This is a genomic window from Agrobacterium sp. 16-2014-1-2a (genome assembly GCF_053522705.1).
This window is the reverse complement of record NZ_JBNWBX010000011.1, coordinates 1-114,309: the sequence shown is the minus strand read 5'-3', so window position 1 is coordinate 114,309 and position 114,309 is coordinate 1. Positions and strand designations below refer to the sequence as shown.

Annotated in this window: 101 protein-coding genes; 55 read left to right on the top strand and 46 right to left on the bottom strand. The window is 58.9% G+C overall.

Annotated elements, in window-relative coordinates; all coding sequences use genetic code 11:
- Positions 1–235 precede the first annotated feature (235 nt).
- The 5 genes from ACQZ45_RS24400 to ACQZ45_RS24380 form a co-directional block, all read right to left on the bottom strand.
- Entirely contained in the window at positions 236–1,432 is a 1,197-nt protein-coding gene (locus ACQZ45_RS24400) for a polysaccharide biosynthesis/export family protein (protein WP_013761539.1), read from the bottom strand.
- A gap of 412 nt (positions 1,433–1,844) precedes the next feature.
- The gene (locus tag ACQZ45_RS24395; RefSeq protein WP_081307310.1) at positions 1,845–2,882 is read right to left on the bottom strand and encodes an acyltransferase family protein; all 1,038 of its coding nucleotides are present in this window, start codon (positions 2,880–2,882) and stop codon (positions 1,845–1,847) included.
- 158 nt (positions 2,883–3,040) lie between these two features.
- Positions 3,041–3,559 carry a helix-turn-helix domain-containing protein gene (locus ACQZ45_RS24390; protein ID WP_065661635.1) on the bottom strand — a complete coding sequence of 173 codons (519 nt, stop codon included), beginning with the start codon at positions 3,557–3,559 and terminating at the stop codon, positions 3,041–3,043.
- Positions 3,560–3,840: 281 nt separating this feature from the next.
- Positions 3,841–4,965, bottom strand: coding sequence for a glycosyltransferase family 4 protein (locus tag ACQZ45_RS24385; protein ID WP_003510798.1), 1,125 nt, complete (start codon positions 4,963–4,965; stop codon positions 3,841–3,843).
- A 178-nt stretch (positions 4,966–5,143) separates the two neighbouring features.
- Positions 5,144–5,344 (bottom strand): hypothetical protein, encoded by a 201-nt coding sequence (locus tag ACQZ45_RS24380; RefSeq protein ID WP_413373090.1) that lies wholly within the window; start codon positions 5,342–5,344, stop codon positions 5,144–5,146.
- 136 nt (positions 5,345–5,480) lie between these two features.
- On the opposite strand from ACQZ45_RS24380, the gene ACQZ45_RS24375 reads away from it, so the two are divergent.
- The 5 genes from ACQZ45_RS24375 (at position 5,481) to ACQZ45_RS24355 (ending at position 10,863) form a co-directional block, all read left to right on the top strand.
- Positions 5,481–7,007: an ABC transporter substrate-binding protein gene (locus ACQZ45_RS24375; RefSeq protein WP_013761535.1), complete on the top strand. Its 1,527-nt coding sequence runs from the start codon at positions 5,481–5,483 to the stop codon at positions 7,005–7,007.
- A gap of 237 nt (positions 7,008–7,244) precedes the next feature.
- A complete protein-coding gene (locus tag ACQZ45_RS24370) occupies positions 7,245–8,186 on the top strand; it encodes an ABC transporter permease (protein WP_003510794.1) in 942 nt (313 codons plus the stop codon).
- On the top strand, positions 8,186–9,061 hold the full coding sequence (locus ACQZ45_RS24365; RefSeq protein ID WP_019564634.1) for an ABC transporter permease: 876 nt from the start codon (positions 8,186–8,188) through the stop codon (positions 9,059–9,061). The genes ACQZ45_RS24370 and ACQZ45_RS24365 overlap by 1 nt, the downstream gene beginning before the upstream one ends.
- A gap of 1 nt (position 9,062) precedes the next feature.
- On the top strand, positions 9,063–10,286 hold the full coding sequence (locus ACQZ45_RS24360) for an amidohydrolase/deacetylase family metallohydrolase (protein ID WP_113291554.1): 1,224 nt from the start codon (positions 9,063–9,065) through the stop codon (positions 10,284–10,286).
- 82 nt (positions 10,287–10,368) lie between these two features.
- Entirely contained in the window at positions 10,369–10,863 is a 495-nt protein-coding gene (locus tag ACQZ45_RS24355) for a RidA family protein (protein ID WP_019564632.1), read from the top strand.
- A gap of 6 nt (positions 10,864–10,869) precedes the next feature.
- Here ACQZ45_RS24355 and ACQZ45_RS24350 read toward each other — a convergent pair whose 3' ends face one another.
- The gene (locus ACQZ45_RS24350; RefSeq protein WP_162691379.1) at positions 10,870–11,706 is read right to left on the bottom strand and encodes an IclR family transcriptional regulator; all 837 of its coding nucleotides are present in this window, start codon (positions 11,704–11,706) and stop codon (positions 10,870–10,872) included.
- A gap of 89 nt (positions 11,707–11,795) precedes the next feature.
- On the opposite strand from ACQZ45_RS24350, the gene ACQZ45_RS24345 reads away from it, so the two are divergent.
- On the top strand, positions 11,796–12,992 hold the full coding sequence (locus ACQZ45_RS24345; RefSeq protein ID WP_448742577.1) for an aminotransferase class V-fold PLP-dependent enzyme: 1,197 nt from the start codon (positions 11,796–11,798) through the stop codon (positions 12,990–12,992).
- 48 nt (positions 12,993–13,040) lie between these two features.
- Entirely contained in the window at positions 13,041–14,876 is a 1,836-nt protein-coding gene (locus ACQZ45_RS24340; protein ID WP_413373099.1) for an ABC transporter ATP-binding protein, read from the top strand.
- 6 nt (positions 14,877–14,882) lie between these two features.
- Here ACQZ45_RS24340 and ACQZ45_RS24335 read toward each other — a convergent pair whose 3' ends face one another.
- Both ACQZ45_RS24335 and ACQZ45_RS24330 read right to left on the bottom strand, forming a co-directional pair.
- Positions 14,883–15,512 carry a glutathione S-transferase family protein gene (locus tag ACQZ45_RS24335; protein WP_112152938.1) on the bottom strand — a complete coding sequence of 210 codons (630 nt, stop codon included), beginning with the start codon at positions 15,510–15,512 and terminating at the stop codon, positions 14,883–14,885.
- A gap of 1 nt (position 15,513) precedes the next feature.
- Positions 15,514–15,879 carry an ArsR/SmtB family transcription factor gene (locus ACQZ45_RS24330; protein WP_003510774.1) on the bottom strand — a complete coding sequence of 122 codons (366 nt, stop codon included), beginning with the start codon at positions 15,877–15,879 and terminating at the stop codon, positions 15,514–15,516.
- A 212-nt stretch (positions 15,880–16,091) separates the two neighbouring features.
- Between ACQZ45_RS24330 and ACQZ45_RS24325 the strand changes: the two genes are divergently transcribed.
- From ACQZ45_RS24325 to ACQZ45_RS24310, 4 genes are read left to right on the top strand one after another with little or no spacing between them, the layout of a single operon-like run.
- Positions 16,092–16,958, top strand: coding sequence for an ABC transporter substrate-binding protein (locus ACQZ45_RS24325; RefSeq protein ID WP_448742576.1), 867 nt, complete (start codon positions 16,092–16,094; stop codon positions 16,956–16,958).
- Complete coding sequence (locus ACQZ45_RS24320) at positions 16,955–18,082, top strand: LLM class flavin-dependent oxidoreductase (RefSeq protein WP_448742575.1); 1,128 nt, start codon at positions 16,955–16,957, stop codon at positions 18,080–18,082. The genes ACQZ45_RS24325 and ACQZ45_RS24320 overlap by 4 nt, the downstream gene beginning before the upstream one ends.
- A gap of 31 nt (positions 18,083–18,113) precedes the next feature.
- Positions 18,114–19,946 carry a TRAP transporter large permease gene (locus tag ACQZ45_RS24315; RefSeq protein ID WP_448742574.1) on the top strand — a complete coding sequence of 611 codons (1,833 nt, stop codon included), beginning with the start codon at positions 18,114–18,116 and terminating at the stop codon, positions 19,944–19,946.
- Positions 19,947–19,962: 16 nt separating this feature from the next.
- Positions 19,963–20,961 carry a TRAP transporter substrate-binding protein gene (locus ACQZ45_RS24310; RefSeq protein WP_112152934.1) on the top strand — a complete coding sequence of 333 codons (999 nt, stop codon included), beginning with the start codon at positions 19,963–19,965 and terminating at the stop codon, positions 20,959–20,961.
- 57 nt (positions 20,962–21,018) lie between these two features.
- Here ACQZ45_RS24310 and ACQZ45_RS24305 read toward each other — a convergent pair whose 3' ends face one another.
- Entirely contained in the window at positions 21,019–22,530 is a 1,512-nt protein-coding gene (locus tag ACQZ45_RS24305) for an aldehyde dehydrogenase (NADP(+)) (protein ID WP_013761523.1), read from the bottom strand.
- Positions 22,531–22,775: 245 nt separating this feature from the next.
- Between ACQZ45_RS24305 and ACQZ45_RS24300 the strand changes: the two genes are divergently transcribed.
- Positions 22,776–23,129 (top strand): antibiotic resistance protein VanZ, encoded by a 354-nt coding sequence (locus ACQZ45_RS24300; protein WP_034501960.1) that lies wholly within the window; start codon positions 22,776–22,778, stop codon positions 23,127–23,129.
- 28 nt (positions 23,130–23,157) lie between these two features.
- Here the strand turns inward: ACQZ45_RS24300 and uxuA are convergent, their stop codons facing one another.
- The 7 genes from uxuA to ACQZ45_RS24265 form a co-directional block, all read right to left on the bottom strand.
- Positions 23,158–24,366: a mannonate dehydratase gene (gene uxuA / locus ACQZ45_RS24295; RefSeq protein ID WP_112153971.1), complete on the bottom strand. Its 1,209-nt coding sequence runs from the start codon at positions 24,364–24,366 to the stop codon at positions 23,158–23,160.
- 16 nt (positions 24,367–24,382) lie between these two features.
- Entirely contained in the window at positions 24,383–25,429 is a 1,047-nt protein-coding gene (locus ACQZ45_RS24290) for an L-idonate 5-dehydrogenase (protein WP_112153996.1), read from the bottom strand.
- 72 nt (positions 25,430–25,501) lie between these two features.
- On the bottom strand, positions 25,502–26,908 hold the full coding sequence (locus ACQZ45_RS24285) for a TRAP transporter large permease (RefSeq protein ID WP_003510762.1): 1,407 nt from the start codon (positions 26,906–26,908) through the stop codon (positions 25,502–25,504).
- A gap of 4 nt (positions 26,909–26,912) precedes the next feature.
- Positions 26,913–27,485, bottom strand: coding sequence for a TRAP transporter small permease (locus ACQZ45_RS24280; RefSeq protein WP_013761519.1), 573 nt, complete (start codon positions 27,483–27,485; stop codon positions 26,913–26,915).
- A 61-nt stretch (positions 27,486–27,546) separates the two neighbouring features.
- The gene (locus tag ACQZ45_RS24275; protein ID WP_013761518.1) at positions 27,547–28,521 is read right to left on the bottom strand and encodes a sialic acid TRAP transporter substrate-binding protein SiaP; all 975 of its coding nucleotides are present in this window, start codon (positions 28,519–28,521) and stop codon (positions 27,547–27,549) included.
- Positions 28,522–28,582: 61 nt separating this feature from the next.
- Entirely contained in the window at positions 28,583–29,299 is a 717-nt protein-coding gene (locus tag ACQZ45_RS24270; protein ID WP_065661645.1) for a FadR/GntR family transcriptional regulator, read from the bottom strand.
- A 230-nt stretch (positions 29,300–29,529) separates the two neighbouring features.
- Positions 29,530–30,216, bottom strand: a complete 687-nt coding sequence (locus ACQZ45_RS24265; RefSeq protein ID WP_019564617.1) for an HAD family hydrolase — start codon at positions 30,214–30,216, stop codon at positions 29,530–29,532.
- A 410-nt stretch (positions 30,217–30,626) separates the two neighbouring features.
- Here ACQZ45_RS24265 and minC point away from each other — a divergent pair, with 410 nt between their 5' ends.
- From minC to minE, 3 genes are read left to right on the top strand one after another with little or no spacing between them, the layout of a single operon-like run.
- The gene (gene minC / locus ACQZ45_RS24260; RefSeq protein WP_003510754.1) at positions 30,627–31,355 is read left to right on the top strand and encodes a septum site-determining protein MinC; all 729 of its coding nucleotides are present in this window, start codon (positions 30,627–30,629) and stop codon (positions 31,353–31,355) included.
- A gap of 37 nt (positions 31,356–31,392) precedes the next feature.
- Positions 31,393–32,208: a septum site-determining protein MinD gene (minD, locus tag ACQZ45_RS24255; protein ID WP_003510752.1), complete on the top strand. Its 816-nt coding sequence runs from the start codon at positions 31,393–31,395 to the stop codon at positions 32,206–32,208.
- A complete protein-coding gene (gene minE, locus ACQZ45_RS24250; RefSeq protein ID WP_003510750.1) occupies positions 32,205–32,465 on the top strand; it encodes a cell division topological specificity factor MinE in 261 nt (86 codons plus the stop codon). Before minD ends, minE begins: the two co-directional genes overlap by 4 nt.
- A gap of 45 nt (positions 32,466–32,510) precedes the next feature.
- Here minE and ACQZ45_RS24245 read toward each other — a convergent pair whose 3' ends face one another.
- The 3 genes from ACQZ45_RS24245 to ACQZ45_RS24235 all read right to left on the bottom strand — a co-directional run bounded on the left by ACQZ45_RS24245 (position 32,511) and on the right by ACQZ45_RS24235 (position 36,723).
- A complete protein-coding gene (locus tag ACQZ45_RS24245; protein ID WP_003510747.1) occupies positions 32,511–33,413 on the bottom strand; it encodes an amino acid ABC transporter substrate-binding protein in 903 nt (300 codons plus the stop codon).
- A gap of 67 nt (positions 33,414–33,480) precedes the next feature.
- Complete coding sequence (locus tag ACQZ45_RS24240) at positions 33,481–34,374, bottom strand: amino acid ABC transporter substrate-binding protein (protein WP_060642281.1); 894 nt, start codon at positions 34,372–34,374, stop codon at positions 33,481–33,483.
- Between the two features lie 30 nt (positions 34,375–34,404).
- The gene (locus ACQZ45_RS24235; RefSeq protein ID WP_013761514.1) at positions 34,405–36,723 is read right to left on the bottom strand and encodes an EAL domain-containing protein; all 2,319 of its coding nucleotides are present in this window, start codon (positions 36,721–36,723) and stop codon (positions 34,405–34,407) included.
- Positions 36,724–37,069: 346 nt separating this feature from the next.
- Here ACQZ45_RS24235 and ACQZ45_RS24230 point away from each other — a divergent pair, with 346 nt between their 5' ends.
- The gene (locus tag ACQZ45_RS24230) at positions 37,070–38,428 is read left to right on the top strand and encodes an amidase (RefSeq protein ID WP_127966215.1); all 1,359 of its coding nucleotides are present in this window, start codon (positions 37,070–37,072) and stop codon (positions 38,426–38,428) included.
- 47 nt (positions 38,429–38,475) lie between these two features.
- On the opposite strand, the gene ACQZ45_RS24225 is transcribed toward ACQZ45_RS24230, so the two are convergent.
- From ACQZ45_RS24225 to ACQZ45_RS24215, 3 genes are read right to left on the bottom strand one after another with little or no spacing between them, the layout of a single operon-like run.
- On the bottom strand, positions 38,476–39,117 hold the full coding sequence (locus ACQZ45_RS24225) for a ThuA domain-containing protein (RefSeq protein ID WP_115062630.1): 642 nt from the start codon (positions 39,115–39,117) through the stop codon (positions 38,476–38,478).
- A gap of 17 nt (positions 39,118–39,134) precedes the next feature.
- A complete protein-coding gene (locus ACQZ45_RS24220) occupies positions 39,135–40,235 on the bottom strand; it encodes a Gfo/Idh/MocA family protein (RefSeq protein ID WP_413373112.1) in 1,101 nt (366 codons plus the stop codon).
- 53 nt (positions 40,236–40,288) lie between these two features.
- A complete protein-coding gene (locus ACQZ45_RS24215) occupies positions 40,289–41,488 on the bottom strand; it encodes an ROK family transcriptional regulator (RefSeq protein WP_003510733.1) in 1,200 nt (399 codons plus the stop codon).
- A gap of 196 nt (positions 41,489–41,684) precedes the next feature.
- Here ACQZ45_RS24215 and ACQZ45_RS24210 point away from each other — a divergent pair, with 196 nt between their 5' ends.
- From ACQZ45_RS24210 to ACQZ45_RS24185, 6 genes are all read left to right on the top strand, one after another.
- On the top strand, positions 41,685–42,986 hold the full coding sequence (locus tag ACQZ45_RS24210) for an ABC transporter substrate-binding protein (protein ID WP_112152928.1): 1,302 nt from the start codon (positions 41,685–41,687) through the stop codon (positions 42,984–42,986).
- Between the two features lie 69 nt (positions 42,987–43,055).
- The gene (locus ACQZ45_RS24205; RefSeq protein WP_003510729.1) at positions 43,056–43,994 is read left to right on the top strand and encodes a carbohydrate ABC transporter permease; all 939 of its coding nucleotides are present in this window, start codon (positions 43,056–43,058) and stop codon (positions 43,992–43,994) included.
- On the top strand, positions 43,987–44,835 hold the full coding sequence (locus ACQZ45_RS24200; protein WP_003510727.1) for a carbohydrate ABC transporter permease: 849 nt from the start codon (positions 43,987–43,989) through the stop codon (positions 44,833–44,835). The genes ACQZ45_RS24205 and ACQZ45_RS24200 overlap by 8 nt, the downstream gene beginning before the upstream one ends.
- A 17-nt stretch (positions 44,836–44,852) precedes the next feature.
- Complete coding sequence (locus ACQZ45_RS24195) at positions 44,853–45,926, top strand: ABC transporter ATP-binding protein (protein ID WP_413373116.1); 1,074 nt, start codon at positions 44,853–44,855, stop codon at positions 45,924–45,926.
- A gap of 146 nt (positions 45,927–46,072) precedes the next feature.
- Entirely contained in the window at positions 46,073–47,125 is a 1,053-nt protein-coding gene (locus ACQZ45_RS24190) for a sugar phosphate isomerase/epimerase family protein (RefSeq protein ID WP_448742573.1), read from the top strand.
- A 71-nt stretch (positions 47,126–47,196) separates the two neighbouring features.
- Entirely contained in the window at positions 47,197–48,384 is a 1,188-nt protein-coding gene (locus tag ACQZ45_RS24185) for a Gfo/Idh/MocA family protein (protein ID WP_013761506.1), read from the top strand.
- 118 nt (positions 48,385–48,502) lie between these two features.
- On the opposite strand, the gene ACQZ45_RS24180 is transcribed toward ACQZ45_RS24185, so the two are convergent.
- The 3 genes from ACQZ45_RS24180 to ACQZ45_RS24170 form a co-directional block, all read right to left on the bottom strand.
- Positions 48,503–48,751, bottom strand: a complete 249-nt coding sequence (locus ACQZ45_RS24180; RefSeq protein WP_038493930.1) for a hypothetical protein — start codon at positions 48,749–48,751, stop codon at positions 48,503–48,505.
- 115 nt (positions 48,752–48,866) lie between these two features.
- Positions 48,867–50,138 carry a glycerate kinase type-2 family protein gene (locus ACQZ45_RS24175; protein ID WP_076845900.1) on the bottom strand — a complete coding sequence of 424 codons (1,272 nt, stop codon included), beginning with the start codon at positions 50,136–50,138 and terminating at the stop codon, positions 48,867–48,869.
- 4 nt (positions 50,139–50,142) lie between these two features.
- Positions 50,143–50,496 carry a DUF1304 domain-containing protein gene (locus ACQZ45_RS24170; RefSeq protein ID WP_076845901.1) on the bottom strand — a complete coding sequence of 118 codons (354 nt, stop codon included), beginning with the start codon at positions 50,494–50,496 and terminating at the stop codon, positions 50,143–50,145.
- On the opposite strand from ACQZ45_RS24170, the gene ACQZ45_RS24165 reads away from it, so the two are divergent.
- From ACQZ45_RS24165 to ACQZ45_RS24150, 4 genes are all read left to right on the top strand, one after another.
- Positions 50,483–50,656, top strand: a complete 174-nt coding sequence (locus tag ACQZ45_RS24165; RefSeq protein ID WP_003510714.1) for a hypothetical protein — start codon at positions 50,483–50,485, stop codon at positions 50,654–50,656. The genes ACQZ45_RS24170 and ACQZ45_RS24165 overlap by 14 nt on opposite strands.
- 69 nt (positions 50,657–50,725) lie before the next feature.
- The gene (locus ACQZ45_RS24160) at positions 50,726–51,490 is read left to right on the top strand and encodes an ImuA family protein (protein ID WP_035199388.1); all 765 of its coding nucleotides are present in this window, start codon (positions 50,726–50,728) and stop codon (positions 51,488–51,490) included.
- Entirely contained in the window at positions 51,405–52,922 is a 1,518-nt protein-coding gene (locus tag ACQZ45_RS24155) for a Y-family DNA polymerase (protein WP_333711408.1), read from the top strand. The genes ACQZ45_RS24160 and ACQZ45_RS24155 overlap by 86 nt, the downstream gene beginning before the upstream one ends.
- Positions 52,919–56,194: an error-prone DNA polymerase gene (locus ACQZ45_RS24150; protein WP_322918433.1), complete on the top strand. Its 3,276-nt coding sequence runs from the start codon at positions 52,919–52,921 to the stop codon at positions 56,192–56,194. The genes ACQZ45_RS24155 and ACQZ45_RS24150 overlap by 4 nt, the downstream gene beginning before the upstream one ends.
- 112 nt (positions 56,195–56,306) lie before the next feature.
- Here the strand turns inward: ACQZ45_RS24150 and ACQZ45_RS24145 are convergent, their stop codons facing one another.
- A complete protein-coding gene (locus ACQZ45_RS24145; protein WP_013761499.1) occupies positions 56,307–57,245 on the bottom strand; it encodes an AraC family transcriptional regulator in 939 nt (312 codons plus the stop codon).
- Positions 57,246–57,427: 182 nt separating this feature from the next.
- Here ACQZ45_RS24145 and ACQZ45_RS24140 point away from each other — a divergent pair, with 182 nt between their 5' ends.
- On the top strand, positions 57,428–58,645 hold the full coding sequence (locus tag ACQZ45_RS24140; RefSeq protein WP_003510707.1) for an MFS transporter: 1,218 nt from the start codon (positions 57,428–57,430) through the stop codon (positions 58,643–58,645).
- A 131-nt stretch (positions 58,646–58,776) separates the two neighbouring features.
- Here the strand turns inward: ACQZ45_RS24140 and ACQZ45_RS24135 are convergent, their stop codons facing one another.
- The 5 genes from ACQZ45_RS24135 to ytfQ all read right to left on the bottom strand — a co-directional run bounded on the left by ACQZ45_RS24135 (position 58,777) and on the right by ytfQ (position 64,110).
- Positions 58,777–59,511: a FadR/GntR family transcriptional regulator gene (locus ACQZ45_RS24135; RefSeq protein ID WP_013761497.1), complete on the bottom strand. Its 735-nt coding sequence runs from the start codon at positions 59,509–59,511 to the stop codon at positions 58,777–58,779.
- Between the two features lie 17 nt (positions 59,512–59,528).
- Complete coding sequence (gene yjfF, locus ACQZ45_RS24130) at positions 59,529–60,509, bottom strand: galactofuranose ABC transporter, permease protein YjfF (RefSeq protein WP_421386985.1); 981 nt, start codon at positions 60,507–60,509, stop codon at positions 59,529–59,531.
- Positions 60,506–61,549: an ABC transporter permease gene (locus tag ACQZ45_RS24125; protein ID WP_162694307.1), complete on the bottom strand. Its 1,044-nt coding sequence runs from the start codon at positions 61,547–61,549 to the stop codon at positions 60,506–60,508. Before ACQZ45_RS24125 ends, yjfF begins: the two co-directional genes overlap by 4 nt.
- On the bottom strand, positions 61,549–63,072 hold the full coding sequence (locus ACQZ45_RS24120) for a sugar ABC transporter ATP-binding protein (RefSeq protein WP_013761495.1): 1,524 nt from the start codon (positions 63,070–63,072) through the stop codon (positions 61,549–61,551). Before ACQZ45_RS24120 ends, ACQZ45_RS24125 begins: the two co-directional genes overlap by 1 nt.
- Positions 63,073–63,150: 78 nt before the next feature.
- Complete coding sequence (ytfQ, locus tag ACQZ45_RS24115) at positions 63,151–64,110, bottom strand: galactofuranose ABC transporter, galactofuranose-binding protein YtfQ (protein ID WP_076845906.1); 960 nt, start codon at positions 64,108–64,110, stop codon at positions 63,151–63,153.
- A 520-nt stretch (positions 64,111–64,630) separates the two neighbouring features.
- Between ytfQ and ACQZ45_RS24110 the strand changes: the two genes are divergently transcribed.
- Positions 64,631–66,442: an IlvD/Edd family dehydratase gene (locus ACQZ45_RS24110; RefSeq protein ID WP_003510695.1), complete on the top strand. Its 1,812-nt coding sequence runs from the start codon at positions 64,631–64,633 to the stop codon at positions 66,440–66,442.
- Between the two features lie 270 nt (positions 66,443–66,712).
- Here the strand turns inward: ACQZ45_RS24110 and ACQZ45_RS24105 are convergent, their stop codons facing one another.
- From ACQZ45_RS24105 to ACQZ45_RS24075, 7 genes are all read right to left on the bottom strand, one after another.
- Positions 66,713–66,907 (bottom strand): hypothetical protein, encoded by a 195-nt coding sequence (locus ACQZ45_RS24105; protein ID WP_013761494.1) that lies wholly within the window; start codon positions 66,905–66,907, stop codon positions 66,713–66,715.
- Between the two features lie 158 nt (positions 66,908–67,065).
- Positions 67,066–68,184 carry a pyridoxal-phosphate-dependent aminotransferase family protein gene (locus ACQZ45_RS24100; protein ID WP_127966220.1) on the bottom strand — a complete coding sequence of 373 codons (1,119 nt, stop codon included), beginning with the start codon at positions 68,182–68,184 and terminating at the stop codon, positions 67,066–67,068.
- A gap of 3 nt (positions 68,185–68,187) precedes the next feature.
- Positions 68,188–68,973 carry an ABC transporter ATP-binding protein gene (locus ACQZ45_RS24095; protein ID WP_127966221.1) on the bottom strand — a complete coding sequence of 262 codons (786 nt, stop codon included), beginning with the start codon at positions 68,971–68,973 and terminating at the stop codon, positions 68,188–68,190.
- The gene (locus ACQZ45_RS24090; RefSeq protein WP_127966222.1) at positions 68,970–69,773 is read right to left on the bottom strand and encodes an ATP-binding cassette domain-containing protein; all 804 of its coding nucleotides are present in this window, start codon (positions 69,771–69,773) and stop codon (positions 68,970–68,972) included. The genes ACQZ45_RS24095 and ACQZ45_RS24090 overlap by 4 nt, the downstream gene beginning before the upstream one ends.
- Complete coding sequence (locus ACQZ45_RS24085) at positions 69,770–70,600, bottom strand: ABC transporter permease (RefSeq protein WP_003510685.1); 831 nt, start codon at positions 70,598–70,600, stop codon at positions 69,770–69,772. The genes ACQZ45_RS24090 and ACQZ45_RS24085 overlap by 4 nt, the downstream gene beginning before the upstream one ends.
- Positions 70,597–71,586: an ABC transporter permease gene (locus ACQZ45_RS24080; RefSeq protein ID WP_013761489.1), complete on the bottom strand. Its 990-nt coding sequence runs from the start codon at positions 71,584–71,586 to the stop codon at positions 70,597–70,599. Before ACQZ45_RS24080 ends, ACQZ45_RS24085 begins: the two co-directional genes overlap by 4 nt.
- A 9-nt stretch (positions 71,587–71,595) precedes the next feature.
- A complete protein-coding gene (locus ACQZ45_RS24075) occupies positions 71,596–73,206 on the bottom strand; it encodes an ABC transporter substrate-binding protein (RefSeq protein WP_065661658.1) in 1,611 nt (536 codons plus the stop codon).
- Positions 73,207–73,581: 375 nt separating this feature from the next.
- On the opposite strand from ACQZ45_RS24075, the gene ACQZ45_RS24070 reads away from it, so the two are divergent.
- Together ACQZ45_RS24070 and ACQZ45_RS24065 are read left to right on the top strand one after the other, a co-directional pair.
- Positions 73,582–76,290, top strand: a complete 2,709-nt coding sequence (locus ACQZ45_RS24070) for a DNA translocase FtsK (protein WP_413373126.1) — start codon at positions 73,582–73,584, stop codon at positions 76,288–76,290.
- A 91-nt stretch (positions 76,291–76,381) separates the two neighbouring features.
- Positions 76,382–77,458: an Ldh family oxidoreductase gene (locus ACQZ45_RS24065; protein ID WP_448742572.1), complete on the top strand. Its 1,077-nt coding sequence runs from the start codon at positions 76,382–76,384 to the stop codon at positions 77,456–77,458.
- A gap of 44 nt (positions 77,459–77,502) precedes the next feature.
- Here ACQZ45_RS24065 and ACQZ45_RS24060 read toward each other — a convergent pair whose 3' ends face one another.
- Positions 77,503–79,497: a putative bifunctional diguanylate cyclase/phosphodiesterase gene (locus ACQZ45_RS24060; RefSeq protein WP_013761485.1), complete on the bottom strand. Its 1,995-nt coding sequence runs from the start codon at positions 79,495–79,497 to the stop codon at positions 77,503–77,505.
- A gap of 316 nt (positions 79,498–79,813) precedes the next feature.
- On the opposite strand from ACQZ45_RS24060, the gene ACQZ45_RS24055 reads away from it, so the two are divergent.
- The 6 genes from ACQZ45_RS24055 (at position 79,814) to ACQZ45_RS24030 (ending at position 87,392) form a co-directional block, all read left to right on the top strand.
- Entirely contained in the window at positions 79,814–80,860 is a 1,047-nt protein-coding gene (locus ACQZ45_RS24055; RefSeq protein ID WP_013761484.1) for a class I SAM-dependent methyltransferase, read from the top strand.
- A gap of 144 nt (positions 80,861–81,004) precedes the next feature.
- Positions 81,005–81,829 (top strand): bifunctional allantoicase/(S)-ureidoglycine aminohydrolase, encoded by an 825-nt coding sequence (locus ACQZ45_RS24050; protein ID WP_065659479.1) that lies wholly within the window; start codon positions 81,005–81,007, stop codon positions 81,827–81,829.
- Between the two features lie 174 nt (positions 81,830–82,003).
- Complete coding sequence (locus ACQZ45_RS24045) at positions 82,004–83,509, top strand: diguanylate cyclase domain-containing protein (protein WP_448742571.1); 1,506 nt, start codon at positions 82,004–82,006, stop codon at positions 83,507–83,509.
- Positions 83,510–83,772: 263 nt separating this feature from the next.
- Positions 83,773–85,296 (top strand): sugar ABC transporter ATP-binding protein, encoded by a 1,524-nt coding sequence (locus ACQZ45_RS24040; RefSeq protein ID WP_003510667.1) that lies wholly within the window; start codon positions 83,773–83,775, stop codon positions 85,294–85,296.
- 51 nt (positions 85,297–85,347) lie between these two features.
- Positions 85,348–86,349: an ABC transporter permease gene (locus tag ACQZ45_RS24035; protein ID WP_025595778.1), complete on the top strand. Its 1,002-nt coding sequence runs from the start codon at positions 85,348–85,350 to the stop codon at positions 86,347–86,349.
- Between the two features lie 89 nt (positions 86,350–86,438).
- Positions 86,439–87,392 carry a substrate-binding domain-containing protein gene (locus tag ACQZ45_RS24030; protein WP_003510665.1) on the top strand — a complete coding sequence of 318 codons (954 nt, stop codon included), beginning with the start codon at positions 86,439–86,441 and terminating at the stop codon, positions 87,390–87,392.
- Positions 87,393–87,599: 207 nt separating this feature from the next.
- Here ACQZ45_RS24030 and ACQZ45_RS24025 read toward each other — a convergent pair whose 3' ends face one another.
- Positions 87,600–88,493 (bottom strand): LysR family transcriptional regulator, encoded by an 894-nt coding sequence (locus ACQZ45_RS24025; protein ID WP_003510664.1) that lies wholly within the window; start codon positions 88,491–88,493, stop codon positions 87,600–87,602.
- Between the two features lie 537 nt (positions 88,494–89,030).
- On the opposite strand from ACQZ45_RS24025, the gene odc2 reads away from it, so the two are divergent.
- The 7 genes from odc2 to ACQZ45_RS23990 all read left to right on the top strand — a co-directional run bounded on the left by odc2 (position 89,031) and on the right by ACQZ45_RS23990 (position 95,883).
- Positions 89,031–90,164 carry an ornithine/lysine decarboxylase gene (gene odc2 / locus ACQZ45_RS24020; protein ID WP_003510663.1) on the top strand — a complete coding sequence of 378 codons (1,134 nt, stop codon included), beginning with the start codon at positions 89,031–89,033 and terminating at the stop codon, positions 90,162–90,164.
- Between the two features lie 193 nt (positions 90,165–90,357).
- Positions 90,358–90,927, top strand: coding sequence for a GNAT family N-acetyltransferase (locus tag ACQZ45_RS24015; RefSeq protein ID WP_013761478.1), 570 nt, complete (start codon positions 90,358–90,360; stop codon positions 90,925–90,927).
- A 201-nt stretch (positions 90,928–91,128) separates the two neighbouring features.
- Positions 91,129–92,370, top strand: coding sequence for an MFS transporter (locus ACQZ45_RS24010; protein WP_111828847.1), 1,242 nt, complete (start codon positions 91,129–91,131; stop codon positions 92,368–92,370).
- An 88-nt stretch (positions 92,371–92,458) separates the two neighbouring features.
- The gene (locus tag ACQZ45_RS24005; protein WP_003510658.1) at positions 92,459–92,860 is read left to right on the top strand and encodes a MarR family winged helix-turn-helix transcriptional regulator; all 402 of its coding nucleotides are present in this window, start codon (positions 92,459–92,461) and stop codon (positions 92,858–92,860) included.
- Between the two features lie 91 nt (positions 92,861–92,951).
- A complete protein-coding gene (locus ACQZ45_RS24000) occupies positions 92,952–94,247 on the top strand; it encodes an MFS transporter (protein WP_413373136.1) in 1,296 nt (431 codons plus the stop codon).
- A 281-nt stretch (positions 94,248–94,528) separates the two neighbouring features.
- On the top strand, positions 94,529–95,227 hold the full coding sequence (locus ACQZ45_RS23995; RefSeq protein WP_019564584.1) for an OmpW/AlkL family protein: 699 nt from the start codon (positions 94,529–94,531) through the stop codon (positions 95,225–95,227).
- Positions 95,228–95,439: 212 nt separating this feature from the next.
- Positions 95,440–95,883 (top strand): glyoxalase superfamily protein, encoded by a 444-nt coding sequence (locus ACQZ45_RS23990; protein ID WP_448742570.1) that lies wholly within the window; start codon positions 95,440–95,442, stop codon positions 95,881–95,883.
- A 48-nt stretch (positions 95,884–95,931) separates the two neighbouring features.
- On the opposite strand, the gene ACQZ45_RS23985 is transcribed toward ACQZ45_RS23990, so the two are convergent.
- From ACQZ45_RS23985 to ugpB, 4 genes are all read right to left on the bottom strand, one after another.
- Entirely contained in the window at positions 95,932–96,993 is a 1,062-nt protein-coding gene (locus ACQZ45_RS23985) for a sn-glycerol-3-phosphate import ATP-binding protein UgpC (protein WP_013761452.1), read from the bottom strand.
- On the bottom strand, positions 96,993–97,841 hold the full coding sequence (ugpE, locus tag ACQZ45_RS23980) for a sn-glycerol-3-phosphate ABC transporter permease UgpE (protein WP_003510648.1): 849 nt from the start codon (positions 97,839–97,841) through the stop codon (positions 96,993–96,995). Before ugpE ends, ACQZ45_RS23985 begins: the two co-directional genes overlap by 1 nt.
- 10 nt (positions 97,842–97,851) lie before the next feature.
- On the bottom strand, positions 97,852–98,733 hold the full coding sequence (gene ugpA, locus ACQZ45_RS23975; RefSeq protein WP_003510646.1) for a sn-glycerol-3-phosphate ABC transporter permease UgpA: 882 nt from the start codon (positions 98,731–98,733) through the stop codon (positions 97,852–97,854).
- 68 nt (positions 98,734–98,801) lie between these two features.
- Positions 98,802–100,112: a sn-glycerol-3-phosphate ABC transporter substrate-binding protein UgpB gene (ugpB, locus tag ACQZ45_RS23970; protein WP_025595901.1), complete on the bottom strand. Its 1,311-nt coding sequence runs from the start codon at positions 100,110–100,112 to the stop codon at positions 98,802–98,804.
- A gap of 355 nt (positions 100,113–100,467) precedes the next feature.
- Between ugpB and ACQZ45_RS23965 the strand changes: the two genes are divergently transcribed.
- The 3 genes from ACQZ45_RS23965 (at position 100,468) to ACQZ45_RS23955 (ending at position 102,381) form a co-directional block, all read left to right on the top strand.
- Complete coding sequence (locus tag ACQZ45_RS23965) at positions 100,468–101,574, top strand: CobW family GTP-binding protein (protein WP_413373138.1); 1,107 nt, start codon at positions 100,468–100,470, stop codon at positions 101,572–101,574.
- Positions 101,571–101,849 (top strand): hypothetical protein, encoded by a 279-nt coding sequence (locus ACQZ45_RS23960; protein WP_076845917.1) that lies wholly within the window; start codon positions 101,571–101,573, stop codon positions 101,847–101,849. Before ACQZ45_RS23965 ends, ACQZ45_RS23960 begins: the two co-directional genes overlap by 4 nt.
- Before the next feature lie 94 nt (positions 101,850–101,943).
- Complete coding sequence (locus tag ACQZ45_RS23955; protein ID WP_076845918.1) at positions 101,944–102,381, top strand: YqaA family protein; 438 nt, start codon at positions 101,944–101,946, stop codon at positions 102,379–102,381.
- 83 nt (positions 102,382–102,464) lie between these two features.
- On the opposite strand, the gene zigA is transcribed toward ACQZ45_RS23955, so the two are convergent.
- Positions 102,465–103,670: a zinc metallochaperone GTPase ZigA gene (zigA, locus tag ACQZ45_RS23950; RefSeq protein WP_003510636.1), complete on the bottom strand. Its 1,206-nt coding sequence runs from the start codon at positions 103,668–103,670 to the stop codon at positions 102,465–102,467.
- 358 nt (positions 103,671–104,028) lie between these two features.
- Here zigA and aztA point away from each other — a divergent pair, with 358 nt between their 5' ends.
- The 9 genes from aztA to ACQZ45_RS23905 all read left to right on the top strand — a co-directional run bounded on the left by aztA (position 104,029) and on the right by ACQZ45_RS23905 (position 113,311).
- The gene (aztA, locus tag ACQZ45_RS23945; protein ID WP_076845920.1) at positions 104,029–104,844 is read left to right on the top strand and encodes a zinc ABC transporter ATP-binding protein AztA; all 816 of its coding nucleotides are present in this window, start codon (positions 104,029–104,031) and stop codon (positions 104,842–104,844) included.
- The gene (aztB, locus tag ACQZ45_RS23940; protein ID WP_003510628.1) at positions 104,837–105,703 is read left to right on the top strand and encodes a zinc ABC transporter permease AztB; all 867 of its coding nucleotides are present in this window, start codon (positions 104,837–104,839) and stop codon (positions 105,701–105,703) included. Before aztA ends, aztB begins: the two co-directional genes overlap by 8 nt.
- 30 nt (positions 105,704–105,733) lie before the next feature.
- Positions 105,734–106,717, top strand: coding sequence for a zinc ABC transporter substrate-binding protein AztC (aztC, locus tag ACQZ45_RS23935; RefSeq protein WP_065661668.1), 984 nt, complete (start codon positions 105,734–105,736; stop codon positions 106,715–106,717).
- 423 nt (positions 106,718–107,140) lie between these two features.
- Entirely contained in the window at positions 107,141–107,833 is a 693-nt protein-coding gene (locus ACQZ45_RS23930; RefSeq protein ID WP_003510624.1) for a FadR/GntR family transcriptional regulator, read from the top strand.
- Complete coding sequence (locus ACQZ45_RS23925; protein WP_003510623.1) at positions 107,830–109,002, top strand: PLP-dependent transferase; 1,173 nt, start codon at positions 107,830–107,832, stop codon at positions 109,000–109,002. Before ACQZ45_RS23930 ends, ACQZ45_RS23925 begins: the two co-directional genes overlap by 4 nt.
- Positions 109,003–109,039: 37 nt before the next feature.
- The gene (locus tag ACQZ45_RS23920) at positions 109,040–110,299 is read left to right on the top strand and encodes an ABC transporter substrate-binding protein (RefSeq protein WP_003510621.1); all 1,260 of its coding nucleotides are present in this window, start codon (positions 109,040–109,042) and stop codon (positions 110,297–110,299) included.
- A 152-nt stretch (positions 110,300–110,451) separates the two neighbouring features.
- Complete coding sequence (locus ACQZ45_RS23915; RefSeq protein WP_003510618.1) at positions 110,452–111,396, top strand: carbohydrate ABC transporter permease; 945 nt, start codon at positions 110,452–110,454, stop codon at positions 111,394–111,396.
- Between the two features lie 3 nt (positions 111,397–111,399).
- Complete coding sequence (locus tag ACQZ45_RS23910) at positions 111,400–112,230, top strand: carbohydrate ABC transporter permease (RefSeq protein WP_003510396.1); 831 nt, start codon at positions 111,400–111,402, stop codon at positions 112,228–112,230.
- A 4-nt stretch (positions 112,231–112,234) separates the two neighbouring features.
- Positions 112,235–113,311, top strand: coding sequence for an ABC transporter ATP-binding protein (locus ACQZ45_RS23905; RefSeq protein WP_025595914.1), 1,077 nt, complete (start codon positions 112,235–112,237; stop codon positions 113,309–113,311).
- 10 nt (positions 113,312–113,321) lie between these two features.
- Here ACQZ45_RS23905 and ACQZ45_RS23900 read toward each other — a convergent pair.
- Positions 113,322–114,309: ABC transporter ATP-binding protein (locus ACQZ45_RS23900; RefSeq protein WP_448742569.1), on the bottom strand; the 988-nt coding region annotated here is incomplete at its 5' end.

Here is a 114,309-nt window from a genome sequence, read left to right as displayed (position 1 = left end):
GGAGCAGCTTTAGCTCCCACAAGACACCCAATGCGCTGCAAAATCACCTTAAACTTTTGTAATGGCGGCGACGATATCTGCCGTCATGTTGCCTTGCGAAACAAGGGTTGTGGCGCTTTTGGGCATATGACAGTCGCCGGGTTCGACGCATGACAGTTGACCCCACTCGTGACCAAAATAAAAAGCCGCCTCGTTTCCGGGGCGGCTTTGAACAGGAGCGGCGAGTTGCCGAGGATCAGAACGCCCGGATGGCGTTGCGCGTCGCAAGCACATCCTCGGAGACGTTGCCGGCCGTTGCGGGAACGGAGCCGACGAGGTCCAGGAACTTGTAAAGTTCGGTTGCCTGCGAGTTGGTGACGTAGATGATATCGCGATCCTGCATCGGGAATTTCGTGGTGGCAAAGAAGGTTGAAGGATCGCGCAGGTTGGCGCGGAAGATGACCGGAACTTCCTGTCCCGGGAACTTGGACATGTCGATGCCAAGCTTCACAAGAAGATCGCGTTTGACGGTACGATAGACATAGACCTGCGCAGGGTCGGCACGGGAATCGAGCAATCCGCCCGCCTTGCCCAATGCATCCGAGAGCTTCAGCGCGGCGTCCTCAAATTCGAAACGACCATTGAGGCCGGAGGCGCCGAAAGCGAGATAGGTGCGACGTTCACGCTCCACCATGACCGTGTCGCCCGGAACCACATAGATGTTCTCGGAAGGCGTGCTGACAAGGTGATTGTAGTTGACGCGCGCGGTCTTGCCGCGACGGATCAGCGTGACATAGGATTCGATATTTGGGGCGCTGAGGCCTTTTGCATAGGAGATGACGTCGAGAACGCGGTCACCCGCTTCTGAAAGCTGGACCTTCGTCGGCTCCTTGACGTCGCCAAGCACCGATGCCTGTGCGGAGCGGCTGGAAATCTTGGTGATGAGGACCTGCGGTTCGATGGCCCGGTTGGCCAGACGCTCCTCGATCTCGCTCTGAACATCCTCGACATTGCGGCCTGTTGCGCGGATCTTGCCGGCATAGGGAACGCTGATATTGCCTTCCCGGTCTACCGTCTGGTTCGGCAGGCTGATGAAGTTGCCGGGACGGCTGCCCGCATCGTTTGGAATGAAAAGTCCGCCCGCCTGGCTTTCGAAGATCGCGACCTGCACCACGTCACCAACGCCCATCGGCAACGCCGGAACACCACCCTTGCCGCCGCCGAAACTGCCGAGCAGGGTAGCGGTGGTGGTATCGCCGACATAGTTCAGGACGGAACTGTTGATATCGATAAGAGCGTAGTCAACGCCCGCAGTTTTCTTTTTGTCCTTGGAACTGAATTTCACTGAAGCGTTGGATTCGATTGTTGCCGCATCGGGGCCTGATGCCGCGGTCACGGTGCACCCCGCAAGTGCTGCGGAGGCAAGCAGAATCGAAACATTCAATAAACGCATTTGGTCCTCAAAATAAATTTCGTCCGAAAAAAGAAACAAACCGGACATCGTATAGTTTTATAAAAATCGGCACTTCATATTTGACACCGGTAAATCAAATCTCAACCGGGCATTACATCCGTTCAGCAGAATCGTGTCACGAAATGTCTACGCTGGCATCAGGCTTATTGCCTAACTTAAGGCGATGCTTCAAGTTAAGTCGTCGCTCGATTGCGCCGGAAAATCCGTAACATGCACAATATTCACGAACCCGAATGGCGTCAGTATCATCGTTCTTCAATATTCAATCGGACGGCATAATCACTGCGATTACCGCATAGCGCTAGTGCAGTTTTGTCACGCTTGTCCAGTTTCTTTCATGTTTGACTTAAAAACATGATAATTGGTTGTTTTAAAGTATCTTTTCCCCGCATCAGCGGCCGATCCTCAGTCTCCCCGGCTGGCCTGCGGCGCTGGTTTCACGCTTGCGGTGGGCGGAGGCCGGCAGCGCCAGCCACTCTTGGATCCCTAAGCGGATAGCGGCCATCTGTACGATGGCCGGTATGGCAACGCCGATAACGGTCGTGATCGCTAGCAAGCTCGCCATATCCGTGACGTGGAAAAGATTCACCGCGACAGCTCGGCCAAAGCCTATAGCGATGATGTGCATGACATACACGCCGACAGATAACTGGCCGAGTGTCTTGAGCATCGACGAAATCGCGCTTTCGCGAATAACAAGCGCCTGCGAAATTGCGATAATCAGGAATATGCCGAGAATTGCGGATGGGAAAGGAAGCCGTTCGGGAATTTCGGTTTGCCACGAGAAATAGGTGGAAATCGCAAAGGCGACGAGAAGCGCGAGAAATGAGTGTACCGTGTATCGCCTCTGCCGAAAACCATATTGCTTGGCAACAGTGCCAAGTGTGAAATAGACGAGCCCATATGCGATATCCAAGGGAACAGACTGGCTGTGCAGATAAAAAAGTGTGAAGAGGGCAAGCGCAAATGCCATGCGGACAATCGGAGGCACCTGAACGAAAATATATGATGCAAGTTGGCAGAAAAACAATGCGTAGAGAAACCAGAAGGGGCTGATCGGGTTCCACAGGATTTCGAGGACACGGGTGAAATCTATGGTCGTGTTAGTGAGACCAAAACGACCCATAGCCACCATCAGACTGCCATGCAGAATTGACCAGAACAGATAAGGGTAAGCGATATTCTTTCCGAGTTTGGTAAGAAAATCCGTCGGGCCGAAATTTTTTTCGGAGAAAAAAAGTCCAGAAACGAAGAAAAAAAACGGCATATGGAAGGTGTAAATCGTATAGTCAATAAAGCCCATAAGGCTGAAGTGCGTCGGCATACCGGAAATACTCAAACCTCTTTCCGCGTGACCAAAGACAACCATAATTATGCCGAGACCCTTGGCTATATCATAGCTGTGATCACGCAACGCCTTATCTTCCATGAAAACACCTAATGTAAATTTTAAAATTATTTAGAATTTAGTGAGCTATTTATTTGATATGGATACAAAATTTATTATGAAGTACTAATCATGTATCGGAAGTATTGAATGAGATTAAAAATCTGTCTATTGTGGCAGCTGTATAAATATGCTTAATATTAAAAACTTGAAGATTCGCATTTGCCGAGTCCCGATCCTGGTGTTGTTATACGCTCCCTGAAGCGTAGCAGAAGTACGGGTAAAATTGCTTCTACCATCTGGACGTCGCGAATGTCCGATATGGTTTTGGCCAGTTCGTTATAAATAAGCGCGGCCTCCGTTATTGTAGACCGTGTAGGCGACTTTTGGCGACACTCCGCGAAGATCGTCTCGACCCGGTCGCTGATTTTTTGCAGCAGGGCAACGTCGTAGGCAAGAGTAGGTGCCGCTGGCGCTGTGTCAAACATGTCGCCCATACCGGCCACGAGCCAACTTATATTGATGCCGAACCGCTCACGATAGAGAGCCAAAACGCCAGCGTCGGGAATACGGTCGCCCCGTTCATAGTAACCAAGCATTGCAACTGTCAGGCCTAGTGCCTCAGCAAATGGCTCACGCTCGTCAAATTTCAGTGCTTCGCGGACCTCGGTCAGCCGTTTTCCCAACGGCGTCTTTGGCTCGACGCGTTTCCTGCTCATAATTCCGCATAAATATCACGATTTGGTATTTACTAGATACCAATTTGTGATATTCCTCTGTTTGTACAAAGACCAAATCACTCATGAGGTAGGCCGGTCAGGGCCGCCTCGCTCACAACGAGGAATCATTATGCACGGCGACTGCATTGCGGACAAGGCGACGGCGAGCCTGCGCTGGATAAGAGAATGCCGGTGACGCCACTTGCTTGACCTATGAGTGTCTCTGTCGAAGACAACAGAGTATATCCAATATGGATATATTCGACCTTGAAAATTGCATGTCAGGCCCGTTCAGCCAGCGCGAAATTCACGGTATCGGCAAATTCTCGCAGGAAGCGTTCACTTGAAAAGCGGGCGGCGTTGTCGACACAGGCGTTCTTGTCGAAACTGTCGGAGTTATCGACAAACTCCTGCACCGCAGCGCAGATGGCTTCAGGCGTTTGCTCGCGGAAATAAAGCCCGGTTGGCTGATTGGAGGCGCCGAGAGGAACAACGGTCTCTAGTACACCGCCTTTTCCATAGGCGATGACGGGTGTTCCAAGCGCTTGCGATTCAACCGGGACGATGCCGAAATCGTCTTCGGCAGCAAAGACGAATGCCTTGGCTTCCGCCATGTATTTGTGAAGCTCGTCATTGCCGACGAAGCCGAGGATCTCGACATTGGGAGTGGCGATCTCCTTGATGCGTTTCATGTCCGGGCCGTCGCCGATGACGACCAGTCGTCTGTCGGGCATTTTTGCAAAGGCTTCTACGATGAGGTGGACCTTCTTGTAAGGCACCAGCCGCGAAGCAGTGACGAAATAATCGCCTTTCAGGTCGGAAGGGGAGAGATGGGAAGTATCCACGGGCGGATAAATAACCGTAGAGTCGCGTCCGTAGCATTTGCGAACCCGGCTGCGAATGAATTTGGAATTGACCGTCATGAGATCGACGCCATTGGCGGTGCGGATGTCCCACATGCGAATATAGTGAAGAACGGCACGGGCGATCCACGAGGCGAAACCGCGACTAAGCTTCGATTCTTTCAGGTACTGGTGCTGGAGATCCCAGGCGTAACGGATGGGGCTGTGAATATAGGAGACGTGAAACTGGCCGGGTCCGGTGATAACGCCCTTGGCGACGGCGTAGCTTGAGGAAATCACCAGATCGTAGCCGCTGAGATCAAATTGTTCGACGGCCAGCGGCATCAGCGGCAGATAGGAGCGATATTTTTTACGAGCGAAAGGCAGTTTCTGGATGAAGGAGGTGTTGACCGGCCTGCCACCGAGAAAGCCCCGGTCTCGATCGCTCATGAAATCGACAAGGCAATAGAGATCCGCGTCAGGATAGATCTCAAGAAGGTTGTGAAGCACTTTTTCGGCCCCACCTCTGTCGGTGAGCCAGTCATGCACGATTGCCGTCTTCATGATTTCCTCAATAATTTCAACGTAATAAAAATTTATAACCCGCCTTGGAATAAAGCTCGGCGGTTTAGAATATCTGGTCTGTCTGCAGCCCTTAAAAACACGGCTGGGAAGGCGAATAACGTAACGATTAATAAGAATGCGAGATTATGTCTGTCGTAATCTGGTTTTGGTCTGATCCTCAATAGCACTTTGTTCGCAAATGCGAAATATCAAAGCCTCTTAATTCCTCCCCTTCCTTTTCCAGTTGAAAGCCAGCCTTAGTTTCCGCAGTTCCGGCTGGCAGCAGCGGTGTTTTCCGCGCGCCGTGTTTCGGGCGAAATAGCCTTTTTTCCATCGACTTACGTTCCGTTTCCGCCTCTTGCGAAGGCCCGTCTTCCATTTCGGCTGTCTTGGAAACCGTTCCTCGCGCCGCATTGTCATTGACAAGGCGCCCTATCGAGTTATTCTGTTATAAAGATTGGTATAACATAATAATGGAACTCATAAGGTCGGAACCAAGAGCTGGGAGCTTAACAATGAGACGTAAACTTGCATTTCTCGCCACTGCCGCTTTGATGCTAGCGCCGGGCGTGATGATGGCTGCGGAAAAGGGCGGTGTCATCAATGTCGCCACGATCGGCGAGCCGCCGACACTCGATCCCATGGCCTCGACGGCCGATCTCGTCGGTATTGTCACGCAACATATTTTCGAAACGCTCTATACCTTCGACAAGGGGTGGAAGGTGACGCCGCTTCTGGCGGAAAGCCTGCCTGACATCAGTGCGGACGGCAAAACCTACACAATCAAGCTGCGGAAGGGCATCAAGTTCCATGACGGCAGCGATATGACCTCGGAAGATGTCGTCGCCTCGCTTGGCCGCTGGATGAAGATCGCATCACGCGGAAAACAGGTCGCCGGTTTCATCGACAATATCTCCGCGCCTGATGCCGAGACGGTGACAATCACCCTCAAGCAGCCCTATGCGCCGCTAACCTCGCTGCTTGCTTTCAACAACTCCGCAGCCATCATTCTGCCCGCTGAAAAGCAGGCTGAGCCGATGACAGAATTTGTCGGCACCGGCCCTTATATGTTGAAGGAACGCAAGGCGGACCAATATATCCAGCTCGTCCGTTTCGACGGCTACAAGTCTCGTGACGGTGAAAGTGACGGATATGGCGGTGCGCGCCATCAGTATCTCGATGAAATCCGTTTCGTTCCGGTTCCCGATCCGAATACCCGTGTCGAGGCCGCTGTTTCCGGCCAGTATGACTACGTCGATTCCATTCCGGTGGAATCCTTCGCCAAGGTGAAGTCCTCCTCGGCCTCGCAGCCGTTGATGCTGAAGCCCTTCGGTTATCCGGTCTTTGTATTCAATACCAAGGAAGGTTTGTCTTCCAAGCTGGAGGTCCGCAAGGCGGTGACCGAAGCGTTGAACATGGAGGACATGCTGGCGGCGGCGTTCGGCAGCACGGATTTCTATGCGCTTGATGGCGCCTACTATCCGTCCAATTTCTCCTGGCATTCGGAAGAGGGCGTCGAAGGCAATTATAATGTCGGCAACCCGGAGGCCGCAGCCGAAAAGCTGAAGGCCGCCGGATATAATGGCGAGCCGTTGCGCATCCTCACCAGCCGTCAGTATGAGTTCCACTACAAAATGGCGCAGGTGGCAGCGGAGTATCTGAAGCTTGCCGGTTTCAAGGTGGATATGCAGGTGGTGGACTGGGCGACGCTGACACAGCGCCGTGCCGACCCGAAGCTCTGGGATATCTACATCAGCCACAGCCCCTTCCTGCCGGAGCCGGCGCTGATTGGCGCGCTTTCCACAGGTTCGCCGGGCTGGTGGGACACGCCGACGCGCAAGGCGGCGGTGGACGCTTTCACCTCGGAGGCTGATCCGGAGAAGCGCATTGCTCTCTGGGCCAAGGTGCAGAAGACGATCTATGACGAGCTGCCGCTCATCAAGATCGGCGACTTCAACGCCGTGGCGGCGAAGTCCAACAAGCTTGATGGCGTCGATCCGGCTCCCTGGCCCTATTTCTGGAATGCTTCGGTTACGAAGTAAGACCGCTCCGCACTCCGTGACCCCCGGACTAAATCCGGGGTCCAGCGCGATTAAGTCTTTGACCGAAAGAGGACGCCTTCACCACGCAGACGCGCGGTGGCTGGATGCCGGATCAGATCCGGCATGACGGAGGCGGGAGTCTTCCAGCCATGAGCGCCGGGTTTACCGGCACTCGTCGACAACTCTGTTCAACCGTCGCCTGAGAGCGGCCCATCACGCGCTTCGGAGCATTCATACGTGATACGGTATATTTTCCAGAGACTTGCCGGAATGATCGTGGTGATGTTTCTCGTCGTCACCATCGTTTTCATCATCCTGCGCGTCACGCCCGGGGATCCGGCGGCGGTGATGCTCGGGCCGGACGCTTCGGCACAGGACATCGCGGAGTTGCGCACCAGACTTGGCCTAGATCAGTCGCTTGGCGTGCAATATGTCTACTATATCGGGCAATTGCTGCGCGGCGATCTCGGCCAGTCGATCTTCCTCAACATGCCGGTTGGATCGGCGCTTCTGGATCGGGCGGAACCGACCTTCTTCCTGACGATCTTTTCGCTGTTGATCGCCAGTGCCATCGCGCTTCCCATCGGCATCTATGCCGCTTACCGGCGCGGTTCCTTCGTGGATCAGGCAGCGACAACCATTGCGATGCTGGCGGCGAGCATTCCGAGCTTCTGGCTTGGCCTGATCCTCATGCAGTTCTTCGCCGTCCGGCTCGATATGTTTCCGGTGTCGGGATATGGCGGTCCGGGCGCAAGCTTCCTCGAGCGCATGTATCACCTAACCTTGCCGGCCATCGCACTCGGCCTCGTTTCTTCCGCCCTCATTCTGCGCTTTACCCGCGCCTCGATGCTGGACGTTCTCGGCGACGACTACGTCCGCACCGCCAGAGCCAAGGGCGTCAAGGAACGCCGGGTGGTGATGAAACACGCGCTGAAGAACGCACTCATCCCCATCCTCACCGTGCTTGGTCTCACCGCCGCCGTGCTGATTTCCGGCGCGGTCGTTACGGAAACCGTGTTTGGCCTGCCGGGCGTAGGCAATCTCGTCGTGTCAGCCGTCTTGAGGCGCGATTATCCGGTCATTCAGGGCGCGCTTCTCGTCATCGCCGGGCTTTACGTGCTCATCAATTTTGCCATCGACATGCTGTATCTGCTGGTCGATCCGAGGGTTCGTTACTGATGGCCGATATCACCTCCACCGCCCAGCCGGCGCGCAACCCGACCATCCTGTTCATTCGGCGTCTGTTGAAGCGCAAGACGGTCGCAGCCGGTCTGATCGTGCTGCTCGTCTTCGTGCTGCTCGCCGTTTTCGCGCCGATGATCGCGCCTTATTCGCCGTCGAAACTGTCGATCGTCAACCGTCTGAAACCGCCGAGCGAACTCTACTGGTTCGGCACCGACGAGTTCGGCCGTGACGTTTTTTCCCGTACCATCTTTGCGGGAAGGCTGTCGCTTCTGGTCGGGGCCGCCGTGGTGGCGCTGTCGGCGTTGATCGGCATCACGCTCGGCCTGCTTGCCGGTTTCTTCCAGAAGCTGGATACGCCGATCGCGCGACTGATCGATGCCATGATGGCGTTTCCGGATATTTTGCTGGCCATCGCGCTAGTGGCCGCACTCGGGCCGTCGCTGACGACGGTAATCATTGCACTTGCCGTCGTTTATTCGCCGCGCCTTGCCCGCATCGTGCGCGCCTCGACGCTGGTTATCCGGGAATTGCCCTATGTGGAGGCGGCCAAGGCGCTCGGCATCTCCACCTTCCACATCATGACGCGGCATGTGCTGCGCAATCTGATCTCGCCGATCCTCGTGCAGTGCACCTTCCTTTTCGCCAGCGCCATGTTGGCCGAGGCCGGCCTTTCATTTTTGGGGCTGGGTGTCAGCCCCGAAATTCCGACCTGGGGAACCATGATCTCTGCCGGCCGCCAATATATCGGCCAGGCGGACTGGATGACCTATTTCCCCGGCTTTGCCATCATTCTTTCCGTGCTCTCGCTGCAAATGGTCGGCGACGGGCTGCGGGACATGCTCGACCCAAGACTGCGAAGGGATTTGTAATATGACGTCCGGTGAACAGGCAAAAACGCCTCTTCAAGCTCCCATTCTTCTCTCCAATGTGAAACCCGTCGGCTTCGAAAAGGGGGGGGCACAGGCCCAGACCGATATCCTGATCGGCGGCGATGGCAAGGTCGTGGCGGTTGGGCCTGCCCTTCAGGCGCCGGCGGATGCGCAGCGCATCGACGCAAAGGGCGCATTCGTCTCGCCCGGCTGGGTGGATCTGCACGTGCATATCTGGCATGGCGGCACCGATATCTCCATCCGCCCGTCAGAATGCGGGGCCGAGCGCGGCGTGACGACGCTGGTGGATGCCGGTTCGGCGGGGGAAGCAAATTTCCACGGTTTTCGCGAATATATCATCGAACCATCGAAGGAACGCATCAAGGCCTTCCTCAATCTCGGCTCCATCGGGCTTGTCGCCTGCAACCGGGTGCCGGAACTGCGCGATATCAAGGATATCGACCTCGACCGCATCCTTGAATGTTATGCAGAGAACAGCGAACATATCGTTGGCCTCAAGGTGCGGGCGAGCCATGTCATTACGGGTTCTTGGGGTGTTACGCCGGTCAAACTCGGCAAGAAGATCGCCAAGATCCTGAAAGTGCCGATGATGGTGCATGTGGGTGAACCGCCTGCGCTCTACGATGAGGTGCTGGAAATTCTCGGTCCCGGCGATGTCGTGACCCATTGCTTCAACGGCAAGTCCGGCTCCAGCATCATGGAAGACGAGGACCTGTTCAACCTTGCGGAGCGCTGCGCCGGGGAAGGCATCCGGCTGGATATCGGCCACGGCGGTGCATCCTTCTCCTTCAAGGTGGCGGAAGCGGCGATCGCGCGCGGCCTTTTGCCCTTCTCGATCTCCACGGATTTGCATGGCCATTCGATGAATTTCCCCGTCTGGGATCTGGCGACGACCATGTCGAAGCTGCTTTCGGTCGATATGCCTTTCGAAAATGTCGTCGAGGCCGTCACCCGCAATCCGGCCTCCATCATCCGCCTCGACATGGAAAACCGCCTCGATGTTGGCCAGCGTGCGGATTTCACGGTTTTCGATCTTGTCGATGCCGATCTGGAGGCGACCGATTCCAATGGCGACGTTTCGCGTCTCAAGCGGCTGTTCGAGCCGCGCTATGCGGTGATCGGTGCGGAGGCCATTGCCGCCAGCCGTTATGTCCCAAGAGCGCGCAAGCTCGTGCGCCACAGCCATGGCTATTCCTGGCGCTGAACCGACTGGAGCGGCGGGGAGGGATGCTCTCCGTCTTCCGCAAAGAATAGGGATACCCGTCCCGGTATTATGAGGAATTCGCGTGAAACAGTCTTCGCTTGAGGCAGATGGGCGTCATTCGCCCTACGACCGGCTTGCCGCGCTCGGCATCTCGCTGCCGCCGCCACCGCCGCCGATCGCCAATTTCGTCACGCATGTGGTGGAAGGCAACATGCTCTATCTTTCGGGGCAGGGCCCGAGGGAGGAGAACGGACACCTGTACGCCGGCAAGGTCGGAGCCGAGATCGGGCTGGACGAGGCGTACCAGCATGCGCGTTTAACCGGCATCAATCTTCTTGCCGTCATGCATGAGGCGCTTGGGGATCTGTCGCGGGTGAAGAAGGTGGTCAAGCTGCTGGGCATGGTCAATGCCGTCAGCGATTTCCGCGATCATCCAAGCGTCATCAACGGTTGTTCGGATCTCTTCATCGATGTGTTCGGCGATGCGGGGCAGCACGCCCGCTCCGCCGTGGGGTTCGGTTCGCTGCCGGGCAACATCACCGTCGAGATAGAAGCCATCATCGCCCTTAGGGATTGAGGCCGTTCAATGGTTGCGCCAGCCCATCAGCTTCTCGATCCTTTCGGCCGAAACCCTGACCTGTTCGGTATAGTGGTTTTCGTCCGCCAGCACCTTCTGTTCCGGCAGCACGATGGAGATCGTCGCCACGCATTCTCCATTGGTGTCGCAGATCGGCGAGGCGATGCAGGCAACAGCGTAGTCGGATTCCGCAACCTGTATCGACAGCCGGTCACGGAACGCCGTGCCTGCCGATTGAGAAAGCGCTTCCGGATTGATTTCCGCACGGCCGGTGGGCGACGTGCGGGCGCAGCGTTTGAAAAGCTCGACGCGCTCCTCTTCCGGCAGATGGCCAACGAGCAGGCGGCCGGATGCCGTCCAGTTCAATGGAACACGGGTGCCGACGCGCGAGGCAACCTGGAAATGGCTGGGGCCATCCGCCATGGCGAGCACCAGCATATGGTCACCGTCGCGACCGCAAAGCTGCACCGTCTCACCCGCATGGCGGCACAGATCATGCATTTCGTGGGTGGCGACACCCATGAAATCCAGCGAGCGGGCATAGGCAAGGCCGTAGTGATAAAGCCGTGCGCCGAGCCATATGTTACCTTCGGCGTTGCGCGCCAACATGTTCTTTTCGACCAGATCGTCAACGATCACATAGACGGTGGAAAGTGGCGCCTTGATCGCCTTGGCAATGGCGTAAGCGCCAGCTGGCGATCCGGTTTCGTAAAGGTAATCAATCACCTGAAGAGCGCGATCAATGCCGCTGACACGCGAGCGCTTGGCCACCTTCGCGTCCGGGTTTTCCTTGCTCGCGGACAAGGCGTGTGAAGACAATTCGTCCAGTTTATGGGCGTCCAATTTCGGGCTCCTCATGAATTTTGAGAAGCTATTACATTATTATGGCATATATGTCGATGCCTATCGCATCGCAAAGACAGGAGAAAGACATGACCGAGGATATCAGAAGCAGGATCGGCCTTCGCCCGGTCATCAACGTCTCGGGCACCATGACGTCGCTCGGTGCTTCCGTCGTCGTTCCAGAGGCGGTGCAGGCCATGGCGGCGATCCTGCCGCAATTCGTAGAGATCAACGATCTGCAGCGCAAGGCAAGCGCGATCATCGCGAGACTGACGGGCGGCGAGGCTGGTTTCGTCACTGCTTCCTGCTCTTCCGGCATCAGCCTTGCTGTTGCCGGCGCCATCACCGGCAACAATCTCCTGGCCATCGAAAAGCTGCCTGATATCGCACCGGAAAAGAACGAAGTGCTGGTGCAGATGGGGCATGTGGTGAGCTACGGCGCGCCGGTGGATCAGGCGATCCGGCTTGGCGGCGGCAAGGTGGTGCTGGTCGGGCAGGCCACATCGACCCATCGCTTCCACATGGAAAACGCCATCACCGAAAAGACGGCGGCGGCGGTCTATGTCATCTCGCACCATGTCGTGAATTACGGCCTGCTGCATCTTTCCGAATTCGTAGAGATCGCCCATGCCAAGGGTGTTCCGATTATCGTGGATGCGGCGTCCGAATATGATCTGGAGCTGTTTCTGGCCACCGGCGCAGATATTGTACTCTATTCCGGCCACAAGTTTCTCGGCGGCCCCACCTCCGGCATCGTGGCCGGAAGTAAGGAACTGGTGCGCCACGCCTTCCTGCAAAATATGGGCATTGGCCGCGGCATGAAGGTCGGCAAGGAAAGCATCTATGGCGTTATGGCGGCACTGGAAGCCTGGGAAAAGCGCGACCATGCCGGCATCCGTGAGCGCGAGACCGGATATCTCAATCTCTGGAAGGAAACGCTGGATGGCCGCCCGGGCGTGACCGCGCTCATCGAGCCGGATCCGACCAATAACCCGCTCGACAGGCTGCGCGTGATCATCGATGCCGAAGAAGCGCATATCACTGCCTGGGACCTGACGACGGCGTTGGCCAGGGGCAATCCTCCCATCATCACCCGCGACCACGAGGTAGAGCATCGCTATTTCTATCTCGACCCATGCAATCTGCATCCCGGACAGGAAACCATCGTGGCGTCTCGTCTGGCCGAGGAACTGGACAAGGCGCGTGCCTCCAACGAGGTGATTGCAACACCTTTCGAAGACCGGAGCCGACACCGCTTCGACGGCATGCTGCGCTGGCCGGACTAGGCTTGACCGCTTGCGCCGCCAAAACCTAACGACAAGAAGGGAACGATCATGACCATGCCGCAGGCCGCACCCGTTGGTGCCGAAGATGCCGTGCTTTCCGTCCGCAATCTCACCACGTCCTTTCACGTGGATGGCGGCTGGAAACCCGTGGTTCGTGATATTTCCTTTGATGTCGGGCCGGGTGAAACGGTCGCGATCGTCGGTGAAAGCGGTTCGGGTAAAAGCGTTACCTCCCTCTCCATCATGCGGCTGCTGGATCGTGAAAGCAGCAGGGTGGAGGGTGAAATCCTGCTTGGAGGACGCAACCTGCTGTCCCTCTCCGAAGATGCCATGCGGCAGGTGAGGGGAAACGAGGTCGCCATGATCTTTCAGGAGCCGATGACCAGCCTCAATCCGCTGTTCACCATCGGCGACCAGATTTCCGAGGCCTTGTTATGCCACCAGCCGATGTCGAAAACCGAAGCGAGGGCGGAGACGGTTCGGCTGCTCGAAAAGGTCCGTATTCCTTCAGCCGCATCGCGTTTCGATGAATATCCGCATCGCTTTTCCGGCGGCATGCGCCAGCGCGTGATGATCGCCATGGCGCTTGCATCCCGGCCGAAGCTGCTGATCGCCGATGAGCCGACGACCGCACTCGACGTGACCATTCAGGGCCAGATCCTTGACCTCATCAAGACGCTTCAGGAGGAGGAAGGCACGTCGGTTCTGTTCATCACCCATGACATGGGCGTGGTGGCTGAGATCGCCGATCGTACCGTTGTCATGTATCGCGGCGAGCAGGTGGAAGTTGGCGCGACCGCTGATATCTTTCATCGCGGCAAGCATCCCTATACCCGCGCGCTTTTGTCCGCCGTTCCGGTTCTGGGTTCCATGACGGGTGAGGAAAGACCGCTCAGGTTTCCCATCGTCAACACCACCACAGGCGAAACGCAGCAGCCGGCGCGGCCCGGCGATACCGTTGACGCGAGTGCCCAGCCGGTGCTCAAGGTAGAAGGGCTGACCAAGCGCTTCGATATTCACTCCGGCCTTTTGGGGCGGCTCAGCGGCCGCGTGCATGCGGTGGAGAATGTGTCCTTTGATCTCAGGGCCGGCGAGACATTGTCGTTGGTCGGCGAAAGCGGTTGCGGCAAATCGACCACCGGGCGCGCCATCATGCGGCTGATCGAGCCGGATGCCGGCTCAGTGATGGTTAATGGCGAGAATATTCTCGCCCTCGACAAATCAGGCATGCGCGAGATGCGCAAAACGGTGCAGATGATCTTTCAGGACCCCTATGCCTCGCTCAACCCGCGCATGACGGTGGGTGCGGCGATTGCCGAACCGTTTCTGGAGCACCGCATGGGAAACGCCCGCGAGGCAAAGGATGTTGTGGCCGATATGCTGGCGAAGGTCGGCCTTTCGCCCGATATGGCGGCGCGCTACCCTCATGAATTTTCCGGCGGCCAGCGTCAGCGTATCTGTATCGCCCGCGCGCTTGCGCTCCAGCCGAAGGTGATTGTCGCCGATGAGAGCGTTTCGGCGCTGGACGTTTCGATAAAGGCGCAGGTCATCAACCTGATGCTGGATCTGCAGCAAAGCCTCGATCTCGCCTTCCTGTTCATCAGCCATGACATGGCGGTGGTGGAGCGCGTCAGCCACCGGGTAGCGGTAATGTATCTCGGCGAGATCGTTGAAATCGGCCCGCGTGCGGCGGTGTTTGACAATCCGCAGCATGATTACACCCGCAAGCTGATGGCCGCCGTGCCGGTGCCGGACCCGGACCGCAGAAACACCCGGCGAAATGCCGCGAATGACGAGCTGAAAAGCCCGATCCGCGCGATCGATTACGTGGTGAAACCGCGTGAGTACCGTGAGGTCTCGCCCGGTCACCTTGTCGCCTGCTAAAGCGGGTTAAAGACCCGGTACATCGGATGTTGCGAAAGGCACGCGGTAACCGCGCCGGAAGGTTTCGCGCTGTCCGAGCTGGCGATACCATTGCTGTACCGCCGGAAAATCGTCGAGGTCAATTTTATGGCGCGCGAAACGCGAGACCCATGGCCAGATGGCGATATCGGCTATGGAAAAATCACCGGCGATGAATTCCCGGCCCGTCAGGCGCTGGTTCAGTGTGAGGTAGAGGCGCTCCGTATCCGAGGCGAAACGCGCCTCGGCAAAGGGTGCCTGTCCGGTATTGTAGGTCAGGAAATAATGGGCATAACCGAGTGTCGGGCCAAAATTGGCGGCCTGCCACATCAGCCATTCGGTGACTGCCAGCCGCGCAGCAGGGGAGGCAGGCAGAAGACGCCCGGCCTTTTCGGCGAGATAGATCAGAATCGCGTTCGATTCCGCTAGAACTGTGCCGTTATCGCGGTCGATGATTGCCGGGATTTTCGAGCCGGGATTGACGCGGGTATAGTCGGCTGAGAATTGTTCGCCTTTTTCAATGTCGATGGCGTGGCTGATATAGGGCAGGCCGAGTTCCTCCAGCGCAATCGAGATTTTCAGGCCGTTCGGGGTGATCCAGGTGTAGAGGTCGATCATGCTAATCGAACATCGCCTCATCTAGTGGCAAAGCTCGCCTGCCTTTCTTGCCGGTCACATCAGAAAGATCAGTATAAAGACCGCGCAATGTCGCAACGAGCTGGATGATGCGCGGGTCGGTGACGCGATAAATCACCTGTTTGCCTTCCCGCGAGCCCTCGATCACACCGGCATCGCGCAATTCGGCAAGCTGCTGGGAAAGTGTCGGTTGCTGAATGCCGAGCTCATATTCCAGTGCGGAAACGGAAGCCTCCGTTTCCATGAGATAACAGACGATGGCCAGGCGATTGGCGTTGGCGACAAGCTTTAAAAGCTCGCTCGCCTCCACCACGCTGCGGCAGATGAGATTGGAAACCGGTTTCGTCACGACTACAGGTCCATTTTTCAAACTATAAAAAAGTAAATTGTATTGCGATAAATTTCAATGGTTTGATTAGGCCGAGTTTGACCGTGTCAGGAAATTTTTTAAAATCTACAGGATTTATAGATTTCTCTTTCGCTTTCCCGCAGAGGATCGCCAAAACGTTCCTCGAAAACATTCTATAAAAAAGTAGATTGATTGAGAAATGAGGTGTCGACATGAAAATCGGGGTCCATCCCAACAATCTGCATTTGCGGCTCGCCCGGCTCTGGCCCGGCGCGTTTGATGAATTCGATCCGGAATTCGTGCCCTACCGCGAGGGGCGCGATACCGCAGCGCTTTTGGAAAAAGGCGAAATTCATTTCGGGGGCACGGGCTCGACGCCGCCAATCGAGGCGGATGCGCGGGGGCTTTCCGCAGCTTATATCGCTGCCTCGGCACCACGCCCCGCAAACGGCGCGATCCTCGTGGGGCGCGACAGCCCCATCCGCTCTGCGGCCGACCTTTCGGGAAAACGCATATCGCTGATTGACTGGTCTTTTCATACCTATCTTCTTGCGCGTAGCCTGGAAGGGGCGGGGCTTGGCCTTGCGGATGTAATACGCATCGAGAGCGGTGACAGCGATAGCCTGCGCGATCTCGTGGAAGGCCGCGTCGATGCCTGGGTGACGATGTCGCCACGGCTCGAAAAAGCCCTGACCCATGACGGGATCAGTCTTCTGGTCCGTTGCGGCTCCACCATTCCCAACCGTTCGCTGTTCTGGACGCTCGCGCGTCACACTGTGGCGCTGGAACAACGCGATGCGATTGCCGCCGAACTGGACCGCGTTGGCCGCGCCGTCATGGCGGATATAGACAGAGCCGCGGCCCTTCTTGCCGCCGAGCCAGGCAGCGAAGGCGATGCGCAGTCCTGGGCAAAGGTGCTGCGCTCACGCGATCTTTCGGTGGTGCCCGCCGCCGAAAATATCCTTGCCGAACAGCAGGAGGAGGCCGATACGCTTTACAGGCACGGCCATTTCTCTCTACCGGTTCTGACCGGGCAGAGACCGGCCCCACAATCAGGCAGCGCGGGAGGCGACAGATGAACGTTTTCTGGTACATGTGCGCGCCCGATGGCGCCTATCCCTGGCAACCGGAAGGATCCCGCAAGGTTGATCTCGGTTATTACAAGCAGCTTGCTCTTGCTTATGATCAGCTTGGTTACACAGGCGCCCTGTTTGCCACCGGCGCGCATGATGTCTGGGTTCTGGCTGGCGCGCTGCTTTCCTATACCGAGCGGCTGAAGTTTCTGGTCGCGATTCATCCGGGTCTTGTCGCGCCAACGCTGCTCGCCAAGATGGCGGCGACGCTTCAGGAATTTTCGCGCGGACGCCTGCTGATCAACGTCGTCTCGGGCGATACCAAGATGCTCGGTGCATATGGCATGACCATGCCGCATGACGAACGCTACGATATGGCGGATGAATATCTGCAGATCTGGCATCGTCTTTTTGCCGGTGAGACGGTCGATTTCAAGGGCCGCCATTTCCAGACCGAGGGTGCGAAGCTCGCGCTGCCGGTGGGGCAAGGCATAGAGCCACCACCGCTATGGTTCGGCGGCTCTTCGGACAAGGCGATCGAGGTCGCCGCCAAACATGTCGAGACATATCTTTCCTGGGGTGAAACGCCCGATCAGATCGGCGCGAAGGTCGATCTCGTCAAGGCGCGGGCGGAGAAACTCGGCCGTGAGCTGGAATACGGTATTCGCCTGTACGTTATTGTCCGCGATACGGATGAAGAGGCATGGGCCGCCGCCGCCGATCTTTACGGGCGCATGGACGAGCGTGCCATTGCAGCCAACCAGCGTTTCGTCGGCAAGACCGATTCCGTCGGCCAGCAGCGCATGACGGCGATGCATGGTGGACAGAAGCCTGAGAACCTGCGTGATCTCGAAATTGCCCCCAATCTCTGGGCCGGCATCGGTCTTGTTCGGCCGGGACCGGGCACCGCAATTGTCGGCTCGCCCGATACGGTGATCCGCACGCTGGAGGCCTATAAAAAGGCGGGCGTGAATACCTTTATTCTGTCCGGCATGCCATTGCTGGAAGAGGCCTTCCGTTTCGGGGAAAAGGTTCTTCCGCGTCTTGATGTATCGCGGGAAGTCTCGTCAGCCAAACAATTCACCTGGTCGACCTTGTTCGACCGCGACCTCTCGGTAAAGGCATCGTAAACATGGCCTTCCGGGAGTGGAGAAAAAAGACATGACGGCTGGTCCGGCAACGACGATTGCACAACGGCGCATCGGCCCGCAGCGTGCGGCGGAGCGGGCGCTTGCCGTTCTGGACAAGGCGCTTGGCGCGGTCGCCGCCGCAATCCTTGCGACTCTTCTCGTGGTGGTCCTGGTCAATGTCACCCTGCGTTATCTGTTTCACACCGGCTTCATCGGTGCGGAAGATCTCGGCATCTGGCTGCATGTGGCGATGATCGCGGTCGGCGCGCCGCTCAGTCTCAAAAGCGCGCTTGCCATGCGGCTCGATGTTTTCGTGCGGTTTTTGCCTGAGCGGTTTCATGCCGCCACCGAAGTTCTGGCGGATGCCTTCTCCTTCATCGCAGCACTGATCCTCGCCTTCGGTGGCGTTGAAATCGCGGCGATGCTGGGTGGTACGTCTCCGACGCTCGGTCTGCCGGAATGGGTGCGTTTTGGCTTTCTGGGTGCAGGCGGCGCGTTGATCCTTCTTTACCTGCCGCTTCAGCGTGTCAGTGAGGGCAAGACATTTGCCGTTCTAGTGTCTCTCACCATTGCAATTGCGGCCTATGTCGGCCTGCCGGAAGTCTTCATAGATACGAGCCTGCCGCCCAGCCTATTTCTGGCGCTGACGGCGGCGGTGGGGCTGGTGCTGGCAGCACCGCTCGCCCATGCCTTTCTCGCCGCAGCCTATGTGGCGATCGCCTTCGGCAGTACCTTGCCGGAGCCGGCCATCGTTTCCTCAACGGTAACAGGCATGTCGAAATTCCTGCTGCTCGCCATCCCCTTCTTCCTGCTGGCCGGAAGCCTGCTGACGGAATCGGGGGTTGCCAACCAGCTGGTTCGGTTCGCCGCCTCCATGGTTGGACACCGCCGGGCAGGGCTGGCGCAGACGACGCTGTTGACCAGCGTGCTGTTTTCCGGCGCATCCGGTTCCTCTGTTGCCAACGCCGCCTTCGGCGCTTCAACCTTCCAGCCGGAACTGGTCAAACACGGCTATCCGCCGGCGCAGGCGGGCGCGATCATCGCTGCAACGTCGGTGCTCGACAATGTCATCCCGCCCTCCATTGCCTTTCTCATCCTTGCAACGGCTACCAACCTGTCGGTGGGCTCGTTGCTGGTTGGCGGCTTTTTCGCCGGTGGGCTGATGGCGATCTGCCTTGCGGTGGCTATCCATTGGAGCGTGCGCAGCGTCGATACCCTGCCGCGCGCCACGGGCACGGAACGCTGGCGCTCGGCTATCGCCGCCATACCCGCCTTCGGTCTCGGCGTCATCGTGGTGGTCGGCATCCGCATCGGCGTCGTCACCACCACGGAGGCGGCCGCACTTGCCGCACTCTACACGCTGCTTCTCGGCTTCGGGTACCGGCTGGGCGCGGGGCGTATCTTCGCAACTTTCCGGCAATCAGCCGGTGAGGCGGCGGCCATCGGTCTCCTTATCGGCACGGCAGGCCCCTTCGCCTTTCTTCTGGCGGTCGATAATGTCTCCGGCCTCGTCACGGATTTCGTGACATTGCTTGGCGGCAGCAAGATCGCGGTGCTTCTGCTTTCCAACCTCATCCTGCTCGTGGTGGGGCTGGTGCTGGATATCGGTGCGGCCATCCTGCTGTTTGGACCGATCCTGTTGCCCGCGGCCGTTGCGGCCGGCATCGATCCCATCCATTTCGGCGTCATTCTCGTGGTCAACCTGATGATCCATGGCCTCACACCACCGCTCGGCATGCTGATCTTCGTCGTCAGCGGTGTCACCCGCATTCCGGCGACAGCGCTATTCCAGGCCGTCGTTCCCTATCTCCTATCCCTTCTCGTTTCCCTCGCCATTCTGTGCGCCTGGGCCATTGTCTTCTAAATCCGGGGTTTTATTCATGACTATTATCGATCGTCGCAATCTCCTGAAACTCTCCGCTGCGGGTGCGGCAGCACTTGCCACGCCCGCCTTCGTGCGCAACGCAAATGCCAGGACCCGCAACATTACGGTCGCCTCCCTGTTCGCGGACGACAAGCCGGAGACGAAAATCTGGGTGAAGATCAGCGAGCTGGTGGAGGCAAAGCTGCCCGGCCGTTTCCGCTTCAACATCGTCAAGAGCGGTGCGCTGGGCGGCGAAAAGGAAGTGGCGGAAAATATCCGTCTCGGATCGGTTCAGGCGAGCCTTTCCACGGTCTCTTCGCTCTCCGGCTGGGTGCCGGAACTGCAAATCCTCGATCTGCCCTTCCTGTTCCGCGATGCAGACCATGTTCGCAAGGTGGTGACGGGCGAGACCGGCAGCGAGCTGAAGACCAAGCTTGGCGCGCAGCAATTCGTGGCCGTAGACTTCATCAACTACGGCGCCCGCCATCTCCTGACCAAGGAGCCGGTAACCCGGCCAGAGCAGCTCAACGGCAAGAAGATCCGCGTCATCCAGAGCCCGCTGCACACCAAGCTGTGGAGCGCCTTCGGCACCACGCCGGTCGGCATTCCCATCACCGAGACCTATAATGCACTGTCAACCGGCGTAGCCGACGCCATGGATCTGACGAAGTCCGCCTATGCCGGGTTCAAGCTTTACGAGGTTGTGCCCTACATGACCGAGACCGGCCATATCTGGGCATCGGGCGTGGTTTATTATGGTGCGGCTTTCTGGAGCCAGCTCGATGACGAAGAGAAGAAGGCCCTGACCGAAGCATCAAGCGAAGGCGCGCTCTATTTCAACCAGCTGATCGTCGAGGACGAGGCGAAGTCTGTGGAGCTTGCGATTTCGAAGGGCGGCAAGGTCTTGCAGCCCGAAGCCTTGGATGAGTGGCGCAAGGGGGCGCAGGGCGTCTGGCAGGATTTCGCCGGCACTGTCGGCGGCATCGAGAAAATACAGGCGATCCAGTCGGCCTGATACCGAAGCACTATTGTGAATGGGGAGGGCGCAGGAGCGCCCTCCCCATTTTTTTGATCAGCGGATATCCTGCGGCAGAACGTCCGAAGGAATATTCTGGTAGGAAACAGGGCGCGTGAAGCGGCGGATCGACATGGTACCGACCGAGGTCGCGCCGAAGTTCGTGGAAGCCGGGTAGGGGCCGCCGTGAACCATGGCTTCGGAGACTTCAACGCCGGTCGGGAAGCCGTTGGCGAGAACGCGGCCGGCCTTGCGCTCGAGGATCGGCAGCAGCTTGCGGCCGAGTTCGGCGTCACCTGCGTCAAGATGCATGGTCGCTGTCAGCTGACCTTCGAAGCTCTTTGCCACTTCGATCATTTCTTCAGCGCTGTCGACCGTCACGATCAGGCCGAGCGGTCCGAAGACTTCTTCGGCGAGCGCGTGGTTGGCAACCCAGTCCTTGCCCGAAACGCGGAACAGGTAAGGCGTTGCGTTACGCAGGTCGCAGGTGGTGGTCAAAACGTCGCGCACGCCGTTACCGGCTGCGATGCGGTCGCGACCGTCACGATAGGCAGCGGCGATACCGTCGGTCAGCATGACCTGCGGGCCGACTTCGGAAAGGGCCGCCCGTGCGGTTTCCGACACGGCATCCGCCTGCGAGGCAAGCACCACGGCAATGCCGGGATTGGTGCAGAACTGGCCAGCACCCATGGTGAGCGAACCTGCCCAGCCCTTGGCGATGGCTTCACCGCGCGCGGAAACGGCTTCCGGCAGCAGGAACATCGGGTTGACGGAACCGAGTTCGCCGAAGAACGGGATCGGTTCCGGACGCTGGGCGCAGAGATCGAACAGTGCGCGGCCACCGGCGAGCGAGCCGGTGAAGCCGACTGCCTTGATGCGCGGATGCTGGACGAGCGCGGAACCGACATCGCGGCGGCCGCCCTGGATCAGCGAGAAGACGCCGGGATGCAGATTGTGCTTCTTGACGGCGGCGAGAACGGCCTCGGCAATGATTTCACCGGTGCCGGGATGGGCGGAATGACCCTTGACCACAACCGGGCAGCCGGCTGCGAGAGCGGCGGCGGTATCGCCACCGGCGGTCGAGAAGGCGAGCGGGAAGTTGGACGCACCGAAGACCGCAACGGGGCCGATCGGACGCTGCATCAGACGGATATCCGGGCGCGGCAGCGGCTGGCGGTCAGGCAGCGCTTCGTCGTGGCGGCGGTCGAGATAGTCGCCCTTGCGGATATGCGATGCGAAAAGGCGAAGCTGTCCGGTGGTGCGGCCGCGTTCACCCTGCAGGCGTCCTGCGGGCAGGCCGGTCTCGGACGTGCCGATTTCAGTGATGGCGTCGGCGCGGGCCTCGATCTCATCGGCGATGGTGTCGAGGAATGCGGCGCGCTCTTCGCGGGTCGTGTAGCCGTAGCTCCAGAAAGCCTCTTCGGCTGCTTCTGCGGCCGCATTCACCAGATCGACGGTGCCGACCGAAAAATCGAAAGCTTCGCCATGTGCAGGCTCGCTGCGGAATTTCGCTTCCGTGGCGACCCATTCTCCTGCAACCAGATGTTTGCCGTGCGGCTTGAAACTCATTGTGCTCTTCCCTGAAAATCTGATCCTGTGTGGAAAATCCACCCGATACCGTAAAACCGGACCGAAGGGCGACAGCCTGAAAGGCCATCAGCCGCGATCCTTGTCCGGTTGCCCTCTGCCTTAGCCCGAGTAAGGCTTCAGCGAAAGCCGGATTGTGCAGTATCTGTCCAAAAAGTGTGATTTATTGGGCGGTGGAAGAAAAAGACGATCTTCCGTTTATGCGCGCAGCGCTCTATTGTGACGTCATGATGACAAATAGACTTCCGAAATACATCGCCTGGTCGGTTCTGCTGCTGATCGTGATCGTTACAGTTTGCCCGATCGGGCTTCGGCCGCATACGCTGACGACCGTCGGCATCGACCGCGCCGCCGCCTTTGCCTTCTGTTCGGCTGCCTTCGTGCTGGCCTATCCGCGTTACTGGCTTGCCATCATTGTCGCGGGTGTCGTGGCGGCTTTCGGCATCGAGGCGCTGCAATTTCTGTCGCCCACACGGCATCCGCATATGACAGATGCAGTTGTGAAAGCCGTTGGCGCCATTGCCGGTGGGCTTGCCGCCTTTTCGTATCTTCAATTCAGGACGCGATTGACCGCAAGCTAAGAGGCTGCCGGCAGCCAATCGTGTCGGCTTAATTCGCCTGCTTCGCCAATCCGAAACGGCCATGCGACAGCGTGCGCTCGATGCCGCGAAGCTCTGCCAGCCCCTTCAATCGGCCGATGGCGGGATAACCCGGCTGCGCCCCGCGCGTCAGGTCATCAAGGATTTCCTGGCCATGGTCGGGCCGCATCGGAATGGTGTGGTCTGCACGGCCCTCCGCACGACGGCGGGATTCTTCCGACAGAAGTACTGCGATAACGGCGACCATATCCGTTCCACCTTCCAGATGCTCGTCCTCGAAGAAGGAGCAGGGCACGGTGTCCGTGTCGCGCGTGACGTTGCGCAGATGCACGAAATGGATGCGGTCTGCAAAACGGCTGGCGATGAAGGGCAGGTCGTTATCCGCCCGCGCGCCGAGCGAGCCGGTGCAGAGCGTAACACCATTGGCCCGGCTGTCGACTTGCGAGAGCATATGGGCGTAGTCGGACTCCGTTGAAAGAATACGCGGCAGGCCGAGCAGCGGCCATGGGGGATCGTCGCCGTGGGCGCAGATGTTGATGCCGACCTCTTCCGCGACCGGCGTCACTTCCGACAGAAAGTTGATCAGGTTCTGCTGCAGTTTTTCGCGGTTTATGCCGTGATATGAGCGCAGCTTTTCGAGAAGCTGGCTGAGCGTGTAACCATCCGCCGAACCCGGCAGGCCCGCGCCGATATTACGTCCGAGTGCGGCGATCTTCGTATCCGGCATGTCGGCGAAACATTTTGCCGCTTCCTCGATCAGCCACTCCGGATAATCGCCCTTTGCGTCGGGGCGTTTGAGAATGTGAATGTCGAAGGCGGCGAAATCGGAAAGGTCAAAACGCATGGCTTTTGCGCCGTGCTTCGTTTCCCAGCGCAGATCGGTGCGGGTCCAGTCCAGCACCGGCATGAAATTGTAGCAGACGGTGCGAATGCCCGTGGCGGAGAGGCGGCGCAGCGTCTCCTGCCAGTTGGCGATATGGTTTTTCCAGTCGCCCGTCTGGGTTTTGATCTCCTCGGAGACCGGCACGCTTTCCACCACGTCCCAATACAGCCCACCGGCCTTGATCGCCTCATGCCGTTTGGCGATCTCGTCCACCGGCCAGACATCGCCGGTGGCGATGTGGTGCAGCGCGCTTACGATGCCTTCCGCCCCTGCCTGAGCCGCATCCTGAACCGTGACCTTGTCCACCGGGCCGAACCAGCGCCATGTATGTCTCATTTTTTATCCTCAAACATCATTCTGCGGAAAATGTCAGCTGCACCTTGCAGGCGGCGGAGCGGTCTCCGGCCTGCTCGAATGCGGATTTCGCCTCTTCAAGCGGGAAGCTGTGGGAAATGATCGGCCTCACATCGATCCCGCGCGTGGAGATCAGGCGGGCGGCAATGGCGAATTCATCGTGGAAACGCTGCGAGCCGCGCCAGAGGATTTCCTTGCCCACCAGCGCATTGAGCGGAATGGTTATGTCACCGGTGACGCCCACCTGCACGACAGTACCGCGCGGACGTACACAGGCGAAGGCGGCGCGAAGCGCAGGTGCCGCGGCGGAGCAATCGAAAACGACGTCGAAATACCCCTTATTGTCCTGATAGGGTAAAAGTGCTTCTGCGTTTTTCGCGACATTGATGGTGCGGTCCGCCCCCATGGCGGGCGCGCGCTCCAGCGCCGCATCGGTTAGGTCGGTGGCGAGAATGATGCCGGCACCGGCATGGCGGGCGGCGGCAATCGTCAAGAGGCCGATCGGCCCGGCGCCCGTTACCAGCACCTTGGCGCTGGTCAGATCGCCCGCTTGTGCGACGGCATGCAGGCAGACTGCAAGCGGTTCGGTGCAGGCGGCTTCAGCGGGCGAAGTGGTGTCTGAAAATGTCGCGCATTGTTTTGCGGGAACCACGAGCCGATCACGGAACATGCCCTGTTCATGCGGCAGGCGCATGGCGCTGCCCATGAAGCGCATATCGAGGCAATGGATCGGTTGGCCTTTCAGGCAGAAATGGCAATGGCCGCAAGGCTGCGAGGGATTGACGGCGACGAGCTGGCCGAGTGCGAGCTCGCTGACGCCTTCGCCCAGCGCCTCCACCCGGCCCGATGCCTCATGGCCGCAGATGATCGGCTCGCGCACCCGCACAGGCCCGAAGCCGCCGTCCTGATAATAATGTAGATCGGAACCGCAAATGCCGCCCGCCGCCATGGTCAGCAGCACTTCACCGGGGCCGGGCGCCTGCATGTCCTGCGTTTCAACGCGGATATCTTCACGGCCGTATAGACGTGCCACGCGTGTCTGCATCACCGTGCCTTTCATCGTATGTGTATTGGATGAATGAAACCCGCGCGGCTAGCCGCGCGGGCAGTGCGTCGATTAGCGGATCAGGCCCATCTCGGTCGGCAGCCACAAGGTGATTGCCGGGATGAAGGTGATCAGCAGCAGCGCCACGAACAGCGGCACCAGCCATGGCAGAATGGCGACGGTGGTGCGCTCGACGGAGAGTTTCGCCACGCGTGAGAGCACGAACAACACCATGCCGAGCGGCGGATGCAGCAGCCCTATCATCAGGTTGAGGGTGATGATGAGGCCGAAATGCACCGGATCGATATTGAACTGCAGCACCAGCGGCAGCAGGATCGGCACGAGGATGGTGATTGCCGCGATCGTGTCTAGGAAGCAGCCGACGAACAGCATCAGCAGGTTGACCAGCAGGAGGAAAATCCACTTGCTGTCGGTGATCGTCAGGATCGCCGCCGATAGCAACTGTGCTGCCTGGCTGACCGTCAGAAGCCATGCGAAGATTGATGCCGCCGCAACGATGAAGAGAACCGATGCCGTGGTCTCTATCGTGTCGAAGGTCGATTTTGCCAGCGACTTGAACGTCATCGTCCGGTAACGGACAAGCCCGAGGAACAGAGACCACAACACGGCTGCGACAGCCGCCTCCGTCGGCGTGAACCAGCCCATCGTCATGCCGCCGATCAGGATCACCGGCGTCATCAGGGCCATCACGGCAGAGAAGTCAAAATACCAGTCGCAGGCGAGCAAGACCACCAGCACGATCAGGATCGACAGGTTGAGCGACAGGCCAAACAGCGTCAGGAGATAGATGCCGAGCGGCACCATCATGACGACGAGCACTTCAAGCGAAGCGCCGAAGATGGTTCTGAGGTTGAACGGCGTATCGGAACCCCAACCCTTGACGTAGGCGAAAACGGCAACGGTGATCATCATCAAAAGCGTCATGACGACGCCTGGAACGATGCCGGCCATGAACAGTGCGCCGATCGAGACGTTTGCCATCATGCCGTAGATGACGAAGGGCAACGATGGCGGAAAGATCGGCCCGAGCGTTGCGGAAGCGGCGGTGACGCCGACGGCCGCTTCGACCGGATAACCATGATCCTTCATTGCCTTGATTTCGATGGTGCCGATGCCGGCGGCGTCGGCGAGGGCCGTGCCGGACATGCCGGAAAAGATTACCGAGCCGATGATGTTGACCTGTGCCAGACCACCTTTCATCCAGCCGACCAACGCCACGGCAAAGGAATAGATGCGTCCCGTCACCCCCGCCGTGTTCATGAGATTGCCGGCAAGGATGAAGAAGGGAACGGCGAGAAGCGGGAAGCTTTCCACGCCCGCAATCAGACGCTGCGCCGCGATGATATCTGGCGCGACATTATACGAGACGATGTAGAGAAGCGATGCCGTGGCCATTGAAATGGCGACCGGCAGGCCGATCAGCATCAACAGAAGAAACGAGCCGATAAGAATAAGCATATGTTCAATCCCCCGCGCTCTGGAATTCTTCCGGCCGTTCCAGAACGGAATAGCCACGCTGCATGTTGGCGATGAAGACCTGCACCGAACGGAAGAACATCAGGACGAAAGCGGCCAGAACCGTATAGAAAACGATGTTGCGCGGCAGGGCGACGGTGACCATTTCCTCGTCCGCGACGATTTCCAGATACCGCCACATCAGCCACGAGGTGTAGGCGAAGAACACAATGCGCAGCACGTCGACAAGGATCGACATGACGCGGGCAACCTGCGGCGGAACGTAGTGATAAAGCACATCCACCTGGATGTGGCGTGACATGCGCACGCACATGACCGAACCTAGAAACACCACGCCAATCAGGCAGTTGACGGCGATTTCTTCCGTCCAGGCATAGCTGTCGTTAAGCACGTAACGGGTGAAGAATTGAAGGAACACGCAACCTGTCATCAGCCAGAAAAGGCCAAGCGTAACCCAGTCCTCGAAGGCGTAGACCTTCAGGTCGACTTCGGGCGGCGCCTCGTCAAACGTGTGGGCGAGTTCTTCAGGCGTGACCTGAGTATGAATTTCCTGCGACATTGAGATATCCCGTCTGGAGAGAAAGGGCGGTGCGGCAACGGAGGCCGCACCGGATCTTGGCTCACTTGACGGCGCGAATGGCTTCCCAGTCGGCCTTGTCGTAACCGAAGTCCTCGAACTTCACCTTCTCCATGACGTTCTTCTCAAAGTCCGCCTTGTCCACCTCTGCGACGTTCAGGCCACGCTTCTTGAACTCTTCCACGAGGCTTTTTTCGCGTCCTTCGATGGTCTTCGTGGTCCGCACGGCGGCTTCCTGCATGACGTCCGTGAAGATTTTCTTGTCTTCATCGGAAAGCTTCGACCACAGGTTCTTCGAGATCACCGTGTTGAGGTGGTCGACGATGTGGCCGGTCAGCACGATGTTCTTCTGCACTTCGAAGAACTTCTTTGCCTCGATGGTGGTCAGCGGGTTTTCCTGTGCATCGACCGTGCCGTTCTGAAGCGCCAGATAGACTTCTGCGAATGCGATCGGGGTCGTGTTGGCGCCGCAGGCGCGTGGCATGGCGAGATAGGCCGGAACGTCGGGAACACGCATCTTCAGTCCCGCCATATCGGCGCAGTTGGCAATCGGCTTGTTCGACGTGGTGTGGCGCGTGCCGTAATAGCTGACGGCGGCGATGTGGTTGCCGGTCTTGTCCTCGTAACCCTTGGCAAGCCGCTTGAAGATATCACTCTTGGTATAGGCGATCAGATGGCTCGGGTCGCGGAAGATATATGGGAAATAGGTGACGCCGATCGGCTTGAAGTCACGTGCGGCAAAACTGGAGCCGGAGATGATGATATCCACCGTGCCGATCTTCAGGCCCTGGTTGATATCCGCTTCCTTGCCGAGCTGCGAGGCGGGGAATACATCCACCTTGTAGCGGCCGTCGGTGCGCTTGGCGATTTCTTCCGCAGCCCAGACCGAATCCGTGTGGAACGGTTCGGAGGTCTCGTAGACATGCGCCCATTTCAGCGTTGTTTGCGCCTGTGCCGCCAAAGCCGAAAGCAAAATGGCAGCGGTTGCGCCCATCAAAGTCGACAATCTGATTTTCATTCTTAACTCCTCCCGAATTAAAGCCAGATTTCTGTTTTTCCCGTCGCCGGTTGCGGCGCGGTCACTCCTCTCCGATCGTTTCCTCCCCGAAACTCTCGGAAAATCTCTTTTGCGACAGCGTCAGATGCTGGCGCATCGCCTCGCGTGCGCCTTCCGGATCGTTCGCCGCGATCGCGTCGCGGATCACCCGGTGTTCCTGAACCGCAAGAATCCATGTGTGAGGACCCTCGAAATAGCTGGCGAGCTTTTCGAAATAGGGCGAAAGGCTGCGCTCGTCATAGATCAGGCCGGTAAAGCGGTTCAGCGCCGAGTTGCCGATGATGTCGGCAATGGCGGTGTGGAAGGCGCGGTCCAGGTTGAGGGCCTGCGGCGAATTGTCGAGCGCCCCGGCCATGCGTTCGATGATGTCGTCCAGCCTGGCGATGCATTCAGACGTGGCAAGCCGCGCGGCCTCCTCGGCAATAGCGCTTTCAATGATGCAGCGCGCCTGCAGGATTTCGAATGGGCCGTGCGCGTCCGGCACGGGTGACTTTGCCTTGTTAGCCGTTCGGGACGTGTTCACATACACGCCCGAACCCATGCGGATATGGATATGGCCTTCCACTTCCAGAACGATCAGTGCTTCCCGCACCGTCGGGCGGGACACGCCAAAACGTTCCGCCAGATCGCGCTCCGCCGGCAGGCGCTGACCGTCCGTCAGTTCCCCGCTCTCGATAAGCAAGCGAATTTGTTCCGCGACCAGCCTGTAGAGGCGGCGCGGCTCCAGAGCCAAAAACATGATGTCCTCCCAGCGCGAAAGTCTCCCCCCTTCGCGCAAGCGGTAAGATGGTCTTACCAATTTTATTAGGTAGGATTTATGCGGTGCTGTCAATTGGCCGCTAGAGGAAAACTACACGGCGAAAGACTGGGGACCGGTGCGGCAGGCTCGGCGCAATGGATTGGATTTTACGAACGTGATTGATCCTCGGGGCAGACCCGAGGGTGACACCGCATGTTTGGGTTGGCTTTTCAGCCCTTGTTACTTGTGAGCTTCAAGCCGCCGTCGTCGCCGATGGTGACGTCCAGCTCACCGTACCCACCGATCGAAAGGTGCGGCGTTTCGATGGGATGCGAATGAGTGGCGTTAATGACCACGACCGTTGCGCCCATGCTTTCCCCCGCCAGAATGCCGGCGGGCGCATCTTCGAAGACGACGCAGTCTTCAGGTGCGACGCCGAGCTTCGCAGCAGCCTTTCTGTAACCCTCCGGGTCAGGCTTGCCGTTCACAACGTCCTCGGCACAGATCATCACTGGAGGCGGGGTGAGGCCTGCCGCAGCCAACCGGAGTTCGGCAAGGGCGCGGGCGGCGGAGGTGACGATAGCCCATTTTCCGGCCGGCAATTTCTCAAGAAATGCGGCTGCCTGCGGAATCTGGAGGATGCCGTCAACATCGTCCATTTCCTTTTGCAAAAGCATATCCGCCTGTTCCTGGATATCGAGGCCGGGAACTGCCTCGCGACGCACAACCTCGGATGCGCGCATGCCATGGATGCGCTGCAGGAAAGCCTCCGGCTCTATGCCGTTGTCTACGGCCCATTCGCGCCAGACCCGCTCCACCACCGCAATGGAATTCAGCAGCGTTCCATCCATGTCGAACAGGAAGGCGCCATATTCGCGCGAGGAGATCTGGGCGGTCGCCGGGACTTTGCTGTGCATCGCATTCTTCCGTTGGATGTGTCGGGTTGGCCTCGTGTCTATAGCATCGGCAGGCATAACGGAATCGTTTTTCCGCTCCTCAAGCAAATGGCGACCCATCCGCCAGTGGCGAACATCGTGCCGGAATCGGACAGTTTGCACGGACTGCGACTCGGGGCATGGTCAGGCAGGGGAGGCGGCGTCCGCACACGGTCATGCGGGCGTCAGGTTGCAGCAAGGATCAACTGCTATTGTGAGTTTTCGAAAGCAGGCAAAGTTCGCAAAATCAAAAGCTAAACGGAGCTTATGAATGTTGTGCATGAGATTTTTCGCAGCGGAATTCTCTTAACGAAACCGTCGTTTAAGGGGTGTTGTTAACCATTTGTTAACCATATTCGAGGTACCTAATTGTCAACGATTTGTTTACCAAGATGACCAAAGTGCTAACAGACCAGCGTTCGATCCGTATCAAAGGCCGCTCCTTCCTCGCGGTCGTTCTGTCCCCTGAAGCTCCGCTCGATCAATGGCTGGAACGGCTGGATGATCTTGCTGCACGTTCGGCCGGGTTCTTCCTGTCGCGTCCGGTGGTTCTGGATGCGTCTGAACTGTCGCTGGACAAGGCAGGGCTGAAGGCTCTGCTGGCAGCGCTGACGGAACGTAATGTCGGCATCATGGGGATCGAAGGTGTTCGCCCCTCGATGATCGAGCCGGGCATGCCGCCGTCGCTGAAGGGCGGAAAGCCCGCTTCAGATGTCGAGGTCGAGCCCGTCGCCATTGCCGCCGAATTGCCGGAAGAAAAGCCGCGCGCTTCGGGCGAGGTTCGGGCCGTGGTGCAGTCGCTGGTCATCAACGAGCCGGTGCGCTCCGGCCAGTCGATCATGTTCCCCGAAGGCGATGTGACCGTCATCGGTTCGGTCGCCTCGGGTGCGGAAATCATCGCGGGCGGGTCGGTGCATATTTACGGGGCGTTGCGCGGTCGCGCCATGGCCGGTTCGCTTGGCAATGTTTCGGCGCGCATCTTCTGCCGCAAGCTGGAAGCGGAGCTACTGGCAATCGACGGTGTCTACAAGGTTGCCGAGGACATTGACGACAAGCTGCGCGGCCAGCCCGTTCAGCTGTGGCTGGAAAACGATACGATAAAGGCCGAAAAACTTGGCTGACGACATAGAGAAAACAACACAGGAACAGGAGAGCCGTATGGGGAAGGTAGTCGTTGTTACTTCCGGCAAGGGCGGGGTTGGCAAGACCACCTCGACCGCAGCGCTTGGCGCCGCATTGGCGCAGAACAAGCAGAAGGTCGTAGTTGTCGATTTTGACGTCGGACTGCGTAACCTCGATCTCGTCATGGGTGCTGAACGCCGGGTGGTTTACGATCTCGTCAACGTCATCCAGGGCGATGCCAAGCTGACGCAGGCGCTGATCCGCGACAAGCGCCTCGAGACGCTGTTCCTGCTGCCCGCCTCGCAGACACGCGACAAGGACAATCTGACGCCGGAAGGCGTGGAATGGGTCATCGCCGAGTTGAAGAAACATTTCGACTGGGTCATCTGCGACAGCCCGGCCGGTATCGAACGCGGCGCGACGTTGGCCATGCGCCATGCGGATGTGGCCGTCGTGGTCACCAATCCGGAAGTCTCCTCGGTGCGTGACAGTGACCGCATCATCGGCCTGCTCGATTCCAAGACGCTGAAGGCCGAACGCGGCGAGCGCATGGAAAAGCACCTGCTTCTGACGCGCTATGATTCGGCCCGTGCCGAGCGTGGCGACATGCTGAAGGTCGACGACGTTCTGGAAATCCTCTCCATTCCGCTGCTCGGTATCATTCCCGAAAGCACGGATGTGCTGCGTGCTTCCAACGTCGGTGCACCGGTTACGCTCGCGGATGCCCGTTGTGCACCTGCGATGGCTTACTTCGACGCTGCCCGCCGCCTGTCAGGCGAGGACATTCCGGTGGTCATTCCGGGCGAAAAGCGGGGTATCTTCTCCAAGATCTTTGCTAGGAGGGCTGCATGAGCATTTTCGGCCTGTTCCGTAAACAAAAGTCGGCACCGCTTGCGCGCGAGCGACTGCAGGTGTTGCTTGCCCACGAAAGGGCGTCGTCGGGAACCGATCTCGTCGCCGTCCTCCGGGAAGAAATTCTCGCCGTCATCGCCAAGCATGTACAGATCGATAACGATCGGGTGCATGTGAAGATGGATCGTGACGAGCATGTCTCCATACTGGAGATCGATGTCGAGATACCGTTGAGCGCCGACCTGCGCGCCGCGTGATGTTTTCTCCGAATACCGCCGCCCCTTGCAGGGCGGCGTTTTTCTTTACTCTGCCGTCGTATCGACCGGCATTCTAAATGCCTCGGCCAGATCGTCGGGAAGCGGGCGCTTGAGGTTTATGCCGTTCGGCGGGATCGGCGCGTTGAACCACTTGTCGTAGATCGCGTTGATTTCGCCGCTTGCATAAATTTTCCCAAGGGCTTCGTTGACGGCGTTCTTGAAGGCGGTGTCGCCCCGTCGGAGCATCAGGCCATAGGGCTGTGGTGGGGCAAGATATTCGTTCGAGATGGAATAGTCTTCGGGCTTGCCCGTTTCAGCGACGAAGGACCTCAGAAGAATATCGTCCATGACGAAGGCCGAGGCTCGATCTTCCGTCACCATGTCGAAACTGCCTTCCGTACTGTCGTTTTGCAGGACGGCGATGTTCAGTCCCAGTTTGCGGTTAAGCACATTCAGCTGACTGATATTGATCGTTCCCGTTGTCACCACCACGGTTCGACCGGCAAGATCGCTGACGCTTGTCATGTTGCTTGATTTCAGGGCGACATAACGCGTGCCGGTGATGAAGTGGCTGTAGGAAAACCACACGGCCTTGCGTCTTTCCTCCGTATTCGTGCTCGCCACGCATTCCATGTCGATTGTGCCATCATTGAGAAGCGTGATGCGGTTGCTGGGGGTGCGCTTGACGAAATCGATTTTCAATTCCGGCAGGCCCAACTTCTTCTTGATGGAATCCGCCACCTTCAGGCACAGTTCGATGCTGTAACCGATCGGCTCCGGACCAATTCCCATATAGGAAAAGGGAAGATTTCTGTCGGCAAAGCCGAGCCGGATGGTGCCGGTTCTGGCAATGGTTTCGAGTGTAGGCGGTTGGGTCTCGTCGGCGGCTGCAATGGTGGGTAAAAGACTAAAAACCCCAAGCATGAGCCACAATGTCGATCTCTGCATCGCGCATCTCCAGCCAAAATTATCAGTCAAAACATTTTCATAAAATAGAGGTGGGGTTTTTACTCCCTCAGTCCCGGTATTCGCTCGGATGGTCATAGGCTTGTTTCAAGGAGGCGGTCATCGGCAGGTTCAGGTTCATGCCATTGGGCGGAATGGGTTTGGTGAACCATTTTTCGTAAAGGCCGTGAATGGTGGGACCGGTGAAGATCTGCCGCAGGCTTTCGTTGACCGCCGCCTTGAAGGCCGGGTCGTTGCGCCGAAACACCAGGCCGTACGGTTCGGGTGCGCTCAGCGTTTCGTCCGAGAGCGCGTAGAGGTCGGGATTCTCCGATGTTGCCGCCAGCGCCGCCAGCAATATGCCATCCATGACGAAAGCAGAGGCCTTGCCGGCAACGACGAGTTCGAAGGCTTCCTCATTGGTTTTTGTGGGCATCACCGAGATATTGAGGTTCTTTTCGCGGTTCACCGCATTCAGCTGCTCGATGTTGACCGTGCCGGAGGCGGATGTGACGGAGCGTCCGGCCAGATCGGCAAGGCTCTTCAGATTGTCCTGTTTACGGGAGAGAAATTGCGTCGCGGTCATGAAATTCGGATAGGAGAAATCCACCATTTTCCGGCGTTCGCTGTTGTTGGTCGTCGCCGCGCATTCAATATCGATCTTGCCGCTCCGGACGAGAATGAACCGGGTTGCGGGCGTGGCCTTTACATATTCAATGTCGAGTTTGTCCAGCTTCAGTTGCGTGCGGATGTCCTCGCTGATCGCACGGCAAAGATCAGTCGAGAAGCCGGTCACTTCTCCGTCCGGCAGCTGATAGGAAAACGGCGGTTCTGCCTCACGATAACCGATGCGGATTTTCGCGGTCTTGGCAATCTGCCGAAGCGTATCGCCTTCGCCGGCGGCCTGCACCGGAGTTGTGGGGATAAAGCATGTGAGGAAAAGGCAAAATACTGAAATGCGCATTTTATGTCCTTTTGGCTGTCAGCCGCGTTCTCAAATCGCTTTTTGTGGCGGGTAATAGGTTTCCTGCATCGGTCGTCCGACGTCGCTATATTCGTCGTTTCCGGTTTGGGCGATGACGGCACGGTTCTTGAGTATCCGGGCAAGCGGCGCCGGCTCGGCAAAATAATAGCCCTGTGCCTCGTCACATCCGGAAAGCTTGAGGGCCTCGACCTGTTTCTTGTCTTCCACGCCCTCGGCGGTGACTTTCAGGCCGATCTGTTCTGCCATGTCGATGATGGTGTTGACGATGGCCGAGCACATTGGATTTTCCGGCAGGCCGGAAACGAATTCGCGGTCGATCTTGATCTTGTCGAAGGCAACATGCGTCAGCGTGCTCAACCCGGCATAACCGGTGCCGAAATCATCAAGCACGAGGCGGACGCCCATTTCCTTCAGCAGCTTTAAAGCCCTGGCGCTGTTGTCGCGCTCGAGCATTGCCGTTTCCGTCACTTCAAGCTCGAGCCGCTCGGCCGGGAAGCCGGAGGCTTTCAGCGCGCCGTCAACGATCGGGACAATATCGTCATTGCAAAGCTGCACGGCGGAAAGATTGACGGCAAGTCGGATATCCCTGGGCCAGGTCATGGCGTCCATGCAGGCCTGCGCCAAAACCCATTCGCCCAGAGGTTTGATGAAATTGTTTTCTTCGGCAAGCGTTATGAAGCGATCCGGCGTGATGATGCCAAGCTTGCTGTGCCGCCATCTGGCAAGGGCCTCGTAGGCGACAATGCGGCCGCTCTCCAGATTGACCACGGGCTGGTAATACAGCTCGAATTCGTGGTTTTCGAGCGCGGATTTCATGTCTATTTCGAGCGCGTGCTTGTGCTGCGCCGCCATGTCCATGCCAGGCTCGTAAAAGACAAAAAAGCCGCATCCCATGGATTTCGCCCGGTAGAGACCAAGGTCCGCATGTTGCAGAAGCTGGGTGGCGGAGTTGCCGTGATCGGGCGCGCAGGCGATGCCGATGCTGGTATCGACGCTTATATGGCTACCTTCGAGGCTGAAGCTGCGCGAGACCGCATGGACCACGCGCTTTGCCAGCGCGCCCGCATCCTCGCGACAATTATCGGTCACCGCTTGTATGATCGCAAATTCGTCGCCGCCGAGCCTGCTCACCATGTCGTTTTCACCGAGCACGGAGGAAATCCGCGAGGCCACGGCCACCAGCAGGGCGTCGCCTGCCGCGTGTCCCAACGTATCGTTGACGGCCTTGAAGCGGTCGAGATCGAGCAGCATGACGTTGAACGGCTGGCCTGACGTGGAAAGATGTTCGAGACGGTTCTCCAGCGTCTTCATCAAGAGCACGCGGTTGGGAAGCCCCGTCAGCGCATCATGATGGGCCATATGTTCCAGTTGCTGCGCCATGTCACGTATCTGCCTGAGCCGTCCACGTTCCAGAACGGCCTCCCGCAGGGTTTCGATGGCGGTGGCCATATCGCCGATCTCGTCCCGTCGATCCTGAAACGGTGTGACGACATCGGTTTCCTCACGGGCGATCCTGAGTGTCGCCTGCACCAGCGCCGGAACGGGTTTCAGAAAATGCCTGGCAATCAGCGTCACGAGAACGCCGGTGACGGTCAGAACAACGATCAGGGCGACGAGCGAATTGTAGATGAGCTTGCGCTGCGCGCCATAAAGTGCGTCCGAACCGCCGATGCTGACGGCGACCGCGCCAATCGGTTTTTTCGTTTCCGTGCTGATGATCGGCAATAGGCCGATATAATGGCTGGAATCGCCAATCGTCGCAAAGCCGGTGGCAAAACGCGCGGCGACCGCATCTCTGGAGAAGATGGGATCGGTGGCAATCGGTTTTTCGGCGTCGTCGGTGGCGTTGTCGAAGGCCGCCGCGATTTGACGGAATCCGGAATCGGCCTCATCGTAGCGGAAAAGCCAGACGGCATTCTTGGTCTGCGCACCGATGAGGGCGAGAACGTCGCTGGGGTTGAAGCCGGTAACGAGAATGGATGCGTCGTCGCCAATCGGCTTGTCGGTCAAGATGCCGTTCACCTGTCCGTCCGTGTCGGCGGTGACGCTGACATAGGTATAGATGCTGCGCAGGGTGGCGCTGGCAATCTGTGAATTGACGCGGGCCTGGTTGAGCCATTGCTCGCTGGCTGCGGCAACGAACATGTACCAGCCGACGAGCGCCCCGATGCTGTAGGAAAAGATCACGCCGCCGAGAAATATCAGGGTTATCTTGCTGGCGAGCGAACGCCGCCGCGAAAAGCGGCCCGGTACCGGCTGCGTCGTTGAGCGAAGCGTGTCACCGGTTTCAGTCTGTCTATCTATCCCCCGATAGGCAGTCTCTTCCATTCGCGATATTCCCCCGCGATGTCGCGTTATGATTGTTTTATGGAATTTTTATAGGGCATGTATTTCAATGGTGTCTGCTAAATAATTCAACAAAGTTTAGATGCGATTAAGAATTAATCCGTCTTTTTATAGTCGCCGCTTATATAAGGCGCCGAAAATATGTACCTCAGGTTGAAATATTCGATGGCTTGTGATGGGACATCGACGCCAAATACGCCGATGCATTGGGGCCCCTTTTCGCGCTCATCAACCGCGCTTTATGGTTGCAAGGGTACCGCGATTGACCTTGCCAAGCTGCCGATAAACGGCATGTTGTGCGTAACATGCCGGTTTCAGGGAACATATCATGGCTCACAAGGGCAAAAACATCGCGCAGCTTTCCATTCTCATCCAGAGCGGCCATCTTGATCCGCGCGCCTTGGCGGAAGAGACCCTTGATGCAATCGGGAAATCGGAAGACCGGGCGATCTTTGTCGGCTTGACGGCGGAGCGGGCCATGGCGGAGGCGGAAGGCGCCTTGAAACGCATTCGCGAGGGACGATCCTGCGGCGTGCTCGACGGCATTCCGGTCGCCTGGAAGGACCTTTTCGATCTCGAAGGCACTGTGACCACGGCTGGATCGACGGTGCTTTCGAACGATGGGCCTGCGTCCCGTGACGCGGATGTGGTGAGCGCGCTGAAGGAGGCCGGGATGGTCTGCATCGGCCGTACCAATATGAGCGAGTTCGCGTTTTCCGGCCTTGGCATCAACCCGCATTACGGAACGCCGCGCAATCCCGCTTCCACGGATGTCCACCGGCTGCCGGGCGGCTCTTCTTCCGGCGCGGGTGTCGCGGTTGCGGCCGGCCTGGTGCCGGTGGCAATCGGTACGGATACCGGCGGATCGGTGCGCATTCCCGCCGCCTTCAACGGTGTGGTGGGGTACAAGGCTAGCCGCGGCCGTTACTCGATGCGCGGCGTCTATCCGCTGGCTAAAAGTCTCGATTCGCTCGGCCCACTCACTCGCACTGTGCAGGACGCCGTGTGGGTAGATGCCGCCATGCGTGGCAAGGCGGCTTTTGACGCGGCGCGTACGCCTCTGTCCGGCTTGTCGCTCGTCGTGCCGGAAACAGTGTTTTTCGATGGCATCGAGGAGGGCGTCGCGGTCGCTTTTGAGCAGGCAGTGGAACGGCTTTCCCGCGCCGGCGCTTCTGTACGGCGGCAGGCATTCCCGGTCTTTTCGCAATTATTCGATCTTATCAAGGAAAAGGGTGCGCTGGTAACGGCGGAAGCCTTCGCCCTGCACAAGGCGCGGCTGGAAGGTGCTGATGCGGCTCGCATGGACCCACGCGTGGTTGCGCGAGCAAGACTGGGCGCGAATATCTCCATGCCGGATTACATCGCCATTATCGAGGCGCGCGAACGCATGACGGCGGCTTTTTCGGGCATGATTGGCAAGAATGAGCTGCTGATATCGCCGACATTGCCTCATGTCGCGGCCAAGGTCGCACCGCTTGTGGAGAATGATGAGACCTTCTTTGCCATGAATGCCAAGACCCTGCGCAACACCCAGATCGGCAACTTCTTCGATCTCTGCGGCGTTTCCATTCCCTGCGGCACGGGTGAGGCGGGCATGCCCGTTGGCCTGCTGCTATCAGGCCTGCACGGCACGGATGACCACGTTCTGGGTGTGGCGATGGCTGCGGAAGAGATTATTCGGGGCTGATGATAAAGAAAAAGGCGGCCTTGTTTGGCCGCCTCTCAATGCACGCTTTAACGTGCCGCCCAGTTGGCGCCGCGGCGGAACATGGTTTTCATCTGCGGCACGGAAAACTCCTTGGCCTGATGGCCGAGCGCCGAATAGAAGACGCGGCCCTTGCCGTATTTGCGTTTCCAGACCACCGGCATCACTACACCGTCGATCCACCAGGCGTGGTCGCCGGTGAATTTTGTCGTCGCCAGCACCTCGTTGGAGGGATCGACATGCATGTAGTATTGCTCCGATGTGTAGGGGAAATCGGAAATTCCCTCCATCAACGGGTCGTCGGGGCGGGTGATGTTGACGTGATAGTCGATGATATTGCCGGGATGGGCGACCCACTGGCCGCCGATCATGAACTGGTACTCGACGCAGTCGCGGAAACTGTCGCCTGCACCACCGTGAAAGCCGGCAATGCCGACGCCGTTTTCGACGGCGGCGGTGAGATTCTTGATCTCTTCCTTCTCGATCTTCGACATTGTCACGATCGGCACGACAAGGCTCAGATCATGCACGGAAGGATCGGCGAACGCCTCCGTGCCGTGTTCGACATAGACCTTGAAACCATCCTCTTCCAGAATGTCCTTGACGATGGTGGCGCATTCCTGCGGCTCGTGGCCGCTCCAGCCGCCCCAGACGATGAGTGCTTCGCGCATTTATTTCCTCCTCGGGATTATTTGCCGAGCTGGCCGTCGACCAGCGAAGTTTCAAGGGGAGCAGGGCGCTCCACCCCGGTGGTGATGGAAACGGTGGTGCCGCTGTCCGCTGCCGTCTGGAAGGCCTCCATGACCTCCAGCACGTGCAAGGCAAGATCGCCATTGGCGCGGTGCGGGCGGTTTTCGCGGATCGCATGGGCCATGTCGGCCACGCCGATCGAGCGGTAGTTGCCGTCAGCATAGGGCGAAGACAGTGCCTGCGGCTCGAACTGGCCGCCCTTTTTCAGCAATTGCACCTCACCGCCGAAATGATTGGGGTCGGGCACGATCAATGTGCCTTCCGTTCCGTAGATTTCCAGCGGTACATGTTTGTGGCCCGCCACATCGAAGCTCATGCCCACCTGCACCACCGCGCCATTCTTGAATGCCAGCACGCCGGAAACATGGGTGGCGACATGGACTGGGATTTTCTCGCCATTCTTAGGTTCGCTGGTGATGAGACGTTCGTTGCGCGGCGCGATGGCGAAACCTGCCACCTTGGCGACCGGGCCGAACAGGTTGACGAGATCGGTGATGTAATAGGGTCCCATATCCAGCATCGGCCCGCCGCCGACTTCGTAATAAAAGGCGGGGTTGGGATGCCAGCGCTCATGGCCGGGGCACATGAAGGTAGCCGTTCCGCCAACCGGCTGGCCGAGCACACCTTCGTCTATCAGGCGGCGCGCGGTCTGGTGCCCGCCGCCGAGGAAAGTGTCCGGTGCCGAACCGATGCGCAGGCCCTTTGCCTTTGCCGCGTCCGCAAGCCGTTTACCCTCCACGAAATTGATGCCGAGCGGCTTTTCCGAATAGGCATGTTTTCCCGCCTCAAGTGCGCGCAGGCCCACCTCCACATGCGCCTTGGGAATCGTCAGGTTGACGATGATTTCCACGGAGGGGTCAGACAGAAGTTCATCGATACTTCTTGCCTGAAGGCCGAACTCGTCTGCCCGCGCTTTTGCTGCCTCCTCGTTCATATCCGCCAGTCCGCGAATGTCGAGAATGGGAAACGACGCCATCGCCTTGAGATAGGCGCTGGAGATGTTGCCGCAGCCGATGATGCCGATACCGACCTTGTTCATGTGATTTCCTCCCGTAAATCAGAAATGCCTAAGCCCACTCTCAACCTTGCCGGCTAGAGCGCCGGCCCTGTGGTGTTCCATGGCGATTCGTAAAGCTCGTAAAGTGCGACGGCTGCCGCCCCTTGCGCCCACAGTTCGTCGCTTGCGACGTCGAAAACCAGCTCTGCGACGCCTGCCAGCGATGGCGGCACGGCGGCGTTGTAACTGTCGCGGATGCTGGTAATGAAGGGCTCGCCGAGCTCGAGACTGGAGCCGGTGATGATGACCCGTGGCGGCGCAAACAGCGTGACGATATTGGCAAGCGTCAGGCCAAGGGCTGCACCGGCGCGCAAGGCTGCCGCTATAAGATCGTTGTCTTCCGCCGCAATCAGCGCATGGGCATGCTGCATGCCGCGACCAAGCCGGATAGCTTCTGCAAAACGCCCGTCCACCGGGCGGGAACCGAGAATGGCGTTCTCGCCCGCCTGGCTCGCCAGCCGCACGGTTCCTTCACTGGCAAGGCCGATCACGAGGTCGCCGAGATTGTGGCTGAGGCCGCCTGCACCACGAAACAGCTGGTTTTGATGCATCACGCCAAGCCCAAGTGTCTGCTCGAGCGAGATCAGCACCATGTCCTCCAGATCGCGCGCATGGCCGAACCAGTGATGGGCAAGCGTGATGGCGTGGGCGTCGCTTTCGATGATGGTGGGGGAATTCAGCCGTGAGGTCATTTCCTCGGCAAAATCGACGTTCACTTCCCGCAGGATAGGGCTGCTGCGGATCCTGCCGGTGCGATGTTCGATGACGCCTGGCAGGCCAAGGCAGACCATGTCCACATCTTCCAGCGACAGTCCGGCATCGACCACGCAACGCCGCACCCCGTCTTCCACCAGATCGGCAATGACGCCGATCGGTTGGCGGTCTACACGGATCGGCAGGGCGAGGGTGGACAGCACGTTGCCGCAAAAATCGGTGACGACGAAGACCATGCGGCTTGCCGCAATCTTGGCGCCCACCACGCGGGCCGCATCCGGGTTCAGCTCCAGCATCACCCGCGGCCTGCCGCGTGCGCCCTCCGTGCGGATATCGCCGATATGGCGGGTAAGGATAAGCCCGTCATCGAGCAGCGATGCGGTGATGGCCGATACGGTGGTGGTGGAAAGCTGCGTTCTTTCGCTGATTTCCACCCGGGAGATCGGTCCGTGGCGGCGGATGCTGTCCAGCACGCTTAGCCGGTTGATCGCGCGCATCAGTTCTGGGTCTGCGGTCTTCATGGGTTCCTGCTGCGATCAATGCCGGTTCGAAAACCAATTTATGTCGGATTGCGGATTAAATAACGGTGTCAGGGAGGGGTGTGTCAAGCCGTTCGCTCAAAAAATCGGCATGGCGCCTTGACAATGAGCGAGTGCTAAGGTGAATTAATCCGCATTGGGGAATAAATGAGGAAATCCCCGAGGGAGGATCACGATCATGACGATTAGGCACGCAGGCGCAAGCCTGAGCGGCAGGCTGATAGGCTTTGCCACAACGACAAGCATTGCTCTCATGCTCGGCGCCGCAAGCGCCTCGGCCGCAACGGTCGTTAAATGGATGCATGTGGAGTTGGACCCCAAAGCCGTGGCCGTCTGGGAGGAGATTGCCAAGGACTATGAGGCCAAACATCCTGACGTGGACGTGCAACTGCAGTTTCTCGAAAACGAGGCCTTCAAGGCCAAATTACCGACGTTGCTGCAATCCAACGACGTTCCCGATTTCTTTTATAGCTGGGGCGGCGGCGTCCTTGAGGAACAGTCAAAAACCGGCGCACTCAAGGATTTGAGCGAGGTTTTCGACGCCGATGGCGGCAAGCTGCGGCAGGCCTATAACGCCGCGGCAATCGACGGCCTCTCCTTTGACGGCAAGGTCTGGGCAGTGCCCTACAAGGTCAGCCTCGTCAGTTTCTTTTATAACAAGGAGCTGTTTGCCAAGGCGGGCGTGAAGGCGGAAGACATCAAGACCTGGGACGATCTCGGCGCCACCGTCAAGAAAATCAAGGCAGCGGGCATCGTTCCGATTGCCGGTGGTGGCGGTGAAAAATGGCCGATCCATTTCTACTGGAGCTATCTCGTCATGCGCAATGGCGGGCAGACCGTGTTCGACGCCGCCCGCAAGGGCGAGGGTGAAGGCTTCATGGATCCCTCCATCATCAAGGCGGGCGAGCAACTGGCCGAGTTCGGCAAGCTCGAACCCTTCCAGCCCGGCTATCTCGGCTCCACCTGGCCCCAGGCGCTCGGCGTCTTCGGTGATGGCAAGGCCGCGATGATCCTCGGCTTTGACAATACTGAAGCCAACCAGCGCAAGAATGCCGGTGACGGCAAAGGCCTTGCGGCAGACAATATCGGTCGCTTCGCCTTTCCCGCCGTCGAAGGTGGTGCTGGCAAAGTCACCGACACGCTGGGCGGTCTGAATGGTTGGGCAGTCACGAAAAACGCTTCCAAGGAAGCGATCGATTTCGCGGCCTTCCTGACCAGCAAGGAAAGTGAAGAGAAGATGGCGGCTGCGGGCATGATCCTGCCGGTTGCGACGGGTGCGGATGGAGCGGTCAAGAACCCGCTGCTGGCAGATTCGGCCAAGCAGCTTGCAAGCTCTACCTGGCACCAGAACTTCTTCGACCAGACACTGGGCGCTGCCGTTGGCCGCGTGGTCAACGATGTCTCCGTCGAAATCGTTTCCGGCCAGATGAGCGCCGAAGAGGGCGCCAAGCAAATTCAGGATGCTTTCGAGCTTCGCTGATTTCGGTTCCATGACGGCGCCGCGCGGGACGCGGCGCCGCAGTATCTGCCTGAATGAAAGCGGATAGAGATGACGGATATTTCCATGACTTCTGCGTCCATACCGGCGCGCGGCGCGTCGAAGACGAAGCGCAAGCAAAGCTCGGTCGCGCATGACCGTGCGCTGACCCTGCTGGTCTTCCTTCCGCCCGCATTGCTGCTCTTTACCCTGTTCGTCATCCTGCCCATGGGCGAGGCGGCATGGTACAGCCTTTACCGCTGGAACGGTTACGGCACGCCGACCGATTTCGTGGGCTTGAAGAATTTCCAGGTCCTGTTCGGCAATGCCGCCTTTTCGCAGGCTCTGCTCAATAACGGCCTCATCATCCTGATTTCCGTGCTGATCCAGATCCCGCTGGCGATCTGGCTTGCCATGATGCTGGCGCACCGCCTTCCGGGCGTCGTTGCCTTTCGGCTGGTTTTCTTCCTGCCCTATGTCCTTGCGGATGTCGCGGCCGGCCTGATCTGGCGCTTCGTTTATGATGGCGATTACGGCCTTTTCGCTGCCATCTCCAATTTCTTCGGCTTCGCCAACCCTTACGTCCTGGCCGACAAGGATGTGGCGATCTACGCCGTGCTTGGCGTCATCGTCTGGAAGTATTTCGGTTTCCACATGATGTTGTTCATCGCCGGCCTTCAATCCGTCGACAAGAACGTGCTGGAAGCTGCCGAAATCGACGGCGCCTCCGGCTGGCAGAAGTTTCGATACGTCACCTTGCCGATGCTCGGCTCAACGGTGCGCCTGTCCGTCTTTTTTGCGGTGATCGGCTCGCTACAGCTGTTCGACATGATCATGCCGCTCACCGGCGGCGGTCCGTCCAACTCCACGCAAACCATGGTCACCTTTCTCTATACCTACGGCGTCATGCGCATGCAGGTGGGGCTTGGCAGCGCGGTGGGTGTCGTTCTCTTCGTTATCTGCGTGACGCTCGCCTTCGGTTACAAAAGGATTTTCATGCGCCATGACTGAACCATCCACTTCCGTCCGCATGCCGCTGCAAACAAAGCTCTATCTTTATATATCGCTGAGCCTGATCGCGGCCATCGTGCTCATCCCGCTTCTGACGACGGCGCTTGGCGGCTTCAAGACGCTGGGGGATCTGCGCGTCAACCCGTTCGGCTTGCCAGCCGAGTGGCAATGGGCCAATTACGGCGATATCCTCTTTGGCAAACGCTACTGGCTGCAGATATTCAATTCGCTGGTGATTGCGCTGTTGACGGTCTTTTTGACGCTGACCGTCTCTGCCATGGCCGCCTTCACCTTTGCGCATGTGAAGTTCTTCGGCTCGTCTTTCCTGCTGAATTACTTCCTGCTGGGACTGATGTTCCCGGCGGCGACCGCCATCCTGCCGCTGTTCATCCGCATCCGCGATCTCGGTCTGCTCGATACCTATTGGGGCGTGGTTCTGCCGCAGGTGGCTTTTGGGCTCGGCATGAGCATCCTTCTGTTTCGCAATTACTTCCGCAATCTGCCGGAAGAGTTGTTTCAGGCCGCTTTCGTGGATGGTTGCGGCTATCTGCGCTTCTTCTGGCACATTTCGATGCCGCTCTCACGACCCATCGTGGCGACGGTTGGGATCGTTTCCTTCGTCGGCAGCTGGAACAGCTACATTCTGCCGCTGATCATGCTGAACTCGGAATCGAAATATCCCTGGCCACTCGGCATCATGGTCTATCGCGGCGAATTCGGCACGGAATGGCAGCTCGTGCTCGCCTTCATCACGCTGACGATCCTGCCGACCGTCATCGTCTTCTTCCTCGCACAGAAACACATCATCGCGGGCCTGACGGCCGGTGCCGTCAAATCGTGACTTGAAAGGAGCAAAACATGGCTTCCGTCGAACTTAGGGATATCCGCAAGTCCTATGCCTCGCTCGATGTCATTCACGGCATCTCGCTCGATATAACCGATGGCGAATTCATTGCGCTGGTCGGGCCTTCGGGCTGCGGCAAATCTACCCTGCTGCGCATGATCGCCGGGCTGGAGGAAATCACCGATGGGGATATTCTCATTGGCGGCACCGTCGTCAATTCCATGACGCCGCGCGAGCGCAATATCGCCATGGTATTCCAGTCCTATGCGCTTTATCCGCATATGACGGTCGCCGAAAACATGGGCTTCAATCTGAAGCTTGCCGGGCAGCCGAAAAACGTCATCGATGAGCGCGTGGCGGAAGCCGCCCGCATGCTCGATCTCGGCAAGCTTCTGGACCGCAAGCCCTCGCAGCTTTCGGGTGGCCAGCGCCAGCGCGTCGCCATGGGCCGCGCCGTGGTGCGCAACCCGGCCGTCTTCCTGTTCGATGAGCCGCTGTCCAATCTGGATGCCAAGCTGCGCGTGCAGATGCGTAGCGAAATCAAGGCTCTGCATCAGAAAGTCGGTACGACCTCCATCTACGTCACCCATGACCAGATCGAGGCAATGACGCTGGCCGACCGGGTGGTGGTGCTCAATCACGGCCGTATCGAGCAGCAGGGCACGCCGCTCGAACTTTATAAGACACCTGCCAATCTTTTCGTTGCCGCCTTCATCGGCTCGCCGGCCATGAACCTCATCGAAGGCGTGGTCGACGGCGAGGGCGATCAACCTGCCGCCCGGCTGAAGGACGGGACGGCGATCCGCATTGCCGCCTCAAGAAATGTCAAGCGCGGCCAGTCGGTGACGATCGGGTTGAGACCGGAACATATCGGTTCGACCGTCGGCGGCGATATTTCACTGTCCGGCAGGACGGTGTTGGTCGAGCCGACAGGCGCGCAGACGCATGTGGTCTTCGAACTGGCGGGCGATCAGGTTACGGCGGTGGTGGATGGCGAGCAACTGGTCAAGATCAACACCCCCTTTGCCGCCACCGTGCATCACGAGCGTGTGCATGTGTTCGACAGGGCAAGCGGTCTGGCGCTTTAGACGTGTTTCGTTTTTTAGTGGAATAACGAAATTCTCTCGCTCCCCGGCATTTGGGGCTTGTCTGAAAATAATGAGCGGTTAGCTTGGCAAATTGGGAGCCAAAGCGGTTTTACCGCTGAACTGTATCGATACAGGAGGAGATTTTTATGAAAACGATCAAGGGACCGGGTCTTTTTCTCGGTCAGTTTGCCGGTGATGCTGCGCCTTTCAATACATGGGACGGCATTACCAAATGGGCGGCAGAAAAGGGTTATGCCGGCGTGCAGGTTCCCACCTGGGCCGGGCAGTTGATCGATCTGAAAAAGGCCGCCGAATCCAAGGACTATTGCGATGAATTTGCGGGTGTCGCCCGCCAGAACGGCATCGAGGTAACCGAGCTTTCCACCCATTTGCAGGGCCAGCTGGTTGCCGTTCACCCCGCCTATGACGAGGCCTTCGATGGTTTTGCAGCACCTGAAGTGCGCGGCAATCCGAAGGCTCGCCAGCAATGGGCGGTGGAACAGGTGAAGCTTGCCCTGAAGGCTTCGAGAAATCTCGGCATCAACGCACATGCGACCTTTTCGGGCGCTCTTGCCTGGCCCTTCATCTATCCGTGGCCGCAGCGCCCGGCCGGTCTGGTGGAAACCGCCTTTGACGAGCTGGCAAGACGCTGGACGCCGATCCTCGATTACGCCGATGAGCAGGGCGTGGATGTCTGCTACGAAATCCATCCCGGCGAAGATCTGCATGATGGCGTGACTTTCGAGATGTTCCTGGAGCGTGTGAAGAACCACAAGCGCGCCAACATGCTCTACGACCCGTCGCATTACGTGCTGCAATGCCTTGATTATCTTGACAATATCGACATCTACAAAGACCGCATCAAGATGTTCCATGTCAAGGACGCTGAGTTCAATCCGACCGGCCGCCAGGGCGTGTATGGCGGTTATCAGGGTTGGGTCAACCGTGCGGGCCGCTTCCGCTCGCTGGGTGACGGGCAGGTGGATTTCGGTGCGGTCTTCTCGAAAATGGCTACCAATGATTTCGACGGATGGGCAGTGGTTGAATGGGAATGCGCGCTGAAACATCCTGAAGACGGTGCCCGGGAAGGGGCCGAGTTCGTCAAGCACCATATCATCCGCGTCACGGAAAAAGCCTTTGATGATTTCGCATCTGCTGGCACCGATGATGCGGCCAACCGGCGCATGCTTGGGCTTTAAAAGCATTTCCAGGAAAAGTGTGAAGCCGTTTTCCGTGTGGGAATGCGCTTAGAAAATGCCGAGGAGACATTATGGCTATTGAAGGAAAGACAACCGACAAGGCGAACACGCGGATTCGCCTGGGCATGGTGGGTGGCGGTTCGGGTGCATTTATCGGCGGCGTTCACCGCATGGCCGCGCGGCTCGACAACCGCTTCGATCTCGTGGCCGGGGCCTTGTCCTCGACACCGGAAAAATCCCTCGCCTCCGGCCGCGAACTCGGGCTTGCTCCAGAGCGTTGCTATGGGTCATTCGAAGAAATGGCAGAGAAGGAAGCGCTTCGCGAGGATGGTATCGAGGCGGTAGCGATCGTCACGCCCAACCACGTACATTATCCTGCGGCGAAGGCGTTTCTGGAACGCGGCATCCATGTCATCTGCGACAAGCCGCTGACCTCCAATCTGGAGGATGCCAAAAAGCTGAAGGACGTGGCGGACAAGGCGGACGCGCTGTTCATCCTCACCCATAACTACACCGGTTATCCTATGGTGCGGCATGCGCGTGAACTTGTGGAAACCGGTGCGCTCGGGAACATCCGTCTGGTGCAGATGGAATATCCGCAGGATTGGCTGGCTGAGCCGTTGGAGCAGACCGGTGCGAAACAGGCCGTCTGGCGCACCGATCCGGCGCAATCCGGTGTCGGCGGCTCCACAGGGGACATCGGCACCCATGCCTATAATCTCGGCTGCTTCATTTCCGGTCTGGAAGCCGATGAACTGGCAGCGGATGTACATACCTTCGTGGAGGGTCGCCGTCTGGACGACAATGCGCATGTGATGCTGCGCTTCAAGCCAAAGGACGGCAAGCAACCAGCCAAGGGCCTGCTTTGGTGCAGCCAGGTGGCTGTCGGGCATGAAAACGGACTGAAGGTCCGCGTTTACGGCGACAAGGCAGGCATCGAGTGGACGCAGGCTGATCCGAACTATCTCTGGTTCACGAAGCTTGGCGAGCCGAAACAGCTCATCACCCGCGGCGGTGCTGGCGCCGGTGCTGCGGCCGCGCGTGTCACGCGCATTCCCTCGGGCCATCCGGAAGGATATCTCGAAGCCTTCGCGACCATCTATACCGAAGCGGCCCATGCCATCGAAGCCCGCCGCACCGGTTCGGAGCTCGACAAGGCGGTCACCTATCCGACCGTCGATGACGGTGTCAAAGGCGTTGCTTTTGTCACCGCCTGCATCGAATCCGGTAAAAAGAATGGCGGCTGGGTGAAGCTGTAAGATCGATATGGCGTCGCGGCGTATTTCTTCTCCCTGCGGGGGGGGAGGGCCGGATGAGGGGGCAAGCTCTCGGCATATCTCTGCCTGCTTTCCCCTCACGACCCACCTGAAGACGTGATCAATTTGCGCGTGTCATCTGCTGCTGCATTCGTTCAGTCACGGGGCAACCGTCCTGTATTCTCGTCCAGGATGAGACGTTAAGTTTCATTTCGCAGCGCGCGAGATAGGAGCCGCCATCGACCCTGAGGCAGGATGTCTGGCCGAGTTCGAACATGACACCGCGATTTCGGCATTTGCAATTGTGGGCGTCCGCCAAGGTGGGGATCAGGGCCAGGGCTAGACCAATTACGAGCACTCCAAAACGCATGGCTGAGGCTCCAAAAGACAGGCCACCAGATTATACCTGTCCGACGGTATAGTCAAAACAGCCACGTTCAACGATGCGCACCGCAAGGCCATAACAGGCTCGAACTCTCCTGCTTTCACCCGATCAAAATCGCCCTGATATCATTCACATTCGTCAGCGTCGGACCGGTCACGACAAGGTCGCCAACCGCCTTGAAGGCGGTGTAGCTGTCGTGTCCCACCAGCGACTGGCGCGGATCGGCACCGGCGTTGCGCATACGCGCAAGCGTATCGGGCGTCACCAGTGCGCCTGCCGCATCCTCAACGCCGTCTATGCCGTCGCTATCGCCGGCAATGGCCCAGATACCGCCTGCACCCTTCAGCGTCAGCGCAAGGCTCAGCAGAAATTCCGTGTTGCGCCCACCCTTGCCGGCCAGCCCTTTGCCGATCGTCACCGTGGTTTCTCCGCCGGAAAGCAGCACGGCCGGGCCTTTGACTGGCAGGCCCTTGCGGCTGGCGGAGAGGGCGATACCCGCCATCACCGCGCCGACATCCTTTGACTCGCCCTCCAGCGAATCCCCGAGGATGAGCGGCGTAAGGCCAAGCTTCACCGCCTCGTCCGCCGCCGCCTGTAGGGCGAGCGAGGGTGTCGCGATCAGCCTGATGTCCTCTTCTATATCGCCTGCCTTCGGCGTTTCCTCGCCCTTTTCCAGCACTTTGCGCACATTCTCGGGAAGATCGAGCGCATAACGGGAGACGATTTCCCGCACATTGTTGATATCGCTCGGATCGGCAACCGTGGGGCCGGAAGCGATTTCGGAGGGATCGTCGCCCGGTACGTCTGAAATCAACAGCGAAACCACTCTGGCCGGTTTGGCGGCCAGCGCCAGTCGTCCGCCCTTGATGCGGGAGAGGTGCTTGCGCACGGCATTCATCTCGGAAATCGTCGCACCGCTGGCAAGAAGTGCGCGGTTGACGGCCATCTTGTCCGCAAGCGTCATGCCTTCGGCAGGTGCGACCATCAGTGCCGAACCGCCGCCGGAAATTAGCGCGATCACCATGTCGTCTGCGGTCAGCCCTTCAAAGGAGGCAAGAATGCGTCTTGCCGCTTCTGCACTCATGTCGTCGGGCACGGGATGGGAGGCCTCGATGATTTCGATGCGCCCGGCCGGAACGGCATGACCGTAACGGGTTACGACGATACCGGAGAGGTTCACATCCGCCCAGGCCTTATCAAGCGCTGCGGCCATGGCAGCCGAGGCCTTGCCCGCGCCGACCACCACGCACCTGCCCTTGGGCGGGGAAGGAAGATGATGTTGCAGCACCTTTGCGGGATCGGCACTCGCCACTGCCGCCATAAATATGCGGTTGAGGGCGTCTTTTGCGCGGAGATCGTTCCATGCGGTCATAGGTTCATACTCCGATCCAGAGGAAGCCGAGCGCAAACAATGCCGGCAAAGCCTGAATGAACAGGATTTTCATATTGGCGGTAATGGCGCCGAAAATGCCGGCTATCAGGACACAGGTGAGGAAGAAGACCTTGAAACTCAGTCCTTCATCGCCCTGCGTGAGCCCATAGATCAATCCGGCTGCCAGAAAACCATTGTAAAGCCCCTGATTGGCGGCAAGCACCTTCGTCTGTCGCGCAAAATCCTCAGAGAGGCCGAAGGCCTTGCGGCCGGTCGGCTTTTCCCACAGCAGCATTTCCAGAATGGTGATGTAAACATGGATGGCCGCAACCACGGCAATCAGAATGCTGGCGATCATCGGCGGTTTCCTCCAAACCCTGATGTCCGGCGCGTCAATTATCCGCAAAAAGGGAGAGGCCGACCGGATAATCCGTTTTAACGGTGGCACACATGGCCGCAAGGCCATAATCCCTCTCTTCCCGCGCAAACCTGTTGAAGAGCCGCACAGCATTGCTTGACTCTTTGCTGAAATAAGAACAAAACAGGAACAATAAAACTGAAAAACCGGAATTGAAACCTGTCATGCCATGCAAAAGCGCGCGGAACAGTTGCTCGTTGTCGAAGAGCTGCGTGAAAGGCTGGAAAGGATCGGTGGCGGTCCTCACCGCCTGCACGAGGCCTTGCCTTTCGGCGTAGATGCCATCGATCACCATTTGCCTGGAGGCGGGCTGAAGCTCGGTTGCCTGCATGAGGTGAGCGGCGGCGGCAATGGTGCCGCCGATGGTGCGGCAGCGGCGCTTTTTGCGGCCGGTGTGGCAGCAAGGCTGTCCGGCAAGGTCTTATGGTGTGTCACCCGCAGGGATCTGTTCATGCCGGGATTGACGCAGGCGGGCCTGTCGCAGAACCGGGTCATCATCGTCGAATGCCGCGATGAGAAAGGCGTGCTCGACTGTTTCGAGGAAGGCTTGCGCTGCAACGGTTTTGGCGCCGTGATGGGCGAGCTTGCGAAGTTGCCGATGAATGCCTCGCGACGGTTGCAACTGGCGGCGGAAACCTCTGGTGTCACGGGCATCGCCATCCGCCGCTTCCGGCGCCCCGCCGATGCGGCGTTGTTTGGCGAGCCGACGGCCGCTGTCACCCGCTGGCGTGTCTCTGTCCGGCCATCTTCGCCCCTGCCGGTGCCGGGGGTGGGCAGGCCACGCTGGTTTCTGGAACTTTTGCGATGTCGCGGCGGCGAAAGCGCTGCATTTGAAGTGGAAGCCTGTGATGCAAAGGGTCGTCTCGCTTTACCTGCCGACATGGCCGACGGATCGCTACCGGCGTCTTTCGGGGCAGAACGCGCCGCCGGTTGAAAAGCCGCTGGTCATGATCGGCCGTCAGGGCAGCCGCCGCCTGGTGCTGGCGCTGAACAAGGCAGCAAAGGCGGCGGGCATCCGGCCCGGCACACCCGTCAGCAAGGCGCAGGCTTTGGTGCCGGGTCTCGTCGTCGAGGATCTGGATGCGGCGGCGGATGCCCGCGCCTTGCAACAACTCGCTTTTCATTTCCTGCGTATCTATGCCCCGATCGTCGCCGCAGATCCGCCTGATGGGCTGGTTCTGGATACGGCAGGTGCGGACCATCTGCACGGCAATGAGACGCTGATGTTGAGCGGCATGGTGAACCGCCTGCATGCCGCAGGCTTCGCCGCCCGCGCTGCCATTGCCGATAGCTGGGGGGCGGCCCATGCGCTTGCCCGGTTTGGCCGTGAGGAGATCGGCATCGTATCGCCGGGCGGGCAGCGGGCGGCGATCAGCGGGCTGCCGCTGGCGGCGCTCAGGCTGGAGGAGCGTATCGTTTCCGGATTGAAGGTGCTCGGTTTTCGCACCATAGGCGAACTTGCCGAGGCTCCACGGGCGCCGTTGACCCTGCGTTTCGGCCCGGAAGTGGTCAGGCGGCTCACTCAGGCTTTTGGCGAGACTGGCGAACCTATCGAGCCGGTGCGCATTGCCGAACTGGTGGAGGTGCGCCGCGCCTTTCCCGAGCCGATCGCGGCGGCGGAGACAATTGCCCGCTATGTGCAAAAGCTGGTTGCTGAGCTTTGCGTCTCGCTGGAAAAGCGCGGCCTTGGCGCACGTCGCGTCGATCTGCTGCTGCACCGGGTGGATAGCGGCTTGCAGGCCGTGCGGGCCGGCACCTCCAGACCGGTGCGTGATGTCAAACAGCTTGTCCGGCTTCTGACCGACCGGATCGACACCATCGATCCCGGCTTCGGCATCGAGTTGATGGTGCTGACCGCCACCCATGCCGAGCCGCTTGTCGCCGCGCAGGCCCGGTCCTCGCTTCTGGAGGAAGGGCGTGCGGAAATCGCCGATACGGTCGATGTCATCCTCAATCGTGGCCACAGGGTCTATCGTTATGCGGCGGTGGCAAGCGACGTGCCGGAACGTTCTCTTGCCAGCGTTTCGGCGCTGGCACCTGAGGATACCCTCGGCTGGCCTTGCCACTGGCCGCGCCCGGTCAGGCTTTTTGCAAGGCCGGAACCCATCGAAACTCTGGCGCTGCTTCCGGATCATCCGCCGCGTTATTTTATCTGGAAAGGCGTGCGCCATAATGTGCGGCGCGCTGATGGGCCGGAACGGGTGTTTGGCGAATGGTGGAAACGCGACCGCGAAAAGGCCGCCGTGCGCGATTATTTCACTGTCGAAAACGAAAGCGGCGAGCGCTTCTGGATTTTCCGCTCAGGTGATGGCGAACATACCGAGACGGGCTCACAGGGCTGGTTCATCCATGGGGTCTTCGCATGAGCACGCCGCGCTATGCCGAGCTTCAGGTGACCACGCATTTCTCCTTCCTGCGCGGTGCAAGTTCCTGTGATGAACTGTTCGAACAGGCAAAAAATCTCGGTATCGAGGCACTCGGCATCGTCGATCGCAATAGCCTTGCGGCCATTCCCCGCGCTTATGAAGCGGCCGATAATCATGGCATCCGGCTCGTCATCGGCTGCCGGCTCGATCTGGATGACGATCTTTCCGTGCTTGTCTATCCCATGGATCGCCCGGCTTACGGGCGGCTTTGCCGGCTGCTTTCCGTCGGCAAGAAGAGGGGTGGCAAGGGTAAGTGTCGGCTCACATGGGACGATCTCGTAGCTTATGGCGAAGGCCTTATCGTGGTGCTGCTCGCCGATCTGGCTGACGATCTCTGCGCGCTTCGCCTGCGCCGGTTGAAAGCTGCTTTTGCTGACCGGGCCTATATGGCGCTGAGCCTGCGAAGACGACCCAACGACCAGATGCGGCTTTTCGAATTGTCGAATATGGCTGCAGCCGCTGATGTGCCGACTGTTGTTACCAATGACGTGCTGTTTCATGTGCCCGAGCGTCGCATGCTGCAGGATGTCGTTACCTGCATCCGGCACAATTGCACCATTGACGAGGCGGGTTTCCGGCGCGAGCGACATGCCGACCGCTATATGAAGCCGCCTCAGGAAATGCACCGGCTGTTTGCCCGCTACCCGGAAGCACTGGTCCGCAGCCTCGAAATCGCGAAGCGTTGCACCTTTTCGCTGAAGGAGCTGGTCTATCAATATCCTGAAGAGCGCAGCCTGCCGGGGCTGACGGCGCAACAGGCGTTGGAAAAGCTCGTCTGGGAAGCGGCGCCGGGGCGTTATCCGGATGGTCTGCCGGAGAAGGTTGAAAAGGCGCTGCATCATGAGTTGGGGCTTATCGGCAGGCTGGAATATGCACCCTATTTTCTGACGGTAAATGCCATCGTCCAATTTGCACGGGGGGAAAATATTCTCTGTCAGGGGCGCGGCTCAGCCGCCAATTCGGTGGTATGTTATGTGCTCGGCATCACCGCCATCGATCCTCTCAAGGTTGATCTACTGTTCGAACGTTTCGTTTCGGAAGAACGGCGCGAGCCGCCTGATATCGACGTGGATTTTGAGCATCAAAGGCGCGAGGAGGTCATCCAGTGGGTTTATAACACTTATGGTCGCGACAAGGCCGCGCTGTGCTCGGTCGTCACCCGTTATCGCGGGCGCGGGGCGCTGCGCGATGTCGGCAAGGTTCTGGGCCTGCCGGAAGATTTGACCAAACTTCTGTCCTCGCAGGTCTGGCGCTGGAGCGAAGGGGTGGGCGAAAAGCAGGTGCAGGAACTGAACCTCAATATGGAGGACCGCCGCCTGAAGCTCGCCTTCGAGCTGGCCAACCAGCTTGTCGGCACGCCGCGCCATCACAGCCAGCATCCGGGCGGCTTCGTTCTGACCCATGACCGGCTGGACGAGTTGGTGCCGATCGAACCCGCCGCCATGGACGACCGGCAGATCATCGAATGGGACAAAGACGACATAGATATCGTCAAATTCATGAAGATGGATTGCCTGGCGCTCGGCATGCTCTCCTGCATGAGACGCGGCTTCAACATGCTGGAGGAGCGCACGGGCGTTAAATACGATCTCGCCACTGTCCCACAGGATGATGACCCTACCTATGCCATGATCCAGAAAGCCGACACGCTGGGTACCTTCCAGATTGAAAGCCGGGCGCAGATGTCCATGCTGCCGCGGTTGAAGCCAAAGATATTTTACGATCTCGTCATTCAGGTCGCCATCGTTCGTCCCGGTCCCATTCAGGGCGATATGGTGCACCCCTATCTTCGTCGCCGTGACAAAAAAGAAGAAGAACATTATCCCAAAGAGGAGCTGAGAGGCGTGCTGGGCAAAACGCTGGGTGTACCGCTGTTTCAGGAGCAGGCGATGCGCGTCGCCATCGAATGCGCCGGTTTTTCACCCGGTAAGGCGGATCAGTTGCGTCGCGCCATGGCGACCTTCAAGAATGTCGGCACCATCTCCAAATTCCGTCAGGATATGATCGATGGCATGGTGGATCGTGGTTATGAGCAAGAATTCGCCGAACGCATCTTCAAGCAGCTGGAAGGGTTCGGCAGTTATGGTTTTCCAGAAAGCCATGCGGCCTCCTTCGCGCTGATCGCCTATGCCTCCTCATGGCTGAAATGCCATCATCCCGATATTTTCTGTACGGCGCTTCTCAATTCGCAACCCATGGGGTTTTACGCCCCGGCGCAGATTGTGCGTGATGCGCGCGATCATGGCGTGGAGGTGCGCCCGGTTTGCGTCAACAACAGCCGGTTTGATTGCACGCTGGAGCCCACGGGCAAGAAGAATGCGAATGGTAAAGAGCGCTACGCCGTGCGGCTTGGCCTGCGCATGGTGAAGGGGCTTTCCAACGATCATGCAGCAAAAATCGTCGCCTGCCGTCAGGATCGCGATTTCGTTTCCGTGGACGATCTCTGGCGGAGGGCAGGTGTTCCCGCCGCTGCCCTAGTCTGTCTCGCCGAAGCCGATGCCTTTCTGCCGTCGCTGTCGCTTTCCAGACGCGAGGCGCTGTGGGCCATCAAGGCGTTGCGGGATGAGCCGCTGCCGCTTTTTGCTGCCGCTGCCAGTCGGGAAAACGCTGTGGTGGATGAGCTTTCCGAACCCTCCGTCGCGCTGCGGCCCATGACTGATGGCGGCGAGGTGGTGCAGGATTATGGCCATGTGGGGCTGACCCTGCGCGAACACCCCATGTCCTTCCTGCGGCGCGATCTTTCCCGCCGGCGCATCGTCAGCTGCGCGGAGGCGGTGCGCGTCCGTGATGGCACGTGGCTGGAAACGGCGGGGCTGGTTCTGGTGCGCCAGCGCCCAGGCTCGGCAAAGGGAGTGATCTTCATGACTCTGGAGGATGAGACAGGTATTGCCAATGCGGTTCTGTGGGTCAAGACCTTCGAAAAATACCGGCGCGTGGTGCTTTCCGCCGGCATGGTCGGTATTTACGGCAAGATCCAACGGGAAGGCGAGGTGGTGCATCTGGTCGCCCACCGGCTGACCGATCTGTCAGAGGCGCTGGCAAGCGTGGGTGAGCGCAACCACCCCTTTCCTCTGCCGCATGGGCGCGGCGACGAGTTCCACCACGGTATTCCGCCGGACGATCATCGCAACATCAGGAAACGTCCACCGCCTGCTACCCACTATGGAGATGAGTTGGAGAGGATAAAGGTCATTTCCCGCAATTTCCATTAGAGCATTTCCAGTAAAAGTGCGTAGCGGTTTTACGTCCAGAAAATGCGTAAAAACAAAGAGATAGAGCGCGTCAAAAGTTCCTGTTTAAACCGGACGTGCTCTAAGATGCGCTCTATGCCGCATCTTCCAGACCAGAGGTATCCTTCCTGCGGAACTGGCTGGGCGGCGCGCCGATCACGCGTTTGAAGGCGCGGCTGAAGGATGCCTCGGAATCGTAGCCGAGCTTTTCCGCCGCCAACGTGACACGCATACCCTCGCGCAGCCACAGTCGCGCCTGATGCATGCGTATGCGAACGACATAACGGGCTGGGCTTTCACCCACCACACGGGTGAAGCGTTCTGCAAAACTCGAGCGGGATGCACCCATCAGGGAGGCAAGCTCTTCCACGCTCCAGTCTTTCTCGGGGGTAAGGTGGATCGCTGCAAGCACCCGTCCGAGTTCGGGATTGCGCACGGCGGCAAGCCAGCCGCTGGAATCGCCGCAACCATATTCTACCCATGTGCGGATCAGTGTTGCCGTCAAGACATCGGCAAGCCGCGCCAGAATGCCACCGGCACCAACACGGTTCAGTTCCACTTCGCGCGCCATGGCTTCCAGGAGATGCGGAATGGCCGGATCGCTTTTGGCGAGATCGCTGGTCAGCATCACATCCGGCATCAGTTGCAAAAGCGGATGCAGATTATCCATGTTGAAACGCATCGAGGCGGTAAACGCTACCGTGTCGCCGCCGGCACCGGCACATTCCATGTCGAAAATGCCCTGACATACTTCCTTTTTACCGAACCGGTCGAAGAGGGCAGGTGTTACATCCTCGCCGCTGCCCAGCACATGGGCGTGGCCACGGGGAAGAAGCACTGCATCGCCGCACGTAAGCGTCAGCCATTCTCCGGAAGGTTTGCGTAATTTTGCCTGGCCCACGCCAATAAAATGAAACCGCGCCGCCTCCTGCTCGGGAAAGGCCGTCGCCCAGGGCGTTGCCATGCGGCAGCGGCCATATTCCACGCCGTCAAGCCGCAGACCACGCAGCATTTCCGTCAATGCATCATTCATGGCAACTCACAAATTCGGACGTTTGGTTAAGGAATGCGGATTTTTTAGCATGGAAACGCCGAGCTGTCACGCGTAGCTTACGACCATCGATTTGTGAGGCGACGCACCGGGCTCCCACCGGCTTCATCGTTTTGCCATTCCGTTTCAGGGCTCGTTCCCAGAATGCGCATCAGGAGATTTTCATGAATAACCGAACAATCAACGAACTTGAATATGCGCCACACAGACAAGAGCCGGATGCGAAGTGGGCGGCGGTGGTTTCGCTTTCGCTTGGTGTCTTCGGGCTGGTAACGGCGGAATTCCTGCCGGTCAGCCTTCTGACGCCACTGTCGACCGATCTCTCCATCAGCTCCGGCATTGCCGGCCAATCCATCACCGTCACGGCACTGGTCGCAGCGGTTGCCGGTCCCGGCGTCGTCATCGGCACGCGCAGCATTGATCGCCGGTGGACCCTGCTTGGCCTCACGACGTTGCTGATCATTTCCAGCACATTGGCCGCTTTTGCCAACGGTCTTTTCATGCTGTTTACATCGCGCGTTTTGCTCGGCATCGGCCTCGGCGGCTTTTGGGCCATGTCGGCGGCGCTGGCGCTAAGGCTTGTTCCGCTGGATAAGATGCCGCGCGCCATGGCCATCATCCTAACCGGCGTTTCGGTTGCCACCGTTTGCGCAGCCCCTGTCGGAGCGTGGATCGGCGCGACGCTTGGCTGGCGTGCGGCCTTTGCCGTCGCCGGCGTGCTGGGTGTCATCGCACTTGTCGTGCAGTTGCTCACCGTTCCCTCGCTGCCGCCGGCCGGTGCGCCCGGCCTGTCCACCATGTTCCGGCTATTGCAGCGCCCGCAGGTCAGGATCGGCCTTCTGACGACGCTATTCATCGTCGCGGGTCACTTCGCCGGCTTCACCTATGTTCGCCCCTTCCTCGAAGACGTGCCGCAGCTTGGCGTCGAAGCGATCTCGCTCGTTCTTCTGGCTTACGGCGTGGGCGGTTTTTTCGGTAATCTCTTCGGCGGCTTCCTCGCCGAGAAGAACACGGCATGGGCCGTGACATTTGCCGCCACCCTGATTGCCGCATCCGCTTCCGTGCTGGTGATTGCCGGTGCATCTCCCGTTGTCGCTGGCTTTGCCATTGCCTCCTGGGGTTTCGCCTTCGGTGCGCTTCCTGTCAGCGTGCAGAGCTTCATCACCCGCGTCGCCTCAGACGAGGCCGAAAGTGCGGGCGCGTTGCTGCTCACCACCTTCCAGATCGCCATTTCCAGCGGCGCTGTTCTGGGCGGACTGCTGATCGACCTTCAGGGTGCGACGATGGTCTTCGTTTTCGTCAGCATTGCAGCACTCCTCGGCGCATCGCTCATGGCATCGCGCCGTGGCGTGGTGCCGCAGATTGAAGCGTCGCAGGGGTAAGATAGTTGCCGGAAGAAAAAGGGCCCGCATCCGTGCGGGCCCGAATTTTATGATGAAAAAGCAAACCCCGCCTCCGTCATGCCGGCATCAGGCCCGGGGTGACAGAAGGGATGTCGATAGGCCTTTCGCCTTCAAGGCGTCTTGATTGCCTTTCGCGTCCGGTCCTTGCCGACCTCGATTACATGGCGCATGGCTTTCACGGCGGCGTCCGCATCACGGGCGGCGATGGCGTGCACGATCCGCAGATGGTTTGCGGCGATCTCGGCGATGGTTCCGGGCGACGAGGCCGGGGATGAAAGCTGGAATGAGATCGCAAGGGCGGCCTCGATCAGCCCGCTTGCCGAACGCATGAAGGGATTGCCGGACATGTGCGCCACGGCGAGGTGGAATTCGAGATCGACCTTGGCGATGGTTTCTGGCGTATGCTGTGGATTGTCGAATTTGGCGGCAATCACATAAAGGGAAACGATATCGTCATTCGATGCCTGAAGCGCGGCAGCCGCCGCCGCCGCCGGTTCGAGCGCGAGGCGGATTTCCGCCAGATGTGTAACGAATTCCTGGTCTATCCCGGCTTCGCAGCGCCAGCCCAGCACATCCGGGTCAAAGAAGTTCCAGCTCGAACGGTCGAGGACGCGGGTGCCGACCTTTGCCTTGGGTTCGACCAGCCGCTTGGCCGCCAGCGTCTTCATCGTCTCGCGCAATACGGTGCGCGAGACCCCGAAACGGAGAGACAGTTCGGCATCGTTAGGCAGCAAGGATCCTTCCGCAATCCTGCCCGAGACGATGGCGCTGCCGAGTTCGGAGACCACATGCGCGTGGCTGTTCCGGCGTTTTCGCCCGCTTATCGTCGTTTCGAGCAGCCCCAATAAAGCCTCCGTGTTGGTTATGCCGGATGTGGTCCGGCCAGTCTCCTGTTTGAATACCAGATGATTGCGCGCTGCAACACGATGAAGACAAAAAGCAGCACGCCAATAACGATTTTGGTCCACCAGGATGACAGGGTTCCGTCAAAAACGATGTAGGTCTGGATCAACCCCTGGATCAGCAGTCCGACGAAGGTTCCCGCCACCAGCCCCATTCCACCCGTCAGAAGCGTTCCGCCAATGACAACAGCTGCAATAGCGTCCAGCTCCACGCCCACCGTCGCCAAGGAATAACCCGATGAGGTGTAGAGTGTGTAGACGATGCCGGCGAGGCCGGACAGGAACCCGGAAAGTGCGTAGATGCCGATTGTCGTTGTACCGATCGGCACCCCCATCAGTTCGGCCGATTGCGGGTTACCGCCAAGTGCGTAGACATTGGCGCCGAAGCGGGTGCGGCTGGCAATCAGCATGCCGGCGGCAAAGACGAGAAGCATGACAATAGCAAGTGCTGTCAGCCTGCCGCCGCCGGGAAAGCGGAAATAAAATCCCTGTATCGCATCGATGAAGGGATGCGAGATCGGCACGGATTGCGTCGAGATCAGATAGGCCGCGCCACGCGCCAGGAACATACCCGCCAACGTCACCACGAATGGCGGGATCGACAGGAAGCGTATCATCGCCCCCATCAAGCAGCCGAACAGCGTTGAGATCACGAGCACGATGGCGAAGGCCAGCAGCGGGTGAATATTATAGGTGCCGACCATGACAGCCACGAAAACGCTGGTGAAGGCGATGACGGAGCCGATGGACAGATCGATGCCACCCGACAGGATCACGAAAGTCATGCCAACGGCAGCGATGCCGAGAAAGGCATTGTCGGTCAATAGATTGCCGATCACCCGTGTCGACAGGATCACTGGATATTGCAGCACGCACAGAAGATAGGCGATGAGGAAGATCGTCAGTGTGGTGAGGAACGGAAGATTGCGGCTGTGGATCATCGCGCGGTACCTTCCTTGGTCATTCCGTTAGCCGTGGCCGGTTTTGCGTGTGGCTTTGGCGTTTTGACAAAGCCCAGGACCGCCATGATTGCCGGCGATTGCAGCGTCAGTACCACCATGATGATGCCAGCCTTGATGATGAGGTTGAATTCCGGCGGGAAACCGGAGACCAGAATGCCGGTATTGATGGTCTGGATGATGAGCGCGCCGATCAGCGATGCGGTGATGGAGAAGCGGCCGCCATTCAGCGATGTACCACCGATCACCACCGCCAATATGGCGTCCAGTTCCAGCCACAGCCCGGCATTGTTGGCATCCGCGCCGCGAATGTCGGCGGTCACGATCATCCCGGCGATGGCCGCGCAGAGACCGGAAATGGCGTAGACGAAAAACAGCAGGAACCGTGCCCGCACACCGGCAAGTGCCGCCGCGCGGCGATTGATGCCGGTTGCCTCGATCAGAAAACCGAGCGCGCTCTTGCGCACCAGAAGGCCGATTACCAGCGCCGCCGCCATCCAGATGATGACGGGCAGGGGAATGCCTGCGAAGGAGCCGGAGCCGATGGCGGAAAAGCTGTCGTCGTTGAAGGTGAGAATGACGCCTTCGGTGATGAGCTGGGCGATGCCGCGCCCCGCCACCATCAGGATCAGCGTGGCGATGATCGGCTGGATGTCGAGAAGGGCGACCAGCACCCCGTTCCACAGGCCGCAGGCAATGCCGACAGCAAGCGAGATGGCGATGACGGTTGGGATGGAATGGCCGTTGCTGATGAGTGTTGCCGCCACCGCGCCACAAATGGCGATAACAGCACCGATCGACAGATCGATGCCCTTGGTAGCGATCACCAGCGTCATGCCAATGGTCAGGAGCGCCACGGGTGCGGCACGCACGAGAATATCCATCAGACTGCCGTAAAGCCTGCCGTTCTGGAACGAAACATGCAGGAAGCCCGGCGAAACGATTGTAATCGCTGCCAGAATGACGAAGAGGGCGATCAGTTGGGGAGCAAGCCTTTTCAGGCGCCTTGTCACAGCCACCATCATGCCGCCTCCGTTCTGGCCGCATCCGCAATTGCCCGCATGATGTTGTCGGCCGTCACCTCGCCGCCCTTCAATTCGCTGACATGCCGGCGGTCGGACAGCACGACGACCCGGTGGGCAACGGCGGTCAGTTCTTCCAGTTCGGACGAGATGACGACGAGCGACATGCCCTCGGTGCAGAGTTTTTCGATCATTTTGAGGATTTCCGCATGGGCGCCGATATCGATACCACGGGTCGGCTCATCGAGGATCAGAAGCCGGGGATGGGTTGCAAGCCAGCGCGCCAGAATGGCTTTCTGCTGGTTGCCGCCGGACAGGAATTTTATCGGCCGGTCAGGATCGGCCGGGCGGATGTCCAGCGATTTGATGAAGCTTTCGGCTAGTTCCGCCTTCTGCCGGCGCGAAAGCGGCCGCGCCCACCCCTGGCGGGCCTGGAGAGCCAGAGCAATATTGTCGGTCACGGAAAAGTCGCCGATGATACCGTCAGTCTTGCGCTCCTCCGGGCAAAAACCGAACCCGGCCGTGATTGCGGCCTCAGGCGAAGAAAGAGCGATGGTCTTTCCGTCTATCGTGGCCTTGCCGGTATCGGGCTTGTCGATGCCGAACAGCAGGAAAGCCGTTTCCGTTCGTCCCGACCCCAAAAGACCGGCGACGCCGACGATCTCTCCCGGACGAATGCCGAGGTCGAAGGGGGCGATGCTGCCGCGTTTGCCGTACCCCTCGAAACGGATCGGCGGTTCGCCCTCGGCAACCGTGTCGTCAGTGGCCTGATGCTCGTGGGTGATGTGCTGAAGCTCGCGGCCCAGCATCATGGCGATGAGTTCGGACCTCGGCAGGTTGCCGATGTCGCGCGTGCCAACGAGGCGGCCGTTGCGCAAAACCGTCACCCGGTCTGCGATATCGTAGACCTGGTTTAGGAAGTGGGTGATGATGACGATGCCGATGCCGCGGGCGCGCAATTTTCGCAGCACGCCGAACAGCATCTCGACCTCATGGGCATCGAGGCTGGCGGTCGGCTCGTCCAGCACCAGCACCTTGCCCGAAAGATCGACGGCGCGGGCAATGGCGATGATCTGGCGGATAGCCACGGAATAGCTGGAAAGCAGGGCGTTGACGTCGATCGAAAGCCCGTATTGGGACAGCAGCGCCTGCGATTGTCTCTGCATCGAGGCTCTGTCAATGAGCCCGAAGCGATGCGGTTGGCGGCCGAGAAAGAGGTTTTCGGCAACGGTCAGATTTTCGAGAAGGTTTACTTCCTGATAGACGGTGCCGATACCGAGGGCCTGCGCTTCGCCGACATTGGTGGGCGATATCTCGCTACCTTCCAGAAAGATGGAGCCGCTGTCGCGGTGGTAAACGCCGGTCAGTATCTTGATGAGTGTTGATTTCCCCGCGCCGTTTTCGCCGAGAAGCGCGTGAATTTCACCGCGCCCGAGCGAAAAATCGACGCCGTCCAGCGCCGTTATCCCGAGAAAGGATTTACCGATGGCGCGTGCTTCCAGAAGTGGTGCCGTTTCGGACATTGCGCAGGCCCTGCATGAAAGAAGCTGTGACGGAGCGGCACGCATGACATGCCGCTCCTTCCGAAGATAAGGGGTCTATTAGTAACCCAGACCCTTCTTCGCCTCGTAGACCTTCATCGGGTCGTCAGACGCCGTGTAGAGCTTGGATTCGGTCTGAATCCACTTCGCCGGTGCCTTTTTGTCTTTCAGATAGGCTTCGAGAGCGTCGAAGGCAGGACCGGCCATGTCAGGTGTCAGTTCCACCGTCGCATTGGCTTCACCGGCGGCCATGGCCTTGAAGATGTCAGGCACGGCATCGATGGACACGACCTTGATGTCGGATCCCGGCTTCAGGCCGGCTTCCTTGATCGCCTGGATCGCGCCGACGGCCATGTCGTCATTGTGAGCGTACACGGCACAGATATCCTTGCCGCCGCTTTCGGCCTTGATGAAGCTTTCCATCACTTCCTTGCCCTTGGTACGGGTGAAGTCTCCCGTCTGCGAGCGCACGATCTTGATGTTCTTGTGCGAAGCGATGGCTTCTTCGAAGCCCTTCTTACGGTTGATGGCGGGCGAAGAGCCGGTCGTGCCCTGCAATTCGACAACCTTGCAGTCCTTCGCGCCGACATCCTTGACGAGCCAGTCGCCGGCAACCTTGCCTTCGTGAACCTGATCCGAGGTGACCGCGGTCAGGTAAAGATCATCCGGCGCTTCGATCTGGCGATCGAGCAAGATGACAGGGATTTTTTCTTCCTTTGCTTCCTTCAGCACGGCGTCCCAGCCGGTTGCGACGACAGGTGCGATCAGGATCGCATCGACGCCCTGCGCGATGAAGCCGCGAACGGCCTTGATCTGGTTTTCCTGCTTCTGCTGTGCGTCGGCGAATTTCAGCGTAACGCCGCGCTTTTCGGCCTGCTGCTTGGTGACAGTGGTTTCAGCGGCGCGCCATCCGGATTCGGAGCCGATCTGCGAGAAGCCGACGGTCAGCGATTGTGCGGAAACACTGGATGCAAGGCATGCGGAAACGGCGACAGTGATTGCCGCAAGAGCTTTTCTCATCTTATCCTCCCAGAAATGATGTCAGCGTGACGACGTCACTATGAGCATATAGTAATACTCTTGAAAAGGGGTTTTTTAGCGGATCTCCAATTCGCGTCATGCCGATTTTATGGAGGTGCAGCATTAAATTATTAGAAATCAATGGTTTATTGCGTGTGTTCTAATTTCTGCGCCGTGCAAAACTCGCCCGCAATATAGTCTGATCCGGCTTGACAGGCCGCGCCGCTATCTAATAGTAATACAAATAAGCAAGTCAGGTCGTGACGGAATGTGGGGCCTCGGGTCAGTTACAATCCGGCAAGGCAGGGAGGGAAGAGGCCATTGCGCAACGTCGGTATGGTCGTAAACACCGAAAAATATTCGGCTAAAGCTGAAGAACGGCTCCAGGTCACTCGTCTGGCGCTCGTCTGTCGGTTATGCGTGCTTCCGAGAAGCTGATTCCATTTTCCTTGCGCACAACATAAGCTTGTCGCATTTCGTAATATTTTACCGTTGGCCACTTCCGGCTGGAGACCGCATCATGACCAAATCCGACAATCTGCCCGCAACCCAAGGCAAGCTTCGTTCGCGCGCGTGGTTCGATAACCCCGCAAACGCTGATATGACCGCGCTTTATCTCGAGCGTTACATGAACTTCGGTCTCAGCCAGGCCGAGCTTCAGTCCGATCGCCCTATCATCGGCATCGCGCAGACCGGCTCGGACCTTTCGCCCTGCAATCGCCACCATCTGGAGCTGGCGCATCGCCTGCGCGAAGGCATTCGTGAAGCGGGCGGCATTGCCATTGAATTTCCGGTGCATCCGATCCAGGAAACCGGCAAGCGCCCGACGGCGGGTCTCGATCGCAACCTCGCCTATCTCGGCCTCGTGGAAGTGCTTTACGGCTATCCGCTCGACGGCGTTGTTCTGACCATCGGCTGCGACAAGACCACGCCTGCCTGTCTTATGGCGGCGGCCACCGTCAACATTCCGGCCATCGCCCTTTCCGTCGGCCCCATGCTGAACGGCTGGTTCCGTGGCGAGCGCACCGGTTCCGGCACCATCGTCTGGAAAGCGCGTGAACTGCTGGCCAAGGGCGAGATCGATTATCAGGGCTTCGTCAAGCTCGTCGCTTCTTCCGCACCTTCCACCGGCTATTGCAACACCATGGGCACGGCGACGACGATGAACTCGCTTGCCGAAGCACTCGGCATGCAGCTGCCCGGCTCGGCCGCTATTCCGGCGCCTTACCGCGACCGTCAGGAAATCTCCTATCTCACCGGCCTTCGCATCGTCGAAATGGTCAAGGAAGACCTTAAGCCTTCCGACATCATGACCAAGGATGCCTTCATCAACGCCATCCGCGTCAACTCGGCCATCGGTGGCTCCACCAACGCGCCGATCCATCTGAACGGCCTTGCACGCCATGTCGGCGTTGAACTTACGGTCGATGACTGGCAGACCTACGGTGAAGACGTGCCGCTGCTCGTCAACCTGCAGCCGGCCGGTGAATATCTCGGCGAGGATTATTACCATGCCGGCGGCGTTCCGGCTGTCGTCAACCAGCTGATGACCCAGGGGCTCATCATGGAAGACGCCATGACCGTGAATGGCAAAACCATCGGCGACAATTGCCGTGGTGCCATCATCGAAGACGAAAAGGTCATCCGTCCCTATGACCAGCCGCTCAAGGAGCGGGCCGGTTTCCGTGTTCTGCGCGGCAACCTGTTCTCCTCTGCCATCATGAAGACGAGCGTGATCTCGGAAGAATTCCGCAAGCGTTATCTCTCCAACCCGAACGACCCGGAAGCCTTCGAAGGCCGTGCCGTGGTGTTCGACGGTCCGGAAGATTACCATCACCGCATCGACGATCCATCGCTGAAGATCGACGCCAACACCGTTCTCTTTATGCGCGGTGCCGGTCCGATCGGTTATCCGGGTGCGGCAGAAGTGGTGAACATGCGTGCGCCTGACTATCTCTTGAAGGAAGGCGTCAACTCGCTGCCCTGCATCGGTGACGGCCGCCAGTCCGGCACGTCTGGCAGCCCGTCCATCCTCAACGCTTCTCCGGAAGCAGCGGCAGGCGGTGGTCTGGCGATCTTGCAGACGGGTGACCGCGTTCGTATCGATGTGGGTCGTGGCAAGGCCGACATCCTTATTTCCGGCGAGGAACTGGCCAAGCGTTACGAAACGCTCTCCGCCGAGGGCGGCTTCAAGTACCCCGATCACCAGACGCCATGGCAGGAAATCCAGCGCGGCATCGTCAGCCAGATGGAAACCGGCGCGGTTCTGGAACCGGCCGTGAAGTATCAGCGCATTGCCCAGACCAAGGGTCTGCCGCGCGACAACCACTAAGGCAGGGCCGTTTACGGCTCTTTGATGGAAAGGGCTTTGCCCTTTCCATCGTCATGCCCGGGCTTTGTCCAGAGCATCTGCAGATATTTGATTTTTCGAGATTTTGTAAATCCTCGGGTTAAGCCCGAGGATGACGTCGCATATGTTTAAAGTGTACGTCACGGATCGACTGTTTCACCGTGTCTGAGGCTACGCTGAACACATTTCGGCTCAAGGTCGCAGGACGGGAAAACGACGTTTCAACCGCCCCGTCAGCCTGCGCTTAAAAACTTAAATCACAGGATAAAGGGACCAGAAGAACAGTTCGTATTCCTGATCACGGTCGTCATCGTTGGACTGGTCGTCCGGTCTGCGTGGCGTCCTGTCCTGCAAATCCTTCTCGACCCGCTCGTTTATGGCGGGCGTTCTTCGGCCGATGCCAAAGAGGTCAAAGGAGAGCATGTTGAACCCTGCTACCATGGCCATTTCCCTTCTTCACGCGAGTTAACAGTGCGTTAAGTTTCGCGCGTTGCCATGATTTCGTCAAGATTGGCCAAGGAATTTGTCTACCATTTTTAACAACAATGGCGTGACTGACGTTCCGCCAGCACCCGATTTCGCGCAACGAACGTTTATCGGCGCTGTTAGAGACCCTTCGAGGAGGTGCCGGAATAGCTCTTTTCGGCCGCGTCCAGCGCGGAATCGGTATCTGCGGCATGGCCGAGGCTTCTCAGGGCGCTTGAAACAGCGGTTATATTGGCTTGCACCGAATCCGGGTTGGCGCGCCGGCCGGTGTGATTAAGCCTTATCAGCCGTTCCGCACCGGGACCGACACCGCCCGAGACATCCGCACCTTGCTCCCTTGACGCAGCCGCCAGAAATGCGCCGGCATCCACCGTGTCCGGCAAGATCGCTGTCGAAACCAGAGCAGACGCGTCAGTCTCCTCCACCCACGTCGGTATACCAAGGGCCCTGATGCCGTTACGAGTGGCTGTCGCCGCTCGTTCGTGGCGTTCATTGGCGGATGCCAGACCCTCTGCCTCTATCCGGTCGAGCGCCGCCTCCAGCGCATAGAATTCCAGCGGCGCAGGTGTTCCAGGGAGCGCGCCGCGGCCGGTATCGAGCCAGAGTTTCTTCTGGTCGAGAAGTGAAAGCATGGAGTTCTCAGGTGCATTTCCATGTGAAAGAAGTTTCCAGGCACTTTCGCTGACGGAGATGGCGGATAAGCCCGCCGGGCCTGCCAGCGCCTTTTGCGGGCCGATGACCGCAATATCTATGCCGAGCTGGTCAACCTCGAAGGCATGGCCGCCGATGGAAGCGACGGCATCGACGACCGTGACGATGCCTCTGTCTTTGGCGAGCGCGGCAATGGCGGGCAGGGGGTTGAGAATGCCGCTTGCGGATTCCGCGTGCACGATAGCGAGAAGATCAAAACCTGGCCCTTCGTCCAACGCTCTCTCGACCTCGTGAAGTGATATCGGCTTTGCCGGAGCGGTGGTCAGGTTGCGAACCGTTGCGCCGCCACGCTCCAGCCAGCCCCCAAACCACGCGCCATAGGGACTAGTGACGATATTGAGCGCTCTCAGACCAGGCCGCGCGAGGCTGGTGGCCGCAGCTTCAAGCGCAAGCACTGCTTCCGCCTGTACCAGAAGCACATCGTTATTCGTGCCCATCAGCGCCGCCAGCCGGTCGGCGAGAGCGGCGTAACGGTCTGCTGGAAAGGCGGGCGGGTCGAGCAGCAATGCGTAATCCGGGGGGGGCATGTCTTATCCTTGCGTGGTGGTGGTCAGGCGCGGCGCAGCCTCGATCAGGGTTCTGGCGGTCGAGGATTGCGGCGTGGAAACGATGTTTGCTGTCCTGCCGATCTCGACGATCCGACCCGCCTCCATGATGGCGACGCGGTGGCAGACGGCGCGGATGACCGCGAGGTCGTGGGAAACGAAAATACAGGCGACGGCCGTCTCTCGCTGTATTTCGACCAGCAGTTCGAGAATTTGCCTGCGTACGGAGACATCGAGCGCTGAAACGGCCTCGTCCAGAATGAGAAGGGATGGTTTGAGCGCGATGGCTCTGGCAATTGCCACGCGCTGCCGCTGGCCGCCGGAAAGCTCGAACACCGAGCGGTCAGTATAGCTGGCGGGCAGCCCGACTCGCTCGAGAAGGCGGCGGATTTCTGCCGGGCGTTCGCGTCGTTCGACGATGCGATGAATACGCAGCGGTTCGCCTATGGCATCCTCGACGCTGGCGCGCGGGTTGAACGCGCCATGCGTATCCTGAAACACCATCTGCATATGCCGCCGCGCCGCGCGCAGTTCGCCGCCATCAAGCGCCAGCCAGTCGCGAGTTTCAAAACGGACCGTGCCTTCGTCGGCCGGGATCAGCCGCATCAGGATGCGTGCCAGTGTCGATTTTCCGCAACCGGAGGGGCCGGCAAGCCCAAGCGTCTCGCCGGGCTGAAGCGAAAAGGATATATCGGACAGTGCTTCCACCGTGCGTGCGCCGGTCCGGTAGGTTTTCGAGAGGTTTTCGACGCTCAGAAGGGCTTCGTTCATGATGCGGCCTCATTGATCAGAGGCGGTGTCGAAAGGTCGAGATAGTCGGAGAGCAGTGCGCGCGTATAGTCGTGCGCAGGCGCGGCTAACACCCGCCTGGTGGTGCCGTGCTCCACCAGCCGTCCGGCATGCAGAACGGCGATCTCGTCGGCAAGGCCGGAAGCAAGACCAATATCATGGGTGATGAAGACCAGCGTTCTTTCTTCTTCACGCACCAGCCCATCCAGCAGTGCGGCAATGGCGGCCTGGCTTACCGTGTCGAGCGCGCTTGTCGCCTCGTCGGCGATCAGGATTGCGGGGTGCGCGGCAATGGCGGCTGCAATCGCCACACGCTGTCTTTGCCCGCCGGAAAGCTGGTGCGGATAGGCGCCGAGGAGACGGGTGGGATGCGGCAAACGCACCCGTTCCAGAAGGTCGCGGGCAAGATCTCGTGCCTGCTTCCATGAAAGGCCCAGATGCCGCACAGCGCCTTCCGCCACCTGTTCACCGATGGTGAGAACCGGGTTCAGCGTCGCACCGGTATCCTGGAAAATATAGCCGATATCGCGACCCGGCTGCGGCCTGTCTGTGAAAAGACCGCTGTCGCGGCTCCAGGAAATATCGCCGGAAACCCGTGCGCTCACAGGCAGAAGCCCGGCAATTGCCTTGGCGAGCGTCGATTTGCCAGAACCGCTTTCGCCGATGATCGCCAACCTTTGTCCCTGCCGGATCGTCAGCGAAATATCCTGCAGCGCCGGTCCGTCGCCGGCCGCATAGCGGACGCTGAGATCGTCGATCCTGCAGAGTGCATTGCCGCTCATGGCGTTTCTTTCCTCGTCGCCATCGCTTTGTTGATTCCCTCCGCGAGAAGATAAACGCCGAGAACCGTGACCAGAAGACCGATGCCGGGGATGACGGAGAGAAACGCCGCCGAGCGCAGGACGTTGCGTCCTTCCGCGATCATCGAACCCCATGTGACGATATTCGGATCGCCAAGGCCGAGGAAGGACAATGCCGCCTCGGTGAGGATGGCGGCGGCGACGATGATGGCGGCGAGCGCCAGAACCGGCGGCAGCGCATTGGGAAGTATTTGCCGAAACGCGATCTCCAGCGGATGCATCCCGATGGCGCGGGCGGACTGCACGTAATCCCGCTCGCGGATACTCAACACCTGCGCCCGCATCAACCGCGCTGGATCCGCCCAGGCGCCAAGTGCAATCGCAAGGATGACGATGGGCATGGATGGACCGATGGTGCTGACGAAGGCGAGCGCCAGAAGGAAATTCGGCACGATCTGGAAGGCGTCGGTAACACGCATCAGCGCCTCATCCACCAGGCCACCGGCAAATCCGGCAATTGTGCCGACGACGGTGCCGATCATGAGGGCGGCAGCGGCAGCGCCGATGCCGACGAGCAGGGATGCCTGCGCACCGTGGGCAAGTCCCGCCAGTACATCGCGGCCCAACCGGTCGGTGCCGAGGGGGGAGGCGGCGTCGGAGAAGGGCGCGATGAGCGGCTCACCGACGATCGACAGCGGGTCACCGGGAAACAGGAGGGGAGCGGCGAGCGCCGTCACAGCTAGCAGTGTCAGGATGATGGCACCTGCCGCACCTTCGAAACTGCGCAGGAGCCGGAGGGTGAAACTCATGTCTGTTGCTCCCCGCTGCCGATGCGCGGATCGAACACGGCATAGAGAATATCAACGACGAGATTGATCAGGATAACGAAAACGGCGCTTGTCAGAATAATGCCCATCAAGAGCGGTGTGTCGCGGCCGCTGACGGCTTCCTGCGCAAGCCGGCCAAAACCGGGAATGGCAAAAACGCTCTCGATCACCACGCTGCCGCCGAGCATGGTTGCCGCTTGCAGGCCAAGCACGGTGACGAGGGGCAGTGCGGCGTTGCGTGCGACATGGCGCAGCACGATCCGCCGTCTCGAAAGCCCCTTGGCCTTGGCGAAGAGCACGAAATCCAGCGGCCAGACCGCCGCCATGGCAGTACGCATGACGCGCAGGAAAAGCGCCAGATAGATCAGCCCGAGACTGGCGACCGGCAGGACAAGATGGCGGGCAATATCGAGCGCCCGTACAAATCCCTGTTTTCCGGATGCGATGGTTTCGATGCCGGATGTTGGCAGCCACCTCAGTTGCACGGCAAAGACGATGGCGAGCACAAGGCCGAGCCAGAAGCCCGGCGTGGCGTAAAGCGCCAGCGACAGGGCCGAGAGTACCCGGTCGGTCAACCCGCCGGGACGGGCGCCCGCCAGGATGCCGAGCGCGGTGCCGATGATGAAAGCAAGTGCGGTGGCACTACCCATCAGGAGCAGCGTGTTCGGCAGCCGTTCGAGGATTAGCCCCAGCACCGGTCGGTCAAACGCAAGCGACCAGCCGAAATCAAGTCGCAGCACCGAGCTGGCGTAAAGCCAGAAGCGGGCTAACACCGAACCGTTCAGACCATATTGCTCGCGCAGGGCGTCCCGCAGTCCGGCGTCGCCGCCGCCGATGGAGACGAGATAGGCGTCAACCGCGTCACCGGATGCGTTTTCAAGCAGCACGAAGGTGAAGACCAGAACGATCAGCAGCACTGGAATGGCGCTGATCACCCTTCGCCGTAGCAATGTCGCCGCGCGCCTCACGGCGCTTCCTCAGGTGCCGACCACCGTATCCGCCCAGTTGGAAACGGCCCAGCGTGGATTGCTCGCGACGTGTTTGACAGTATCGCGCGCAACCGTGATGAAACCCCATTCGGCGACATTGATCAGCGGCAGATCGGCGGCGACCTGCTTCTGGAAATCCTTGTAGAGTACCGTGCGGGCTGCCGTATCCACGGTTTCCGCCGCCTTGTCGATCAGTGCATCGAGCGCCTTGTTCTCATAGCCTCCCTGATTGGAGAAGCCGACGCCGGCTGGAATGCCGGAGCGCACGAGAATGGTGGTGGAGATCGCCGGATCGCCACGGAAGACCGGCGGCGCGATGGCGAGATCGAAGGCATGGTCGGTATAGACGGCCTTCTGGTGCGCGGCGGCATCATTGTTGACCAGCTCAGCATCGATGCCGATTTCCTGTAGCGCCTGGCGAAGATAGGAACCGAATTGCTTGGTTTCATTGAAGTAAGGCGCCGGCAGAAGCTTCAGTGAAAATCGCGTTCCGTTCGCTCCGCGTGCATAACCCGCCTCGTCCAGCAGGGCGTTCGCCTTGGCGACGTCGAAATCGTATGTTTCAACGTCTCCCGTGTAAAACTGGGGTGCATTTTTCGGTACGGGGCCGGTCGATGCTGTGGCGTAACCGAGGAAGACCTTGTCGATGACGAATTTCTTGTCGATGGCGTGGGCGATCGCCTTCCTGACCTTGAGGTCGGTCAGCTCCTTGCGGCGGTGGTTGATCTCCACGACGAGCTGATAGGTGAGGGCTTCGTAACCCTCCGGGATGACCTTGATGCCCGGCTCCTTCGCGATGCGGGCAAGATCGGCAAGCGGCACGGCGGAAAAGGCTGCGAGGTGGATTTCTTCGGCTTCAAGCGCAGAAGCGGCGCCCGCCCGGTCGGGCAGAACGCGATAGATGATCTCATCGAGTTGCGGCTGGTTCTTGCCCCAGTAATTGGGATTGCGGGTCAGGCGGTAATATTCGCCGGGCTTATATTCCGCAAAAACGAAAGGTCCGGTGCCGACTGGTTTCGTATTGGCCGGATTGGTAGCGATATCGCTGCCTTCATAAAGGTGTTTCGGCACGACGCTGGTGACAACCGGCAAAGCGTTGCGGATGAGCTGGAAGGGTGTCGGCTTGGAGAAGCGGAAAATGGCCGTGTGGTCATCAGGCGTATCCACTTTTTCAAGATTGGCAAAGACCAGCCGCCCAAGGTTTTGCAGCGGCTTCCAAACCGAAAGTGCTGAAAAGGCCACATCTGCGGAGGTGAAGGGTTTGCCGTCATGCCAGGTCACGCCTTCGCGCAGCTTGAACGTGGCACTCAAACCGTCCTCCGATCCATGCCATTCCGTCGCAAGCCTTGGTTCCAGCCCGTCCCTGCCATTGAAGGAGGCTTCCGCCAGCGGCTCAACGATCTTGCTCGAGATATAGAACACGCCGTTGGAGGCAACGATGGCCGGATTGAGGTTCTTCGGCTCCGAATCGGCCGCAACGATCAACCGCCCACCGGGCTTTGACTGCTGCGCGGCGGCAATGCCCGCAAGTCCGGTGGTTGCGGCAAGAAGGAGCGAGGTCTTGAGAAGCGAGCGGCGGGACAGGTGGACAGGCGACATGAGGTTCACTCCGGAATGAGGGCGGGCGGGCCTTTCCGCTGGGCCGCGGCCTGCCCGATCTTAAGACTGCAACCGCAGCAGTGTCCACGTTAATTCACGGGCTTTACAGCAATGATTTTACGTTGCGCGACCGCTTGCGGAAACAATATGCTTCAAGGCACCACTCCCCTTTTCTTAAGCCGCGCCCGTTGCCGTAAAACGGCGATGAAAAACTGATTTAACGCAATAAATATAGAGGCTTGGAGTGCCGATTCCTTGCTGGTGCATGTCACGTCTCACCTGTGCCTAAAGCGAAATTCTGCCTGCGTGACCCGGTTTGGAAAGGGGTAATTAACCTTTATTTTCTATTTCAGGGAGACCGAAATATGTACGTTTATGATGAGTGTGCACGCTGCCATGAGCTTCTCCCGATCCAGATTCCAGAATTCGTCCAATAGCGTAGGGGAGGGGAGCGATAAGGCTCGTCATGCCGGCGGCAAGGCCGTTGCCGGTCAGGAGCAGGCCGCGGCAATGAAGGCGGGTGTTGTGCCCCGGCCGAATGCCGATGTCAGTGCTGCCGACGCCATCGAAGGCCGCGCTGAAATGCCGGGCTGGCAGAATGCTTTCGTGCTTGGCCCGAATGTGCGTTTCACCCGCACGCCGGAAAGCGCCTTTAGCCGGCGCATGCCGGTCGAGACGCCGCATCTTGCGGAAGAGGAGGCACCCGCCGACATCCTGTCTGAAACTGCCGAGCCTGAGATGGTCGTGCAGCCGGAGGCTACTGTACAGGAGCCTGCAATTGCGACGGTCGTAAAGTCGCCGGAGCCGCGCATTCAACCGCCACGCATGCCGTTTCTGCCGCAGCCGCCGGATGCGCGGGGCGCAAGGGCGCTGACCTACAAATTGCGACTGGAGCTTGCGCGCAAACAGGCGGAAGAAGCCGCTGCAGCAGCGCTGATGCCGCCTCAGCCAGTTGATGTAGCCGCCGTCTTCGAAGCGCCGGTACCGGGAACCGATTCACCTGTTCAGCCGCTGCCCGCCGCGTCGTTTGCATCTGTCGAACAGGTTGCAACGCCGCAGGCATCCATTCCCGCCTTTGCCGCCCATCTGCCGGATGAGCTTTTCTGGGAAGTCATGACTCTCGATCTGCCGGATGACGCCGGCGAAGGCCTTCCCGCATCTGCGCGCACCGTTCTCGCAAACCCGTTGCTGACAGCGCCTGCGATTGCCCCGACGCTGGCATCCGCATCTCCGGTCGCTTCGGCTATCCGGCTTTCGGCCGTACCGCCCGTTATCAGGATTCCGGGTGGTTCAGCGATCAGGCTTTACCGCGAAATCGGCGTGCATCATCCTGCAATTCCAGTCCCAACTCAGGTCGTTGAACCAGAGATCGCTCCGCAGCCGGTCGTGGAGACGGTCGCGGTTGCTGAGCCGCAGAGGCCTGTTGAGCAGGTTCAGCTGGCGGAAAGAGTCGTTGCCGAGCCGCGTTTCACGCCCCGCGCGCCCATCCAGGCCTCGCAGCCGATGTTCCGGGAAGCGCCGGTCTTTGCAGACGGCGAATATGAATACCCCTCCATCGATCTTCTGCAACAGGCCCGCGTCCAGCAGACCACGACCATGACGCCGGAGGCGCTCGAGCAAAGCGCCGGCCTGCTGGAAAGCGTGCTGGAGGATTTCGGCATCAAGGGCGAGATCATCGATGTGCGCCCCGGCCCAGTTGTGACGCTTTACGAATTCGAGCCCGCCCCCGGCGTGAAGTCCTCGCGCGTTATCGGCCTGTCGGACGATATCGCCCGCTCGATGTCGGCGCTCTCGGCGCGTGTCGCCGTCGTGCCCGGCCGCAATGTCATCGGTATCGAGCTTCCCAATCCGGTGCGCGAGACGGTCTATCTGCGCGAGCTTATCGAAGCGACCGATTACAGCGAGACCCGCCAGAAGCTAGCCCTTTGCCTTGGCAAGACCATTGGTGGCGAACCTGTCATCGCCGAACTGGCGAAGATGCCGCATCTGCTCGTTGCCGGTACCACCGGTTCGGGCAAGTCGGTCGCCATCAACACCATGATCCTGTCGCTGCTCTACCGGTTGAAGCCGGAGGAATGCCGGCTGATCATGGTCGATCCCAAGATGCTCGAGCTTTCGGTCTATGACGGCATTCCGCATCTTCTGACCCCTGTCGTCACCGATCCGAAGAAGGCGGTCATGGCACTGAAATGGGCCGTACGCGAAATGGAAGACCGCTATCGCAAGATGTCGCGTCTCGGTGTGCGCAATATCGACGGTTACAACGCAAGGGCCGCTGCCGCCCGCGCCAAAGGGGAGACGGTGTTCTGCAACGTGCAGACCGGCTTCGACCGCGCAACCGGCGAAGCTGTCTACGAGCAGGAGGAAATGGACCTCACCGCCATGCCCTATATCGTCGTCATCGTCGACGAGATGGCCGACCTGATGATGGTCGCAGGCAAGGAGATCGAAGGTGCGATCCAGCGTCTTGCGCAGATGGCGCGCGCTGCCGGTATCCATCTCATCATGGCCACCCAACGCCCCTCGGTCGATGTCATCACCGGCACGATCAAGGCCAACTTCCCCACCCGCATTTCCTTCCAGGTGACCTCGAAGATCGACAGCCGCACCATCCTTGGCGAACAGGGTGCCGAACATCTGCTCGGCCAGGGCGACATGCTGCACATGATGGGTGGCGGCCGCATCTCCCGTGTCCACGGTCCGTTCGTGTCGGACGAGGAAGTGGAAAAGGTCGTGGCGCATCTGAAGACCCAAGGTCGGCCTGAATATCTCGGCACCGTTACGGAAGACGCCGACGAGGCTGACGACGAGGCGGAAGAGGAAACGGCGGTCTTCGACAAGACATCGATGGGCGACGACGATAGCGACGATCTCTATGAAAAGGCCGTTAAGGTGGTGATGCGCGACAAGAAATGCTCCACCTCCTATATCCAGCGCCGCCTGTCGATCGGATACAATCGTGCCGCCTCCCTGGTCGAGCGCATGGAGCAGGAAGGCATTGTCGGTCCCGCCAACCATGTCGGCAAGCGCGCCATCATCGCCGGTGAGCGCGACACATACGAGGCGATTGGCGGCGACGACTGATTGATCCATTCGGGGCGCGATATTCGATTGCAAAAACGCGCCCCGTGATTAGCTTGTGCGGCATGGATTCTGGAATCGGGAGGTTCCCCTGATGTCGCACGGCAATGAAAATATCACCGTCCTCGCAAGGCTGGATGAAATGGAGCGGTTTTGCCGTTCCGTTTTCCTGGCTGTCGGCACCGATGATGAAACCGCCGATGCGGCGACCCGCGCCATGATGCATGGCACACGGCTGGGCGTAGACAGCCACGGCGTTCGGCTTCTTGCTCACTACATCGCAGGACTTGAAGACGGGCGTCTCAATCCGCGGCCGCAGATCAGCCGCGTGTCCGGCTTCGGCGCAGTGGAGACGATCGATGCCGACCATGCTCATGGCGCCCGCGCTACCTATGCGGCCATGGACAGCGCCATGGCGCTTGCTGGGAAATTCGGCATCGGCGCCGTTGCGATCAGGAATTCCTCTCATTTCGGCCCGGCCGGCGCTTACGTGCTGGAGGCGGCGCGGCAGGGGTATATCGGCATTGCCTTTTGCAACTCCGACAGTTTCGTGCGCCTGCATGACGGCGCGATGCGTTTCCACGGCACCAACCCCATTGCAGTCGGCGTGCCGGCAGCCGATGACATGCCCTGGCTTCTGGACATGGCCACCAGCGCCGTGCCCTATAACCGGGTTCTGCTTTACCGCAGCCTGGAACAGCAATTGCCGGAAGGAGTTGCGTCTGATGGCGACGGTATCGACACGCAGAACCCCAATGCCGTTGAAATGCTGGCTCCGCTGGGCGGTGCCTTTGGTTTCAAGGGAGCGGCGCTTGCGGGAATGGTGGAAATCTTTAGCGCCGTTCTCAGCGGCATGAAGCTCAGTTTCGATATCGCCCCAATGTCGGGGCCAGATTTTTCCAAGCCGCGCGGGCTTGGGGCCTTCGTCCTGGCGTTGAAGCCGGAAGCCTTTCTTGAACGCGAAGTGTTCGACGAGGGCATGAAACGCTATCTCGAGGTACTGCGGGGATCGCCAGCGCGGGAGGACTGCAAGGTCATGGCGCCGGGCGATCGGGAATGGGCGGTAGCGGCAAAGCGGGAGAGGGAAGGCGCACCTGTCGATCCCGTCACGCGTGCTGCGTTTTCGGAACTTGCGGCAAAATTCTCGATCATTCCGCCCGCATATCACTAAGAGGGGGCGTGTCGGTGACGGCGCTTGCCGCCGCCATCGCATCGTCAGGCGGGGCGCTGTAGCATTTTGGGCTGCGGGTAGGGGGTAGTCGCCACGTTCAGCCTTTCGGCGACGACCGGGCGTCCGATATAATAACCCTGCGCATAATCGATCTCTAGCTGGCGCACGAGCCTCAGCTGCTCTTCCGTCTCCACGCCTTCGATCAGGATCTTGTGGCCGCGATTGCGGATGAGACGGATCATGTCCTGCAACATCGCCCGGCCGCGGGGTGTCTTGCTGTCATGCAGGAAGGAGCGGTCAATCTTCACGGTATCGAAATCCGTCATCCGCAGCCAGGAAAGGCCCGCAAATCCGGTTCCGAAATCATCCAGCCATATATTGATGCCGAGCGTCTTCAGATCGTTCAGACAGCGTAATACATCCGAATGCATCTCCATATCCAGACCCTCGGTGATCTCGAAGGCCAGCCTGCCGCCGGCAATCCCCGCCTCAACGAGGATCGCTGCGACCGAAGTGGCAAAACCAGGGTTCTTCAGCTGCATCGGCGATACGTTGACGCTGACCACCGATACCTTGTCATCGGCCAGTATCTGCCGGCAGGCGGTCTTTATGGTCCAGAGACCGAGCTCCATTATCGTGCCGGTGCGTTCGGCAATCGGGATAAAGGTGCCGGGCGAAACGGAGCCACCGTCGAGCAGGCGAAGCCGCATCAACGCTTCGGCTCCCGCCGTCTCGTTGGTCGATATGTTGAGGATCGGCTGATAGACGAGAGAAACGAGGTTTTCCGCGACAGCGATTTTCAGAAGTGCGGCGATATTTTCGGTTTCGTCGCTGGTCTGCGGATCGTCCGGATCGAACAGCTTCATGCAATTGCGGCCATTGGCCTTGGCGATATAAAGCGCCCGGTCGGCCTCGTTGATGATCTTTTCGAGCTTGCCATCCGGATTGGGACGGGTGAAAGACGCGCCAATGCTGACGGTGACGATGAAGGTTCCGTCCCGGCGCTGGTCGTGCGAAAGCGACAGGTCTTCGACGGTGTGGCGGATGGTTTCGGCAAGCTCGCCCACCTGCTGTCTGGACTTGAACGGAGCGAGTACGATGAACTCCTCACCGCCATAACGGCCGATGGAGGCGCCATGGTCGATGATCGCGTCCTGCAGGGCGTTGCCCACTGTCACGAGGCACTTGTCGCCTTCCTGGTGGCCGTAGCGATCATTGTATTTCTTGAAGAAATCCACGTCGATCAGAAAGACGGCGAAACCTTCCCCCTTCTTGCTCCAATTGTCCCACAACAGGCGCAGATGCTGGTCGATGGCGCGGCGGTTCTGCAGGCCTGTCAGGGAATCGGTATTTGAAAGCCGCAACAGCGCCTGCCCGCGCTCGTCCGCCGCTTTCTGCTGGGCCTTGGCTTCCAGTGCGTTGAGAAAGACGTGGTAGCGTTCCCGGTTCAGGTTCCAGTTCACGTAAGAGGTGAAGACGAAGCAGGAGATATAGAAGGTGCCGAAAGCGAGCTTGTAGAACGCATCTTCGGGAAACTGCGTCGCCGCCAGAAAGTAGGTGACAAGAATGATGCCCGATGACACGAGCGAAAGATGGAAGCGGAAGGTGAAAAACAGATTGGCGCCCATCATGAAGATCGCCCCGAAAACCATGTAATAGGACATGTTTTCGAGATTGTCGGTCAAGAGCGAGGGCACAAGCCAGCCAATATAGCCCATGACGAGCGCAGTGGCGCAGGTGAGGTCAAGTGCGGCGGTGCTCGCGCCCATGCGCAATTGAATTTCGAGCGTCAGCAGGGACGTCAGGACGACGATAACTCTTGCGATTATGGTGTAAAAGGCGACGTCGGGCACCAGAATGATGTCGGTAATGGCAAATAGCAGATAGATGAAAACAGCCGTCCACAGGCCCCGCCTGATCGAACCCCGGCGGCTACGCTCACCTTCCTGCTGGTAAAGGGCAAGAAGTTCATCAGAAAACCGGGCGTCCGGCCGCCGATATTCTTGCTGTCCACTCACCTCGCCTAACGTGTGCTTCATGCACTTTCCCATAGTGTTGCGTATACTTTATCAAGTAACTGCTTATTCGACCTTTGCGTGTACTTTCACGCTAAGCGCGATTTCCTGCCGATTTCTCTCCATGCGGGCGGAAACATGAAAAGCAAGAGCGCATCATACGCTCGCAACATTAAGTTTCACTAAATCGCGTATCCGCTTTCTCCTCCGGTCCACGAGTGTGACCAAAAAAATACGCTAATAAACTAATGTATCCCTACACTGCTCAAAAATCGAAAGCGAGTGGCCTTCCGTCTCCCAGAAACGTATAGTTAACAATGTGTTAATACTGGAGGCTGAAGTGAGGCAGGTAAAGAAAAGAAATCTGGACGGGGCAAGTCTGATCACTCCTGATACTGTCGCAAAAGAGATTTTTGCACGGAAAACGGAAGCGTTCGATGAGCATTTCGCAGTTGCGAAAGCAGAGATCGCGATCATTCTCGAATTGGCACAACAGCAGTTCGAAAATGGTGTTTCAGCACATGAGATAATACATCGAACGGCAGGCGCACTGCATGGCCTGCGCGAAAAGCTCCACTCAAGCGTGTGGGCTGAACTAATTCCTCTGGTGCAGAATCACTCCGTGTCGGACTATTTTCTGGAAGATCCCTTCACGCGCTGGTCGTTCGAAAAGCCGCGGGGCTATTCGGGCGATGCGCAGCTTCTCGACTTCATCTACGGTCACGACAGCGTTGCCGATAAGGTGAAGAACGCAACGCCGCTTGGCGCGGCTCTCTATGATTATACGAAGGACGCCAGTTCCTCGGTCGCTGTCCGCGAGCGGCGGGATTTGCTGACCCGGTTTGTTGACGAGGCTGCGGCCCGGCATGGAAGCGAAACGGAAATCCTCACCATTGCATCGGGACATCTGCGCGAGGCGGATGCATCCGTGGCCTTGAAAGAGGGCAAGATCCGGCGCTGGGTGGCGCTTGATCAAGATCCCCTGAGTGTCGGTTCCGTTGCCCGCGATTTCAACGGCAGCTGCATCGAGGCGATTGACGGTTCGGTGCGTGACATCGTCCTGCGTTCGCACGAGCTCGGCAAATTCGATCTGGTATATGCGGCCGGTCTTTACGATTACCTGAACGACAAGGTGGCGATCAAGCTCACGCGGCGCTGCATGGAGATGCTGAAGCCCGGCGGAATGTTCCTCTTCGCCAACTTCTCCGAAGACATTGTGGTCGATGGCTACATGGAGACCTTCATGAACTGGGCGCTGCTGTTGCGTTCGAAGGCGGATATGTGGCGGATCGTCAACGCCAGCGCCGATCCCGCAAGTATCGAGGCGGAGGTATTTTTCGGCGAAAACCACAATATCGTCTATGCCACGATGCGCAAAAAGGCCTGAGTCCAACCTCGTTTCGCATGTCCGCGCGAAAATAGGCCGCCTGCATTTTACCATGCGGGCGGCAAGCCCTGTGCACGCCAATAATTATTTGATTAAACGTCGCTACAGGCCTAAGAATTCGCGCGAAATGCGTTGCAGAATGGAATGGCTGAAATGAAGAAATATTATTCGGATATGGGCGGTCTGCCGGGGCAGACGGAACTGCTGTCGAGCAAGGCTGTTTTCAAGACTGCCTATGCGGTCATCCCCAAAACCGTCATGTCCGATATCGTGACGAGCGTGCTCCCGCACTGGACCGGGACGCGGGCCTGGATCATCGCCCGACCGATGACCGGTTTTGCCGAGACTTTTGCGCAATATATCGTTGAAGTGCAGCCCGGCGGCGGCAGCGAGCGGCCGGAGCCGGACGCAAGGGCGCAAGCGGCGATCTTTGTCGTTGATGGTGAAATGACCGTGGAGTTTGAGGGCGTGCAGCATGCATTGCGGACCGGCTCCTTCGCCTTCCTGCCCGCCGGCTCGCGCTGGCAGCTGCGCAATTCCGGCACGGCACCGGTCAAGTTCCACTGGGTCCGCAAGGCGTTTCAGGCGGTGGACGGGCTGGAGCCGCCGCCGGCGATCTTCACGCATGAAGATGAACACGCTCTGTCGGCGATGCCCGATACGGACGGCAAATGGGCGACCACCCGGTTTATCGATCCCGACGACGTGCGTTACGACATGCACCTCAACATCGTCAGCCTGGAGCCGGGCGCTACCATTCCTTTCATGGAAACTCATGTCATGGAGCACGGTCTTTACGTGCTGGAAGGAAAGGCGGTTTACCGGCTGAACGAGGATTGGGTGGAAGTGCAGGCGGGTGATTTCATGTGGCTGCGCGCTTTTTGCCCGCAGGCTTGCTATGCAGGAGGGCCGGGCCGTTTCCGCTACCTGCTCTACAAGGATGTGAACCGCCACGTGAAGCTCTGGTAACGGGCGGAATCTTGGCGAAACCGAGATTTATCGCGCAATCCGTTGGCTTGCGCGATAAAGGCTTGCGTTGGATCGAATATCCCTAATAAATCCAGATATGCGGTCAGTCATCGCTGTCTCGCACGATTTCGGCATTCGGCATCCGCCCTTATTATCCTGAAGAAGACTGCCCGTATGATTGAAACGATCGATACCAATATCTTCAATCTTGCCCCTGTGGCGATGTGGATCGAGGATTTCAGCGAGGTGAAAAGCCAGTTCGATATCTGGCGGGCGCAGGGCGTCGAGGATATCCGGGCGTTTTTGCTGGCAGATCTGTCGCGGGTGGCGGCGTGCTCGCAGAAAATCCGCGTCGTGCAGGTTAATGCCAAGACACTTGAACTGTTCGAAGCGCGGGACAAGGCGCATCTGATCGATAATCTGTACCGGATTTTCCGCGATGACATGCTTGAAAGCCATGTGAACGAGCTTTCCGAGCTTTGGGCTGGAAAAACCGAATTCATCAGCAACGCCGTCAATTACTCGATTGGCGGAAAGCGGCTGGATATCCAGCTGCGCGGTGCGGTCATACCCGGCTACGAACAGACACTCGGGCGGTTGCTGCTGACCACAGAGGATGTGACGGAACGTGAGGAGGCTCGCCGCAAGGAGCTTTTCAACCGCCGTTATGCTGAAGGCATGTTCCAACATTCGCCCGTTTCCCTGTGGGTGGAGGATTTCAGCCGGGTTCGGCGTCTGATCGAGGAGGTCAGGGAACGCGGCATCATCGACTTCCGGGTGTTCATGGATGTGCATCCCGAATTCGTGCGCCAATGTATGAGCGAAATCCGCGTGATCGACGTCAACCGGGCGACACTGGACCTGTTTTGTGCACCGGACCGTCAGGTTCTGTTGCAGCGGCTTGGCGATATTTTCCGTGGTGAAATGGAAAAGCCCTTCCGCGAACAGCTGATGGAGCTGTGGAACGGCAATCTCAACCATCATCGCGAAGTGGTGAACTACGCGCTGGATGGTTCAGAGCGGCACGTGCTGCTGCATTTCTCCGTTTTTCCGGGCCACGAACGCGACTGGTCACTGGTGCAGGTGGCGCTGACTGATATTACGGCGCGGAAAAAGGCGGAAGCCTATCTCGAATATCTCGGCAAGCACGATGTGCTGACCAAGCTGCACAATCGCGCCTTCTATTCGGACGAAATGAACAGGCTGGAACGCAGCACGATCCGGCCCGTTTCGGCCATCGTCATCGATCTCAATGGCCTCAAGGACGCCAATGACAGGCTCGGGCACGACGCAGGCGACGCGCTGTTGCGGCGCCTTGGCGAAGTCCTGAACGGTGTCGTTACCGCGCCGAACCATGCTGCGCGCATTGGCGGTGATGAATTCGCCATCCTTTTGCCCGGCGCAGACAAGCAGATCGCCGCGGCGATGGTGGATACCATTTACGAACTGCTGAAGATCAACAACCAGTTCTACTCCAATGCGCCGCTTAGTCTTTCGCTGGGCGTGGCAACCAGCGAAGCCGGCGAGACGATGGAATCGCTGGTGCGCCGTGCCGACATGCATATGTACGAGCAGAAAAACGCCTATTACGCCGCGATGCGCAACAGGTCTGCCGACAACAGCGATACAACGAAGGCCTCCCCGCAACCGGAAGCCAGCTCACTGAAGCGCCTTCTCTAGCTACAGGCATCTCGTTGGTGCCTTGCCTCACTGAGGATTTCCAACGCTCTGCGGGACCATGGCCGCCTATTTTTTAGCCTTTAGGCACCATCGTCCTGGTCAAATTTGAGTGTATTCTAAAAGACCAGCGAAATTTGCTTTACGTACCTCAAAACGGACGTTAGCTTCTTCCCAAGAGCTTTGGGAGGAGTTCGTGCATGATGATTTCAAGTAAAATCGAGGGGCAAGATCCGTTCATTCGCACCGGGTACCGGTGACGACACATGGCTTTTGCTGAGGAATCTCCAGATCAGGTCCTTATACGGACTGTCGGGTTGTCCAAGTCTTTCGGTCCCGTCCAGGTTCTGAAGGATATAGAGATTGCTGTGCGCGCCGGTGAAGTTCACGCCATCATTGGCGAGAACGGGGCTGGTAAATCGACGTTGATGAAACTGCTTGCGGGCAATGAGAAGCCTTCAAGTGGGGAAATCAGGATCGATGGCGAGGCAGTTACGCTGAGCGGACCTGTCGACGCCGAACATCGCGGCATCGTTCTCGTGCATCAGGAAATATTGCTGGCCCCGGATCTGACGGTGGCTCAGAACATCTATCTGGGCCGCGAATTGTGCAAAGGCCCGATGATGGACGACCGCGCCATGCGTGCCGGCGCCCTGAGGGCTATCGCCGATCTCGGCGGTACGATCGATCCCGATGCCGTCGTCGGCAGCCTGTCGATTGCCCAGCGCCAGCTGGTGCAGATAGCCCGCGTTCTGCTCGTGCCGCATCGCGTCGTCATTTTCGACGAGCCGACCGCAAGCCTCACGCCCATTGAAACCGATGCGCTGTTGAACGTTATCAGGGACATAAGGGCAAAGGGCGTGGCCGTGCTCTATATTTCGCACCGCCTGCCGGAGGTGAAGGAGATTGCCGACCGTGTGACCGTTCTGCGCGATGGCAGGTTGGTCGGCTCCCACCCAATATCGGCGCTTGAGCCCGCCGATATGGCGCGGTTGATGGTGGGACGCGATGTCGCCAAGCTCTATCCGGACAGGAACGCCGGCGGCGAGCACGAGCCTGTCTTACAGGTGGAGCATTTCACCGTTCCCGGTTATGCGCAGGATGCCGGTTTCAGCCTGCGAAAGGGCGAAATCCTCGGTTTTGCTGGTCTCGTCGGCGCGGGCAGAACGGAGCTTATGGAGGGCGTGCTTGGCCTGCGTCCAGGGCGGGGGACGATCCGCCATCTCGGAAAGCCTGTGCATTTTGCAAAGGCGGAAGACAGTCTGAAGGCCGGTATCGTTTATCTGAGCGAGGATCGGAAGGGCAAGGGATTGCTGCTGACGAAGGACTTGCGGGTCAATCTCACACTCGCCTCGCTGAGGAAATTCAGCCGCCTGTTCCAGATCGATATCCGTCGAGAGAAGGCAGCGCTCGATGATGCGGTGCGTGATTTCGATATTCGCACGGGAAGTAAGGACTTGCTCGCGGGCCAGCTGTCCGGCGGTAACCAGCAAAAGCTGCTGCTCGCCAAGATGATGCTGCTCGATCCATCGATCGTCATCATCGACGAGCCAACACGCGGCATCGATATCGGCACCAAGGAACAGATCTACCGTTTCATAGCAAAGCTCGCAGACGAGGGCAGGTCGATCATCGTCGTGTCCTCGGAGATGCCGGAACTGATCGGCATCTGCGACCGCGTCCTTGTAATGCGCTCCGGCAGGATCGTCGGCGAAGTGACGGGGGAACGCATGACCGAAAACGATATCGTGGCACTCGCGACTGGCGTGCACACGCAGGAATTTGCCTGAGGGCTGATGTCCCGGCAGGTTGGCCTGAAGAAAAGACAATTGAGGGGAAATATGACTGAGGCCGCACTTGATAACGGCAAAACGCCGAAGACCTCGAAAGACTGGGACCTGCGCGCCGTTGCGCCCTTTGTGGCGCTGGCTTTGCTGCTGGTTCTCGGCGCCGTCGCCAATCCGAATTTCATCGGTATCGACAATCTGCTGAACGTGGTTACCCGCAGCGCCTTCATCGCCATCATTGCGCTCGGCGCCACCTATGTCATCACATCCGGCGGACTTGATCTCTCCGTCGGCGCGATGGTGGCTTTCGTTGCCAGCCTGATGATCCTGTTCATGAACAGTGGCGTTATTGCCAATCCGCTGGTGATGCTACTGGCCGCCATGGCGCTGGCTATCGCCATCGGTGCCGCTTGCGGGCTTGCAAACGGCCTCATCACCACCATCGGCCGCATCGAGCCCTTCATCGCCACGCTTGGCACCATGGGCATTTATCGTGGGCTGACCACCTGGCTGTCGCAGGGTGGCGCGATCACGCTGCGCAACCCGGAAATCCAGACGCTTTATCGCCCGGTCTATTTCGGCAATGTGATCGGTGTGCCGGTGCCGGTCATTGTCATCTTCGTCACTGCCGCCATCGCCGCTTTCGTGCTTTACCGAACCCGTTACGGCAGGCATCTGACGGCGGTGGGTTCCAGCGAGGATGTGGCGCGTTACTCCGGTATCTCGGTCGTTCGCGTCCGCACGATTGCCTATGTGGTTCAGGGGCTTTGCGTCGCCGTTGCCGTCCTGCTTTACGTACCGCGTCTTGCCTCCACCTCGGCCACTACAGGCATGTTGTGGGAGTTGCAGGCCATCACCGCCGTTGTCGTCGGTGGCACGGCGCTACGGGGTGGTGTGGGCCGCATCTGGGGTACGATTTGCGGCGCCTTCATTCTGGAGATCGTTGGCAACATCATGATCCTGTCGAACTTCGTCAGCGAATATCTGATCGGTGCCATTCAGGGCGCGATCATCATCATCGCCATGCTGGTGCAGCGTTCGCTCAGCCGCAGATAGCTGGACGATCGATGAGACATCTGGCCGCGCAATCTGGGGCATGCGCGGTTTAAACAGGAGGAACGCCCCGGTCTTGGGAGGAAGAGACTATGCGTAGAAAATTCATCGGCGTGGCATTTGTCGCGCTGGCTGCCGTTCTTGCGGGTTCTGCCCATGCGCAGGAGAAGAAGGTAACGATCGGGGTATCCATTCCGGCGGCCGACCACGGCTGGACGGCGGGCGTCGTTTACCATGCCGAACGGGTGGCAAAGCTTCTGATGAAGGAGCATCCGGGTCTGAACGTCATCGTCAAGACCTCGCCGGATGCCGCCAACCAGGCAAACGCGCTTCAGGATCTTGCCGTGCAGGGGCTGGACGCACTGGTCGTGCTGCCGTCTGATCCCGATCCGCTCGTCAACGCCATCAAGGAGATCAAGGACAAGGGCACCTTTGTCGCGCTCGTCGACCGCGCGCCGAGCGTCAACGACAATTCGATCCGCGATCTCTACGTTGCGGGTAACAATCCGGCACTCGGACAAGTGGCAGGCGAATACATCAAGAAAACCACGCCTGATGCGGAAGTGGTGGTCATTCGCGGTCTGCCGATCCCGATCGACCAGCAGCGCCAGGATGGTTTCGACAAGGGAATTGCCGGTTCCAGCGTCAAGGTTCTCGACCGCCAGTACGGCAACTGGAACCGCGACGACGCCTTCCGCGTGATGCAGGACTACCTGACCAAATACAAGAAGATCGACGTGGTCTGGTGTCAGGACGACGACATGGCGGTTGGCGTGCTGGAGGCAATCCAGCAGGCGAAACGCACCGATATCAAGTATATCGTTGCTGGCGCCGGTTCCAAGGACATGATCAAGCGCGTAATGGACGGCGACAAGCTAATTCCGGTCGACGTGCTCTATCCGCCGGCGATGGTGGCGACCGCCATGCAGCTTACGGCTGGTCATTTTTACGATCAGGTGCCGGTTGCTGGCGAGTATATTCTCGACGCTACGCTCATCACCAAGGACAATGCCAAGCAGTTCTACTTCCCGGATTCGCCGTTCTGATAAGCCGTTTCCGGCTAAGCAACGCCCGCTGAAAGGCAGGCGTTGCATCCGCACTCCTGCACCCCGGACCAGATTCGGGGTGCAGCGCGATCAGGTCGTTGATCGCGATAGAGTCCTTCATAGCGCGGGCGCGCCGCGGCTCGATGCCGGATTAAATACGGCATGACGAGGGGAAGGTCGGCGGAAACTATACCGCTCCCCCGCTCTTCATCCATTTTTCCTGAACCACGCCGAGAGATAATCCACGAAGCTGCGCACTTTCGCGGGAAGGTAACGGCGGTGGGGGTAGACGGCGTATATGCCGCGGTCTTTGGAAATATAGTCGTCGAACAGGGTCACAAGCTCGCCGGACTGGATGAAGGGTCTTGCAATGAAGTCCGGCACCATGGCGATGCCAAGCCCTGCGCGGGCGGCCCGGAGTGTCGCCTGCGGGCTGTTCACCTCGATCGGTCCACTGATGGTAACGGAGTTCGAGCCGCCATCCGCTTCAAGATAACGCACGGTGTTGTGGAAGCGGGTGTTGGTGTCGATGATGAAGGGCACGCGGGAAAAGTCCTGCGGACCATTGAGCGGGCCGTGTCTGGCGACAAAATCCGCCGTTGCTACTGCATAGACCCGGAAATCGGAGATCTTGCGGGCGATGAGGCCTGAATCTTCCAGACGCGTTATGCGAATCGCAAGGTCGAACCCTTCCTCGATCAGATCGACGAATCGGTCATCGGCGACGATTTCCAGAGACAGTTCCGGATTTTCCTTGGCGAAATCGATGAGGCTCTGGCCAACATCGGCGTCGATGAAGGTGCGCGGAACGGATATTCTGAGCTTGCCCTTCAGATCGGCATTCTTCTCGCGCACCAGATCGGCGAGGTTGTCGATCTCCTTCAAAATGTCGGAGGCGGTGCGGTAATATGTATGGCCGGCCTCCGTCAGCGAGAATTGCCGGGTGGTGCGGTTGAGAAGCAGTGCACCGAGATCATCTTCCAGTTCCCGGACATATTTGGACAAAAGCGCCTTGGAACGCCCAGTCTTGCGGGCAGCGGCGGAAAAACCCTCCGCTTCGACAACGTCGATAAAGGCGCGGATGCGGGTGAGCGTGTCCATGAAAATCCTCCGGTTCGTTCCATATAATTGAACGCTGAGGCGCGACTGTTCAACCCGTAAAATGGTTGCCGAAAAAATCCGCTATATGGTGAAAAAATCCTCTTGATTATGACGGCGAATATTCTTATCTCCCGTGCTGCCCAAAGTCGCACGTGCCCATGTGTGTCCGCCGAGTCCTCGATGTGGTGAGGAGTTCGGTAAGGTACCTGGAACTAACCCCTCCAGTCGCTATTCCGGCCAACCGGGAAATGCGAGGACATATGAAGCAACGACGGTGCGGGCCTTTCTGGTTCTCTGCCGGCTTTCCATCAGCCGGGGTACTGAAGAGGCACACCATCATTGCCTGAAGTGCGGTCGGGTCATTCCCTCCAATCGATGGCAGACAAAGCCGAATGATGCTCTGGCAGGGCGTCATTCATATTTGCGCCTTGAGCGTATGCTATCGATTCTGCGCCTCCACCGGCTGATTCGTATGCATATCTCGAGCGTCCTTTGTCCTCCGGATTTTCCGGAGCCGGTTTTATAGGGAATATATCGATGACGACTGCACGCATTCTCGATTTCATCAAGACCCGACGTCCCGAAGGCCCTTGCCTCGTCGTCGACCTCGACGTCGTGCGCGACAATTTCAACGCGTTCCGGCATTCCCTGCCGAACAGCGCGATCTACTATGCGGTCAAGGCAAACCCGGCTCCCGAAATCCTGAAGCTGCTTGCTTCGCTCGGCTCGAACTTCGATTGCGCCTCCGTGGCTGAAATCCAGATGGCGCTTGATGCAGGTGCAACGTCCGACCGGATCTCGTTCGGCAACACCATCAAGAAGGAACGCGATGTCGCCCGCGCTTACGCGCTCGGCATCGATCTCTTCGCCGTCGACAGCCATGAGGAAGTCGAGAAGGTTGCCCGTGCCGCTCCCGGCGCACGCGTCTTCTGCCGCGTGCTGACGGACGGTGAAGGTGCCGAATGGCCGCTGTCGCGCAAGTTCGGCTGCGTACCGCAGATGGCTGTTGATGTTCTGGTCTACGCACATCAGCTGGGCCTCGAATCCTACGGCGTTTCCTTCCATGTCGGTTCGCAGATGATGAATCTCGACGCATGGGATGCAGCGCTGGGCGATGCCAAGCGCGTTTTCGCTTCGCTGTCCAAGCAGGGTATTCACCTGCAGATGGTCAATATGGGCGGTGGTTTCCCGACCAAGTACCTGCGCGACGTTCCTGCTGCCGAAGAATACGGCCAGGCTATCGACACGGCGCTGCGCAAGCACTTCGGCAACCAGATCCCGAAGACGATCATCGAGCCGGGCCGTGGCATGGTGGGTAACGCTGGCGTCATCAAGGCGGAAGTTGTTCTCGTGTCGCGCAAGTCCGACAACGACAACCATCGCTGGGTGTTCCTCGACATCGGCAAGTTCGGCGGTCTCGCCGAGACGATGGATGAGGCTATCCGCTACCCGATCCGCACCGAGCGCGATCAGGACGAGATGGAGCCTTGCGTTCTGGCCGGTCCGACCTGCGACAGCGCCGACGTGCTGTACGAAAAGAACATGTACCCGTTGCCGGTCTCTCTGACCATCGGCGACGAGGTTCTGATCGAAGGCGCAGGTGCCTATACGACGACCTATTCGGCGGTTGCCTTCAACGGTTTCGAGCCGCTGAAAGCCTACGTCATCTGATCCGAACGCCGCCCGCTGAGTAAGGCGGCGTCTCGAACAAGCTTCCGTTCCGGCTTTGCCGATTGTGCTGTTGCGCAAATCCCTGCTTGCTGCTCCTCTTCCAGCCGAGGAAAGCGTGTCGGCGGGCCGGAACGGCTCCACCATTTTTGATCAAGGGCCGCGTGTGGGCGGTTGTGTGATGGAGGGCCGAGAGATGGCCGCTCTTCTGAATTCGGTACGTGCATTTTTCACCCCGCAGACATTTCATGTCGATCAGGAAAATCCGGGCGATGTCGTTGCCCGTGAAAACCTGCTCGATCGCGCCATGGGCGCTGGCCGCCGCCGCAAGTCTTCCGAAAAGCTGCGCGCCGGCCGCGTCCCAGCGGAAGGTCTGGCGCTCGTTGCCCGTGACGAGGACGGCCATGTCATCGGCACGGTGCGCCTGTGGAATGTCGAAGCTGGCATTTCGCGCGAAGGCCGCGCTGTCGAAGCGCTGTTGCTTGGCCCGCTTGCGGTTGATGCTGCCCATGAAGGCAAGGGCATCGGTTCGGCGCTGATGCGTGCGGCAATCTCCGAGGCAACCAAACGTGGCCATGGTGGCATTCTTCTGGTGGGCGACGCCGCCTATTATGAGCGCTTCGGCTTTTTTGCCGATAAGGCCCAGCACCTGATCATGCCCGGCCCGTTCGAGCGCAGCCGTTTTCTGGCGCTTGAACTCAAAGCCGGCTGGCTGGAAGGTGCGGCTGGTATGCTGGTTGCAAGCGGCCGCAGGCTCTCTGCCTGAGACGATATCCGTATCTAATGCCCCGGCTGAACGGCCGGGGTTGATCCGGCTGAAATTGGATTGCTGCAAAATGTTCTTTTATGCAAAGCTGCGGGTTCGGACGTGATACCGGTTCGGGCGGCGACAAAGTTGCATTTGGCTTTTTTGGACATTGCATCGGATATGTCTGCACCCGCGTGATTTCAAAAGCGGAGATCAGCTATGCAGGCAGCTTTACTCAGAACGAACCGTGACTACCGTCTTCTGTTTTCCGCGAGCGCCGTATCCAATCTTGCCGATGGCATTTCGATGGTGGCGATACCTTGGCTTGCAACCCTGCTGACCAGCGATCCGCTCTTGATCTCTATGATTGCGGTGGCGCAACGGCTGCCCTGGCTGCTGTTCGCGCTTCCCGTCGGTGTCTGGACGGATCGAAGTGACCGGCGCCTGCTTATGGTGCGGGCCGATGTGGTTCGGCTTGCGCTGATGATCTGCGCGGTCGGCATGATCTCCACCACTGCAAACCTGCCGTCACCGGCAGAATCGGGATCGGCGGCTATTTTTTCACTGGCGGTAATCGCTTTCCTTCTCGGTTGCGCTGAGGTCGTGCGGGACAATGCAGCCCAGACGATATTGCCTTCACTTGTCGCACCGAGCGATCTCGAACATGCTAATGGTCAGATGTGGAGCGCCGAAGAGGTCACTGGCCAATTCATCGGCCCGCCACTGGCAGGCTTGCTGATTGCCGCGGGCATTGCCATTCCCTTTGGTCTGGATGCCAGTTTTTACGCGGTTTCGGCGGCATTGGTTTGGCTTATCGTGCTGCCTCCACGCAAACCGTCCAGCATAGCCTCTTTCTGGCCCGCATTGCGAGAGGGGTTTGGCTGGATGCGGCGCAATACGATGATCCTGCGGCTTGCCATCATGCTGGGGGCAGTCAACGCCGTATTCGTTGGAGGAATGACGGTCCTCGTTCTCTATGCGCAGGAGGTGCTCGATCTTTCCGCGACAGCCTATGGCGTGCTGTTGACGTGCGGCGCGGTTGGCGGTGTTCTTGGCGGGCTGGCTTCGCCGTGGTTCGCCCGTAGACTGGGCGCGAGGACAAGCCTCGTTCTGGCGCTATGCACATTTGCGCTGTTCAATCTGGTGCTCGGCCTTTCGAGTTCCGCGCCACTGGTAGCAGTCGGCCTATTTCTCGAGGCTGCGGCGGGTATGTTGTGGAATGTGGTGACCGTGAGCTACAGGCAACGGCTCATTCCGGACGAGTTGCTTGGACGCGTCAATTCCGTCTATCGGTTTTTCGGTTGGGGTGCGATGTCGTTCGGCGCATTTGCCGCTGGCGTTCTGGTCACCATTGCCGAACCGGCCTTCGGCCGCATCGAGGCGCTGCATATGCCCTATCTGATTGGAGCCGCTGTTTGTGCGGTTCTGGCGGTCTACGGTCTTCTCCGGCTGCGTTTCTGAGGTGCCGCGGCGCTGTAGTCGGTCATTGTCCCTGCATGATCTTATAGTGCCTCTTGCATTTGGCATTTTGCGGGTATATACCCGGAAAATGCCAAACGATAGTTGTCACTGCATCCTGCTGCGCAAAGCATCCCGTAAGGTCTCGTCCTACTACGATGAGGCGCTGGCGCCGCTTGGCGTCAATATCGGCCAGTTCAGCCTGTTGCGGAACATCAACCGCATGGCGCCGGTGTCGCTCACCGATCTCGCCGCGCGGGTGGAACTGGACCGCTCTACCGTTGGCCGCAATACCAAGGTGCTGGCCCGGATGGGGCTGGTGGCCATCGGCCATGGCGAGGATCAGCGCGAAGCGATGCTGACCGTGACGGAGCAGGGGCAGGAGATACTGAAAACAGGCGCGCCCCTCTGGGACGGAGTACAGGACGAAATCGAGGCCAGGCTTGGCCCGGAAAAGACCGCTCAATTGCAGGAACTACTCGCAGCCCTGTAATTTTTTTGATGATAAAACGGGTATCTGCCCGCAATATAGGGTATATACCCGTAAAATTTCGGCCGCTGGCCGCTGGAAAGGGATTTTGAACATGCTCTCCACACGCCTTGCCAGCTGGATGGCCAACAGAAACATACATTATGGCTGGCTTGTTGCCGCAACCACCTTTTTGACGATGCTGGCAACCGCCGGCGCGATGGGATCGGCCGGGGTGATGATCCAGCCGCTGCATCAGGAGTTCGGCTGGGATATTGCCGATATTTCATCTGCCATGGCGGTCAGGCTGGTGCTCTTCGGCCTGCTCGGGCCCTTTGCCGCTGCCTTCATGAACCATTTCGGTATTCGCCAGGTCGTGTCGACGGCCCTTGCGCTGATCATGGGCGGCATCGTCGCCTCGTTCTTCATGACTGAGGTGTGGCAGCTGTTGCTGTTATGGGGCGTGGTGATCGGTGTTGGCACCGGCATGACGGCACTGGTGCTGGGCGCGACCGTGGCATCGCGCTGGTTTTCAAAGCGCCGGGGACTGGTGATCGGCCTGATGACGGCCAGTAACGCTACCGGCCAGCTGGTTTTTCTGCCTTTGCTCGCGGCACTGACGGAGGCCTATGGCTGGCGCACCGCGCTGACGCTATCCGTTGCGGTGATTGCGATCGCCATGATTCTCGTGCTGCTCTTGATGCGTGACCATCCCGCCGAAGTCGGCCTGCCAGCCTATGGCGAGACGGTGGTGGTAAAACCGCCGAAACAGGACCACAAGTTTCTTGCAACACTGGCATCCCCGATACTGACGTTGAAGAGCGTGTCCGGAAACCCGGTTTTCTGGGTGCTTTTCGGAACGTTCTTCGTCTGTGGACTTTCCACCAACGGCCTTATCCAGACACACTGGATTTCCATTTGCGGTGATTTCGGTATGGCGGCGGTCACGGCGGCCGGCACGCTGGCGGTGATCGGCATTTTCGATTTCTTCGGCACCATTTTTGCCGGCTGGCTCTCTGACCGTTTCGACAATCGCTTCCTGCTCTTCTGGTTTTACGGTCTGCGCGGGCTGTCCCTGATCTATCTCTCCTTCTCGGGCTTCAGCTTCGTGGAGCTTTCGGTCTTCGCCGTGTTTTACGGGCTGGACTGGGTGGCAACCGTGCCGCCAACGGTGAAGCTTGCCGCTGAGAGTTTCGGCCGCGAAAAAGCGGGCCTGGTTTTCGGCTGGGTGTTTGCGGGGCATCAGTTGGGGGCCGCCACCGCTGCCTTTGGCGCAGGTTTCTTCAAGAGCGACTTCGACACATACATGCCCGCACTGCAGATTGCCGGCGTGATGTGCATGATCGCTGCTGTCTCGGTACTGCTTCTCAAAAAGCCTGGTTCCGCGACTTTGGCACCGCAGGCCGCCTGAGATTGCAAAGGAGAAGGCTTGTGAAACAGGCCAACTTCCGACTGCCGGGCCCGCTATTTTGACCGTTGTCATGGCTATCCGTTGCGTATTTGTCACACCAAGCACCGGCTAGCTGCCCTGGCTTATCGTTCGCCTTTCGGTTTGATCCATCTCAATCCGCTCACCTCTCCCTTGGCGATAGTGGCCGTAGCGGCTGCGGCAAGCGAGGATTCGCGAATGCCCGCCGCCATCAGCCGGTTTCCCGGGCTTGCCCGGCTGCGGCGCGCGATAGGAGAGATGGAATGACGAACAGGAAGAAAAAAACCGCCTTGCTTGCCAGTGTGACGGTGAGCGTCGCGGCGATGCTGATGTCGGCCAACGCGATGGCGGCAGATCTGGCCCCGCCGGCACCAGCCCCCACCGCTGAAGAGGCGATTGCGGCGGCGAGCCCATGGATGCTGCGCGTGCGTGGTCTCGGGGTCATTACCCATGACAGCGGCAGCGTTGACGGTGTGCCGGGTGCAGGTCTCTCCTATTCGGATACGGTCATTCCTGAACTCGACATCAGCTATTTCTTCACCCCGAATATCGCTGCCGAACTCATCCTCGGCACCACATACGCCAAGATCAACGGCGAGGGTGTGCTGGCCGGCACGCCGGTGGGCAAGACATGGTTGCTGCCGCCGACGCTGACCCTGCAATATCACTTTACTGATTTCGGCGCCTTCAAGCCCTATATCGGCGCGGGCGTGAACTATTCGATGTTCTACAACCAGTCCGAAAAACCCGGCTTCAGCAATCTTGATGTCAAGAACAAGTTCGGCGCGGCCGTGCAGGTGGGTTTCGACTATATGCTGGACGAACATTGGGGCGTGAACTTCGACGTGAAGAAGATTTTCCTGAAGACCGACTGGACCGCAGAACTTGGCGGCACGCCAATCAGTGGCAAAGCGAAACTCGATCCCTGGTTGATCGGTGCGGGTATCACCTATCGCTTCTGACCCCTTGGCCTCGCGCCGTCGCTGCCTTTGACGGGCGGCGCTTTCTGAGCTATATGGACGGCCACGGGCAGAAGAGCCCCGGCCGTCCGCAGGCGTTTACGCCCTTGGTGAAGCTCTTTTTGGAATAACGGTCATCCCCATGTTTTGCATGTCGTCGATGGCAACGCGGACCCCTTCGGAAAAATACGGCATGCGCATGTTGGAGAACCGTTATGAACGTGTCCAAAGCGCTTCCCGCGCTTGAGGGATTGAAAGAGCAGGCAAAACGGCTGCGCGCCGCCCTTGAAGGGCAGGGGCAGGCAATCACCCATTCAAAGGCGCTTGAACTCATCGCCGCGCAATATGGCTTCCGCGACTGGAACACCCTGCATGCCACGGCGGGAAACCGTCCCGCATTCAATCCCTATCTTCTTGGTTCGCGGGTGGAAGGCCTCTATCTAGGCCAGCCCTTCGTGGCCTCCGTTCTGGGCGTGCAAACGCTAGGCGGCGACCCGGAACGCTACCGGCTGACCCTGCATCTCGACGATCCCGTGGATGTGGTGACCTTCGAAAGCTTCTCGGCTTTCAGGCAGCGTATCCACTGCAATATCGATACGTCCGGACGCACGGTGGAGAAAACCTCCAACGGTAGGCCACAGGTTGAGCTGGTCTGGTAGTCCGAGCACCCGCCGAGAGGCGGGTGTCTCCTTGTCCTTCGTAAGACCCTAAATCCGCTTCCCCGCCGCATCGAACAGATGGAAGTCCTTCGTCTGGGCGGCAATCCGCAGGTTCTCGCCGATACCAAGCTGCGAGCGGCCGGGAACGCGGAAGACGATGGTGGTGCCGTCTGTGAAGGAGCCATGCACGTAGCTTTCCGCGCCCACCAGTTCCACGGCGTCCACCCGCACGGTGCCAGTGAAAGCGGCATCGGGAGCTTCTGTTTCCGCGAGCGTGATGTCTTCCGGACGGATGCCCAGTGTTGCGGTGGTTTGCGGCAGCGCGCCTGATCCATTCACCGACCACCCGGATGCACCGTTAGCCGATGGGGTGCCGTAGGGCAGGAGGTTCATGGAGGGCGAACCGATGAAGGTGGCGACGAAGGTGGTGGCCGGTTTTTCGTAAAGCTCGATCGGAGTGCCGATCTGCTCGATGCGGCCGGCATTCAGCACCACGAGGCGGTCGGCCAGCGTCATGGCTTCCATCTGATCATGGGTTACGTAGACGCTGGTGGTGGCGAGAGAACGTTGCAGGCGGCGGATTTCGACGCGCATCTGCACGCGCAGCTTGGCATCGAGGTTGGACAGCGGCTCATCGAACAGGAATGCGGCGGGCTTGCGCACGATGGCACGGCCCATCGCCACGCGCTGGCGCTGGCCACCCGAGAGCTGGCGCGGCCTGCGCTCCAGATATTGTTCGATTTCCAGCGCCTTGGCTGCCTCGGTGATACGCCGGTCGATCTCGTCCTTCGGCGTGTTGCGGTTCTTGAGGCCATAGGCGAGGTTCTGCCGCACTGTCATATGCGGGTAAAGCGCGTAGTTCTGGAACACCATGGCAATATCTCGGTCTGACGGTTCGAGATCGTTGACGACGCGGTCGCCGATGACGATCTCACCGCCCGATATGCTTTCCAGCCCGGCGATCATGCGCAGCAATGTTGATTTTCCGCAGCCGGAGGGGCCGACCAATACGATCATCTCGCCATCGGCTATATCCATCGATACGCCCTTGATGGCGTCGACATTGCCGCCGTAAACCTTGCGGACGTCTTTCAGCGCAATTTTTGCCATTACTTCTCGGTCTCCACCAAACCTTTGACGAACCAGCGCTGCATCAGCACCACAACGATAATCGGGGGGATGATGGCGAGGATCGCCGTCACCATCACATAATTCCAGGGCGTCGAAGCGTCGGTGAAATCCACCATGCGCTTGAGGCCGATGATGATCGTGTTCATCTTGGCGTCGTTGGTCACGAGCAGCGGCCAGAGATACTGGGTCCAGCCATAGATGAACAGGATCACGAAGAGAGCGGCGATATTGGTTTTCGACAGCGGCAGCAGAATATCGCGCATGAAGCGGAACGGCCCTGCATTGTCGATACGAGCCGCCTCGACCATTTCGCCGGGAATGGTCAGGAAAAACTGCCGGAACAGGAACGTCGCCGTCGCGGACGCCATCAGCGGAAGCGTCAGTCCCGCATAGGTATCGATAAGCCCGAGGTCGACGATGACCTTGTATGTGGGCAGGATGCGCACCTCGACCGGCAGCATGAGCGTGATGAAGATCATCCAGAAGAAGCCCATGCGAAATGGAAAACGGAAAAATACGATTGCGAAAGCCGACAGGAAAGAAATGACGATCTTGCCGATGGCAATGGCGAGCGCCACCACGAAGCTGTTGAACAGCAGCCGTTCAAGGCTGACGCCGACCACTCTTTCGACGCCGCCGACCATGGCATCTGTATAGTTTTCACCAAGATGGTCGCCGGGCAGCAGCGACATCGGTGGGCGAATGATGTCATTCGACGTCATGGATGACGCGATGAAGGTGTAGTAGATCGGGAAGGCCACGATGATGATGCCGAGAACCAGCATCAGATGGGCGATCACGCGGGCGACCGGGCGATTTTCAATCATCAGGAAATCCTCAGCCGTAGTGCACGCGCTTCTCGACGAAGCGGAACTGGAAGGCGGTCAACGCAATGACGATCACCATCAGGATGACGGATTGCGCGGCGGAAGAGCCGAGGTTCAGGTTAACGAAGCCATCATTGTAGACCTTGTAGACCAGTGTTTCTGTCGCCTTGGCAGGGCCGCCGCCAGTAACTGCGTGGATGATGCCGAACGTATCGAAGAAGGCATAGACGGTGTTGACGACCAGCAGGAAGAATGTTGTCGGCGCCAGCAGCGGGAAAACGATGGTCCAGAAGCGCCGCGAACCGCGTGCGCCGTCAATGGAGGCCGCCTCCAGCAATGATTTCGGAATTGCCTGCAAGCCTGCGACAAAAAACAGGAAATTGTAGCTGATCTGCTTCCATGCGGCGGCTGCGACCACGAGCAGCATGGCCTGATTGCCGTTGAGCAGCGGGTCCCACATGATGCCGTTGCGGCGCAGGATATAGGAGAAGGTTCCCATGGCCGGATTGAACATGAACAGCCAGAGCATGCCAGCGACGGCGGGTGCCACAGCATAGGGCATGATCATCATGGTGCGGTAAAAACCCTTGCCGCGCACCACGCGGTCTGCCGCCGTTGCCAGAAGCAATGCCAGCCCCATCGAGACGAGTGCGGTCAGGACGCTGAAAATGACCGTGACGTGCAGCGCGTTCAGATAGCTTTCATCCGAAAGTACGGCGGAAAAATTGGCCAGCCCGACGAAATTGCTGTTCAGCCCGAAGGCATCCTCGCGCATGGTCGACTGGTAGAGCGCCTGACTTGCGGGCCAGAAGAAAAAGATCACCGTCAGGATGATCTGTGGCGCGACCAGCAGATAGGGCAGGATCTTGTTGGGGAATACGACGCTTTGCACGGCGATCTCCTGATGAAATGGGAATACCGCCCGCACCGGGTGAGGATGCGGGCGGGGGCAGGGATCGTTTAGTTGCCGGTTGCCTGCTTGATGGCCGCATCACCGCGCGTGACAATCTTGTCGAGTGCGGATTTCGCGTCCTGCTTGCCGGCCAGCATCGCCTCGAACTCTTCGTTCATGATGTCGCGGACCTGCGGCAGGTTCACGAGGCGCACGCCCTTGGAGTTTTCTGTCGGTGGCTTGCCCATCATCTGCAGAAGTGGCGTTTCGCGGCCGGGATTCTTGTCATAGAAGCCGGATTTCTTGGTTTCCTCATAGGCCGCGATCGTTACCGGCATGTATCCGGAGACCTGATGCAGACGAGACTGGATCTTGGTCTGGGAAAGGAAATGGAAGAACTCGGCCACACCTTTATATTCGGCATCGCTCTTGCCGCCGAAGACCCAGAGGCTCGCGCCACCGGGAATGGTGTTCTGCGGACCATGACCCTCGTAATAGGGAAGCTGGCCGATACCGTAATTCATGCCGGTCTTGATGATATCCCCAAGGCCGCCGGAGGATTCGGTAAGGATGCCGCATTCGCCGGACATGAACAGCTGCTTGGCTTCCGAAGTGCGCCCGCCGTAACGGAAGGTGCCGTCTTTCGCAAGGTCGGCAATGGCCTGGAAGTGTTCGACGAAGAGCGGCGCGTTGACGGCAAGCTTCACATCGGTGCCGCCCAGCCCGTTTTCATTGCTGCCATAGGAGACGTTGTTCCATGCGGCAAAGTTTTCGGTCTGGATCCAGGTCAACCATGTTGAGGTGAATCCGCATTGGGCAGCGCCGCTTGTCTTGATCTTCTTGGCAGCTTCGAAAACCTCCGGCCAGGTCTTCGGCGGATTTGCCGGGTCAAGGCCTGCCTTCTGGAAGGTGTCCTTGTTGTAATACAGGATCGGTGAGGACGAATTATAGGGGAAGGACAGCATGGTGCCGTCAGGCTTGGAATAATAGGCGACGATGCCGGCCAGATATTCGTCCTTGTTGAAGGTGTAGCCGCCCTCCTTCAGTACTTCCGCCACCGGTTTGATTGCGCCGGCAGCACCCATCATCACGCCGGAACCGGCGTCGAAGACCTGAATGATCGCCGGCGGCTGCTTGGCGCGGAAGGCCGCAATGCCGGCATTCAGGGTTTCCGGATAGGTGCCCTTGAAGACGGGCATGATCTTGTAGTTTGTCTGGCTATCGTTGAACTCTTTCGCGAGCGCGTCCACGACCTCGTTATTGGCGCCGGTCATGGCATGCCACCACTGAATTTCCGTCGCGGCGAATGCGTTCGATGTGACAAAAAACGAAAGCGCAGATGCCGCAGCAAGACGGTAGCTGAGTTTTTTCAAGGCGATTCCTCCCATTTTAAAAACAGTAAAAGATACAGCCCCTTATTGCAGCCTATCCTCCTCGATATAGCTGCGGGCGAGCTTTTCTGTATTAGCGGCCTGATTTAAAGCGAACTCTAATGAAAATGCAATAGATGGTGGAACGAAAAAAACGAAAGTGAACGAAACGGTTTTATTATTCCATTTTGGGTCCGCTTTGGTTTTTTCGTGTGCTTGTGGGCATGGCTCGGGACGGGATACCGGAAGCAGTCTGCGGATGCCATGTTCAAGAGCAATTTCTAACAAGAAGTATTGATATGTTATTACATTACGTATTAAATCTCTCCAAGATTTGCTGCTTGAAGGTGCGGATGTGTTCGGAATGAAGCGGAAGAAGGCGGTTGCACCAGAAGACATCTCGTCCGTCACCCCATCCACCGGAACGGTGCCTGTCACACTGCTTACCGGCTTTCTGGGGGCGGGCAAGACCACGCTTCTGAACGAGCTTCTGAGCGAACCGGAAATGCGTGGTGCCGCCGTCATCGTCAACGAATTCGGTTCGGTGCCCATCGATCACGGCTTGGTCCGCACCGGTTCGGAGCGTTATTTCAGGACCACGACCGGCTGCATCTGCTGCACCGCCACCAGCGATATCCGCACCTCGCTTTACGAGTTGCATCTGGCCTTTCTGGAAGGGTTGGTGCCGGAAATATCGCGTGTCGTCATCGAAACCACTGGCCTTGCCGATCCTGCGCCGATCATCAACAGCCTGATTCCCGGTGGTACGCCTGCCGCCGGCCTGCGCGACCATATCGTCGCCCGCCACTTTCATCTCTCCGGTGTCGTTACTGTTTTCGACATTACCTCCGGCCAGGCGATGCTCGACAGTTTCATCGAGGGCTGGAAACAGCTTGCCTTTGCCGATCACATTGTTTTGACCAAAACCGATCTCACTGACGGGGCGGCGAGGGGCTGTGAGAGCCTCTCCGATCTCAATCCTGCCGCGCGTCTGCATGACCGCAACGCGCGCGACTTCAATCTGATGTCGCTGTTTGCGCCGGCGGATTATTCCTTGCGTAACAAGCCGGAAGACGTAACGGGTTGGCTTGCCGCCGACAGGCTGAGCCTGCATGCGGCGCACGTGCACGATATCAATCGTCATGGTGCGGGGGTCGAGGCGTTCGATTTGACGTTCGAAGGCGCTTTCGATCCGCAGGCGATCGTCACCTTTCTCGAACTCGTCACCAGCAACGTGCATTCCGGCCTGCTGCGGCTCAAGGGAATTTTCGGTGCGACGGATGATCCGGACCGTCCAGTGGTCGCCCATGCCGTGCAGCACCGGCTTTATCCGCTGAGCCGTCTGGAAAGCTGGCCGGATGGCAACCGTGCAACACGTGTTGTCCTCATCGGCATGGATATGCCGCAGCAGCCGATCCGCGATCTTTTTGAGGCATTGGCCTCGCAGGCAGCAAGAAGGGTTTTCCGATGACGGCAAGAGCAAATCCGCTTGCACGCAGCGGCTCTGCGATAGTCTCTAAGGCCCGTCTTGTGAAACACTGGACGCGGGAACTGCTTGCCCTCCGCGAAGACGAGATCGTTTCCGTCAACGAGATTGCCTGCGTACAGCCGGATTGCCCGCCGAAGGAAACGGTAATCCTCGTTTTGTCCGCATCCGGCGAAACCCGGCAATTCTCAGTTCACCAGGCGCTGCTGGATATAGAGCGTGATGATATCGTCAGATCCGTCGCCGCCAATCCGCCGTAAGGCCATCTGTATCGAACGCCGTGGCGCTTGACGACAGGTGCCGTCATCCGGCACTTCAGGAGCAGCGGGATTCGCTAAATGTGAAGGGTACGGAATGGCCGATCTGGCGGTATATGCGGGTTTGTTTCTGACGGCTTTTGTCGCGGCAACCATCCTGCCCATGCAGTCGGAGGCCGCACTTGCCGGCCTGATTATTTTGAAGTCCCAGCCGGTCTGGCTGTTGGTTACTGTTGCCAGTGCCGGCAATGTCGCCGGATCCCTCGCCAACTGGCTGCTCGGCCGTGGCATCGAACGCTTCCGGCATCGGCGGTGGTTTCCTGTGGGGGAAGCCGCGCTGCAACGTGCCCAGAACTGGTACAGGCGTTACGGCAAGTGGTCGCTGCTGCTCAGCTGGGCGCCGCTGATCGGCGATCCGCTGACGGTTGCGGCCGGCATCATGAAGGAGCCGCTGCCGGTTTTTCTTCTGCTTGTTACCATTGCCAAGGTTGGGCGTTATCTCGTGCTGACGCTGGTGACGCTGAATTTTCTTTGAATTGCGTTGCCGATACCTTCTCCCCGACGGGGAGAAGGCGAAAGAGGCATCCACTCGTCAAAAAGGTCGGAGTTGAGAACCAATCAAGCCGCCTGCCGGTCCCAGCTGGCGAAGGGGTCGGGCAGGTGTCGCCATGCGTCCGGGGTGAAGGCATCTGTGTCGATCAGGCACGCATCGAGTTGCGCGCGGATGCGCGCTTCGCTCATGGGATCGGAACCGATGAAGACGATTTCCTGCCGGCGGTCGCCAAAGACCGGGTCGAGATAGGGCTTCATCATGTCGAGGAACTGCTGCTCGCGCGGCCATTGCTCGCTCGGCACGGCGGACCACCAAAGGCCCATCTTGCCGGTGCGCACCAGTGCGCCGGCCTGGCTTATCTCCCCGACATAAGCTGGCCGCGTGGCCAGCCAGAAGAAGCCTTTGGCGCGCACCACACCGGGCCAGGCGCGGTCGATAAAACGTTGGAACAGCACGGGATCGAAAGGCTTCCTGGCGCGGTAAACGAAGGAGCGGATGCCATATTCCTCGGTCTCGGGAATGTGGTCCTTGAAACCGTGCAACTCCTTGAACCACAGCGGGTGTTCTTCGGCCTTGGCGAAATCGAAGCGGCCGGTGCCCAGCACCTCCTTCAGTTCCACCTTGCCGAAATCGGCCTCAATGAGTTTCGCATCCGGGTTCAGCCCGACGATGATCTTGCGGGCGGCGTCCCGCTCATCCGGCGTGGCAGTGCCGATCTTGTTGAGGACGACGACATCGGCAAATTCGATCTGCTCGACCAGGAGGTCTACGATGGTTCGGTTGTCCCCTTCGCCCGCCGTCTCACCACGGTCGGCAAGAAAGTCAGAGGAACCGTAGTCGTTGAGAAGATTGGCGGCATCCACCACCGTCACCATCGTGTCCAGATGCGCGACATCGGAAAGGCTGCGACCGTTTTCATCGCGAAAATCGAAAGTGGCGGCCACTGGCAGCGGCTCGGCAATGCCGGTGGATTCGATCAGCAGATAATCAAACCGGCCCTGCTCGGCGAGCGCGCGTACCTCATTCAGAAGGTCGTCGCGCAGCGTGCAACAGATGCAGCCATTGGTCATTTCCACAAGCTGTTCCTCGGTGCGCGAAAGATTGGCGCCGCCATCTCGCACAAGTGCCGCATCGATATTGATCTCGCTCATGTCGTTAACGATCAACGCGACCCGCAGACCGTCGCGGTTGGCGAGAATATGGTTGAGAAGCGTTGTTTTTCCGGCACCAAGAAAGCCGGAGAGGACAGTGACGGGAAGTTTTTTCGACATGCGGGCCTCGTTTTATTAGCGGTGGTAGCGTGGGAGTCATCGTCGTCACGACTTGCGGTAGAGAACGACGGGGCTAGTGGTCACATCGCTTGTTGCTTGTAACGTAATAACATTACATAAGCGCAGCGTGTCAACTGGCTTTAGAAAAATTGCTTGCCGGATGCTTCCTTCGGCTTGTCCCGGGAATCCAGAACCTGGCACGACCATACCCCCGAGGTGATCCTGGAGGTTTCGTCCAATGTGAGATGGAACCTACCTTTCCGATAGTTAATGTTATTTCATTACATATTCGTTTGACGAATGTAATAACATTACATATGAGGGGGTCATCAAATGACATCATGCCCCGGAGGGATCGATGAACGATCCGTGCCTTGCCTTTAAAAATCTGACACTCGGATATGCCGGCCGCGCGGCGGTGCATCATCTGGATGGCGATATTGCCAAAGGGTCGCTCACGGCGGTGATCGGCGCCAATGGGTCGGGAAAATCGACGCTGATGAAGGGCGTCGCCGGCATTTTGAAGCCACTTGGCGGTGAATGCCGGGTTACTCCAGGCGTTTCCGTCGCCTATCTACCGCAGCAGTCTGAACTCGACCGTTCCTTTCCGGCACAGGTGCGCGATCTGGTCGCGCTTGGTCTCTGGCCCAAACGCGGCCTGCTCGCTCGCCATCGCCAGTCGGACCGGGCGGCCATGGCCCATGTGCTGGAAGCGGTCGGACTTTCTGGCTTTGAAAAACGCAATATCGATTCACTCTCCGGCGGCCAGATGCAACGCGCCCTTTTTGCCCGCGCCATGTTGCAGGATGCGCAACTGATTTTGCTGGATGAGCCCTTCAACGCTGTCGATGAGCGCACCGTCGCCGACCTCATGGTGCTGATCAAAGCATGGGTTGCCGAGGGGCGCACGGTTCTGGCCGTTCTTCATGACTACGAGCTGGTGCGTCAGCATTTTCCACAAACACTTCTGCTTGCCAGACGGTTGGTGGGCTTTGGCCCGACACGGGAGGTTCTAAGGCCCGAAATGATGCAGCAGGCACGACGGTTTCACGAGGCATGGGACGGCGACGCCCCATGGTGCGAACCCGCAGCAGCGACGGTGAACGCCGACCTGGCGGAAAAGCCGCAGGATTTCCCCAAACACCCGCAGGCGCATTCGCATATCCATGTCTGATTTCTTCATCGAGCCATTCATCCAGTATGTCTTCATGCAGCGTGCGCTTGCCGGTGCCTTGATCCTTGCTGTCAGTTGCGGGCCGGTCGGGGTGTTTCTGATGCTGCGCCGCATGAGCCTGACGGGTGATGCCATGTCGCACGCCATTTTGCCGGGGGCGGCGGTGGGCTTTCTGTTTTACGGGTTGGAGATTTTGCCGATGACCATCGGCGGGCTGGTCGTCGGTCTTCTGGTGGCACTGGGTGCCGGTGCGGTTTCGCGCTTCACCATCCAGAAGGAGGACGCCTCGCTTGCAGCCTTTTACCTCATTTCTCTGGCGCTCGGCGTGCTGCTCGTCTCCTGGCGCGGCTCCAGTGTCGATCTCATGCATGTGCTTTTCGGCACGGTGCTGGCACTGAACAATGAAGCGCTCGGCCTCATCGGCGGTATCTGCGTCGTAACGCTGACGGTGATGATGGTTTTCTGGCGCGCGCTGCTGGCGGAATGCCTCGATCCCCTGTTTCTGCGCTCGGTCAGCAACTGGGGGAGCCCCGTGCACTTCCTCTTCCTCGCCATCGTCGTCCTCAATCTGGTCGGCGGGTTTCAGGCGCTCGGAACCCTGCTTTCGGTTGGCCTGATGATGCTGCCCGCTGCCGCCAGCCGCTTCTGGTCCAATCGCGTCGCGCCAATGTGCTTCATCTCGATCGGCATCGGCATGGTCTCGTGTTTTGCAGGCCTGCTTCTGTCCTATCACGCGTCGTTGCCATCAGGTCCGGCGATCATCCTGTCCGCAGGCGTCATCTATGTCCTGTCCATCGTCGTCGGCACACGCGGTGTGCTTCGCGATCTTCTCGGTTCCGGTCGTCACAGAACGGCCTGAAAACAGCGTTTGAAAAAAGGAGAACCCTTCATGTTCCAAACCCTACGTCTTGCTACCTGCGTAAGCCTTCTCTCCCTTTCCCCGGTCCTGATGGCGCAGGCTTCTGCGGCTGAACTCAAGGTCGTGGCCAGCTTCTCGATCATTGCCGACTTCGCGAAGAATGTCGGCGGCAACCGCGTCGAAATCACCACGATCGTCGGACCTGACGGCGACGCGCATGTCTACGAGCCGCGCCCGGCCGACGCCGTTGCTGTCAGCAAGGCGGATGTTGTGCTGGTGAACGGCCTTGCATTCGAAGGCTTCCTGAAGCGGCTGATCGATACCAGCGGCACAAAGGCGCCGGTGGTGGAACTGACCAAGGGCGTGAAACCCCTCAGGATTTCCGACGAGCCAGCCGGTCACGCACATCCGGAAGCCGAGGAAGAGGCGGGTCACGACCACAAGGCAGAGGAAGCGCATGACCATGAGGGACACAATCACGGTGAATTCGATCCGCATGCCTGGCAGTCAATCAAGAATGCGGAAATATACGTGAAGAACATCGCCGGCGCATTTTGCGAGGTCGACAAGGCCGGTTGCGCAACTTACACCGCCAATTCACAGGCCTATATCGCCAAGCTCGCGGCTTTGAACGAGAAGGTGAAGACCGAGATCGCCGCCATTCCGCCGGAAAAACGCAACATCATCACCTCACATGATGCCTTCGGTTATTTCGAGCATGCCTATGGTCTCGAATTCCTGGCGCCGGAAGGTATCTCGACGGATTCCGAAGCGTCTGCCGCCGACGTCGCCAAGCTGGTGGATCAGATCAAGCACGACAACGCCTCGGCGATCTTCGTCGAAAACATCACCGACAAGCGGTTGATGGACCAGATTGCCAAGGAAACCGGCCTGAAAGTTGGCGGAACGCTTTATTCCGACGCGCTCTCGACAGCCGACGGCCCGGCCGCAACCTATATCGATATGGTCAACCACAACATCGATACCATCAAGGCGGCCGTGCTTAGCCAGTAAGAAGACAAAACGGGCGAGGGTGGCACCAGCCACCCTCAGACACCTGACTAACGTATCCCCACACTCGATGTCATCCTCGGGCCCGTTCCGGGGATCCAGTCACGTATCGTAAAATCAATAGCTGGCAGATGCTCGCGATAGGCCCGAGCGCGACGGAGGAGAAGTTTTTTCCTTCTGTCCTAGGCCCCACGGTCGATTGTGCCGTCTCGCAAATTTTGCCCAGCCGGTAAGCCTTCTCCAGCGTTACCAACGCCCAAATCTCTAATTTCCTTCTATTTTTCCCGGAATACGCGGTTCAACAGGGATGTGATCTCCCTGTTTAGGCTGCTTGCGTTCCCCGTTGACAATCGATCAACCGTTTGAAATGGTAAGATGTCAGACCAATTCAAAGGGTAACTCTTGGATAGATCCAGCCGCGAACTAATGCAGCCTATTCCACCCAGCGACCGTGTGCGCCAGGTCGAGGCGGCACTCTCCGATTACGTCGAGAGGGCGGGACTGAAGGCTGGAGATCGGTTGCCGGCCGAGCGAGAGCTGATGGTGGCGCTGGGTGTCGGCCGTTCCACCATTCGCGAGGTCATCCGTAAGTTTCAGGCGCTGGGCGTTATCGACAGCCGCAAGGGCAGCGGCAATTATCTGCTTAAGCCGATTTCCGCCGCAACCGTGCATATGCCTATCTCCATCGATGCCGAAAGCCTGCGCGATGCGTTGTTGATGACGTTGGAAGTCCGGCGTGGCATCGAGGTTGAGGCCTCGATGGCTGCGGCGCGCCGGCGCACGGTGGAGGATATCGCCACGATGGAAGCGCGGCTCGATGAGATGGAGCGGGTGCATCTGGCTGAAGGCACGTCCGGCAAGGCCGACCTTGCCTTCCACCTCTCCATCTATGACGCCACGCATAATTCGCTGTTCAAGCAGCTGCTCGAGCAGATGCGCGAAGGTTTCGAACGTTTCTGGCTGAAGCCTTTCGACCGGCCGGACTTTGCAAGCCGCTCCTTCCCTTTTCACCGCACGCTGTTCAACGCCATCGCCGCCGGCGATGCGGAGACCGCCCGTGAAGAAACACTGAAAATCCTCGCTGTCGTCGAGGAGGATATCAAGGACATGTCGAAATGAACCAAGGCAACGATCTCTTCGATCCCGCCTCTCTGATCGTCGCCCATGACGAGACCCACGCTTTCGAAGCTGTGGTCCCGCCGCTTGTGCAGACTTCGCTTTTCACCTTTTCCAGCTACGACGAAATGGTTTCCACCTATCGCGGCGAAAAGGTGCGGCCGGTCTATACGCGAGGGCTCAACCCGACCGTCAGGATGTTTGAGGAAATGCTGGCAAAGCTTGAGGGCGCGGAAGATGCGCTTGGCTTCGCCAGCGGCATGTCGGCCATTTCCTCCACCGTTCTCTCCTTCGTTTCGCCGGGTGACCGCATCGTCGCGGTGCGCCATGTCTATCCCGATGCGTTTCGCCTGTTTGGCACCTTCATGAAGCGCATGAATGTCGAGGTGGTCTATGTCGACGGCCGCGACGAGGCGGCGGTTGAAAAGGCTATGCCCGGCGCGAAGCTCTTCTACATGGAAAGCCCGACCAGCTGGGTGATGGAGGCCCATGATGTCGGTGCGCTCGCCGCGATCGGCAAGCGCCATGGCGCCGTCACCGTCATCGATAATTCCTGGGCAAGTCCTGTCTTCCAGCAGCCGATCTCGCTCGGTGTCGATCTCGTCGTGCATTCGGCGTCGAAGTATCTCGGCGGGCACAGCGATGTGGTCTCCGGCGTGGTTGCCGGTTCAAAGGCAATGATCGACCGCATTCGTGCAGAGACCTATCCCTATCTCGGTGGCAAGATGTCGCCCTTCGATGCGTGGTTGCTGATCCGCGGCTTGCGCACCCTGCCGCTGCGCATGAGGGCGCATCAGGCATCGGCGTTGGATATTGCCAGCCGCCTGCAGGCGCTCGATGTGGTGGAAAAGGTTTGCCATCCTGGATTGGCGAACCGCCTGCCGCCCGGCCTCAACGGTACGTCTGGCCTGTTTTCCTTCATTTTCAAGGAAGGGGTGGATGTGCGCGCTTTTGCCGACCGCCTCAAACTTTTCAAACTGGGTGTTTCCTGGGGTGGGCATGAAAGCCTGATCGTCCCGGGTGAAGTGGTGCTTGAACAGAAGGCGCAGCCAAACTCCGCCCACACGTTCGGCATCAGCGCGCGTTCCGTGCGCCTGCATGTCGGACTGGAGGGCACAGAAGCGCTCTGGAACGATCTCGAACCCGCGATCAAGGCGGCCTCGGCCGTCTGACGCGTCTCAAAACTGACGACAAAAAGGGGAGAACGACATGAAAAAACTGGTAGCAGCAGCAATCTTTACCGCCCTGATGACCGGAACGGCGCTGGCGGATACGACCTTGAAACTGGTCGAGGTCATTACAAGTCCCGAACGGACGGAAACGCTGAAGGGCATCGTCTCGAAGTTCGAAACTGCCAATCCCGGCACCAAGGTGGAGATCATCTCGCTGCCCTGGAGCGAGGCCTTCCAGAAATTCGCCACGATGGTCTCCGCCGGAGATGTGCCTGATGTCATGGAAATGCCTGACACCTGGCTTTCGCTTTATGCCAATAACGGCATGCTCGAAAGTCTCGAACCCTACCTCGCCAAATGGGAATACACCAAGGGTCTGAGTGAACGCACGCTGGAACTCGGCCGTGATGTGAAGAACACGGCCTATATGCTTCCCTACGGCTTTTATCTCCGGGCCATGTTCTACAACAAGAAACTGCTGGAACAGGCTGGCGTGAAGGAGCCGCCGAAGACGCTCGACGAATTCGCCGATGCCTCCAAGAAGGTCGCAGCACTTCCCGGCAAATACGGTTATTGCCTGCGTGGCGGGCCGGGCGGACTTAACGGCTGGGTCATGTTCGGCGCGTCCATGGCGGGATCGAACGAGTTCTTCACCAAGGACGGCACCTCCACCTTTGACAGCCCTGGCTGGGTGAAGGGCCTGACCTATGTGATCGATCTCTACAAGAACGGGTTGGCGCCGAAAGACAGCGTCAACTGGGGCTTCAACGAGATCGTCGCGGGCTTTTATTCCGGCACCTGCGCCTTCCTCGATCAGGATCCGGACGCCCTTATCGCCATTGCCCAGCGCATGAAGCCGGAAGATTTCGGCGTCATGACCATGCCGAAGGGACCTGACGGCAAGACCTTCCCGACCATCGGTTTCGCCGGCTGGTCGATCATGTCGGCATCCGCCAACAAGGACCTCTCCTGGAAACTGGTCGAGACGCTGGAAGGGCCGGAAGGCAATATCGAGTGGAACAAGAAGACGGGTGCGCTGCCGGTGCACAAGTCGGCGGAGAAGGACCCCTTCTACGCCAGCGAGCAGTTCAAGGGCTGGTTCGACGAACTGGCGGACAAGAACGCCGTGCCGACGAAGATGCCGACCTATCTTGAGGAATTCGCATTCTTCAAGGATTCGCTTGTTATCAAGACATCGCAGGAAGCGCTTCTTGGTGATATCTCACCGGAAGACCTCGCCAAGCAATGGGCTGACTATATGACGAAGGCGCAGCAGAAGTTCCTCGCCTCCAAATAAACCACACGGTTGGCCGCGCGAGATTTGAACCCGCGCGGCCGTTCTTGCGGGCTGTCACAAACGGCAGGCCCCATTTCAAAACGTGCGGACCGGCTGGCCAGAAGCGTTAGAAAAACCTGTCCGCCCCGCCGTCCGATCAGGAGCGATCAATCATGTCCTATGCCCATGGCGCCGGACCCGTGGCCGCGCGCAACCGCGCCGGCAAGCCGGCAATGCAGCGTTTTGCCGACTGGGCCGAACCCTGGCTCTATAGTGCGCCGGTTCTCGTGCTCATTGTTGCCGTCATGCTGGTGCCGCTGGTGCTCGGCCTGTCCTATGCGTTTCGTGACGTGCAGCTGCTCAATCCTTTTTCCGGCGGTTTCGTTGGCTTGAAACATCTGGAGGCACTGTCGCAGGATGCGGCCTTTTACCGGGCGCTGAAAAATACGCTGTGGTGGACGGGGGCTTCGGTATTCCTGCAGTTTTTCTTCGGTCTCATTTTGGCGCTGCTGCTGGACAAGCCGTTCGCGGGCAGGGGGCTGGCCCAGGCGCTGGTGTTTCTTCCATGGGCCGTGCCAACCTTTCTTGCCGGTCTCAACTGGGCGTGGCTGTTCAATCCGGTCATAGGACCGCTGCCGCACTGGATGGTCTCGCTCGGGCTTCTCTCCGCGCCCAACAATATTCTTGCCGATCCGCAGCTTGCCATGTGGGGGCCGATCATCGCCAATGTCTGGTGGGGCATTCCTTTCTTCGCCATCACATTGCTTGCCGCACTTCAGGCGATCCCGCGTGATCTTTACGAGGCCGCTTCCATTGACGGGGCAAACCCGTTGCAGCGCTTCACCTCCATCACCCTCCCATTTCTCGCACCCACCATCGCCATCACCGTTTTGCTGCGCACCGTCTGGATCGCCAATTTTGCCGATCTCATCATCGTCATGACCAATGGCGGACCGGCAGACCGCACCCAGATCGTTGCGAGCTACATCTTCACGCAGGCCTTCCGGCGGCTCGATTTCGGTTATGCCTCGGCCATCGCGCTGGTACTTCTGGTGCTGCTTCTGGCCTATTCCATGCTCATCGTGCTCCTGCGCCAACGCCTTATCGAGAAGGACTGACCGATGACATCAAGGATATTCCTCACCCTTGCCCATCGCCTGGCGATCCTCGCCTATATCGTCTTTGCGCTGTTTCCGCTGTTCTGGCTGCTCAAGGTCTCGGTCACGCCGAATGACCTGCTTTATAGCGAAGGCGTGCGAATGTGGCCGTCGCACGCGACGCTCGATCATTATCGATATGTCATAGAAAACAGTGCCTTCCCGACATTTTTTAAGAACAGCGTCATCGTTGCCGGCTCCACGGCACTTGCCGTTACGGTGCTCTCGTCACTGTCCGGTTATGCGCTGTCGCGGTTCCGCTTCAAGGGCAAATACTGGATCGTGGCGCTGATGCTGATTACCCAGATGTTTCCGCTGGTCATGCTGGTCGCGCCGATCTTCAAGATGCTGTCGCCGCTCGGCCTCACCAATAGCCTGACGGGTCTCGTCATCGTCTACACCGCCTTCAACGTGCCGTTTGCCACTTTCCTAATGCAGTCATTCTTCGACGGTATTCCCAAGGATCTGGAAGAGGCGGCGATGATCGACGGGGCAAGCCGCTTCACGGCATTCCGCCAGATCATCCTGCCGCTGACATTGCCGGGCATCGCTGCGACGCTGGGCTTCGTCTTCACCGCCGCGTGGAGCGAGTTGCTGTTTGCGCTGATGCTGATTTCGGGCAACCAGAGCGCCACATTCCCGGTCGGGCTGTTGACCTTCGTTTCAAAATTTTCCGTCGATTTCGGGCAGATGATGGCGGCGGGTGTTCTGGCGCTCATTCCGGCCTGTCTCTTCTTCCTGCTCATTCAACGTTATCTCGTGCAGGGCCTGACGGCCGGCGCGGTGAAAGGATAATCCCATGGCTTCCATCGAGCTGAAGAATGTCGGCAAGACCTATGGCGACCTTGCGGTCCTGCACGGGGTCGATCTGAAGATCGAGGACGGCGAATTCATCGTCCTCGTCGGCCCATCCGGCTGCGGAAAATCGACACTGCTGCGAATGATTGCCGGTCTGGAGGAGATTTCAGCGGGCGAATTGACCATCGACGGTGAGCGCGTCAACGACCGCAAGCCGAAGGACCGGGATATCGCCATGGTGTTCCAGTCCTATGCGCTTTATCCGCATATGAGCGTCGCCGACAATATGAGCTACAGCCTGCGCCTGCGCCGCAGCACCAAGGAAACAATCGCGGCGGCCGTGGCCGGTGCTTCGGCGAAACTCGGTCTCGATCCCTATCTGGCGCGCCGTCCGAAAGCGCTTTCCGGCGGCCAGCGCCAGCGCGTCGCCATGGGCAGGGCCATCGTGCGCCAGCCTAAGGCTTTTCTGTTCGATGAGCCACTCTCCAACCTCGATGCACGGCTTCGCGAGCAGATGCGGGCCGAAATCAAGCGCATGCATGCTGATCTCGGCGCCACCTCGGTTTATGTCACCCATGACCAGATCGAGGCGATGACGCTAGCATCCCGTATCGTCGCGATGAATGCCGGCCATGTGCAGCAGATCGGCGCACCGCTCGATCTCTACGATCGCCCAGCCAATCTGTTCGTCGCTGGTTTTATCGGTTCGCCGGGCATGAATTTTCTGGAAGGACGGCTCGGGCGTGAGAATGGCGGTAGTTTCGTCGTGCTCGGCGATGGCACACGCCTCGAACTCGGCCGCGACGTGAAGCTTGCCGATGGTGAGCCGGTCACACTCGGTATCCGGCCGGAACATGTCACCGTCTCGCCTGCGGATGGTGCTGTCGAGGCGACCGTCGATCTCGTCGAGCCGACGGGTCTCGGCATCATCCTGCACCTGACCGTGCATGGATTGCCCTTCAAGCTGTTTTCGTCTGATCGGGCGCTGTTGCAGCCGGGCAAGTCCATGCGGGTCGGTTTCCCGCAGGAACGGCTTCATGTTTTTGACCGAAACGGTGTCAGGATCGACGAGGCCTGAACTTAAGGCGTCATATCGCGATGCCCTTGTCATCGAACCTGTGGATTTTGGCATCATCTGGTGTGATGAAGACGGTATCGCCGTGTTTGCATTCGAATTCACCGTCGGTTCTGGCGGTGATGGGGCCGATGCCGGGGACGTCGAGGTGGAGGAAGGTGTCGGAGCCGAGATGTTCGGCGACCGTGACCTTGCCCTGCCACAGGCCGGTTTCTTTCGACAGCGTCAGGTGCTCGGGCCGCACGCCGGCGGTGGTCGCACCCTTTTGCCGGGCGTAGTCGCCGGTCACCAGGTTCATGCGCGGCGAGCCGATGAAGCCGGCGACGAAGAGGTTGGCGGGCGAGCGGTAAAGCTCCATCGGCGAGCCGACCTGCTCGATATTGCCGCGGTTGAGGACAACGATCTTGTCGGCCATGGTCATGGCTTCCACCTGGTCGTGGGTGACGTAGATCATCGTCGTCTTCAGCGTGTTGTGCAGCTCGGAGATTTCCAGCCGCATGGTGCCGCGCAGCGCCGCATCGAGGTTGGAGAGCGGTTCGTCAAACAGGAACGCCTTTGGTTCGCGCACGATGGCGCGGCCGATGGCGACGCGCTGGCGCTGGCCGCCGGACAGTTGCGAGGGCCGGCGTTCGAGATAATCGGTGAGGTTAAGGATGCGGGCGGCATCGTCGACCTTCTTGTCGATGACGGCCTTGTCGAGCTTGGCCATCTTCAGCGGGAAGGCGATGTTGTTCCTGACGCTCATATGCGGATAAAGCGCATAGGACTGGAACACCATGGCAAGGCCGCGCTCGGCCGGGGCCTTTTCGGTGGCGTCGTTGCCGTCGATGACTATTCTACCGCCGGAGACGTCTTCCAGCCCGGCAATCAGGCGCAGCAGCGTTGACTTGCCGCAACCGGAGGGGCCGACGAAGACGACGAACTCGCCGTCATGGATGTCGAGATCGATCGACGGGATGACTTTTGCCTCGCCGAAGAGCTTGGACACGTTCTGAAGGGAA

What these genes read in the sequence shown, in the direction of transcription:
- ACQZ45_RS24200 (WP_003510727.1), top strand. Translation starts at nt 43,987, where the DNA reads ATGACTGAACCATCCACTTCCGTCCGCATGCCGCTGCAAACAAAGCTC.
- ACQZ45_RS24105 (WP_013761494.1), bottom strand. Translation starts at nt 66,907, where the DNA reads ATGGCCATGGTAGCAGGGTTCAACATGCTCTCCTTTGACCTCTTTGGC.
- ACQZ45_RS23955 (WP_076845918.1), top strand. Translation starts at nt 101,944, where the DNA reads ATGGCCGATCTGGCGGTATATGCGGGTTTGTTTCTGACGGCTTTTGTC.
- ACQZ45_RS23910 (WP_003510396.1), top strand. Translation starts at nt 111,400, where the DNA reads ATGACATCAAGGATATTCCTCACCCTTGCCCATCGCCTGGCGATCCTC.
- aztB (WP_003510628.1), top strand. Translation starts at nt 104,837, where the DNA reads ATGTCTGATTTCTTCATCGAGCCATTCATCCAGTATGTCTTCATGCAG.
- ACQZ45_RS24025 (WP_003510664.1), bottom strand. Translation starts at nt 88,493, where the DNA reads ATGGACACGCTCACCCGCATCCGCGCCTTTATCGACGTTGTCGAAGCG.
- ACQZ45_RS24040 (WP_003510667.1), top strand. Translation starts at nt 83,773, where the DNA reads ATGGCTTTTGCTGAGGAATCTCCAGATCAGGTCCTTATACGGACTGTC.
- ACQZ45_RS24210 (WP_112152928.1), top strand. Translation starts at nt 41,685, where the DNA reads ATGACGATTAGGCACGCAGGCGCAAGCCTGAGCGGCAGGCTGATAGGC.
- ugpE (WP_003510648.1), bottom strand. Translation starts at nt 97,841, where the DNA reads ATGATTGAAAATCGCCCGGTCGCCCGCGTGATCGCCCATCTGATGCTG.
- ACQZ45_RS23915 (WP_003510618.1), top strand. Translation starts at nt 110,452, where the DNA reads ATGTCCTATGCCCATGGCGCCGGACCCGTGGCCGCGCGCAACCGCGCC.
- ACQZ45_RS24300 (WP_034501960.1), top strand. Translation starts at nt 22,776, where the DNA reads ATGATGACAAATAGACTTCCGAAATACATCGCCTGGTCGGTTCTGCTG.
- ACQZ45_RS23925 (WP_003510623.1), top strand. Translation starts at nt 107,830, where the DNA reads ATGAACCAAGGCAACGATCTCTTCGATCCCGCCTCTCTGATCGTCGCC.
- ACQZ45_RS24390 (WP_065661635.1), bottom strand. Translation starts at nt 3,559, where the DNA reads ATGAGCAGGAAACGCGTCGAGCCAAAGACGCCGTTGGGAAAACGGCTG.
- ACQZ45_RS24325 (WP_448742576.1), top strand. Translation starts at nt 16,092, where the DNA reads ATGAAAATCGGGGTCCATCCCAACAATCTGCATTTGCGGCTCGCCCGG.
- ACQZ45_RS24075 (WP_065661658.1), bottom strand. Translation starts at nt 73,206, where the DNA reads ATGTCGCCTGTCCACCTGTCCCGCCGCTCGCTTCTCAAGACCTCGCTC.
- ACQZ45_RS24315 (WP_448742574.1), top strand. Translation starts at nt 18,114, where the DNA reads ATGACGGCTGGTCCGGCAACGACGATTGCACAACGGCGCATCGGCCCG.
- ACQZ45_RS24015 (WP_013761478.1), top strand. Translation starts at nt 90,358, where the DNA reads ATGGCCGCTCTTCTGAATTCGGTACGTGCATTTTTCACCCCGCAGACA.
- ACQZ45_RS24165 (WP_003510714.1), top strand. Translation starts at nt 50,483, where the DNA reads ATGCTGGCGATCATCGGCGGTTTCCTCCAAACCCTGATGTCCGGCGCG.
- ACQZ45_RS24180 (WP_038493930.1), bottom strand. Translation starts at nt 48,751, where the DNA reads ATGCGTTTTGGAGTGCTCGTAATTGGTCTAGCCCTGGCCCTGATCCCC.
- ACQZ45_RS24240 (WP_060642281.1), bottom strand. Translation starts at nt 34,374, where the DNA reads ATGCGCATTTCAGTATTTTGCCTTTTCCTCACATGCTTTATCCCCACA.
- ACQZ45_RS24285 (WP_003510762.1), bottom strand. Translation starts at nt 26,908, where the DNA reads ATGCTTATTCTTATCGGCTCGTTTCTTCTGTTGATGCTGATCGGCCTG.
- ACQZ45_RS24290 (WP_112153996.1), bottom strand. Translation starts at nt 25,429, where the DNA reads ATGCAGACACGCGTGGCACGTCTATACGGCCGTGAAGATATCCGCGTT.
- ACQZ45_RS23985 (WP_013761452.1), bottom strand. Translation starts at nt 96,993, where the DNA reads ATGGCAAAAATTGCGCTGAAAGACGTCCGCAAGGTTTACGGCGGCAAT.
- ACQZ45_RS24065 (WP_448742572.1), top strand. Translation starts at nt 76,382, where the DNA reads ATGTCGCACGGCAATGAAAATATCACCGTCCTCGCAAGGCTGGATGAA.
- ACQZ45_RS24170 (WP_076845901.1), bottom strand. Translation starts at nt 50,496, where the DNA reads ATGATCGCCAGCATTCTGATTGCCGTGGTTGCGGCCATCCATGTTTAC.
- ACQZ45_RS24060 (WP_013761485.1), bottom strand. Translation starts at nt 79,497, where the DNA reads ATGAAGCACACGTTAGGCGAGGTGAGTGGACAGCAAGAATATCGGCGG.
- ACQZ45_RS24385 (WP_003510798.1), bottom strand. Translation starts at nt 4,965, where the DNA reads ATGAAGACGGCAATCGTGCATGACTGGCTCACCGACAGAGGTGGGGCC.
- ACQZ45_RS24095 (WP_127966221.1), bottom strand. Translation starts at nt 68,973, where the DNA reads ATGAACGAAGCCCTTCTGAGCGTCGAAAACCTCTCGAAAACCTACCGG.
- ACQZ45_RS23965 (WP_413373138.1), top strand. Translation starts at nt 100,468, where the DNA reads ATGAAGCGGAAGAAGGCGGTTGCACCAGAAGACATCTCGTCCGTCACC.
- ACQZ45_RS24280 (WP_013761519.1), bottom strand. Translation starts at nt 27,485, where the DNA reads ATGTCGCAGGAAATTCATACTCAGGTCACGCCTGAAGAACTCGCCCAC.
- ACQZ45_RS24400 (WP_013761539.1), bottom strand. Translation starts at nt 1,432, where the DNA reads ATGCGTTTATTGAATGTTTCGATTCTGCTTGCCTCCGCAGCACTTGCG.
- aztC (WP_065661668.1), top strand. Translation starts at nt 105,734, where the DNA reads ATGTTCCAAACCCTACGTCTTGCTACCTGCGTAAGCCTTCTCTCCCTT.
- minC (WP_003510754.1), top strand. Translation starts at nt 30,627, where the DNA reads ATGACCAAAGTGCTAACAGACCAGCGTTCGATCCGTATCAAAGGCCGC.
- minD (WP_003510752.1), top strand. Translation starts at nt 31,393, where the DNA reads ATGGGGAAGGTAGTCGTTGTTACTTCCGGCAAGGGCGGGGTTGGCAAG.
- ACQZ45_RS24205 (WP_003510729.1), top strand. Translation starts at nt 43,056, where the DNA reads ATGACGGATATTTCCATGACTTCTGCGTCCATACCGGCGCGCGGCGCG.
- ACQZ45_RS24320 (WP_448742575.1), top strand. Translation starts at nt 16,955, where the DNA reads ATGAACGTTTTCTGGTACATGTGCGCGCCCGATGGCGCCTATCCCTGG.
- ACQZ45_RS24215 (WP_003510733.1), bottom strand. Translation starts at nt 41,488, where the DNA reads ATGAAGACCGCAGACCCAGAACTGATGCGCGCGATCAACCGGCTAAGC.
- ACQZ45_RS23960 (WP_076845917.1), top strand. Translation starts at nt 101,571, where the DNA reads ATGACGGCAAGAGCAAATCCGCTTGCACGCAGCGGCTCTGCGATAGTC.
- ACQZ45_RS24120 (WP_013761495.1), bottom strand. Translation starts at nt 63,072, where the DNA reads ATGTCCGAAACGGCACCACTTCTGGAAGCACGCGCCATCGGTAAATCC.
- ACQZ45_RS24265 (WP_019564617.1), bottom strand. Translation starts at nt 30,216, where the DNA reads ATGCACAGCAAAGTCCCGGCGACCGCCCAGATCTCCTCGCGCGAATAT.
- ACQZ45_RS24380 (WP_413373090.1), bottom strand. Translation starts at nt 5,344, where the DNA reads ATGGAAGACGGGCCTTCGCAAGAGGCGGAAACGGAACGTAAGTCGATG.
- ACQZ45_RS24245 (WP_003510747.1), bottom strand. Translation starts at nt 33,413, where the DNA reads ATGCAGAGATCGACATTGTGGCTCATGCTTGGGGTTTTTAGTCTTTTA.
- ACQZ45_RS24195 (WP_413373116.1), top strand. Translation starts at nt 44,853, where the DNA reads ATGGCTTCCGTCGAACTTAGGGATATCCGCAAGTCCTATGCCTCGCTC.
- uxuA (WP_112153971.1), bottom strand. Translation starts at nt 24,366, where the DNA reads ATGAGACATACATGGCGCTGGTTCGGCCCGGTGGACAAGGTCACGGTT.
- ACQZ45_RS24090 (WP_127966222.1), bottom strand. Translation starts at nt 69,773, where the DNA reads ATGAGCGGCAATGCACTCTGCAGGATCGACGATCTCAGCGTCCGCTAT.
- odc2 (WP_003510663.1), top strand. Translation starts at nt 89,031, where the DNA reads ATGACGACTGCACGCATTCTCGATTTCATCAAGACCCGACGTCCCGAA.
- ACQZ45_RS24155 (WP_333711408.1), top strand. Translation starts at nt 51,405, where the DNA reads ATGCAAAGGGTCGTCTCGCTTTACCTGCCGACATGGCCGACGGATCGC.
- ACQZ45_RS24150 (WP_322918433.1), top strand. Translation starts at nt 52,919, where the DNA reads ATGAGCACGCCGCGCTATGCCGAGCTTCAGGTGACCACGCATTTCTCC.
- ACQZ45_RS23905 (WP_025595914.1), top strand. Translation starts at nt 112,235, where the DNA reads ATGGCTTCCATCGAGCTGAAGAATGTCGGCAAGACCTATGGCGACCTT.
- ACQZ45_RS23990 (WP_448742570.1), top strand. Translation starts at nt 95,440, where the DNA reads ATGAACGTGTCCAAAGCGCTTCCCGCGCTTGAGGGATTGAAAGAGCAG.
- ACQZ45_RS24190 (WP_448742573.1), top strand. Translation starts at nt 46,073, where the DNA reads ATGAAAACGATCAAGGGACCGGGTCTTTTTCTCGGTCAGTTTGCCGGT.
- ACQZ45_RS24085 (WP_003510685.1), bottom strand. Translation starts at nt 70,600, where the DNA reads ATGAGTTTCACCCTCCGGCTCCTGCGCAGTTTCGAAGGTGCGGCAGGT.
- ACQZ45_RS24220 (WP_413373112.1), bottom strand. Translation starts at nt 40,235, where the DNA reads ATGAACAAGGTCGGTATCGGCATCATCGGCTGCGGCAACATCTCCAGC.
- ACQZ45_RS24340 (WP_413373099.1), top strand. Translation starts at nt 13,041, where the DNA reads ATGACCATGCCGCAGGCCGCACCCGTTGGTGCCGAAGATGCCGTGCTT.
- ACQZ45_RS24225 (WP_115062630.1), bottom strand. Translation starts at nt 39,117, where the DNA reads ATGCGCGAAGCACTCATCGTCTGGGGCGGCTGGAGCGGCCACGAGCCG.
- ytfQ (WP_076845906.1), bottom strand. Translation starts at nt 64,110, where the DNA reads ATGAGAAAAGCTCTTGCGGCAATCACTGTCGCCGTTTCCGCATGCCTT.
- ACQZ45_RS24345 (WP_448742577.1), top strand. Translation starts at nt 11,796, where the DNA reads ATGACCGAGGATATCAGAAGCAGGATCGGCCTTCGCCCGGTCATCAAC.
- yjfF (WP_421386985.1), bottom strand. Translation starts at nt 60,509, where the DNA reads ATGATCCACAGCCGCAATCTTCCGTTCCTCACCACACTGACGATCTTC.
- ACQZ45_RS24160 (WP_035199388.1), top strand. Translation starts at nt 50,726, where the DNA reads ATGCAAAAGCGCGCGGAACAGTTGCTCGTTGTCGAAGAGCTGCGTGAA.
- ACQZ45_RS24070 (WP_413373126.1), top strand. Translation starts at nt 73,582, where the DNA reads ATGATGAGTGTGCACGCTGCCATGAGCTTCTCCCGATCCAGATTCCAG.
- ACQZ45_RS24375 (WP_013761535.1), top strand. Translation starts at nt 5,481, where the DNA reads ATGAGACGTAAACTTGCATTTCTCGCCACTGCCGCTTTGATGCTAGCG.
- ACQZ45_RS24125 (WP_162694307.1), bottom strand. Translation starts at nt 61,549, where the DNA reads ATGGTGGCTGTGACAAGGCGCCTGAAAAGGCTTGCTCCCCAACTGATC.
- ACQZ45_RS24145 (WP_013761499.1), bottom strand. Translation starts at nt 57,245, where the DNA reads ATGAATGATGCATTGACGGAAATGCTGCGTGGTCTGCGGCTTGACGGC.
- ACQZ45_RS24270 (WP_065661645.1), bottom strand. Translation starts at nt 29,299, where the DNA reads ATGTTTTTGGCTCTGGAGCCGCGCCGCCTCTACAGGCTGGTCGCGGAA.
- ACQZ45_RS24310 (WP_112152934.1), top strand. Translation starts at nt 19,963, where the DNA reads ATGACTATTATCGATCGTCGCAATCTCCTGAAACTCTCCGCTGCGGGT.
- zigA (WP_003510636.1), bottom strand. Translation starts at nt 103,670, where the DNA reads ATGTCGAAAAAACTTCCCGTCACTGTCCTCTCCGGCTTTCTTGGTGCC.
- ACQZ45_RS24035 (WP_025595778.1), top strand. Translation starts at nt 85,348, where the DNA reads ATGACTGAGGCCGCACTTGATAACGGCAAAACGCCGAAGACCTCGAAA.
- ACQZ45_RS24110 (WP_003510695.1), top strand. Translation starts at nt 64,631, where the DNA reads ATGACCAAATCCGACAATCTGCCCGCAACCCAAGGCAAGCTTCGTTCG.
- ACQZ45_RS24175 (WP_076845900.1), bottom strand. Translation starts at nt 50,138, where the DNA reads ATGACCGCATGGAACGATCTCCGCGCAAAAGACGCCCTCAACCGCATA.
- ACQZ45_RS24045 (WP_448742571.1), top strand. Translation starts at nt 82,004, where the DNA reads ATGATTGAAACGATCGATACCAATATCTTCAATCTTGCCCCTGTGGCG.
- ACQZ45_RS24395 (WP_081307310.1), bottom strand. Translation starts at nt 2,882, where the DNA reads ATGGAAGATAAGGCGTTGCGTGATCACAGCTATGATATAGCCAAGGGT.
- ACQZ45_RS23995 (WP_019564584.1), top strand. Translation starts at nt 94,529, where the DNA reads ATGACGAACAGGAAGAAAAAAACCGCCTTGCTTGCCAGTGTGACGGTG.
- ACQZ45_RS23930 (WP_003510624.1), top strand. Translation starts at nt 107,141, where the DNA reads ATGCAGCCTATTCCACCCAGCGACCGTGTGCGCCAGGTCGAGGCGGCA.
- ACQZ45_RS24230 (WP_127966215.1), top strand. Translation starts at nt 37,070, where the DNA reads ATGGCTCACAAGGGCAAAAACATCGCGCAGCTTTCCATTCTCATCCAG.
- ACQZ45_RS24030 (WP_003510665.1), top strand. Translation starts at nt 86,439, where the DNA reads ATGCGTAGAAAATTCATCGGCGTGGCATTTGTCGCGCTGGCTGCCGTT.
- minE (WP_003510750.1), top strand. Translation starts at nt 32,205, where the DNA reads ATGAGCATTTTCGGCCTGTTCCGTAAACAAAAGTCGGCACCGCTTGCG.
- ACQZ45_RS24050 (WP_065659479.1), top strand. Translation starts at nt 81,005, where the DNA reads ATGGCTGAAATGAAGAAATATTATTCGGATATGGGCGGTCTGCCGGGG.
- ACQZ45_RS24365 (WP_019564634.1), top strand. Translation starts at nt 8,186, where the DNA reads ATGGCCGATATCACCTCCACCGCCCAGCCGGCGCGCAACCCGACCATC.
- ACQZ45_RS24000 (WP_413373136.1), top strand. Translation starts at nt 92,952, where the DNA reads ATGCTCTCCACACGCCTTGCCAGCTGGATGGCCAACAGAAACATACAT.
- aztA (WP_076845920.1), top strand. Translation starts at nt 104,029, where the DNA reads ATGAACGATCCGTGCCTTGCCTTTAAAAATCTGACACTCGGATATGCC.
- ACQZ45_RS24010 (WP_111828847.1), top strand. Translation starts at nt 91,129, where the DNA reads ATGCAGGCAGCTTTACTCAGAACGAACCGTGACTACCGTCTTCTGTTT.
- ACQZ45_RS24305 (WP_013761523.1), bottom strand. Translation starts at nt 22,530, where the DNA reads ATGAGTTTCAAGCCGCACGGCAAACATCTGGTTGCAGGAGAATGGGTC.
- ACQZ45_RS24100 (WP_127966220.1), bottom strand. Translation starts at nt 68,184, where the DNA reads ATGCCCCCCCCGGATTACGCATTGCTGCTCGACCCGCCCGCCTTTCCA.
- ACQZ45_RS24335 (WP_112152938.1), bottom strand. Translation starts at nt 15,512, where the DNA reads ATGATCGACCTCTACACCTGGATCACCCCGAACGGCCTGAAAATCTCG.
- ACQZ45_RS24275 (WP_013761518.1), bottom strand. Translation starts at nt 28,521, where the DNA reads ATGAAAATCAGATTGTCGACTTTGATGGGCGCAACCGCTGCCATTTTG.
- ACQZ45_RS24235 (WP_013761514.1), bottom strand. Translation starts at nt 36,723, where the DNA reads ATGGAAGAGACTGCCTATCGGGGGATAGATAGACAGACTGAAACCGGT.
- ACQZ45_RS23920 (WP_003510621.1), top strand. Translation starts at nt 109,040, where the DNA reads ATGAAAAAACTGGTAGCAGCAGCAATCTTTACCGCCCTGATGACCGGA.
- ACQZ45_RS24185 (WP_013761506.1), top strand. Translation starts at nt 47,197, where the DNA reads ATGGCTATTGAAGGAAAGACAACCGACAAGGCGAACACGCGGATTCGC.
- ACQZ45_RS24005 (WP_003510658.1), top strand. Translation starts at nt 92,459, where the DNA reads ATGCCAAACGATAGTTGTCACTGCATCCTGCTGCGCAAAGCATCCCGT.
- ACQZ45_RS24140 (WP_003510707.1), top strand. Translation starts at nt 57,428, where the DNA reads ATGAATAACCGAACAATCAACGAACTTGAATATGCGCCACACAGACAA.
- ACQZ45_RS24360 (WP_113291554.1), top strand. Translation starts at nt 9,063, where the DNA reads ATGACGTCCGGTGAACAGGCAAAAACGCCTCTTCAAGCTCCCATTCTT.